Raw genomic sequence first — 115343 nt, forward strand, 5'->3', positions numbered from 1 at the left:
AGCAGCGCATGCAGTCCGTCTTTGCCATTGAGGCATCTGATGCCCTCAATTTCGTGCGGGCTACGGCTCCAGCCGGAAAGGGGAAAGCCGAAAGGCTTCAGCCGCTCCAGGACGGCGGTGGCGAGCATGCCGAGGCCAAGCACGCCGACGCGGCGTTGGGCCGCCTGGATCTGTGTGATGGCCTGCCACGATTGCCGCCGCTGCTGGTCGAGATAGGCGGGTAGATTGCGGTGCAGCGCGAGCACGGCAAGTGTCACATATTCCTGCATCATCCGGACGATGCCGTCCTCGACCATGCGCACGACCTTCACATGGGGCGGCACGGCCTCGATGCGGAACTGGTCGACGCCGGCGCCGATCGAGAAGAGGATTTCGAGATTGCGATAGCGCGAGAGATTTTCGGGAACCGTCCAGGTGATCAGGTAGCGCACCGCATCCGGATCGGCCGCCGACGCATCGGTGGCGAAAGGAACGTCCGGAAGCTCACGCGAAAAAGCTTCGGCGAAAATCGCACCGCGTTTTGCGTCGGAATTGAAGAGGAAGGTCATCGCGCGTCTCCTTCTTGTCTCAGGCGCGGCAACATTCGCCGAGCCGCTCGATCATCGCCTGGCAGGCCAGGAGCTCATCAACGAGGATGAATTCGTCGGGCTTGTGGGCGCGGCTGATCTCGCCGGGGCCGCAGATGATCGCGTCGATGCCAGCCCGTTGGAAAAGTCCCGCCTCGGTGCCGTAGCTGACCGCCGCGAGAGACTCGAGACCGGTCAATTCTTCCAGCAGCCGCGCAAGCGGCGCATCAGGGCCGAGCGAAAGTGCCGGATAGGAGCTCAGTTCCTGCCATTCCACTTCGAAGCCGCGTTCCGACAGCGCCTCGGCGGCCTCTCGCATCGGCGCGAGCAGTTCCGCCGGATCGACGCCGGAAATCGCCCGTGCCTCGAACTCGGCCTCGCAGGTGTCCGGGATGATGTTGACCGCCTGGCCGCCCTTCACCGTGCCGATCTGCAGAGAGGAGTAGGGCGGCTCGAAAACATGCTCGAAAGGACCACGGGCCAGTCGGTCGGCTTCGTCGATCGCCCGTGCGAAGACGCTTGCAATGGCATGGATGGCATTCAGTCCCATCTCGGGCCTCGACGAATGGCCGGAACGACCCTTGACCGTAAGTCTGGCGGCGGCCTTGCCCTTGTGGGCGCGGATCGCATGCAAGCTGCTCGGCTCGCCGATGATCGCGCCGAGCGGCGTTGCGCAGAGTTCCGGCAGGCGCGCGATCATATGTGGCACACCGCGGCAGCCCGCCTCCTCGTCATAGGAGAAGGCGAGGTGCAGCGGTCGGCGCAGGTGCATGTCGGCGAGCTTTGGCGCGACGGCGAGGGCAGCGGCCAAGAAACCCTTCATGTCGGTGGCGCCCCGCCCATAGAGTCGGCCCGCCTCTTGACGCAGACGGAAGGGATCGCCCGTCCAGCCGCTTTCGGCCGCCGGAACGACGTCCATGTGACCCGAAAGAATATAACCCGGCACCTCTTTCGGACCGATCGTGGCGAACAGGTTAGACCGATCGCCCTCCGGCCCCGGAAGCAGGGTGACGGCGATGCCGTGGTTTTGCAGATAGCTGCGGGTCCAGGCAACGATGTCCGTATTGGGGGTGCTGACGACGGAGGGGAAGCCGACGAGCTTTTCGAGGATTTCCACTGCCTGCATTCTTGTCCTCATCCCGTTTCGCTGGGGTCGGCGCCGTCGATCATGCCCAGTACTTTAGAAGCCTATCCAGGCTTTACATGCCGAAAGCGCGTCGGATTTGGATGATTGTTGTGCGTCAGGCGGCCTCTCAAGTGAATTGTATCGAGTGCACCGTCCTAGTCTAAGGGATACAATTTTCGCCGCGGCCCGGTTGGAAATCGGGACGAGAGCAAGACGACGGCAGGGGCGGGAGGCAAGAAGTGGACGCATCGACATCCGAATCCAAAGTCATCGACAGTTACGAAATGCGCATAGCCGGGATCGAGAGCGCCGATCTCGAGCAACTGCACGCCCTGTCGGTTTCCGTCGGATGGCCGCTTCGCGCCGAGGACCTGCAGCTCCTGCGCGAGGTCGGCCGCGGCTATGTGGCGCTTGATGAAATCGGCAGGCTGACAGGTTCGGCCATGTGGTTCCCGCAAGGTGACGACTTCGCGACCATCGGCATGGTGATCACGTCCCCGCGGCTGCAGACAAACGGCACCGCACGGTGGCTCATGGAGCACGTGCTTTCGGATTGCCGGGGACGCAATCTCAGGCTCAATGCGACGAGGGCTGCCCACCGTCTTTATCATTCGCTCGGTTTCCAGCCCGTGCTGACGATATACCAATGCCAGGGCATTGTCCGCGGCCCGACCGACTCGACTACGCAAACGGAGCAACCTGAGGTCCGGCGACTGGAGGGGGAGAACCTTGCCGCTGTCGTCGAGCTGGATGCAGGGGCATTCGGTGTTTCGAGGGCGGCGCTGATCGGCAAGCTCTTTGCACAATCCATAGGCTACGGCTTGGTTCGCGACGGTCGGCTGTGCGCTTTCGCGCTTTGCCGTCCGTTTGGCAGGGGGCATGTCATTGGCCCGGTCGTGGCAGAAACTGATGCGGACGCCATCGCAGTTGTCCGGCCGCATGTCGCGGCCCACGAAAACCAGTTTCTGCGCCTCGATACACCAGTCGAGTCCGGCACTTTCGCCACATTCCTCTCGCAATCCGGTCTGACCGTCTTCGACACAGTGCTCGCAATGTCCCGGCGGGGCAAAGGCGACGCGGCCGTAGTACCAGGACCGAACCTGTACGGGCTGGCGAGCCACGCGCTTGGCTGAGCCTTTACGGCTTCTGCAATGGCAAGATCACACGCGTTCAAGCCTCTCCAGACGGCGCGGAAGCAGGCTGCCTCTGATTGAAGATAACGGGGCGGTACGAACCGTAATATTCACGCGCAGGCGCGCGAAGGTCCACTTTTGTGGCCCAGTACCGGGCATCCCAGACGCTTTCGGTGATTGGCGGCTTAGGGGCCGATGGACGACCGTCCGCTGCCAGGTCACCTAATACGAAAAGCGGACATATGAGCTCTTGCACCGAGGTCTGGGATCGGCCCTTTTCCGGACATACACTCACGCATTCTTCGGGAACAAAATTGACCCTGGCCTGTCGTGTCGTCCCCCATGGGCGGAACCGCTTTCATAGTTGGGCGTTTTTGTCAGTTAGATCGGATATCGCTGGCATTCCGCCGGCACTGCCGAATGGGAGAAAAATCATGAGAACGATATTGATCGCGATAGGTGCGTTAACTGCTTTAACCGGGTCTGCTTTTGCGGCCGAGCCGGCCAAGATGGTCGAGACGAAAATGGGCAAGGTCCTGGCCACTGAAAAAGGCATGGTGCTTTACACCTTCGACAAAGATACCAAAGGCAAATCCAACTGCGATAGCGATTGCCTGAAGAAGTGGCCGGCGTTCCACGCTGGAGCCAAGGCCAAGGCGGAAGGCGAATGGTCTCTAGTCAAGGCTGCGGATGGCAAAGAGATGTGGGCCTATGAGGGTAAGCCGCTTTACACCTATGTCGAGGATAAGAAAGCCGGTGAAGCCAACGGCGATGGCGTTGGAGGCGTGTGGCACGTGGCCAAATAGGTCACCGGCGACGGTTCGAATGGGCGGTCGTCGGATCGCCCTGAACCCCAAGACCAACTTCTGGAACGACCTATCTCTCTCTGTGGCTTCGCCGACAAACCCACCTGTCCGATGACCGCTGGCAATCATTGTGATCGACTGAATTGTGCAACAGCAACGATTGGAAGCGTCTCATTGAAATCCGCTGGCGATTGGTGGCTGACTGCGCGATCCGTGTTTCAATGACCGCAATGTGCCGAAAGCGATCATTGGTGCCATCGAAAGTGATATCTTAAATCCCCGTGCTGCCGAGGTCCCTACCTCCGCGAGGTGCCTCCGAAATCTCCGACAAAGATTGAAACTCCGCCTCCACGAAAGGGGCAATGACCAACTGGGCAATGCGGTCACCGGAACGGACGCTGAAGGGCGCGTTGGAAGTGTTGAATAGGATCACCTTGAGCTCGCCCCGGTAGTCGCTGTCGATCGTGCCGGGTGAGTTCAGGACTATGATTCCATGTTCCGCCGCCAGCCCCGAGCGAGATCGGATCTGAGCTTCCATGCCCAAAGGCAACTCGAGCGCGATCGCGGTTGTGATGACCTCGCGGGTTCCTGGCGCCGCTCGATGGCCGGGCCATCGAAGGCAGCGAAGACGTCCGCGCCGGCTGCCCCAGAGGTCTGATACTCTAGAAGTCTGGCTCGATCGGTCAACAGCAGAACCTTGACACGGGACCTATCGGTCATGGTGTGCTCTTCTCCGGTCGGAAGTCACCGCACATCAATGGGCTTCGACAGTTATGCCACGATAGGCACCGACAGGAAAAACTCGCTATTATGTAGGACCAACCTCCGCAATTATGTAGGACCGCCCACCAGACTCTGATTTCGTGACCAGATAATCTGAAAGCGTAGCTTTTAGAGAGTGTTACGGATGCGGTCTCTCGCTGACGACTGCTTTCGGGCCCGTTGCTGACATCGTTGAATAATCGCGGGTTCCCGTTGACGCCGAGGATGCAAAACCGAGGCACGGCTATCCGATGGACGAGCATCGAGAGGGTGGTTCTCATTTTCACCGAGTACCGGCGAGGGCTCGCGGCGGGTAAATTCCGCTCATTCAGCTGTGGGCTCTCTTGGTTGCCAACCGACGATGTCGGGGGTCAAAGCGATCAAGGAGCGGCGTCAGCGATGCACTTCAAAAGGGTGACCACTGTGGACAGGCTTTTCTATGTTGGTGTGTTGGCCGCTCTCTTTGCGGCTTTTGCCTTTTCGCTTAACTTCGTTGTGCCCTTCATAATCGGTGACTATTCCACCTTCGATTTTGCCCTCATCCGTCATGTTGTCTCAGCTTTCGTAGGACTTTGCGTCCTGTCATTGGAGAAGCGCGTGGTGCGACATCTCACGCTCCGGAACTGTCTGTCGGCTATCTGGCTCGCCTTCATCGGATATGTCGGCTACTTCCTGACCGTGACGGGAGCGGCCATCTATGCCGGTCCGGTAATCGCTCCAGCCTTTCTCGGCCTAGTACCAATCGTACTGATGGTCGTTGGTAATCAACGTCAGGGATCGCTGCCGTGGCGAACCCTTATGATGCCTCTCGCGCTGGTGCTGGTCGGCCTGGTTCTCGTCAATGGTACGGCATTCACGGCCGAAGGATTGAACTCGGTCCGATCATTGTGGGTTGGCGTGCCGCTAGCGCTTGCTGCCGTCGGACTTTGGGTCTGGTTCGCCCTTGCCAATCAGGCTGCACTCGCCGCTCGACCAAAAATGCCTTCCGGTGTTTGGTCGGCGTTGATACTGGTGGGGGGCGGCGTCCTGATGCTGGCGTTCTATCCTGTCGGGGCTGCAATGGGCCTCTTCCGTCTTCCAACGATAGGCTTCGGCTGGAGCACTGCGGGCAACCTATATGTTTGGGGTACAACTTTCGCGCTGTTGGCAACTGTGTGCGGCGTTTGGGCTTGGAACATTGCGTCACGAAGCCTGCCGGTTGCATTAGCCGCGCAATTGATCGTCTCGGAAACAGCCTTTGGGGTAATCGGAGGGCTTATCGTGCATGCGCGTTGGCCAACTCCGATTGAAGGCACTGGCGTCGTAGTTCTGATCGCCGGCGTTGTTCTGTCAGTGCGCATTTTCTATGATTCCCAGGTCACATCGGGAAAGGCATTGCTTGCGCACGAGTGATACAGTGGATGCAGGAACGAATAACAGGCGCTAGTGTCGAGTTTCAACCAAGTTCAGCGCAATGACCGCAGTTGGCGCTTTGCGGAAGCAGACCCGCCTTCTCCAACGACAGGCCGACGGCAATGGTCATTCCCCGTGACCATCGCGATCATCTGAGCGATCTCCGTAACGTGGTCGAACTTGACAACCTTGCAGGCAGCGTCGAACTGCCAGAGGTGACCATAATGGGGAACGAATAGTTCTTGCCCCGCGCTGTCGCCTCAAAATCGATGAGCACGAAGAGACCTTGTCACCGCCGTGGAACAACGGATGCGGTTGTTCGACGCGATTGGCGCGTCCCCGTTAGTCGGAGTGGCCCTGTCCGGGCTGTGGTGGTAGGCTAGAGTGTGGGAGGCGCGCCCATGAGCGAGGCCCGAAAGATCGCAGCGATCCTAGTGTCGGATGTGGTCGGTTACAGCCGGCTCGCCGGCGCGGACGAGGATCGTATCCTGGCGCGGCTGCGGGCTTTGCGCAGCGATCTCATCGACCCTACGATCGCCGTGTATCACGGCCGCGTGGTCAAGCGCACCGGCGACGGCAGTCTTGTAGAATTCCGCAGCGTTGTCGATGCCGTGCGTTGCGCCATCGAGGTGCAGAACAGCATGATCGAGCGGAATGCCGGCCTACCGGCTGAGCGGCGGATTGAGTTCCGCGTCGGCATCCATCTGGGCGATGTCGTCGAAGAAAGCGACGGCGATCTTATGGGTGATGGCGTCAATATCGCTGCCCGCCTGCAAGGAATTTGCGATCCCGGCGGCATCTGCCTCTCCGAACAGGCGTACTGGCAGGTCAAGGCAAGGCTTGATCTCGCAATCAACGATCGCGGCGACGTGCAGCTCAAGAACATCAACGAGCCGGTCCACGTCTATTCGCTGCTGGTCGGTATCCCCACCCAGGCGAAGCCTGCAACGCCAGCGGACAGCGCAGGACCGGAAAAGTCTTCGACGCGGCTCGCGCTGCCCGACAAACCCTCGATCGCGGTCCTGCCGTTCCAGAACATGAGCGGTGACCCCGAGCAGGAGTATTTTGCCGACGGCATGGTGGAAGACATCATCACTGGGCTGTCGCGGATCAAATGGCTGTTCGTGATCGCGCGGAACTCGAGCTTTGTCTATAAGGGAAAGGCCGTGGATGTCCGGCAGGTTGGGCGCGAGCTTGGCGTGCGCTATGTGTTGGAGGGCGGTGTGCGCAACGCGGGCAACCGATTGCGCATCACTGCCCAGCTTGTCGAAGCTGAGACCGGAGCGCATCTGTGGGCCGATAGATACGACGGCGCGCGGGAGGACGTCTTCGACCTACAGGACCAGATCACTGAAAAGGTGGTGGGTATCGTCGAGCCGAGCCTGCAGCGATCGGAGATCGAGCGTGCTCGGCAAAAGCGCCCTGAAAACCTTGACGCCTATGACCTCTATCTGCGCGCCGTCCCCCACATGGCAACGGTGATGCCCGCCGACGCCAAGGTCGCAGCCGGGCTTCTGGAGGATGCGTTAGGCCTGGACCCGAACTACGCCGCCGCCCATGCGCGCCTTGCCTGGTGCCACGAGATCTTCTTCACGCGGGGCGGCTTCGACGAGGCCGACAAGGTCGCCGGGATCGGGCACGCACGTTCCGTGATTGCGAGCGGCACCGACGACGCGGCGGCATTGGCCATCGCCGCCTTTGCGATCTTTATGCTGGGCAAGGATCAGGAAGCGGCGTTGAACGCAGCCGAGCGCGCCCTGTCTTTGAATTCCTCCTGCGCTACCGCGCTCTATTTCGGCTCCGTCCTCTACGCCTTTGCCGGTCTACCCGCCAAGGCGACCTTCAATGCCGAACGCGCGCTAAGGCTCAGCCCGTTCGATCCGATGGCCTATGCGGCGCATTTGGCGCTCGGAACAGCGGCTATCCAGCAGGAGCGATACGACGAGGCGGTAGCGCATTGCGCGAGGGCCGCTCAGGCAAATCCCCGGTTCAGTACGCTTTATTTCTTTCAGGCTGCTGCGTTGGCGCTCGCTGGCCGCCAGGAGGAAGCACGGCCGGCCGTGCAGCGATTGCTCGAACTGGAGCCAGGGTTTCGGCTCCGCGTGTTCTTCGAACTGGGGATGGTGCGGGCAATCGCCGACAGGTTTGCGGACGGGGCGCGCATGCTGGGCTTGCCGGAGTAGCCGGCTTCAGCGGAAAGTTCACCGGAAGGGCAAGTCGCTCCGAGATGGCGTCAATCCTCACCATTAGCCGTCAAAGTCATTCCTGCCCGATGACGTGATACACGCCTGACAAACGTTAGAAGCTACGCCTTCAGTGTCGGAGGCTACCGGCAGCGGCGAGCATCTCCGCCGCGTTTGGAAAGATGCAGAGGCTGTTCGGCCCGTCGCGCGCTTCAATTTGCACCCAGCGAACGATGCCGTCGGCGTCGATGAGGAAGTGCCCGACAAGCTGTGTGGGGTGGCTTGCGAAGATGGCATGATCAACTTCATTAAGCTCGAAGCCGTCCTTGGCGTTGAGCAAGGCATTGGCCGTCATCGGATGTAGCGCTTCCGGCAATTCGCCCGTCGGGTTAATGCGAGCGGCCTCGAATTGCTCCATGCTTGCCCGATAGGGCCATACAGGCTGTTCGTGGCTGCCTTCGGGCAGGAAGTTGCCGCGCGGCACGCCGAAGGCCCGGTGCGTGGAGCAATCCTGGTCACATAGGAGCACGGCCGGCGTCGGCCGGTGCCCGAAATATATGCGGGCGCGCTCCACCGGCGTGTTGATCACGGCAACAGTTTCCACCCCCGCGGCGCGCAGGGCAGGCTGTAGGCCACCGAGCTGTCCCACCTGGCGCCGGCAGAACGGGCAGTGCAACCCGCGGAAGAAGGCAATCAGAAACGGGTGACCGTGGAGGCTGGCGAGCGAAACCGTTCCTTTTTGATTTGCCGACGGAAGTGAGAAGGCGGGCGCGTATTCCCCTGGTTGCAGCGGGCGTATCGGGTCTCCCATGGCATCTGTCCTTTGCTAGGCGTTCAGGTGAATGCTGGGCTTGATCTAAGTCCGACACCTATCACGCCACGGCACCACTCGCTATGTTCACGGTGCAAATCAGCGGCCGGTGGGAACCTTCAGAAGTCTTGCGACGGCGGCATGCCCACCGCCCAAACCGGCCACCGACCAACAAAGAACTGCGTAAAAATCACATGAGTTTTTTTAACGCGCTATAATTTTCTGTCGATTACTCTTTGCCGGGAGTTGTGTTCTAGGTGGCGATTGTGATGAGGACGGCCTTCCAAATAAAGTTGCAAGCACGGCCGTTGGGATGAACGCAAGTTGGCGACTGATCTCATTGCACATCCTGCTATGGACGGCGCTCGCTTTAGCTGCTTACAACACCGCAGGAGCCTATAAGTTCGCGAGTTGCTGGCACATCCTCCTTATTTATATTCCGCCTCTCAATATCCTGTTCCTGCTGTTTGCCATCTATAGCTTAGCGGTTCTGTTATCGTCCGTTTCTCGTCCGTCGATGCGTGCACAGCCACGTTTTTTAGGAGCGTGTCACGGGACGATACTCATAGTGGGAATGGTAGGATGTAACTTAGCCGCTGTGTCGGCAGCCGGTCAGGTAAACTGCCTTTAGGACCGATGACTGCAATTGGCGCGAAGCTGCCCCTAGAAAATCGCGCCTCCGTGTCGGCTTTGGGGCCGTTAGCCGGCGGACTGCTTTCGAAGAGCAGGCGTTGAAAGCTGACATTCGTTCATTAGCGGCTCGAAGGTCCGCTTTTGGCCCCGCAGCAGACGATTTTTTGCTGCCGCCGCCGCGGTGCATGACCTCGGATGACCGGTCTACGGCATGGAAGCTTGCGCTTCCTGCGCGAGCAGGTTATACACTGAACTAGATGGTTCAGTATTTAAGTCCTCCCCTCGATCTCTCGTTTGCGGCGCTGTCCGATGCGACGCGCCGCGGGATCATCGATCAGCTTGGGCGAGGGGACGCGTCGATCACCAGTCTCGCGGATAAGTTCCAGATGACACTGACCGGCATGAAGAAGCACGTCCAGGTTCTCGAGCGGGCGGGGCTCGTCGTCACGCAGAAGGTCGGACGGGTGAGAACCTGCAAGCTTGGGAAACACGGCCTCAAGGCGGAGGCCGAGTGGATCGAGGCGCATCGCAAGCTCTTCGAGGCCCGCTTCGAAGCATTGGACGAAATCATCAGCGAGATGAAACAGGAGGGAAGCGATGACACAGCAAGTTAACAGTGCAGGTGGTGCAAAGAACCGCACGTCCGTCGAGCGCAGAGGGGATCGCGAACTCGTCGTAACGCGGACATTCAATGCGCCGCCGAGCACGGTCTACAGGGCGTGGAGCCAGCCCGAGCTGTTCCAGCGCTGGTGGGTGCCAAAATCGGTGTCCGGCGTTTCGCTCGTATCGTGCGATATGGACGTCCGTACCGGCGGCAAATATCGGCTGGAATTCGGCGCCGGCGGTCCGGACACCATGGCCTTCTATGGCAAATATCTCGAGGTGGTGCCGAACGAGCGCATCGTCTGGACCAACGACGAGGGCGAAGAGGGCGCGATCACGACCGTGACCTTCGAGGACCAAGGCGGGAGGACACTAGTGAATTTCCACGAAGTCTATCCGTCCAAGGAGGCGCTTGAGGAAGCACTACAGGGCTCGGCGGCCGCATTGCCGGAGCAGTTGGAGCAGCTCGACGAATTGCTTTCCAGCATAGGCGAGTAGCGCGGGTCGGGAAACTTGCCTCGAGGGAACGTCTGCTCTTGGGAAGTGACCCACCGGCCGTTCTGGCCGGAGCGGGCGCGCGTATCCGTCAGACATTCGCCGCTAATTCGAAAAGTACCGAAAGCTACCTTGATCAGGTCAGTTCGTTGGCGGAGCGTTCCCAGGTAGAGTGTCTTCTCACCAGATTGACGGCCATGATAAACGGTGCCTATGGGAATCAAGAACTATCTGATCGAAGGCGGTTCCGGCACTGGAAAAACGTCTGTCGCCACCGAACTGGAGCGGCGGGGCTACCATGTCGTCCATGGTGACCGGGTCTTGGCCTATGTCGGCGACCCCGAGACAGGCCAGGCACTCGCAGGACCGCCCAAGGGCGCAGACCGCATCGTTTGGCGATACGCGCACTGGATCTGGCCGGTCGACAAGGTCCGGGCTATTGCTGCCGACACCACCCATCCTGCCACCTTCCTCTGTGGCGGCTCGCGCAATTTCCACAAATTCCTGGACCTATTCGACAAGGTTTTCGTGCTCGACATCGACGTTGAGACGTTGAACAGACGATTAGATGGGCGGCCGAATGAGCCGGGCTTCGAGCCGGCCGAGCGGGCGCTGGTACTCCGCTACCATCATACCCGGGAATATCTTCCCGTCGGCATCAATATCGACACGGCGGGTACCGTTCCAAGTGTCGTCGACGATATCCTCGCTCAACTCCCCTGAAGCCCTGAAAGTATTGTGAATGGGATGGGAAGCGCTCGATTATTGCGGGAAAGACGCTGGCCGCCTGAACGGCTCACTTGCGGCATTGTCGTTTTCGTAGCCGACCGGCAGCTTTCAGAACGACAAACCGGGCGTCTTAACGACCGTCCTTAGGGCGTATAGCGGCTCGGTCGCAATCTTTGGAATTGAGAAAGTGCGGGGCCGCACGCGCTCAGATCTCACTGTGCTCAGCTAGTTTCAGTGCATCCTCAATGTCCACGCCGAGGTACTTGACCGTATTTTCGATCTTGGTGTGCCCCAACAGGATTTGGATCGCGCGAAGATTGCCTGTCGCCTTGTCGATCATTGCGGCCTTCGTGCGCCGAAGCGAGTGCGTGCCGTCGTCTTCGCGTCGTAGGCCAATTGCGGTCACCCATTCATCGACCAATCGGGCATACTGGCAAGTACTCAGATGATCAGTGTGGTCGACTCGACTGGGAAAGGCGTAATCGTCAACTGTTTCACCTCGCCGTTTAAGCCATGTAAGCAAACTTGCCCTCACCTCCGCCGTGATTTCGAACTGAACCGGACGGCCGGTCTTTTGCTGGACGACCATGGCTCGAGTTCGAATTTCCGTTCCTGTCACGAGACTCCCGATTTTCATTTTCACGAGATCGCAACCACGCAGCTTACTGTCGATTGCGAGATCAAACAGCGCACCGATCTCTCAGGCGCCCCTCCCTATCAAGGAAGAAGCGGATCGCCCAAATCTGGCGCTGTTTCAGCGGCTTCTTGACATCGACCTTTCGGCCGGCGTTCCACGCCGGAGGGCCCAGGGCGGTAGGATCGTATTGTGCAATACCCATTTCAGTTCTCCTTCGGCCAACATTGGCCGTTAGGAGAACGCATGGGCGCAAGGATCGAGGGGCCGAAAGCGGACCGGCAACTTCGGGCTGCGGATCTTCAAAGAGCGGATATTTCGGGTGGGCGCGGACATCGTCGTGACCTGATCCTGAGTGGGCTTTCGGAACGACCGCGTCGAACGGCCGGGAGCCTGACAGAGCAGTCGTTGCGTGGGCTACACCTCGGCTGCGTCCACATGAGCCACGGCCGACTCGATCTCAACTAAGATCGCTCTGAGCAGCGGCTCAAAGTTCTTTCTTGCCTTCTTTCTCCCTGCTATCGTGGAAGTGAGGAGACGGCGCCATGAGCGAGACCCGAAAGCTGGCTGCAATCCTGGCCGCGGACGTGGTTGGGTACAGCCGGCTTGCCGGCGCCGACGAGGACCGCATCCTGGCAAGGTTGCGGGCACTGCGCAGCGACCTCATCGATCCGACGATCGCCGTGCACCATGGCCGGGTGGTGAAGCGAACCGGCGATGGTGCCTTGGTCGAGTTCCGCAGCGTGGTGGACGCCGTGCGCTGCGCCATTGAGGTGCAGAACGGTATGGTGGAGCGTAATGACGGCGTGCCGCAGGACCGTCGCATCGAATTCCGGATCGGTATCCATTTGGGCGACGTGGTCGAGGAAAGCGACGGCGATCTGATGGGCGATGGCGTCAACATCGCCTCGCGATTAGAGGGCGTCGCCGCGGCGGGCGCGATCTGCCTGTCCGAGGATGCCTATCGCCAAGTCAAGGCGAGGCTCGACCTCTCGGTCAGCGATCTCGGCAACACGCAACTCAAGAACATCGCCGAGCCGATCCGCGTCTATTCACTGCAAGTCGGCAGCGCCGGGACCAAGGCAGCCGCGAGCTCGGAAACGCCGACGAGCCAACCGGCGACGGCAGTGTCACCGAAGCTGTCGATCGCCGTCCTACCCTTCGCCAACATGAGCGGTGACGCTGAACAGGACTACTTCGCCGACGGCATCTCGGAAGACATCATTACGGCGCTATCGAAGCTGTCGCAGCTCTTCGTCATCGCCCGCAATTCGTCGTTCACCTTCAAGGGCAAGAACGTCCATGTGCAGGAGGTGGGCACGAAGCTCGGCGTGCGGCATGTACTTGAGGGCAGCGTACGCAAATCGGGGAACAGGGTACGCATCACCGCGCAGCTCATCGACGCGACCACCGGCGGGCATCTATGGGCGGAGAGGTTCGATCGCGAGCTCACCGACATATTCGCGGTTCAGGACGATGTCACGCAGCAGATCGTCGACGCGCTGGCGGTCAACCTGACAGAGGGCGATCGGAAAAGACTGGTGCCGGGGCAGACCCGGCACCCTGAGGCGTATGACTGCTTCTTGCGCGGCCGGGAGCTGTGGCACCGGCTGACGAAGCAAACGAACAGCGACGCCCGCGACCTTTTGCAACGTGCCGTTGAACTGGACCCGAGGTTCGCCTCGGCGCACGCCTTCCTCGCCCTTACCCACGGGCTCGACTACCTCAACCGGTGGAGCGCGTCGCCGCAGCGCTCTATCGAGCAAGCCGAAGAGGCTGCGACGCTCGCGGTAGCGCGGGACGATAGCGATCCTGTGGCGCACTGGGCACTGAGTGTGGTCAAGCTTTACTCGCGACAGCACGATAGAGCCATCAGCGAGGCCGAACGCGCGATAGTCCTCAATCCGAACTTCGCCGAAGGGCAGGTTAGTCTCGGCGAGGTACTAATCTATTCAGGCAGATCCGAGGAGGCACTCGCCTATTTCGATCGGGCGAGGGTCCTGAACCCGTACTTTCCGGATGTCGTTCTCCACTTTCAGGCCTTGGCCTTGTTTCAACTGCGAAGATACGAAGAGGCCGTCGAACTGTTGCTGCAGCGCGTGAGCCGCAACCCCGTCACCGATGTCTCGCGCGCGCTTCTGGCCGCTTGTTACGGGCACCTCGGCCGTTTCGAAGAGGCTCGCGCGAGGTGGCAAGAGGTGCTGCGCGTCAACCCCGACTACTCATTGGAATACCGTCGCAAAGTCTTGCCCTTCAAGAACCCCGCCGATTTCGAGCTTGTCTTGGAGGGGCTACGCAATGCCGGGGTCGTACAATGACGGGTGAATATGTCCGATCTCGATCCTGTTGCGCGTGGGAGTGAGGGAACCGCTTTTCGCTGGTTTAAGGGGCTGCCTGTGACTCCTCCGCTGATCAACCGTGTTGGCGATCAGATCGGTATCCATGGCGGCAATCACAGGTACCACCTCGCGCACTACTATAGGACCGACAGGATGCCCTTCTTGGTGCTGAACGAAGATCTGGCTGCTTTGCTTGACCTTCTGCCGACCGCCGTCGTTAGGATTGAACCAGCCGCCTGACTGCCGCCAGCTTCGTGCGACATTCCTCACCGACCGCCGCAAGCCTGACCAGGTACTGAGCGACATCAAGGTGGATGATGAAATGGTAAGTGAGCAAAAATTATGTATTCGCGGGTACCAGTAGTCGAGTAGAACGAATCCTATCGACTGCCACGAGAGAGTGCCTTGCCTGTCACCTTGAACCTCTACCTCGACAGTTCCGGAACTAGACATTCCACCCCACAAGGTCGGGAAGAAAGCGGCGCACGGGTACGACTGGTTCGCACTCGGTGGAATCCTGGTTCGAAGTGACGAAGAGGACCACGCCCGAGACCTTCACGCAAAGTTCTGTGAGAAATGGGAAATCATGGCGCCCTTGCACTCGTCGGAAATCAGATCGCAGAACGAGAACTTCGATTTCCTGCGAGGCTGGGAGAAGGACAAGCTGGAGCATTCTACGAGGAACTTTACATTCTGATGCGAGAGGCGCCCGTGGTCGGTATCGCGTGCACTGTCGACCGTCCCGGATACTGTGGACGATACCTCGAGCAGTACAAGCAGAATCCTTGGATGCTCTGCAAAACCGCATTCACTGTCGTCGTCGAACGCGCCGCGAAATACGCTATCGCCCAAGGCATGAAGCTGCGCGTGCATCCTGAGCGCTGCAACAAGGCTGAAGATGCGAACCTGGAGGGCTACTACAAGGCTCTAAAGGCGGAGGGAATGCCGTTCGCTAAGGACAATTCCGATAAGTACGGCCCCTTGACCCCCGAGCAGTTGACCCAGACGCTCTACGAGTTCAAGACCAAGCAGAAGACTTCGCCGATGGCGCAACTGGCGGATCTGTATCTATGGCCGATCTGCATGGGCGGCATCACGCCAGTAATCGTCCTTACCAGCGCCTGACCGACGACGGAAAGCTGATTGACTGCCATATCAAGGAAGACGAGCGGCCGATGCTCGGATCCAAATATAGCTGCTTTGAGAATGTCGAACGGAAGGCCTAAAAACTCAAAAAGCCTCCGACGTTTCCATCGAGGCTTTTGGGCGACCGCAAAGGCGATCTCGTGGGCCAGGCCCGACCGAATAACTATCGTACCCCATGATTTGTTGCAAGGAACTTTTCGTTAAATCGAATTAACCTGACGGCGGTCCGAACGCAACATTCGTCGAAATCATGTACGAACTGGCATCGCTCTTTCCCTCGTAACCTATCACCAAGCCGCCGTTGTTGTCGACATCCCACCGCGCGATGAAGTCCACGGTCACCGTCCGCGTGACTGCCGCTTCGTCGATGAGAAGCTCGATTAAAATGAGAGGAATTCCTGTCGCAAAACCCGTGTGTAAGCGACCGAGTTTTGCAATCGTCTGATGTCTGCATCGGGCCGCGAAGTAGACGTCGGACACCACTTTGTGAATGGCCGCATTCGTTTTTCACGCGCAAACGGCCCCAAGTTGGAAATAATTTCCGCTTTGCGCCCGCATAATGGGTCATCGAGCCACCCGTCGCTGTTGCTGCAAAGCGGACATGACGCAGTGACAATGCGGGTCGCAGTTGCGCCAAAAGCCGTCATTCCGCCCATGCGGGTGATTAGATCACGAATTCCTCCTCGTACGTCTGTGGCTCGGGAACGACCGTAACCTCCACCGGAACGATCCAATTGGCCACGTAGCTCTCGCAGTCGGAACGCTGGAAGTCGGGCTGCACGCACCCCGCCCCATCGATCGCGCGACATCGCAGTATATATCGCCCCACTTCTTCAGGGGTCCACATGTACTCCCACAAGCGCCATGCAAAGGGACGTTCTGTTTCGAGGAGCCTTCCCTCGCGCCAGCCCCTGCCATCCCCGGTGCAGACCTGCACCTGCCGGATAACAGCCTCTCCGCTCCAGGCGGCTCCGAAAATCCGGTACGGTTGGCCGGCGATGAGATGCGCCCCCTGTACGGGACGCGCGATCTGCGCTTTGACCTCCATCTCCGCAAGGGGGACCAGCCTGGGTTCCCCGAGGCTGCGCTCCCAACGGAAATAGTCGCGCGCCTGCCAGTAGCCAAGGAACGGTTGCTCCACAACCGTGATATGCGTGATCCACTTGACCCAAGCCATGCCGAACCAGCCACCCACGACCGCGCGTAGCGGGTAGCCGTGATCGCGCGTCAACGGCTCCTCGTTCATCGAATAGGCAAGGATCGTGCCGTGAGAGATGGCCTTCTCAAGCGGTAAACTGCGCGCAAAAGCGATGGGGCCGGGAGAAGCCGTTTTCTTGTTCGTGTCGACGGCGCCGCTGTCGGCGCCCGCGAGCAGAACCTCACATGCGGTTCGCTTAACGCCCGCCATTTCCAAAATCTCGCGCAGAAGAACACCTGTCCACACGGCATTGCCGACGGCTCCGTTCTGCCACTGCAACCCCTCCTTCGGCGGCACATAGTAGACGCGTCCGTTCCCTGCGCACTCGACGACGGCGGTGAAAGTCGTGCTCCGCATCGCCTTGATGCTGTCGAGGTCAAGTTCGATCGGCCGCTCCACCGCCCCGCCAACGCGCAATCTCCAGTCTCGCGCATCGACGTCCGGCGACGGGAAATGGTTTCGCACGAAGAACAGCTCGGTTGGGATCAGCCAATCGGAGAGCGACGCAAACGGAAACTCGATGTTCTGTGGGGATTTCTGTCGAACTATTAGACTGGGTTGCTGTGGTGTCGGCATCGTCCTCGTCTCCCCTGCACAACAGCGGCTCTCGGTGGTGCGGATTCCGGTTCGATCACACCGCCCCTCGCAGTGCGTCTGTCGCATTCCGCCTTCGGGCCGCATTCTAGCACATACCGCACGTTCCTCGGATCGACCTCGAACGGCAGCAAGGGGGCGACGACGATCTTGACCGCTTTGCGCCCTCATTTCGGACTTACACGGTCTTGGATGCACGCCTGAAAGCGGACGCTATGGTTTTAGATTTCCACGGTCAGCAAGGCGGACTTCAAGACGTTCGGATTCGTGGCTGGTAGGGACGAGTTCGACCCAACGCGGCCAATCCTGCACGCGATGCGGAAAGGCTGCAATGCGTTGTGAAAAGCGGTCACGTGCGCCTATCGTTTCTGGCGCCGTTCCCTGCAAGCGCCGTCTAGCCTCTGAACTTATCCTCGATGGCGAAGCCTACGCGCTGACGCCCGAGCTCGGACAGACGCCTGCCGCAACTCTCTGCCAAAGCCCCTATGCGATTCAAAACAATCTGCTTCAGGTCGCGGAGAATGCGGCCACTAGTCTCCCCGCTCTGCCACTATGGTGTTTGCGGTACAGTCGTGCTTTGCCGATGCATCCCATGAATTCAAAGACAGAGGTCATGCATGAAAACGCTGCTCCTTAAGAAGGATGAAGTAAGACGGCTAATCGGCATGACGGAAGTCATCGGCGCGGTGGAAGAGGCTTACAGGGCCTTCAGCAGCGATCAGGTGGAACAACCTGATTATATAGGTCTACATCTCCCATCGCCTCGTGGGGAAATCGACTTCAAGCTTGGTTACTACAAGATCAATGAAGTGATCTCCATGAAAGCATCTTCTGGAGGGTTCATTAATAACCCGACAGCACACGGCGTGCCGAGTGGCATGGGCACCATTCTTCTGTTTGATGCCAGGAGCTGTGCCTTGATTTGCATCATGGATGGAAGCTTGATCACTGGCCTCAGAACGGGGGCGGCTGGAGCCGTCTCCGTCAAAGCCCTGGCGAGGAAGAACGCCAGGACGGTCGCATCGATCGGCACAGGAAATCAGGCAAGAATGCAAATCCGGGCAATCAACGAGATCATGAAGATCGAAGAGATCCACGCATGGGACAGGAACCCGGATACGCTTTCCAAATACAAGACCGATATCGAAAGCGAATTTGGCATTGCCGTCATCGTCGCAAGCTCCAAAAAAGAAGCCGTTGAGCAGGCCGATATCTTGATTACGACGACCCGCGGGAAAGGGTCGCTTGTGGAAGCGGATTGGGTAAGGCCCGGTACACACATCGTTGCCATCGGCACAGATCAACGCGGCAAACAGGAACTGGATCCGGAGCTCTTCAGGAACGCGAAAATCATCGTCGACTCGATCTCGCAATGCACAGAAAAGGGCGAGACCTGGCACCCGCTGAATAGAAGCATCATCGCCAAAGACGACATCCATGGCGAAATCGGCGAGGTATTGTTGGGTAGGAAGCCGGGACGAGAAAGTGATGACGAAATCACGATTTTCGATGCCACGGGGATGGCCATACAAGACAATACGACCGCCAGCAAAATCTATCAGAACGCAATAGCCAACAACGTCGGCACTTTCTTTCAGTTTTTTGAGGAATGACCATGCGCAACTACCCCACCATTCAGGACATCCGTGGAGCTCAGGAACGGCTGAAACCGCACATCAGACATACGCCGTTATTGCGTGCAGAAAAAATAGAGAAAGCCGCTGGTTGTCAGCTATATCTCAAACCGGAAACCCTGCAGATCACTGGCGCATTCAAAATTCGCGGCGCCCTGAACAAGGCTCTCTCGCTCTCGAGAGAAGAGATCGCAAACGGCATTATTGCGACGTCGTCAGGCAATCATGCCCAAGGACTTGCTTATGCCGCCAGGATGCTGGGCGTAAAAGCGATATTGGTCCTTCCGGTCACCACGCCCAAAATCAAGATCGAAAACACAAAAGCCCTCGGGGCAGAAGTTATTCTTTTCGATGGCGACACCGCCGCCAGATGGAAACGAGTGTATGAAATCGCTGAAGAAAACAAATACGCGGCTGTTCACGCTTTTGAGGACCCGATCGTGATGGCCGGTCAGGGAACGATCGGGTGTGAAATACTGGAGGACCTGGACGATGTAGATGCGGTCATCGTTCCCGTAGGCGGCGGAGGCCTAATCTCGGGAATCGCTACCGCCATCAAAGAAACGAAACCATCGGTGCGCGTTATCGGGGCAGAGCCTGCCTTGACACCGAAGTATTTTCACAGCCGGATCAACAAGGAGCGCACATCGCTTCCCTTGAAGAACACCATTGCGGATGGCTTGAGGATAAGCGTTCCGGGTCAAAACCCGTATCCGATTATCGAAAAATATGTGGACGAGATCGTTCTTGTTGAAGAAGAGCACATCATCGCGGGAATGCGTGCTCTTGCCAAGGATGCGAAATTGATCGCTGAACCAGCCGCTTCGATTGGCGTCGGAGCACTGTTGGCGGGCATCATAGACGTCAAGCCCGATGAAAAAGTCTGTGCGGTGTTGTCCGGCGGGAACTGGGATCTACGCGACCTTGCCGAGATATACAATGTAGCGGGATAATCAGTTCCAGCTTCGGTCAGTTCACCACCCCGATCGCAGTTGAATGTCTGCGATCCTCATCGCCAAGCAAGCATCTGCCGGTCCCGAATGCGGCCCGAACGCGTCATTCGCCAATCAAGCTAGGCGACGACCGCTCTCCACCCACCGGAGACGGAACCGGAAAGATCGACCCGCTGCGTATACAAAGCAGCTTGAGCGACAGGTTAGAAATGCAATCCTCCTCCATACCGAAAATCCCGCCTCCGCCCTGGACATGCTTGTATCCTCCCAGTGCGATGCGGCTGCGGGCTTGACCGAGTCCCTTTCACGTTTCTGCGAAGAGAATCCAGGTTTCCGCGTTGTTGAGGGGACATTCTCGAAAGTGCCTCAGGCGATCGCTGTGCATCGGAGGTGCGTTCACGCTTCAACCTTCCTGCCGGACTTCATCCAGCAGTACTGCAGTGCCGGTAAGCCGAGCAATGAAGCAGTTGGCGGGACATGCGAGGGAGCCAGGTCGAGGGGACGCGACACGTTAACCCCCGAATATCAATTGGAATCCTCTTCCCTCTCAAGCGTTCCGACTCGGAAGCTCATGTTCGTTGAACTTTTGGGTACGATGTCGAGCAACTCTTATTCCTAAGGGTTGGCGGTGGCCGTGCCCCGGATCATGGGCGTGTGCTTCGTGGTGCTGGCGCAGCAAGTCCTTGCCGTAGTCGTTGCCATTCGGCGTCCTGACGACCGCGCGGATGTGCCCGCGCGTCGGCCACGCCCCGCCGCCACCGCGAGCTAGTACGGGCCGGCACGAATGGCCGAAAGGTCCCGCTTAGCGGCCGATTCGCTCATTCGCTCGAACTTCCGCAATCCACCCAAAGCAGTCAACGTGGAAGCACGATGCCACCCATCGCCATCGAGAGCACAACAATCCACGGCGGAGCCTTCCAGACAGCCAACACGATGAACCCTGTCAACGCGAGCGCAAAATCGTCTGAATTGAGCACCGCGACGCTGGTCCACACGGGGCTATAAAGAGCCGCGCCGAGAATGCCGACTACGGCAGCGTTCGCGCCACGCATGGCGGCTTGAGCCATCGGGCGCTTCCGTAGGCTGTCCCAGAACGGCAACGCGCCCAAGAGCAGCAAGAATCCAGGCAGAAAGATCGCGACTAAGCAGATCACTGCGCCAAGCAGGTCATCGGGGGCAGGTCCCCATGACAGCGCCAAGATAGGCGGCGACCAATCTAGCGCTCTGCGGTCCGACGCTCGTCTAACGCCAAGTTTTTTGAGATAGTGAGTATTCGGCAGATCACCCGATCTGCCCAATTATCGAGGGAGGATGTCCTATGCCACTTTTCGTAACCACAGGGTGCTATACAGCCACGTCAGCGAAGGGAATGATTGACAATCCATCGAACCGAGAAAAGGCGGCCCGTGGCATCATGGAAGCAGCGGGCGGGAAACTGCATTCTTTCTACGTCACGACCGGCGAAACCGACTGGATGGCGATCACGGAATTCGACGATGGTGCTGACCTGATCCCCGCACTTCTCGTCGTCAGCGCATCGGGAGGCGTATCGAATGTCAAAACCGTGCGAGCCTACACGGGCGCGGAATTCAAGGCTGCGCAAGAGAAGGCGGGCACAATCGCATCTTCCTACAAGCCCCCGGTAAAATAAGCAGACCACTGGTTGAAACATCTCTGGCAGCGGATCGAACCTCCGCTGCCAGAAACGATGTGTTGGCGCGCAATGAGGCCGCGTTCGAGCGCGGTCACTTCGATCGCGGCATGCCTCGCGAGCTGCTCGATTCGCTGGAGACCTCTCAACCTCCTCGCGATCGCGAGGAGGTAGCGGTAAAGGCGCGCGCGAGAACGGCGATCCGGTTCGCGTAAGAGAGTCCGTCACGCACAGGAGATCTCAGTCAGGTCTCAAGTTGGCGCATTTCAGCCTTGGGCCATCGTCTACGGTCGACCCAAAGCCGTCATCTGCGGTAACCCGATAGACGTCTTGATTGAGCCCGAAGCGGTCATCGAGCTTTCGCAAACTCCATCGCAAGAGCCCTCTTCTGGAGAGCGCTCGTGCGACAGAACATGGCGATTTTCTCACTGGGGGCGTGGCGATGTCACGTACTCGCCGGAATACGGGCGATGACCTTTATCTCAAAGTCGAAGCCGGCGAGCCAGTTTACGCCGACCGCAGTCCAATTCGGGTAGGGTGGCTTGCTGAAAATCTGTTGCTTGACAGCCATGATCGTTCCGAACTGGTTTTCAGGGTCAGTGTGGAAGGTGGTTACGTCCACGATATCATCCATTGTGCAGCCCGCTGCGCTCAGCGTGGCCTTGAGGTTTTCAAAGGCCAGCCGCACTTGCCGTTCGAAATCTGGTTCGGGTGTTCCATCGGAACGGCTGCCGACCTGACCGGACACAAACAGAAGATCACCGGATCGGATAGCGGCGGAATAGCCGTGTTCCTCGTAAAGGGTGTGCCTGTTGGCAGGAAAGATTGCTTCGCGTTGGGTCATTCTGATCTCTCTTTATTGTTGACAGCAGCTGATGGGCGCGGAGCAACGCTTCACAAGTCGCGCCATATTTCATATACGGTAGGTATGTGGAATATTCTGTATACGTGCCGTATGTCAAGTTTAATATACGGCTCGTACGTGAAATTGAGGATGGAATGGGGAAAAGACGCAGCGAAACGATGCAGGAAAACCGCGTCAAGTTGATAGCGGCTGCGCGGAAGGCTTTTGCGGAAAAGGGGTACTCCGCAGCATCAATGGACGAGCTGACGGCTGACGTCGGTCTGACACGGGGTGCGCTTTACCACAACTTCGGAGACAAGCGCGGGCTCCTGGCGGCGGTCGTCGATCAGATTGACATGGAAATGGCGGCGCGCGCTAAGGAGATCGGGGCTCGGGCGGGTAATGATTGGCAGGGTCTGCTCGCCGAGGGTGCGGCCTATATCGAGATGGCGCTTAATCCAGAAGTCCAACGCATCGTTCTGCTCGACGGACCTGCGGTGTTAGGCGATCCCTCGCAGTGGCCCAGCCAGAACAGTTGTCTACAGGTGACCAAGAGCACTGTGGAGCGCCTTATCGCACAAGGCGTCCTCAAGCCGCTTGACGCAGAGGCGGCGGCCCGGTTGCTGAGCGGCGCGGCTCTCAATGCTGCTCTCTGGATCGCCGCGAGCGAAAACCCGCAGAGTGTGCTGCCGAAGGCGGTCGAGGCTTTTCGTTTCATGGCGGCAGGTCTGCTTTTGGAGCCTTTGTGATCTACTAAAGGCCATAGTCGAGCGTTCAGACCAGACTTTGGCTTCGCCGAATGCTCAAGTGAAGCTGCAGCCTTCAAGACCGCGGGGGGCTCGCCAGTGTCTCGGAGACCGGGTGGCTGGCCCTATATCCAGTACCGTGGTGGCCCCGCGGGCTTTCTCACCACCGTCGATGCATCGACGCTGGCGTTCGCGGATTTTCGCGGTAACCGGCAATACATCACTACGGGTAATGTGCGGGCGAATGACCGCGTCTCGTTGTTCCTGATGGACTATACGCACCGGCAGCGTCTGAAGATCTTTGGTCACATGCGCATCATCGATGCCGCAGACGATCCGGTGTTGGCGAAGAAGCTGACCGTTCCCGACTACCCCGCTCGCGTGGAACGCCTCGTCCTCATCGCGGTGGAGGCGTTCGACTGGAACTGCCCGCAGCACATCACGCCGCGCTTCACATAGGCTGAGCTAGAGCGTTGGCGATTGGGATAACCAGATGCTGTTCTTCCTCGGTATAGGCTTCGAGTTCATTGCCCACGACCGGAAGGGTCGTGGCCGCTCAAGTAGGAGACACATGCCGAAATGGCGGCTTTAAAGCGTCGCGGCACGAAAGCCGCTGGTCCGCTTGCGGCCCCTAAGCGGACTAAATGGGCGGCGCTTCTCTAATCGGCGGGCGCTTACGGTCCGCTGGTTTCGTTATTTCTTCTTCTCTTGATCGTGATGCCACTTGATGGCGAAGAACATGCCCGTGCCTAACACGAGAAGCTTGAGCGGAAAGAAGACTATAGGGAACCAATCCCACATTTCGGATATTTCCAGGCTATTACTTGACACTCTATCGTGAGGGAGCACTACCTCAAAACTGCTGCATACAACATCAGCCATGTTGACGCAGATGAGATCATAACATTCCCATCACACGTCATGAGTGGGCTTGCCCCATGTTTCCCGACAGGTTGTTTAACCTAACAAGCTGGTGACCGCTTCTGGCGCGAAGTCGCCACCTTCTCATGACCGCGTCTGGTCCGATGCCTTCATCAGTTGTAGTCGGGGAAGGTCACTCGCTTATCGTCTGGCGCGTCCGCCCACGCGCGATAGGCCTCGTAGGTCACCGCACCGGACGCGATCCCCTTGATCATGCGACGGCACACCTCGGTCGTGGCCTTCTCTGCCGACATTCCGCTATCGCGCTCCAGTTCTGCCCTTGCTTGCTCGGTCATTGCCGCCAGTCCACGCTCGGAACACCCTTGAATAATTCGGGAGTGCGCTTCCGGCCGCTTACGAATTAGTGAAGCGTTGTGTTCGAAGGTTTCTCTGTTCCACGGACCGCCATCGGCCCTAACTGGAGACGAAATTGTAAGTGCAATAATGAAAGCCGTGACCAACTGAATTCGATACTGCATTCCGGCACCCTGTCTTAGGTTGTGCCGCCGAAGCAAAGCAGTTTTTACGTGTTAATGCAACTCGTTTGCGTGAACTCAGATGGCCGCTTCTGGCGGCGCAGAGCGGTCAATTGCGAATGACCGCAATCGGCCGATTGTGTTGAAAAACTCCGGTGTTGCCTACATCGCAAATAGCTGGTTCACTTCGAATATCTGAAGTGGAGCGAAGCAGATGCTGAGACCGAGGCAAGTCGATCAGGCGGCGTTATTTTATGAGTTTACACTCGAAAGTCATATCCCCGCAGATCATATGCTTCGTTCGATCGACCGCTTCATTGATCTGTCGTCAGTTCGGGGAGAGCTGGCGGGTTTTTACAGTCACACGGGTCGGCCATCGGTCGATCCGGAGCTGATGATCCGCATGCTGTTCGTCGGCTATTGCTTTGGCATCCGTTCGGAACGTCGGTTATGCGAGGAGGTCCATTTGAACTTGGCCTACCGCTGGTTCTGTCGTCTCGGTCTTGATGGCCGGGTACCGGATCATTCGACCTTTTCGAAGAATCGTCACGGGCGCTTCAGGGAGAGCGATCTCTTTCGACGCGTGTTCGAGATGGTTGTGTCTCGCTGCATGGAAGAAGGGTTCGTTGGCGGTGAAGGCTTTGCCGTGGATGGCAGTCTCATCAAGGCAGATGCCAATCGCCAGAGCGGCATTGAAGGAGCCACCTGGACAGTACCGGAAAAGGCCAATCGTGCGGTCAAAGAATACGTCGCAGCCTTGGATGACGCAGCGTTCGGCTCCGCGACTGCAGTTACACCGAAGTTCATCTCGCCTGTCGACCCCGCAGCGCGTTGGACCGCCGCCAACGGTGGCGCAGCCTTCTTTGCCTATACTGCCAACTACATGATCGATCTCGACCACGCGATCATCGTCGATGTCGAGGCTTCAACCGCCGTTCGTCAGGCAGAGGTGACTGCCGCCAAGTGTATGATTGAGCGCACAAAGGAGGCGTTCGACCTTTATCCGGCCAGGCTCGCCGCCGACACTGGATATGGCTCGGCAGAGATGCTCGGTTGGCTGGTGCACGAGCAGGCATCGAGCCACATATTCCGGTCTTCGACAAGTCGGGCAGAACAGATGGCACATTCTCTCGCAAGGACTTCGCCTGGGATCGGCAGCACGACGTTTACCGCTGCCCTGCAGACAAGGTGTTGACCACCAGCGGCACAGTCGTCAACGACAACCAGCTCCTGTATCGCGCCAGCAAATACGACTGCCAGGTCTGCGAACTCAAAGCGGGATGCTGCCCAAAGGAACCGGCACGCAAGGTTCCGCGATCGATTCACGAGGGTGCGCGAGATATGGCTCGCGATATCGCCAAGACCGAAGCCTATGCGATGTCGCGGCGACAGAGGAAGAAGATCGAGATGTTGTTTGCCCATCTCAAGCGTATTCTCAAGCTGGATCGATTGCGATTAAGAGGGCCGAATGGCGCAAGGGATGAATTCCATCTCGCAGCCACAGCCCAAAACCTCAGAAAGCTCGCCAAACTGATCCCGATGCCGGAACCCAGACCGGCATAACGGCGACGAACCCTCTCAAAACCGGCCTGCTCATCTATCGCCTCAAGGTATCGGCCGAGAACGCGCCGACTTTTTCAACGAAATCGGCCCAAAGCGGTCGCTATGACGCTCGAAAGATATCACCAAACTCAGGAGGGACAGCTCGCCCAACGGGTCATATAGCTGTCAATCCGCCTTCGCCTCTCCGGGAAGCCATCCGTAAGCACTCAGAATGGCCATGGCGAGACCTGGAAAGCGTTCATCCAATTCCGAGCAGCGCGAATGGTTATGCATTTCCACGCCCTGACGCTCGCAGCGGATAAGGCCGGCCTCGCGCAGCACTTTGATGTGGTTTGATAGCGATGACTTGGGGATTACGCGCTCGCGCATGTTGGCAAGCGCAGCGCACGTCCCGCCGGAGCCGCCGCCCGCAATTTGCGCAAATATCGCCGCACGTTCCGGATCGGAGAGGGCATGCAGGATCGCTTCAGGCCGTACGTCCTCGATTGCTGGATGAAAGAGCGGTCTCATGATTTTTTGTATATGGGGACTTGAAACCAAGATCAACACTTCCGAACTTCCGAACTATGGAACAATGCCGCCAATTCCGACGGCACTCCGAGTTGAAAGGAATTCGCCATGGGTAAGCTCGCTGGAAAAGTTGCCGTCGTGACGGGGGGCTCCAAAGGGATCGGTGCCGCGATTGCCAAGGCACTCGCATCGGAAGGTGCACAGGTGGTGGTGAACTACGCTTCGAGTAAGGCGGGGGCGGACGCGGTGGTCCAGACGATCACTGAGGCCGGTGGCAAAGCCATCGCGGTCCAGGGCGACGTTTCGAAGGCCGAACAGGCGCAGGGACTGGTGGACGCTGCGGTCAAGGAATTCGGCCAGCTCGACGTGCTGGTCAACAACTCCGGGGTCTACGAATTCGCGCCGATCGAGCAGGTGACCGAGGAACAGTATCGTCGCATGTTCGACGTGAACGTTCTGGGCGTTCTGCTGAGCACCCAAGCCGCGCTCAAGCATCTCGGTGAGGGCGGCAGCGTCATCAACATCTCGTCGGCGGCGACCAGTCTGGCTCCGCCAGCCTCCAGCGTCTACACCGGGACCAAGGGCGCATTGGACAGCATCACCAGCGTGCTTGCCAATGAGCTGGGCCCGCGCAAAATCCGGGTCAACGCGATCCTTCCGGGCATCGTCGAGACCGAGGGTACCCACACCGCGGGGTTCATCGGCTCGGATTTCGAGCGCAGCGCAGTGACCCAGACTCCGCTCGGCCGCATCGGCCAGCCGGACGACATTGCTGGGGTCGCTGTCTTCCTCGCTTCCGACGATGCCCGCTGGCTGACCGGCGAGCGATTGGTCGCCAGCGGCGGTTTTCGCTAATGATCCGTCGTTGTGGTGCGTGCTCCTTAACGGGCGCACGCACAACGCCTCGCCGGATCTCGTCATCTCGCCTACCAAGATGGTTTACGTGACGATCCTGCGTTCGCGCATATTCTCGCGAAATCCAGATAATGCGGTGGCTGGAGACAGCGCTCGGGATTGCCACGAAGCGATGCTCGGAATGCCCGGGCGCAGCCAATTCGTTTGGCGCTACCTACTCTGCAGCTTCGATGAAACGGTGGCGTTCGTAGAGGAACTTCAGCACGGCTTCGCGGCATTTGAGGTATGTCCGGTCGGAGGCGAGTTCGATGCGATTGCGGGGACGGAATATGGTCACATCGAGCACTTCGCCGATGCGGGCCGCCGGGCCATTGGTCATCATCACGATGCGATCGGATAGGAGCACTGCTTCATCGACATCATGGGTAATCATCACCATCGTGTTGCCAAGCCGGGCGTGGATTTCCATCACCGCGTCCTGAAGATGCGCGCGGGTTAGCGCATCGAGCGCGCCGAAGGGCTCGTCGAGCAGCAGGATCTTCGGCTCCATTGAAAGCGCGCGGGCAATCCCGACGCGCTGTTTCATACCCCCGGAAATTTCTGAAGGCCGCTTGTCCTTGGCATGCGCCATCTGCACAAGGTCAAGGTTGGCCATGACCCAATCATGCCGCTCGGCCTTGCTCTTTGTTCTGTTGAAGAGTTTGGAGACGGCGAGGTTCACGTTCTCGTAGACCGTCAGCCACGGCAGAAGTGAGTGGTTCTGGAAGACGACGGCGCGTTCCGGGCCAGGTTCGTTGACCTCGCGGTTTTCAAGAAGCACGGCGCCCGCTGAAACCGGGGTCAGGCCGGCAATGAGGTTGAGCAGAGTGGACTTGCCGCAGCCCGAATGGCCGATGATCGAGACGAATTCGCCCTCGGAAATCGTCAGGTTGATGTCCTTCAGGACCTCGGCGCGCACGCCGCCCCGATCGAAATGTTTGTCGATATGGTCGAGCTTCAGATATGCGTTCATCAGTGCGTTCCTCAGTTGGCCATGGCGCCGCGGGTGATAAGTTTGCCGAGCGCGGCCACCAGCTTGTCGAGGGCGAAGCCGACGACGCCGATATAGGCGAGCGCGACGATGATGTCTGGAAGGCGCGACGAGTTCCACGCGTCCCAGATGAAGAAGCCGATACCGACGCCGCCAGTCAGCATTTCGGCCGCGACGATGGCGAGCCAGGAGAGACCGACGCCGATCCTGAGGCCGGTGAAGATGTAGGGGGCTGCCGAAGGCAGCATGATCTTGAAGAAAAATTCGAATTGGTTGAGGCGCAGCACCTCGGCGACGTTGCGGTAGTCCTGCGGGATGTTGCGTACGCCGACGGCGGTATTGATAATCACCGGCCAGATCGAGGTGATGAAGATAACGAAGATTGCCGAAGGGTTGGAATCCTGGAAGGCTGCGAGCGACAGCGGCAGCCAGGCAAGCGGCGGAACCGTACGCAGCACCTGGAAGATCGGATCGAGGCCACGCATCGCCCAGATCGACTGGCCGATGATCGCACCGATGATGACGCCGGCGACCGCCGCAAGCCCAAAGCCATAAACCACGCGTTGCAGCGAAACGAGCACGCGCCAGCCGAGCCCGATATCCTGGGAGCCGTAGTTGAAGAACGGATAGGCGATAAGGTCATAGCTATCCTGCCAGACCTGATGCGGCGAGGGCAAAGACGCATCCGTCGATGAACAGAGCACCTGCCAGACGAGAAGAATGAGTGTCAGCACGACGGCTGGCGGAACGACATTGCGAAGTGCGGCCAATCCCGCACGACGAACGTCGATCCGCGATCCATGCTTGCCGGAAAATGGCAGAACCGTTGCCGCCGGCTTGGCAGAGGCGGCCATTGAGGGGTTTTCTTTATTTGCCAGGGCGGACATCAACGCGCTCCTCACGTGAATGAAAGGCCGGCGCGCCCGTTGCGCGCCGGAGGTGGGTGTCAGGAGGCAGCCTTGATCGAAAGGCTGTCGAGATAGGCAAAGGGATTTTCAGGGTCGAAGACCTTGCCGTCGAAAAAGGTCTCCTTGCCGCGGGATGACGATGCGGGAATGTCGGCTGCAGCGACGCCGAGATCCTTGGCGGCCTCGCGCCAGATGTCTTCGCGGTTCACCTGGTTGACCAGCGCCTTGATGTCGGTATTCGCAGGCAGATTTCCCCAGCGGATGTTTTCGGTCATGAACCAGGTATCGTGGCTCTTGAAGGGGTAGGAGGCGCCGTCTTTCCAGAACTTCATATAAAGGTCAGTGGCCTTGACCTCACGGCTGTTGCCATAATTGATGTCGCCCTTGAGGCGGCCGAGCACATCCTTCGTCGGGACGTTGAACCACTGGCGCTTGCCGAGGATATCTGCCATCTCCGCCTTGTTGTCCATGCTCTCGCACCACTGCTGAGCCTCCATGACAGCCATCAGCAGGGCCTTGGCAGCGTTGGGATTCTTTTCAATCCAGTCGGCACGGAGCCCGAGCGCCTTTTCGGGATGACCCTTCCAGAGTTCGCCGGTGGTGGCTGCGGTGAAGCCGATGCCCTGGTTGACGAGCTGCTCATTCCACGGTTCGCCTACACAGAAGACGTCCATGTTGCCGACCTTCATGTTGGCAACCATCTGCGGCGGCGGCACGACGATGGTCGAAACGTCCTTGTTCGGATCGATGCCACCGGCGGCGAGCCAGTAACGGATCCAAAGGTCGTGGGTGCCGCCCGGGAACGTCATGGCGGCTTTGACTTCCTTGCCTTCCGCCTTCTTTCTCTCGAAGGCGGCCTTCAGTTTGGAGGCATCGAGCTGAACGCCGGTTTCGGCATATTCCTTGGAGACGGAAATGCCCTGGCTGTCGAGATTGAGCCGGGCCAGAATCGCCATCGGTACCGGCTTATTGTTCTGCGTCACCTTGCCGGTATGCATGAGATATGGGAGCGGCGAAAGGATGTGAGCGCCATCGATGCCGTTTGCGGCACCGCCCAGCACCAGATTGTCGCGCGTCGCACCCCAGGATGCTTGTTTTGCGACATCCGTTTCCGGAAGGCCATGCTTGTCGAAGAAGCCCTTTTCCTTGGCGATGATCAGCGGAGCGGAATCCGTAAGAGCGATAAAGCCCAGCTTGACACCTTTCACTTCAGGGCCTGCCCCGGCTGCGAAGGCGCCGGACGGGAAGGCAGTCTTGACGGCGCCGATGAGGGCAGCCGTTGCAGTCATCTTGAGCATGCTGCGGCGGGTCATGCCGGTTGTCGAAATCCCAGTCGTCGAAATCTTTGTCATGCGCAGGTTCCCTCTGCTGGCTGAATTTGGACACAAAAAAACGCCGCCGGAAATTGCGTTCGCGGGATCGGATGATCCCGGACCTCAAAAACCTTGCGACGTCGGTGTCGTTTGCAGGCGCTTATGCCGCGCCTGTCTGCGCCGGTCGCCGTTGACCGGGGCGTCTTGAGACGTGCAATCAGCGTGCCAGTTCTAAGACTAACGGGTAACAGCATGAAACAAGAGGAGAAATCGGATAATTCCGCTGATGTGCATTTTTTATGCATATTTAAATTATGCGGACATTTTGTGCAATTGCCTGCTGCGACCGCTGTCGTAAGAGCGCTTATTGTGCAGTGCACACGAAGCGATTTTTAGCGCTGCTTCAGGGCGACAGGGGTGCTCTTTTGTGCCTCAAGCAGTGAGGCGGCGGCCGTATATCCACCGCCCATTCCGTCCAGAAAGTGCAAATGGGACCCTCGCGCGTCGAGGGGGACGAGGCAGGTCATGATTGCGTGAGATTGGCGATGTAGGCCGAAGTAGACTTCGCCTCGTTCTTTTGCCGAACTCAGGAGCGCTACGACCTTCTTCGTTTGCTCCAGCGTACAGTCCACGGTCAAGCGAAGGACGTCGTCGTATCTGCGGTAGTCCGAATTCAAAACGACATCTGCCCATCCCTTGCCGCCGAGATAATCAGCAACATCGTCGGTGATCACGACGTCATCGGGAACAGGGCGTGATGAGCCGTCCGCTACGCCGAGCACAGTTAGCAACTGTCTTGCCAGTATGGTGAAGGAGTCTGGCGTCGCGTGATCCTGTGGCTCCACAAGAAGCGAGAGGATATCACCACGTTGGCTTGGGATTGGTGCCCACTCGCAGGTCAACCCTTTCAGATCAGGCGCTGTGTATTCCTCACAAGGAGAAAGCGCATAATTTCCTGCCTTGATCTCCCGGTCAGCCCAGTCAAGGCCCCCACCGGCGAACATGGCATAGGTGGCTGTTTCCGACGCGGCGAAATGCGCGACTTTCACGTCCCATCCGGCAGCGCGTAAATCACCCACGGCCACAAGACCGATCCTGAGGTTGAGTTGCAGTTGATCTCGAGCGTAGCCCGCGACACGCCGAAGGACGCCGACCGCGGTTCTCTTTGCACCGGGATCGAAGGCAAATGCTGCGCCGTCGCCACGAAACACGAATGGAAAGTCGAAGTTGCCAAAGGCATTGCCAATCGCCGCTATGGCCGAAGCGCCCGCGTAGTTGACATCCTTGTGTTGGCCCCGGGCGATAGCCGAGGTTGAATCGACGACGTCGGTAATCCCAACCATCCAGTCGTCCGGTAGCGGTATGTAGAGAGTCGTGTCCAGCAATTCGGCAAAATCGCCGCTGGCTTTGAGCTGTCGGAATGCCTTGTCCATTGAAGCCTCCCACCTTTAAAGGTTACCCGGCTGGCCAGCCATCTTAGCAAGCCAGCCGGGCTTCGGTTCACATAAGGGTCGTCACGACATCTACCTTGCCGTGCGTTGCCTTCGAGTACGGGCAGATGTTGTGGGCGTCATCCAGCAGCGCCGTTGCGACCGCAGGGTCGACACCAGGGACGCTTACGTTGAGGCGAGCACTGAGGAAGTACGCGCCATCCTCGAGATTCAAGTCGATCTCGGCGTCGACCGCGACTCCTTCCGGAAGCTTGATGTGTTTCTGCGACGCGGCATACTCGATAGCGCCCATGTAGCAGGCGGACCAGGCGGCACCGAACAGGTTTTCTGCTGCCGGATGTGGCTGCTTCATCTTGATGTCCAGATGGCCATCGCTGCTGCGTGCGCCGCCGTCGCGGCCGTTTGTGTTGTGGGTCTTACCGGTGAAAAGAACCTTGTGTGTCATGGCGAAACTCCTCTGTGTTGGTTGAGTGTCTGCACCGTTGTGCTGCCAACAGAGGTACTGCCGCACGACCGAAATCGCACGTTAGGCGTTGTTAGACGTTGATTGACGCGGCCCTCCAACAAACAAGGACTAACAACGCCTAACGTGAGCGTCGGACCTCCTCGGCGTAGCTTTTGGGGCAGCACAACGGTGCAGACTCTCAATCGCCATTTCTCGAGGAGAGAGACCATGATCACCACCAGAACCGAAGTTATCGACGTGAATCGACGCCGGCTTTTGGGTGCCGCCGCAACCGGCGTCGCCGCACTCGGCATCGCAAACCTGTTCGCCGGCCGCTCTATTGCAGCGAGCGATCCCGAAGCGATCCGCCCGTACCGGGTCAACCTTCCAGAAGCTGATCTTGACGACCTACGTTATCGGCTGGCCCATACCCGCTTGCCGGAGAAAGAAACGGTGAGCGACTTCTCGCAAGGGGTGCCGCTGAAGACCATCAAGCAGGTCTTGCGCCACTGGCAGAATGAGTATGATTGGCGCAAGGTCGAAGCCCGGATCAATGCCGTACCGAACTTCATCACGGAGATCGACGGCCTGGATATCCACTTCATCCACGTTCGTTCGAAGCACGAGAACGCTTTGCCGCTGATCGTGACGCATGGTTGGCCAGGCTCCATCATCGAGCAATTGAAGATTATCGGCCCCCTAACCGACCCGACTGCATATGGCGGTGAAGCTTCCGATGCCTTCCATGTGGTCATCCCGTCCATGCCCGGATACGGCTTCTCGGGCAAGCCCGACGCCACAGGCTGGGGGCCGGAACGGATTGCAAGGGCATGGGTCACCCTGATGCGGCGGCTTGGATACAAGAACTTCGTCGCCCAGGGCGGTGACTGGGGTGCGGTCGTCACCGACATGATCGGCGTTCAGGCCCCGCCAGAGCTGCTGGGCATTCATACGAACATGCCGGGGGCCATTCCGGAGGAGATCAATAACGCCTCCTTTGCCGGCGCTCCTGTTCCGGATGGCTTGTCAGACGAGGAGCGTAGTTCCTACGACCAGCTCGTCTTCTTCTACAAGCACGTCTATTACGCCTTCCTGATGGGAACGCGGCCGCAGACGCTAACCGGATTGGCCGATTCACCGATCGCGCTTGCGACCTACATGCTCGACCACGACGCCCGTAGCCTCGAACTCATCGCGCGTTCCTTTGATGGCCAGAAGGAAGGCCTCAGTCCCGACGACGTGCTCGACAACGTCACGCTGTTCTGGCTGACCAATACGGGCGTATCAGCCGCTCGTCTCTATTGGGAAAACAAGCTTGCCTTCTTCGCGCCCAAGGGCGTCAAAGTACCCGTCGCAGTGAGTGTGTTCCCGGACGAGCTGTACCAGACACCGCGCAAGTGGGCTGAAGCCGCCTATCCCAACCTCATCCACTACAACAAAGTGGAAAAGGGCGGCCATTTCGCAGCCTGGGAGCAGCCCAAGCTGTTTGTCGATGAAGTGCGGGCCGGGTTCCGCAGTCTGCGTAAATCTGGCTGACCTTTGTCGGGCGCGCGCACCTGCGCGCGCCCGCTCCTTCAACAGGGTACGACCATGCAACATGTGCACACTGCCAGGACAGAGACAATTGGCAGCCGAGAGAATGGGTTCGCGCGCAGCTCGGACGGCGCTCTCGACATTAGACTATCAAATCCCGCTGGTGATCGGCTGGGCACGAACCCGGAGCAACTTGTCGCGATCGCCTGGTCCGCGAGTTTCGCAAGTTCGATGAAACATGTCGCCAACCTCCGGCAAATCAAGCTCCATTCGGACGTCAGGATATACGCCAACGTAGATTTATCGTCAGACGATAAGGGATATGTCGTCGGTATCCGCTTGGATATCTACCTCCCAGGAGTGGATCGCGAAATTGCATCGCTCTTAATCGAAGCGGCTCGACTTGAGTGCCCATATTGTCGAGCGACCCGGGGTAACATCCATGCCTATTACAATCTCGTTTGATTGCCCGTGTGGGTAAACCGGATGTTGAGCCACAATGGCGTCGAAGAAGACGTTGGAGTATAACGAGCGCGGTGGAGGTGATCAGGGGGAAATGCCATGCTGCGGGCTGATGGGGATACAGCAGGTGACCTGTCCTTCGGCCCCTTCTGTTTGAATGTGGGCCGGCGGCTTCTCGCTAAGGAAGGGGTTCCAGTCGAGCTTGGCGCGCGGGCTTTGGACCTCTTGATCGCGCTTGTATCCACTCCCAACACCCTCTTGAGCAAAACCGATCTGATGTCCCGGATTTGGCCGGATGTTGTCGTTGAAGAGGGCAATCTGCGCTTCCACATGACCGGGTTGCGCAAAGCCCTCGGCGACGGGCAGGATGGAGCGCGTTACATCACCACGATCCCCGGCCGTGGCTACTGCTTCGTTGCCCCGATCTCGGGCTCGTACCCTGCGCTGGGCCCCGGTGGTGACGCAGTGAAATTCAGGCATGCTAATCTTCCCAACCGCTTGGAACGCATGGTGGGACGTGAGAGCGATATACTTGACCTCTCCGAGAGGGTGTCGAGATTTCCTGTCGTTTCCATCGTGGGAGGTGGAGGCGTCGGGAAGACTACCGTGGCAATAGCATTGGCCAATCAACTGTCGGGAGCGTTCGATGGTGCCGCGGTGCTTGCTGATTTCGGAACGCTAAGCGATCCATCGCTCGTTTCGCCCGCCCTCGCGTCCATGCTCGGAATACCTGTCGGCTCCGATGACGTGCGACCCAGTTTGCTCGCCTACCTCAGAGATAAGCGTATCCTTCTTGTGTTCGATACCTGCGAGCACGTGGTGGATACCGTGGCAGACCTTGCAGCGAGCATAATCGACGCCGCGCCGCAGGTCCGCATTTTGGTCACGAGCCGCGAAGCCCTCAGGATCGAGGGTGAAAGCATCTACAAGCTGGACACGCTGGCCTGCGCTCCGATCGATCCGGAAATGACTGCCGAAAAAATTCTTTCCTATCCGGCTTCCCAGATGTTCGCCGAGCGCATCGCCGCGAGCGGAGTGCCGTTGTCCCTCACGGACGACGATGCTCGCATCATTGCGGCGATTTGCAGAAAACTCGATGGCATGGCGCTTGCGCTGGAGCTGGCTGCGAGACGGGTCGAGGCCTATGGCCTCTCCCAGACGGCTGCCCTACTCGACCAGCATCTTGCCCTGGCGTGGGTTGGATCGCGCAACGCGCCGCAACGTCAGAAGACCCTGCAGGCGACCCTTGACTGGAGTTTCGGGCTGCTGTCCGACCTGGATCGAACCGTTCTTCGGAGACTGGCTATCTTTGTTGGCGATTTCACCCTTGATGCCGCCTGGGAGGTGATCGCAACACCGTCCCTTGACCGACCGGCACTCTTTGGTGCTATCGACAGTCTTGTTGCGAAGTCTCTGCTGAGCGCGAATTCGTTCGGCGCGATGATGCGCTATCGATTGCTGGATACCACGCGCGCCTACGCATTGAAGAGCCATACCGAAGATGATCGTGCCGACCTGGCTGCGAGCCACGCCTCGTACTACCGACGTTGGTTGGAGCAGTTTGGTCCGGATTGGCCAACGCTCTCAAGCGGCCCCGAGCGGCTGCCCTATTTCCTTGGCATCAACAACGTCCGGGCCGCCTTAGAATGGTCCTTCGGCGACAACGGCAACACCGAAGTCGGCATCGGTCTGGCCGCAGCCGCGGTTCCAGTATTTCAGGCAATGTCGCTCTTTCCGGAATGCGAGCGCTGGTCCGAGCGCGCGCTTTCTGCAATGGGCGACCATTCTCGGGAAACCCGTGAGGAGATGCATCTACAGGCTGGCCTCGGAATCTCGCGCATGTATCTCCACGGCGGTCGTGACACGCTCCCTGCGCTCATCAGGGGTCTGGAGATTGCCGAAGGTCGAGGAGATGCGGTCGATCAGCTAAAGGTCCTCGGCCCATTGAACATGTTTCATCTACGAACGGGAGACTTCAAATCGGCGCTCCAGTGTGCCTATCGCTGTTCTTCCGTCGCTGAGGCGACCGAAGAGCCGTCCGCGATTTCGCTTGGGCACTTCTTTCTGGGCAATTCATTGCACTTCAGCGGCGAACTCAGCCGCGCCAGGCTCGAACTGGAGGCTGCGTTAGCAAGCGATCCGCTTTCCAGCCGCGCGCCAGGAAGTTATGTCGGTTTCCGAGGACACGGGCTCGCAGGCGGAATACTTGCCAGGAATCTGTGGCTTCAAGGCTTCCCTGACCAAGCCGCCGTCCGGGCACGGCAAGCGATCAAGGAAGCGGCTGAGGCAGATCATTCGTTGACACTTTGCATCGCGCTGCTCGGTGGCATCGCCGTTTTCCTCTGGCGCGGCGACCTAGAGAGTGCGCAAGAGCACATTGATTGGCTGAATTCGCGTGCCGGGCTGCACTCCCTGTCGCCATACGTGTCAGTAGCGAGAGGCTTTGAGGCGGAAATAACTATCCGCCGGGGAGACCCCAGCGCAGGCGTCGACAGCCTCCGTCGATGCATTGAACGGCTGCATGCCTCCACCTATGAGGTCTTCACCACCATGCTTGAAATCTCGCTGATAAACGGATTAGCGGCGCTCGGCAAAGTCGATGAAGGGTTGGAGCGGGTCGAGGCAGCTATCCAATCGGTCGAAACCAAAGGGGATTTCTGTTACGGGCCGGAACTTCTGCGAATAAAGGGGAGCCTTTTGGGATCGGTTTCCCCTTCTGACGAGGCACGCCGTTGCATTGAAGGTGCCATTGCCGCCAGTCGAAAAATGTGCGCACGCAGTTGGGAACTGCGCGCCTCGCGCGATCTCGTTTCATTTGAAGCGGACTTGGGTAAGAAAAAGGAAGCCGCAAAGGCTCTTCGGCTAGTACTTGATGAGTTCGCCGAGGGCCACGACACTGACGATCTGCGGGCAGCCAAAGACATAACGATGCACAACGGTGATGTGTCGATCGTTATCGAGGCATCATGAGGTGACGGAACTCGGGGTGTTCTATAGAGGAAACGATGTCGGTCTGAAATCTTCGTGCAACTCTGGGATATCGACGAGGATGGTCGATCCCAATGTCAGCCAAAGAGTTCGCCGCGATCATCCGCAAGGTATCCGAACGCGTCGGCCTCGACGGGTCGGCGAAGCTGACGTTCGAAGTCAGCAACGGCGTCGCGCCGATGCAGCTCTTCAGCGCGACTGCGCCGATCGAAGCCAACGGTGCGCTCCGGGTTGGTCTGATGCCGCGCGCGGCAGATTGCAAACCGCGGGATCGTTGCTGGCGCAATAGGCACATTTGTCCCCGCGCTCTACGGCAGACGCCGACTTCAGCCAGGTTTTCGAGGCTGCCGCGCTCCAAGGGAAAACGCTGAGCAAGAGTTCGGTGGAAGCCATCATCGCCGATAAACTGATTCCCGACGACGAACCGCTCTTGATCGCCGACCTCGTCACGCCCGGTGACCTGCCGGTAGGGCTATTGGGCGTGGGCCGACGCTGCGCTCCGCCCGAGTGCCAGTAAGGTCGCCGCGTTGCTGTTCATTGATGCCGTCTCCATTGAACCAGGGCGTGTCTCACGCAGGCGTCCACCTAGACGTGAAACGCGACACTGATGATCGCACCCTGCTCGACGGCGTCGAAGAGGAAACCGTCGTTGTTGTCGTTCACGCCCACCGCCCGGTAGCCGCTGAAGACGCGACACCAAAACCCGCGCACACGATGGCGGCCCGTAAGACCAAAACCCGCGTGTATTCCCGCTATTCCTGAGACGGAATCGCCGTCTCGCTGTCCCGATCGAACAATGCCAGCAAAAGCTGGTCCTGCCCATGTCTGTTGCAGTAGCTTCTGTCCGCAAAATCAACGTTTGCAGCTCGGCGTCGGTCTGGTCTGATCGCAGTTGGTCGTGGCCGGCTGTGCGCTGCTCGAGCCTGCCAGGGTTCCGACATGGGTGGCATAGTTGTCGCGAGTGTCCTGGTCGACCACAGCAACCGGCGCGGCGAGAACCAGGCCGGCAACGTTCCCAGCGGCCGTCGCAGCCCCGCTGGTCGCCACTAAAATCTGGTCGCCAAGTCCGACGTGACTGTCAGTCAACGTCTGCCCGTCGGAGATACGCTGGCCAATGAGCTGCACGATCTCAGGCGACTCCGCGAATTTGCCGTGGTTCATGCTGTCGCCGGATTTGATCTTGGTGAGGTCGATCACCATGATCTTGTTGTCCTCGAGCTCCTTCTTATACGGGGCCTGCTCCGGATCGATGGCACCAAGCCGGGAGACGTCGCCCCAGACCCGGCGCGAGAAAGCCAGTGCCTTGTCATCACGTGAGACAAACAGCGTGAACTGCGGGTGCTGCTTGCCCATATCCGCGATCTGCTGGCGGAAGACATCGACGTCAACGTCAGGGGCCGCGAGCATGACGTTCTTGAACTTCTCCGGTAGGCGGCCGTTGCGAATGGCCATCTGGCGCAAGGATTCCAGCGCCAGCCAGTTGCCCATCGAATGCGCGAGGATCGAGACCTCCTTCACCTCGGGGTCTTTCGCAAGATACTGGAAGAGTGTCTCCAATGCGTTGCGGGTGTAGTTGGTGCTTTCGCGGTCATAGCCGTAGGCAAGCAGACTGCCGCGCGAGGGCCATGTCACCAGGACGGGGGCGCTATGGACGCCGGAGTCATGGACGATCTGCGCGAAGCGGTAGACGGCATCCTCGAACCTGTTGTTGAAGCCGTGGATGAAGACAAGGACGCTGCCGTCGGGCGCCTTTTTGACGCTCGTGCTCAGCCATTTCTTGGCTTCGTCGATGTTGAGATCGTTGGCCTTCACGGTCGCGAAATCCGTCGCCGGATTGGACGGCAATCTCTTCGGCCAGGCGACCTGCCCTTTCTTGCGAAGTTTGTTGGGCGGAATGGAGATCGTCATGTCGGCGAAGGCCGGGGCCAGCGCACGTTCTCCGTTGAACATCTCACCTGGAACGGTCGACCGGGTGCGGGTCGTCGCGATCAGCATGTCGACCTTCGGCGATTGCGGAGACGTGTCGGCCACGGGTGTCAGCACATCTTTGGGATGTCCTCCGCATCCGGGTAGTGCCACGATCATTGAACATACAAGAAACCAACGAAGCCAACTCTTGTGAGCCGATGCCGACGCTACGCTACTTTGACTGCCCACAGATCGCCCTCATCAAAAAAATGCTGACCGACAGACCCTCGATCGCCTCGTCCTAGCAGTAGTAGACGCCCACCGCGCAGCGCCTGACCGTGCGCCGTGCCACTCCGGCGACGCTGACCGGCGTCAGCGGCCGGCCGATCCGGGCTTCGGCCGGTGTTACGATGCCGTCTGGCACAGGAATTGAAAACTTCTCGGCGACCTCAAGCCCGGAAATTCCAACGGCCGCGGCAATCAGGAGAACTCTCACGCGTCTGAACAGGGTCATTGCTTGGCTCCTTTTGCGAGGTGGTCGGGAAGCTCGTCGGTGTCCTTGAGCTTCGACAGATCGACCTTCTTGGCGTCCGTGGTGTTTTTGAACGTGTAGTCTGCCGCCACGATGTCGGTGTCCGTCTTCCAGTCGCTGATCTGGATGCTGTATTGCGGCCCCTGATCGACCTGCGTCGCGGTGATCACATACCTGCAGGGGTAGGGATGTTCGCCCTGAGCGATCCAAATCTGCCAGTCGACCTCCTTGGCGCGGAAGGCGAGGTGGTCGCACTCGGTGCCGCCGATGACGCCGCTGCCGAGATCCTTCACGTCCGTCACGCCGTCCATCAACGTGCCGTAGACGTCGGGCAACAGGAGGTCGGCACCGGGAACAGGCCGATGCAGCTTGTCTCGCATCTCGTCGACCAGGTGAGCAATGGTTCCGGGCACCTCGGCCTGCGCATAGAGATTGGCGTCCTTGCCGAAAACGGTCGCCGTCTTGCCGTCGAAGACCATCTCGACGTTGGCGAAACCGCCGTGCCGGGTGATGCGGAGCTTGTCCGGTCGGCCGATTTCCACCTTGCCGGAACTTGCCAGCAGGATCTTTTGATGCTCGGGGGTGACGACTTCCAAGTTGGTGTCGTAGGCGAAGGAGATGGCCTTCTGGGAGGCGAGATAGTCGGACATCGCCTTCACCAACTTCTTGGCGTCGGCTTCGTCGGCACGGGTTGCCGACAAGGATCCCGAAACGATCATGGCGAGCGCCCCGGCCGCGAGTGCGATCGCCAACCGATGCTGAGATCTTCCTGATGGTCTGGTCATCGACGCATGCCCTCCCGAGTTGATCCTTGCAATCCGGCGAACTCTACAGTCGGACGACGGAAAACGCCCGTAACATCTGGTAGCATCTGTGCCGTTGCCCCAGACACTGGCCGCGCGCCAGTCAACGTGGCACAAGCACGGACGAACTGTGAACCGGCAGCAGCATCGATTCCCGTACTTCGTCCGATGCCGGCAGGCCCGCCTTCCTTAGATCGGCAATCAGTCTCGCGCGGTCGCCTGGCTGGAAGTTTCTGGCCTTCAGTTCGGCCACGACATTGGGTACGAAATCCGGTCTCATCTCGTTGAAGCGTGTAGCCTCGCGGCGCGCTTCGTCCATCATCCCGGCATTGACATAGATCACCGCGGCGACCGCATGGAAGAAAGGAAACTTCTGGAGATCCGCCTGCTTGATTTCGATGACCGAGGTCTTGTCGTCGTTCAGCATGTAGGCGGCGAGCGCGCGCGTGCCGTGGTAGTAGCCGCCGCCGCCGGGGTTAAGGGCAAGTGCGCGGTCGAGCAGCGCCGCGCCACGCTCCCATTCGCCACTCATCGCGACGCGGGTGCCAAATTCTCCGAGCAGTTCCGTGTCGTTCGGGTTGGTCGCCAACGCCTGTTCGCCCACATGCAGTGCTTCGGCAACCTCCTGCTTGAAGAACAACGCGGTCATCAACGCCTGATGGGCACGGGTATTGCCCGCATCCAGTTGTACGGCACGACGGGCGGCCTGCAAGCTACGATCGATCGCCGGCGTCGCGTTGGTACTCGGATTGAACTGGAACCGGTCCTCGTCAAGATAGATGATGGAGAGCATCGCCCATGCGGTGGCAAAGGTCGGGTACCGGGCGACGGCGCTCTCAAGGCAGTCCCGCACTCGACGATGCCGGACGGCGCTCAATTCCGCACGGTATCCATAGAAGCTTAGCGTGCAGCCATAGACACCGAGATCCTCAGGGGGCGGATTGGTTGCGTCCGACTGAGCCATGATGCCGTAGGGCTGGGCCACTGCTGTCGCCACCTTGTTGGCTACGTCCGACTGGATACTGAACAGATCGCCACTCTTGATGTCGTCGTCGTAAGTCTGCGACCAGAGGATTTCGCTCGTCGCGGTGTCAAGCAGGCGCGCGGTCACACGAACGCGGTCGTCCGAAACGCGAACGCCGCCCACAAGAAGGAAGCGGGCACCGAGCTCGTCCCGGACTTGGGACGCCTCGACTTCCGATGGCAGGGAGGTGGACGTTTCGCGGCCAAAGACCCTGATTTCCTTGAAGCGAGGAAGCGCTGTCAGAAGCTCCTCCGTCAAGCCGGAGGTGTAGAGCGCCGCCTTCGGGCCATCCCCGAGGTTGGCGAACGGCGCGACGACGAGCGTCGGACCTTCCGACTGGGCCTTTAGAGACTTCGGCAAACCTGGCAGCAGATAAGCAGACAGCACGAGCGCGGTCACCACGACGCAGAGCATCAGCGCGGCTCCCACGCCTATCGGCATCAGCTTGCGCCATTGCGCGCGCGGTCGGGACAAGCCTGGATCGTCGGGGTTCGGTGAAGCATCGTTCCACACGAAGGACGGAACGTATCCGCCCTTGGGCATGTCTATTCGAATCGGATCATTCTGTCCGGCCACCAGGTAGTAACGCTCCAGCGCCCGCCGCAGGCGTCCAGCCTCGATGCGAACGACGGGATCGTCCTGCTTGAAGCCTTCCGAGCGCTTGAACACTTCCACGGCGATCGAATAGCCCTTGATCCGATCTCCACGCCCGGAAAGCACCTCGTCCGTCACATAGGTAAGGAATGCGGCGCTGCGGCCAACACCGGGGAATTCCGGACTGTTGACGACGCGCGCTAGCTGGTCGCGAATATCGTCCAGGGTGGGAGGAGGGCGCGGCGATGATGGCGCAGCGACGCGCCCATCTGGCAATTCATTCTGCACGACTTTCTCCTCACCCGCTCTTGAGGGACGCCTGTACCAGAAATTATATGAAGCATTTCGAATGCAACCTACTGCAGAAATCGATCGTCGTCCACGCACATACTGCACACGACGCAAGCTATTGTTGCACCGTGGGTTAATATCGTGAGTCCCAAAGAAGACGTCGACAAGATCATGCAGTAAGCGCGGAGCCACCCCAAGACTACCCCGTATGTTACTGTTACATACTTGCGCTTTTACGATGCCCGGTCAGGATCCCGAGTTGAGAATTGCTCGGTGTCCCATGCCCTCAGGGCAGAGCTCCGCTGAATGATAGGTCTACCGATCGAGGGAACATCATGACGGCGCAAAAAAGAACGGTCTCGCTACTAGCAGTTGCCTTGGCCATGTCGGCTTTGGGCACCTTGGCATTCGCCCAGAACGCGTTCGAAGTCCCGAAAGCGATAACGACCCCCGACAAGGTCGAGACGCGGATCGGCACGCTAGACTTCAAGGACGGCGCTCCTACTGCGGAGACCGCCCAGAAGATCTATGACACGCTCGACTTCACGCGCGGCCTCGACGCCTTCCTCAATAGCTATGGCGGCGCATCCGCGATCGCGCTCGAACGCGGGTTCCAAAGCATCGGCGCGAAGGACAACGACGTCGTCATCTTTCCCGAACTGATGGATTCCAAGTCGCTGTTCCTCACGGCCAATGCGGACACGGTCTACTACCTCGCCGTCATCGATCTTTCCAAGGGGCCGGTTGTCATCGAACAGCCGCCGAAGGGGCTCGGCACCATCAACGACATGTGGTTCCAGTGGATCATCGATATCGGCTTTCCCGGCCCGGATCGCGGCGAAGGCGGAAGATATCTGCTGATCCCGCCGGGCTACGATGGTCCGCTTCCGGACAGCGGTTTCCATGTGGCGCACTCCAGGACATTGCGTGCGCTGTACGCTGCCCGCGCCTTCTTGACGGAAAATGATCCGAAGCCGACCGTCGACCTGATCAAGAAGACCTTGAAGATCTACCCCTATACGCCCGGCGGCTTCGGAACGAGCATAGCGACGGCCCTCGAAGGCAAGGTCAGGCTCGAAGCCAATCCACCGGTTCCCGAAACAAATTTCATCGATGCCAGCGGCAAGGCCTTCAATACGATCCCGCCAAACGACGTCTCGTTTTTCGAGATGATCAATGACAACATCCAGGCGGAGCCAGCCGACTCCTACAATCCCGAGCTGGCCGGACAACTGGCGGCGATCGGGATCGCCAAGGGCAAGGAGTTCAAGCCGAACGAGCGGATGAAGAAGATCCTCGTGGACGCTGCGGCGGTCGGAAACGCCTCCGGGCGCGTGCTCAACTGGCGGCCGAAGGATTCCCTCGGATGGACCTACTATGAGGACTCGTCCTGGGCCAACATGCTGTGGGAGGGTGGGGCGAACTTCGAGACGCCGCCGCCGATGCTCACCAAGGACGGTTTGTTCGATCCGCTTCCGCCGACTGGCGCGCGCACGCTCGACTCCAAGACGGCCTTCTACTACGGCTACACCCTGGACTCCCCCGGTATGATCATGCGACTGCCGCGCGTCGGTTCGCAGTACCTCATGGGCTTCCTGGACGGTGAGAAGAAGGCCCTCGACGGCGGCAAGACCTACAAGGTAACGCTGCCCAAGGGCATACCGGCGGCGGCCTTCTGGTCGTTCACGGTCTACGACAACCAGACCCGCTCCATGCTCGACACGCCCCAACGATATCCCCGTGCGGGCAGCCAGACCTATCCGTCTCCCGCGGCGCAAGCAGCCGCGGATGGCTCCACGACGATCTATTTCGGCCCCGATCAGCCGAAGGACGTCAAACGTGGCAACTGGATACAGACGGTTCCTGGCAAGGGATGGTTCACGCTCTTGCGGCTCTACAGCCCGCTCGAACCTTTCTTCACGAAGGAATGGCGTCCAACCGAAATCGAACAAGTCCGCTGAGATCTACGTGACCCCGCGAGGGTCACCCCGTCTCGTTTGATAAAGGATTGCTAATGATGCGCAGATCGAACCAAGTTATTCTGTTGCTCTCGTCAACGATCCTGACGCTCTCCGTCACTGCGGTGTGCGCACAGGAAAGGCAGGCCTATTTCGGCGAAACCCACGTCCACACCGGATGGTCGTTCGACGCCTACATTTTCGGCAACACCAAGAGCACGCCAGCCGATGCGTACAGGTATGCCAAGGGCGAGACCATCAAGCATCCGCTCGGATACGACATCAAGATCGAGACGCCACTCGACTGGATGGGCGTCACGGATCACTCCGAATATGTAGGGACCGTCGCGCTTGCCAACTCGCCCGGTTCCGCGATCAGCAAGCTTCCGATCGCGCAAAAACTAATCGTGAAGGACCCGGCCGATATCACGCGCATCTACCTCTGGCTCGGAGGTACGATTGTCGACAAGAAGCCGATCGAGGAACTCATTTCGCCTGAAGTGGCTGGTTCCATCTGGAAGCAGAACATCGACATGGCCGATCAGGCAAACGAGCCAGGCAAGTTCACGGCCTTCTGCTCCTATGAGTGGACTTCGACGCCGAACAACCGGAATATGCATCGCAATGTGTTCTTCCGGGATTGTGCCAAGGTTCCGCACGCACCTTACAGCTCGATTGATTCAAGCGATCCGTCGGATCTTTGGAATTGGATGGACGACCAGCGAAAAGCGGGCAACGATCTTCTGGCGATCTCGCATAACGCAAATCTCTCCGACGGCCACATGTTTCCGACCGACGTCGATGAGAAGGGCCGTCCCATCGATGCCGCCTGGGCGACGTCGCGTGATCGCAACGAGCGTCTGAGCGAAATCAAGCAGATCAAGGGCGCGTCGGAGACCCATCCGGTTCTTTCGCCCAATGACGAGTTTGCCAATTTCGAAATCCTGACCTACCTGCTCGGCGATCCCGCCGGCCGCTTCCCGACCGCTTCCGGCAGCTATATCAGGCAGGCCCTCAAGGACGGCCTGTCCATGATGGAGGCGCGCGGCTTCAACCCCTACAAGACCGGCTTCGTCGGCGGATCGGATTCCCACAATACGGGCGTGCCCTATCGCCAGGACAATTTCTACGGCGGCCATGCACGCAATGACGGCGATATCAAGCAGCGCATGTCCGGCTACGTCTTCGCCGGTATGGACGTCAGACTTGAAAACCCTGCTGGCCTGACCGGAGTCTGGGCCGAGGAAAACACCCGCGCCTCGCTGTTTGATGCCATGCAGCGCAAGGAAACATTCGCCACGAGCGGTCCGCACATCAAGGTACGGTTCTTCGGTGGGGCCAACACGCCTGATGTCGCCAAGCCGGACTGGGTGAAGAGCGCCTATGCAGGCGGGGTGCCGATGGGCGGCGATCTGCCTCCGCTCGGTGAAGCCAAAGCGCCGTCCTTTGCCGTCTGGGCCGTGAAGGACCCGACCTCGGGCAATCTCGACCGCATCCAGATCGTCAAGGGCTGGTCGAAGCATGGCCAGAGTTTCGAGAAGGTTTACGATGTCGCCTGGGCTGGCAATCGGGCACCGGATGAATTCACCGGCATCGTTCCGCCGATCGGCAGCACCGTGAACATCTCAGACGCCAGCTATACCAACACCATCGGTTCGGTGGAACTGAAGGGATCCTGGACGGATCCGGAATTCGACCCGAGCCTTGACGCATTTTATTATCTCCGCACCCTGGAGATACCGACGCCACGCTGGACCACGATCCAGGCGAAGGAACTTGGAGTCGCGCCTCCGGAGAATGTCGCGGCGACGATCCAGGAGCGGGCATGGAGTTCGCCGATCTGGTATACGCCGACCCAAGAGCTGCGGGCGGCCGCCGAAAAGGGTACCACCGTTGCCGACCTGAAGCAGCAGGGCGCTACGGCGCTTGATACCGCAGCACTCACCGACCTCATCGTCGGCAAGTCGAGCTGGGTTCGCAACAATGTCACCGGCGAGGTCTTCAGCATCACATGGACCACCTCGGGCCAGCGCCTCGTCGGCAACATCAACGGCTCGATCCCCAAGCCCAGCGAAATCGGCGACGTATTGCATGGAGGCCTGACCGGGTCGGGCACCGCCTACGCCATCAAGGATGGGGCCATCGTCACCACCCTCAACAACGCCCCATACGAAGCGACCGTCTACAAGCTCGGCGACAAATATTACGCTGCCCGCAGCAACGAGTTCGGCTACGCGAACTACGAAGTCGTCCCGACACCGCAGACGCTGGATCCCTTGACCCAGCAGAAAGCGCCTTTCTGAGCCACGAGCATCATGAACCGCGCGCCGACCGAAGTCGGCCACGGTTCGGTGGTCGGACCCATGTAATGGAGACTGCCCAATGGCAACGACGTTACTATCCAGACATGCGTCCGTCCGGCTGCTTCTGGCCATCGGCATGCTGATCTTGACATTCGCCGGGAACGCCCACGCCTGTGCCATTTGCTTCTCGGGGCTGGTCGTCACACCGGGACAGAAGCTCGACGCCGCAGATGAGGCCGTGCTCGCCGTTCCATTGGATGGCCAAGGACAGTTTCGCATCGTCGACGTCGTAAAGGGAGATGGAACGGTCGGCGACGTCGTTGTGCAGCCCGGACTGTCGACCCCGATCGCAGACGCGGTTATGTCGGTCGACGGTCTGACTGTCGGCGACGGGGAGGCGACGAAGCCCGACGAGAAGCCCTTGCTGCTCCTCCACGACAAGGTTTCCGAGAAGTGGACCAGCCTTGGCGCAATGCCTGTCCAATATGCCGGATGGCTGCGGCAGCTCGCGCAGACTAAACACAGCGCAGAGACGCCGAAGCGGATTTGGCCACAACTGACGCTCACTTCGTCATATCTGACCGACGCCGAATGGCACGAGCGCATTGACGTCGTCGCGCCGCAACTCGAAAGCGGCGAACCACTCGTCGCGGAAATTGCCTTTGGCGAACTGTCGCGGGCGCCGTACGGCGTCACACGGCTCCTCAAGCCTCAGCTTGACGCTGCCAAGCTCGCAACCTGGACCAATGATCCGAAACTCGCGTCACGACGTGCCGCATACACCGTGCTGCTGGGCATTGCGGGCGGCCCCGATACCGCCACCGCGCTCGAACAGGACGTAGCTACGGCCCTGAAGACACGGGACGCGACCAACCTTTCTGCCATGCTCGCTGCCGATCTGGAATTGCGCGGGACGAGCCGTGTCGACTGGCTGGAGACGACGTTCTTCGCCGATCGCCGGCGGACACTCCAGGAAATCCAGGCGGCCCTGCTTGCCCTCAGTGTCCACGGCGGAGCGGACGGGGCCGTTCCGCGCCAGCGGGTGATCGAGGCCTATCGCTACTTCATCAAGGCGCGCAGTCCGATGGCCGGCTTCGTCGCCATGGAACTGGCCGATTGGGAGGCGTGGGATGCGACAGCGGACTACGTCGCCATCATCAGGTCGAAGGCTGTCAAGGATCCGGCCGAGCAGTTCGCAATCCTCAGCTATCTCCAGCGCAGTCCGCTGACCACCGCCCAGGCGGCCTTGCGTGCATTTGCCGATTAACAGGAACAGGTCTCATGAAACTGATGCCGATAGCGCCAGAAGCCTCTGCGGTTTTCGATGTCCCGAAAAACAAGGGGTACCGCTTCCTCAGCGAACCGCTCCTGCACTTCGTCGTCGTTGGCGTGGTTCTGTTCGGTGCCTACCGCCTGCTCGCGCCCGCGCCGGAGGAGGTCGTCGACCAGCAGACAATCAATCTGACCAAGGACGACGTCCGTCAACTGGCGGTGACATGGCTGGCCCAGGGGCGGCCGACACCGACGCCGGACGAGATGCGCAGTCTCATGGATCAGAAGGTCACCGAAGAGATCCTGTTTCGCGAAGCGGTCTCCCTCGGGCTCGACCGCGACGACGAGATCATCAAGCGAAGGCTGGCGCAGAAAATGGACTTCCTGGCCGCCGACCTGGCGACGCTGGACGAACCAGACAACGCTCAACTCAAGGAATGGTATTCAAAGCACTCGGACCGCTTCGCGCTCTCGCCGCACCTGAGCTTCCGTCATCTGTACTTCTCGTCCGACAAGCATAGCCAAGCCGCCCGCGAGGCTGCCGCAGCCGCTATCCCGGCCGTCTCGGGCAAACCTGCCAACTCGCCGGAAGTCGCGTCGGTCGCGGATCCGTTCATGTTCCGGAACTACTATGGGGACGCCACGCCCGAGCAGATGGCCAGGGAGTTCGGACCGGGCTTTGCCAAAGCCCTCTTCACACTGACGCCGGGTTCGTGGCAAGGGCCAGTGCAATCCGGCTATGGCTGGCATCTCATCTGGGTCGATTCCATCGAGCCGGGCCGCGTTCCCGCCTTCGAGGAAGTTGCACCTGCTGTCAAATCGGCATGGCTCGACGAACGCTACGAAGAGGTGAAGAACAACGCCCTGAAGGAGATGCGCTCGCGCTATTTCGTGAACCTGCCGACCGTTACCGCCGAGGACCTGCAGGGCTTGGAAGTTCCAGCCGGAGCCAGCGCCCAGATCGAGTTGTCCGCACAATGAGCGCCCGGATGAAGTTACTGACCTCCCCCTGCCGCCTGCTCTTTGGTGTCGTCGTTGCCCTGTTGGTGCTCGTCTCGAACGCGCTCGCCCACGAGATCCGGCCCGCATACCTACAGATCGATGAGATGGGCGCAAACCGTTACAAGGTCGTCTGGCGGACGCCCATGCTGTCAGGCATGCGCCTCCCAGTCGCCCTGCGGTTCCCGGACAGCGTTCGCGACGCGACGGCGCCCGCGCAGCGTGATCTTCCAGATTCTCTTGTCGAGACGCGCGTGATCGAGACGGATGCCGGCGGTCTTGCGGGCAAGCGTGTGGAATTCGTCGGTCTGCAGGCAACGATCACAGATGTGCTCGTACGGGTCCACATGCTGGATGGAGCGGTTACGACAACGATGATCCATCCTTCGCAGCCGTGGGTCGACGTCGCCTCGCGACCTGGACGCCTCGACGTGGCGAAGACATTCGTCACGCATGGCATCGAACACATACTCTTCGGTTACGACCACTTGCTCTTTGTCCTTGCGCTGATGTTCATCGCGCGAAGCTGGCGGGCGCTGCTGTTGACGGTGACGGCGTTCACCGCGGCGCATTCCATCACGCTGACGCTTGCAACCCTCGGGTTCGTTCACGTGCCCGGACCGCCCGTCGAAGCGGCGATCGCCTTCAGCATCCTGCTGCTCGCCTGCGAGATCATTCGTATCCAGAAGGGCCAGACAAGCCTGACGGCGCAACGACCCTGGATGGTGGCCTTCGCCTTTGGATTACTGCATGGGCTGGGCTTTGCAGGAGCGCTGTCCGAGTTGGCCCTTCCGGCCGGAGACATTCCGTTCGCGCTGCTGTTTTTCAATGTGGGCGTCGAGATTGGGCAGTTGATGTTCATCGCCGCGGTGATCGGACTGATCGCGCTGGCAAGGCTGGCGAGATATCCGGCGTGGCTTGGCCGCCATGCCTTTGCCACGGCGACCTACGCGATCGGAGCAATGTCGGCATTCTGGTTCGTCGAGCGCGTGGCTGCGTTTTGAGTCCACTCCAAGCACTGTGCGAGCGTTTATTACCTTCAGTGACCGCCCAATAGGAGAGATTTGCATCAGCATGAGATCGCCTGTTGTGAGGCGACATACGCGAACGGACAAACCGGATGGGGAACGGTGTTGAATTCGTGAAGAGCTCATTCAAGGAGCACGCCAAAGTTATCGAGGAACTCGCCGCCCGCGACGAAGGGTTTTGCGACATGTGCGATGACTTTCTGACTGCGCATGACGAGAAACTGCAGTGGGAGCGATCGTCCGCTCCGGAGCGTGACGAGCGCATCGGCGAGTACGAGGAGCTCATCGAGGGCCTCCGGATCGAGATCGAACAGGCCGTCAATCAAGCCGCCGTCTCCCCGCTCAAACGGCCACGGCGATAAAGCCGACCCCGCATACGACGGAAATGACCACTTCAGATCAATCGCTCCAGGATAGGAACAATGATGAGAGACAGAGTTGGTATCTTCGCAGGGGTGGCGCTCGCTGCCTTCCTCTCCATGACGGCCGTGAGCAAGGCAGATACGATCAGCTACGCCGATGCGGTGACGACGCTCGCCAAGGCGTGCGGCGCCGACATCAAGAAGTTCTGCAATGGCGAGAACCTCGGCAACGGCCGCATCCAGGCCTGTCTCGAGAAGAACGCATCCAAGGTTTCCCCAACGTGTACCTCGACGCTCGCGAGCGTCATGTCGTCGATCGCCCAGCGCCAGGAGGCGCAGGCGTCGGTGTTCAAGGTCTGCCAGCATGACATCTCCCAGTACTGCAACGGCGTGAAGGGCGACGGAAACATTCTGTCCTGCCTCGTCGAGACGAAGCGCGTCGACAACAGGGAATGCAACCAAGCAATTACCGACGCCGGATGGCGGTGAACCATGACCGGAAAGAGGGAAAACAACATGATCGCTCACGGCCTTCGCATTTCAATGGCACTCGGCCTGCTTCTGGCTCCGAGCATTGCTTCGGCCCAGCAGCTCGACAACAGTCAGATCATGAGCACGCTTGGACAGGTGAAGTCTGCAGCACCTGCCGTCGATGTTGCTCTGCTGGTGGAAGAAGCAAACGCCAACGTCGGCAAAGGCGTTGCAGCGCTGCCCAACTGGAACAAGCTGTCGGAGCTCTCGCAGTTGATCGTCGAGATCGATTTTGAAAACAACTCGACGGCAATCGAGCCGAAATCCTACCGCACCGTCGGGCTGATCGCGGATGCCCTGCATCATCCGGATCTGTTCCGCTACAAGTTCCTCATTGTCGGGCATTCCAGTGCGACAGGAAGTGCCAAGCACAATCTCGAACTCAGCCAGAAGCGCGCCGACGCAATCAACGAAGCGCTGTCGACCACCTTCGCAGTTTCGCCAGATCGCTTGTTCTCGGTCGGTGCCGGCGAGGAATGGCCGATCGATCCGGGCCACCCGGAGGCGGCAGACAACCGACGTGTTCAACTGATCAATCTGGGACTGTTGAAATAACGCCACTCAGTGGAAAAACGGGAGGAAGCAGATGCTCAAAATCTCCGATATGTTCATGATCGCAATCGCAGCAGGCCTTCTATCGTCGACGCCGGTTCTCGCGCAGGACGCCATCTCGGCACCTGCGCAGAAGGCCATCGGCGCGACCAAGTCAAAAATGGTGCCGTCGCTGGCCGTCCTCAATTCCGCAGGCGCAAAGCTTGAGAACGGCAAGCTGACGATGAGCGGCATCTCGGCGGTGTCTATCGTGTTTGCCGACCGCCCGGTACGCTCTGCAGGTCATGTCTTAACTTCCGAGTTCATCAAGCAATGGGATGAAGGCCCGGACAGTTTCGCCAAGGATCCGCCCAATGCGACGATTTCGGTCCTGAGCGGCAAGGGCGATACCGTCGCCGATGCCGTCGTCGTCCTGAAGACGCCGAAGCTCGAAGGCGGAAACCTGACCTTTGAGGTCGCCGTCCTAGAAGGCGATCTCGCCCGTGCCGACGGTCCTGCATCGCTGTTCATCGACTGGTTTGCGGCCCGCGGTCCTTACGGGGGCGTTGCCGTCGGAGGCGCTGGTTTCCGTGCTCCGATCTGGCGTGGCGGTTGGTACGCACATCCTGGCGCATATTACGGAGCCGGCGTTGTCGCAGGAGCGGCAATCGGTGCCGCGGTCGCTGAGGATCGTCGCTACTACCCGCCTCCGGCATGCGGATATTACCCCTATCCTCCCTGCTACTAGCGCCAGGGTGCAGCAACATGCCCGTGCTGGTGTCGGCCCCGTGGGAGGCTCTCAAAACGCCTCCCACCGCAGGTGACAAGACTGAGGACCTCGCGATTGGACCATCTAACGAACCCGAACCCCGTTCTGGAAATCCTCGTCGGCACCGTGTTTCTGATCGTGGTCATCTTCGTGCATGGCGTGGGTATCCGAAGCATCGGCCTTCAGTTCAGCAAGTCTTGGGCACACGTCACCAGCGCCACGCCGCATTGGCGGCTGAACGTGATGCTGGCAGTGACGATCGCTGCGCTGGCGATCTTGCATTTCGCAGAAACACTGATCTGGGCGGTACCACTCTATGTCAGGGAGATCATCCCCTCGATGCGCGACAGCTACTACTACGTGTTGGAGAGCTACACGACGCTCGGAGAGGGCAACGTCAGCCTGCCGGATCGATGGCGGCTCCTAGGGCCGATCATCGGCATGTCGGGGCTGTTCACTTTCGGCTGGACCGGAAGTGTTCTGGTCAGCATCATGACCGACTTCGGAAAGTTCGACCGACTGCAGGCGAGACGAGAACGCGTGGAAGAGGACAAGGGGGAGCCAGACGGCCGACCTCCGCGTTAATGCTGCTACTCGAAAATGCGGAACTATGCAGATCCTATGAGGAGCGTGGATAGCGATCAGCGCTGTGGCAAAGTGAGGTCGCTTAACCACAAACACCCTACCTTGGAGGAAGCATGCCCGTTGCAGCTCACCGATCCGAAGCACCCGATGGCGAAGCGCTGGTGCGGGCGCTGCTCGCCCATCAGCGGGGCGAGTAGCGGGTATGTGCGATGGTCCGGGTGCCGGCGCCCGAGGAAGAGGACCGCCGCCGCTTCTCGCGTGAGCGCAATGACAATTTGGGGGCCAAGGAGACGCGGCCTGGGCCCGAAGCTGCCCAGGGACCGACGATCGGCAAGGACCGCAATGGATTGGGAAACGATTACGAGGCCGCCTGGGTCGCGAAACACGTTTATTCGACTAAGTTTTGGTCCCGCAAACAGCCGTTCGAAATCGAGGATGGACGAAAACGGCCAAGAGGTGGTCGCGTCCCTGACGCGATGCTATCGCGTTTGCTCGCTGATTACTTAACGGCTTCGACCTCGCTCGGCCGCCAGGTCTTGGCAAAAAACGGTTCAAGCGGGCTGTAGAGCCGCAGGCACGGGATAAACCCCTTTCCGGGTATCGTTTGAATCCAATTGCCTCGTTTGACATTCGCTGGCTGCGTCGGGCCGAAGAAGATTGTCGTCGTGCCGTCGGTGTCCGCTTCTGCGGCGGGCGACGGAAAGCTTTGGCTGCCCGCGCGTGGGTAGCGCTGCGGCGTGTCGAGCATCGAGCGCGTCATGTTGTCATAGAGCGTGAACGACCAGAAGTTCGCCTGGGGGATGTCCTTCGGCAAGGTAACCTTGTAAGTCTTGCCGCCGTCGAAGGGCTCCTTATCTGCGTCGACCATCGTCCACAGGTACGTCGAACCAATGCCGGGTAGACGCATGGCCATTGCGGGCGTGATCCCGGTGACGCCATAGAAGAAGTCCGTTCGCGCATCGAGCGTGCGATAACCGGTCGGCGGGTAAGGCTTTACGCCTTCGGTTGTAATCAGCGGAACCGGCGTCTCGAACTCGTAACCGACCTCGAACAGCATGTTCTGCCAACCCGAGCCGGGGTAGTAGTACAAAGTTGAATCGCGAGGAGCCATAAACAGGGTGCGCGAAGTGGCATTGGCGAGCGCCAGCGCTTCGGTGAGAATCTTCTTCATCCGCGCATCCGGCGTGAAGGGTTTGCCCTTGATGATGCCGATGGCGGCGATCGGTCCCATCAACTCGGGATCGAGCGACCCTGCAGGCTGCTGCTGCACGACCTCGTTGAGCATCTCGTAATAGCTGAAGTCATTCGGCGGGACGGTGTTCATCACCTTGCCGGTACCTTCGTGGAACACGGTCGGCGGCGGCGGCGTGACTTTTCCAAGCTCAGCCTTGCCGCTCAAAAAGTCGGCAATGGGGGTGCCGACGCCGCCGGCCTCGTATGGATAGACCTTGGTGAATTTTCTGACCGTTTCGGCCACGGGCTTGGGATCGTTGTTCTCCAGGAACGAGCGAGCGAACCATATGACGAGGCTGGTCCGGGCGCGGGCGATAGTGAACCCATCGGGCAGGGGACCATCGTAGCCGGGCGGCAGAATGAGGTATTTCCCGCCCTCGCCGCGATCAGCCCCAGGCAGCCCGATGTCGATGACCCAACGGAACCAGTAGTCATCGATGGCACCAAGCGCCTTGGGTGGCACTTCGAGGACCATGGGACCCTTGGTCAGGTCGAGCATGCCCATGTAATAGACGGTGTCGGCATTGGCCGTCAGGAAGAGCGACTTGGCGTCCATCAGCTCGGAAAAGACAAGGACTTCGTTATCCTTGACACCGGCGCTCAGAAAGCCCTTGTGGAGTGCGTGTATGCTGACCCCTTGCAAGGTGTTTACAAACGCCTCGAAAGCGTGCGTGAAGTCCAGATTGTCATAGACCTTGGCGATGGTCTCCTTGCTCGGCATGCCATCCTTGAAGTCGAGCGTGCCAATGCGCGTCTCGACTTTGTCCGGCGTGGTGATCGCCGGGGGAACTTCAGCAGCAGTCCGGGCGGAGGCTATGCTTGCGCCATTGAGACCAGTTGTCACGAGGAGAAGAGCCAGAAAGGAAAGCCTGCTTGCTGTCGATGCCATTTCATCCCTCCACAATAATTTTTCTACTTGGAACGGACTGCGCATGCGCGTTTCACGCCACAACAACACGGGCGCAAACCTATACCTTTCGCACAGTATTGCCGGCCGAAGCTAACACTCAGCTTGCCCGCAGAACGTGCAGCGCGATCTTCCCACGGCATCGAGAAATGGCAAGTACGTTACAGTAACATACGGCTGCCACCGAACTTCGCTTGCCTCCTGCGCACGGCCCTAGGGTCGTTAGTGAGAGTTTGCGGGGATCAGCGGAACTTCTGCTTTGGGTCGAGACGCGATCTTCGCGGGTACACGGGCAAAGAACCGGAAGTGACGAAAAAGGTGCCGCGTGAATTATCAAGATCCGCTCGGTGGCATTTGCTCGATAATCTCTCGAAAATGTTGGAAATGACGGCACTTAACCTCGTGGGATGCCTACGGTTCAAACGGAAAGGAACGACTTGATAGCTGGCATGCGCCGCGTTTCTCATTCCATTTTCCGTGAGGGCGGCACGGAAGTGTCGCCTTAACCTGGACAAGGCTGCGGAAAGGTCCCGGGAGAACCTGCTTATGCCGCGATAGACAAGCCTATTTCGCGCCAGTTTGCCGTGGCGGCGTTACGACGTTGGCACTATTGGAAGCGGTCATGTGGCCGCGTGGAGATAAGACAGTTTGGCGATCGGTCCATGGCTTGAAACGAAACGCATGCTGCCGCAGGCAGCCTCGAGCTCAAGCCACTGCCGCGCGAACATCCATCCTCGCAGCTTGATCTCTCTATGGTCTCAAAAGCCAGGCACGTTCATCGCTTTCTGGTCGTGACACCTGGAAGGTGGAACTGATGGGCGGTCTGAGATTGCACGGAGGCGCTTGGCTGTGCCGATACCTAGCAGCCCCAGCGCAACGCAGCGGTTGCAAGGGGCGAATCCCATAGAGAAAACTCCTCGTCCGTAAGGAAAGCAAGCGTGATGGAAAGGCCCTGCATGTCGAGCGAGGTGGCATAGGTGCCAACCAGCGAGCGCTCGATCCGCACGCCGTGCTCCTCCATGATGCGCAGCGCGGAGTTGTAGGCAAGGTAGAGTTCGGCGGGTGGCGTGCCGCCAAGCCCGTTGACGAGGAGCAATGCCTTGTCCGTGCTTCGGCTGATGTCGTAAAAGATCGCCTCGCTCAGATGGCCGATGATGGTGTCGGCGTCAGAGAAGTGCTCTCTTGAATGGCCAGGCTCCCCGTGAATGCCGACGCCCATTTCTATCTCGTTCGGCCCAAGCGTGAACGTCGTGCGCTGCGTGTGCGGCACTGCGACACCGGTCAGTGCGACGCCCATCGACCGGATGCGTGAGGAGAGGCTGTCGCCAATGACCTTCAGTTCGGCGAGGGACTGGCCCTGCTCGGCCGCGCCTCCCAGAAGCCTTTCCATGATAAGCGTGCCGGCAACGCCGCGTCGACCGCGACCGTCGCCGGCCCTCGTCGTTTCGATGTCGTCGCTGGCAAGTACCATTTCAATTTTATGCCGGCCCGCCGCCATCTCCGCCGCCATTTCGAAGTTCATGACGTCGCCATCATAGTTCTTGACGAGCAGCAGGCATCCGGCGCCAGTGTCTGCTTCCTCTATCGCGCTGACGATCTGGTCCGGCGTCGGAGATGTGAAGATATGCCCGACGCAAGCGGCATCAAGCATGCCGCGACCGACGAAGCCGATATGCATCGGCTCATGACCGGCGCCGCCGCCGGAGATGATCGCGACCTTGCCGGGAACCAGGTGGCGGCGGCGTATGCATTTGCGGTCGGCGCCGAACACAACGAACTCCTCATGGGCGCGCACAAAGCCTTCGACGCTTTCGGCGACCATGGTCTCGGCTGTGTTCATGAACTTCTTCATCAAGCCCCTCCCAAGGCGATGATCGTGTCAGACTTGTCGTATGTGCCACAAGGGTTTGCTCAATCCGGCGGCCCGGAAATTGCGGCAATCTTCTGCACCAGATCGGCGATTGCTTCCTCCAGCAGCCGGTTGCGCCGCTCGTCGCCGAAATCAGGCACCATCAGTGAAAGGTGCCTCAGTTTTTCTAAGGCGCCAAGCTCCGGCAGTTTGCCCGGATGTGCGGCCTGGTAGGCGTCCAGAAAGCGCTCCTGTTCGGCGGCGCTGAAATGGCACACCCGGAAGATCGTCGCGAGATGCCGGGCAGGAAGAGGCGTCGCATAGGTCGGGCTTGTTATCTGCGTGACAAAGCTGCGATGCTTGCCGAGTTCCGTGGCCAGTCGCTGACGTGTTCCCGAAGGTCGGTTGTCGATGATCTGCGCCAGAATGGACTTATAGGCGATAATGGCGTCTTCGGTGTCTTCGCGCGCCATCTTATTCTCCGGCTGCCTTTGTCCCATCGGCGTTCAGACCGACGATTGCCGATCTTATCGCGGGAAGTCGAGCTGGCGCCACGGAAAAATGCCTGATGCCCGCGGCAAGCAGATCCGCGGTCCGGGAGGGGTCTGCGGCCATATCGCCGCAGATGCTAAGTGGCTTGCCGCCGGCAAGCTTGACAGCCTGGGTCAGCAGGCGCAGCAAGGCCGGCACTGCCTGGGCTTGGTACAGGGCGAAGTCGGCGTCCTCGCGTGGCGAAGCAACGAGGTATTGCGCGAGGTCGTTCGTACCGAACGAGAAGAAGTCCGCGCTTTCGAACGCATCCAGCATGAGCGCTGCGGCCGGGACCTCGACCATCATTCCGATCGGGGGAATGCGATTGAGCACGCCGCGGCGGGCAAGTTCGCTGGATTCTTCGCGATAGATCTGCCTGATGTCTTCGACTTCGGATGGGACCGTCACCATCGGCAGCATGATGCGAAGATTGCCGAAGACGGCTGCGCGCAAGAGTGCACGGGCTTGAACACGCGCAATCTCCGGCCGGGCAAGGAGAAGGCGGATGCCGCGCAGTGAGGACATCTCGGTGAGGCCGGAGAGCGGCTTGTCGCCGCCTATATCCAGCATGCGAATGGTTACCGACCGGCCGTCGGCCCAATCCAGGAGGCGACGGTAGATCGCGAATTGCTTTTCTTCGTTTGCAGCATCGCCGAGCGACATCACCGCGAATTCCGAGCGCATCAACCCGATGCCGGCGGTTGTCGCAGCCGGGATCGCATCGACGTCATCGGGCGCGTTGACGTTGATGGACAACAGTACCTGCAAACCGTCGGCCGTGCGCAGATTTCCGTTGTCGACTGTCGACACGGTGCTTGTCACGGGATGGTCGAATTGGGCCGGCGTTACCATCTCCTTGGCTGTCTGAAGGATGACGAGGCCTGAATCGCCATCAACCCCTATGTGTTGTCCTCCCTCTGTCGCGAAACGGCCGGCGCCAATAACCATCGGGACAGACCGGGATCTGGCAAGCAGGGCGACATGGCCGACCGCGCTGCCGGCATAAAGAGCGATACCGCCACCTGCCGACCAGTCATGTGCGAGGAAGCGACTGGGCTCCATGTCTTTTCCGACATAGATGGATCCGGCCGGAAAGTCGTCGACCGGCGTTCCAGTGAGGACCGACAGGACGCGATTCTTGATGTCGAGAATGTCGACGGCACGCGCCCGCAATTGGTCTTCGGCTGAGCACTCCAGTTCGCGGATGTATCCGTCGAGTGTCCCGACCCAGGCGAACGCCACGTTTTCGCCCTGATCGATGCGCGCGTCGGCCATCTCCGCTAACGTCGGATCTTGCAGCACTTCGATCTGAAACTCGATGATATCGCGGCTCTCGGGGTCTGTCCCGGTCGCAAGGTCCTGTAGTTCGCGGATGGCTGTGTTGATCGCGTCGGCGAGCTCGGCATGGTCAGAAACGCTTGATGGCAGTGACGCGGCAGCGGCGAGCGGCTCCGCGATATAGGCCGGCCCGGATGCGACGCCCGGAGACGCGCCTGTTGCTTTCAACCTAAGCGGTGCGGCCATGCTTCTTTTCCTCATCGAAGTTGCGCTCGATGAGGTCCTTCAATGCCTGGATTGCCTCTTCTGCGAGGATTCCGTCGGCGCGGATTTTCAGTATCGATCCCTTGCGGATCCTGGCGCCCATGATCTTGATGATGCTCTTGCCATTCAGCCAGACGTCGCTGCCATTGACCGCAACTTCGATCGAGCAGGGGAACGACTTTGCCAGTCGCGTGAATGTCACGGAAGGCCGGGCGTGTAATCCCACGCCGTGCTTCACTTCGACCTCCGTCTGGCAACTGGCGTGCACCTGTTCGGCCTCCCGGTTTCCTATGCGCAATCCGCCGCTCATCAGGGGGACAGCTCCTCTGCCGTCGCTACGACCTTGGCCAGCGATGCTCCGCCGGAGGCCTCCGCAGCGGCGATGACGGCGCCTTCCACCACTGGCGCATTGCAAATCAAGACGAGCTTGGCGCGCGGCAACCCCAGCATTTCGATGGCCATCTCGCTGTTGGTTTCGGCTCCGCCAAGATCGACGAAGACCGCGACACCTGCCTCTGACCAGGCCTCCTCGATGGCCTTCAGGATACCGCGGGCATCCGTGCCGAGTTCGCCTTGACTGTTGCCGCCCGACCAGGCGAGCGGCACGCTGTCGCCGACCATCTGCCGGACCATGTCGGCCGTGCCCCGCGCGACCAGCGCAGAGTGGGAGACGATCACGATCCCGACGTTTGGGGTCTTCACACTCATGCCGGGCGGTACTCCTCAAGGTAGCGGCAAATAGCGGTTGTCAGCAGAGCGCAGCTCGAGGCGCCCGGATCGACGTGGCCAATCGAACGCTCTCCGAGGTAGGATGCGCGGCCACGCATGGCCTTCATGGCGGCGGTAAGTGCGGCGGAAAGTTCTGCCTGCCGGACGATATCCGTCAATGGCGAACGGTGCGCAAGTGCATCCTGGACCGGATACAGCACGTCGAGGAGGGTCTTGTCTCCTGCGTGCGAACGGCCGCGGCGGGCAACGGCATCGATGGCCTGCTTCAACGCAGCGGAAAAATCCTGCTCCTGATCCGATTTGCGTAGCTCGCGCCCCATCTCCATCAGCAACGTTCCGTAGAGTGGACCGGCAGCGCCCCCTATGTTCATCACCAGTGTCAGACCGATTTTCTCCAGCGCGTCGGGCAAGGGGAGGCACGCGACCGTGGCCTCTTCGGCGCTAACTGCTTCACAGCCGCGCCGCATGTTGGTTCCGTGATCGCCGTCACCGATTGCGCGATCCAGGGCGCACAGATGATCGCTGTTTGCCGCAATCGTCGCACGGCAAGCTTCAATCAATCCCGCAAGGAGAACTGGTTCTGCCTGCATCTGTTGCCTCCCAGCACCGCGCCAGCTCATGCCAGCGCTGCGACCACTTCGAATACGTTTGCCACAGCGACAGCTCCCGGATCCGGCACGCCCTCCAGATCCCTCTCGCCGACGTAAGAGGCGCGGCCCGCCTTTGCCTTTCGCATTGCCTTTGTCGACTCGGCACCGGCTGCCGCAACCTTTGCTGCTCCGGCGACATTACCTGATGTTAAAACAGCAAGCGCCGGAGCCAGTGCGTCGACCATTGTACGGTCGCCGACACTGGCTCCGCCATAGAACGTCATCCGATCGAGCCCGGCAAGCAGGGCAGCAGCGATATCAGCCTTTTCCGCCATGGCCTTGGATGCGGCCGTGAAGAAGATCGAGAGCAGCACGCCGCTGGAGCCGCCCATGCTGGTGCTCAAGATCTCACCGACGGAGGCCATCAAGGCGGCGGGATCCTTCAGCGGCAGCGTGTCGATGCGCGAAAGAATACTGCGCGCGCCGGTCGCCACGGTGGAGCCCGTATCGCCATCGCCAACGCGGCTATCCAGGCGGTTCAGCTCGCTCTCGAGCGAAATCAGGTGCTCGCACACCGTCGTCAGAAAACGGCGATTGTGCTTGTCGTCACTGGCCGATGTCGCTCCGTTCCGCATGGACGGTCTTTGCGGCGCCGTAACGATGGCAATTTCGTGCCGTTCGGTGGCGGGCGGCCAGGCATGCGGCGCGACGGCGGCCTTCAGCGCAGCGTCGCGGTCAGCGTCCAGCCGGATCAGTGACAGGGAAAAGCCGTTCATGTTGAGTGCGGTCATCATAGGGGCCGGCCCAATGATCAGCCGAACGCGGCCGGCGATCGGTGACGATAGCACCGCATTGGCGATGACGCCCATTTCAAGCGGCGGCACAGCGCCGAGGTTGTTGATCAACAGCGCATGATCTCCTGTGTCACCGACCTTGCCGGCCAGCCGTTCGGTCATCGTCAAAACGAGGTCGGCAACAGGTTGCAGGGAAATGCGCTCGACACCGGGTTCGCCGTGGATGCCAAGTCCGAGCTCCCCTTCGTCGGCGCCAAGCCGATCTTCATGTGCCTGACCGGGCACGCTGCAGGTCGAAAGCGACATGCCGAGGGAAACGATGTCGCGCGCCGCTGCCGCCGCCTGTGCGGTGACCGTCTTCAGGTCGGCTCCGGCTTCGGCGTGATAACCGGCGATCTTGTGCACAAACAGGGTTCCGGCAACGCCGCGAGGCTGGTTGATGCCGGGGATCGCGATATCGTCGGCAACGATCACCATCTCGACAGCGAAGCCTTCGGCACGCGCCTTTTCGGCGGCGAGGCCAAAGTTCAGCCGGTCGCCCGTATAGTTCTTGACGATGAGCAGTGCACCCTTGGGCCCGGCCACGGCGCGGATTGCTGTCAGCACGGCATCGACACTGGGCGAGGCAAAGATCTCGCCGGATACGGCCGCGGTGAGCATGCCTTTGCCGACGAAGCCGGCATGCGAGGGCTCGTGTCCGGCTCCGCCGCCGGAGATGATTGCGACCTTCGATTTATCCCAGTCCGCGCGCAGGATCACCTTGATATCGGGGAAGGTATCCAGACGGGCAAGACGGCCCGCACTGCTTGTCAGGAGCAGGCCATCGAGGGCTTCGGTGACAATTGTTTCCCGGCGATTGAAGAAATGTTTCATGGAGAAAGACCCGTCTTTTATGCCAGTGCGGTTGTTTCGTTCGGTTGCTTATCCAAGGCGCTGGCCGCTGGCGTCGAAATAGAGCGGATCGCGTAGCGTCAGGCTCACCCGATCCCCCGGCCGGATCGCGAGATATGGATCGGCAAGTGTGACGAGCTTGTGGTCGCGGACCTTAATGTGAAGATGGTTCTGGTCGCCCAGGTGTTCGATCCAGTCGATCTTCGCATTGGCGTTCTGATCGATGATGATATCGAGATGCTCGGTTCGCGCGCCGATCGTCTTCGTTCCCGGTGGCGGATTGGCGCCAGGAAGAAGATCAGTTGGCAAGAGGTTGATGTGCGGCTGGCCAAGCCGCGCAGCGACATGAAGACTGGCGGGATTGCCGTAGATTTCGCGGGGCGTTCCGACCTGCAAGAGCCTTCCTTCCGCAACGATGCCGATCCGATCCGCCATGGTCATGGCTTCGACCTGGTCGTGGGTTACATAGAGCAGGGTCGAACCGAGCTCCTTCTGGATGCGCTTCAGTTCCAGGCGAAGTTCCGCGCGCAGTTTCGCATCGAGTGATGAGAGCGGTTCGTCCATCAGATAGATGGCGGGTTGGCGCACGAGCGCCCGGCCGATCGCAACGCGCTGCATTTCGCCGCCCGACAGACGCGTCGAACGGTTCTCCAGCTTGTGGTCGATCCTGACCATGCGGGCAATTTCCCGCACGCGGCGGTCGATCTCTTCGCTTGCGAGCTTGCGCACCGGCGCGCGCAGCGGAAAGGCAAGGTTGTCGTAAACCGTCATATGCGGATAGAGCGAATATTGCTGGAAGACGAATGCGACGTCCCTGTCGGCCGGAGCTTCGCCTGCGACGTTGCGGCCGCCGATCTCGATGCGGCCGCTGTCGGGGCGCTCCAGGCCGGCAATGAGGCGCAGCGTCGTCGTCTTGCCAGCACCGGTCGGCCCAAGCAGGACGACGAACTCGCCGTCGCGGATGGAGAGGTTGAGATCAGCGAGGGCCGGTGTCTCACCGAAGCGCTTGTTGAGGCCTTTGAGAACGACGTCAGCCATGCCGTGCCTCCGAGTAGAGTGCCGAAGCGATGGCGCGGCCTGACGTGCAGTCGAACAGTGCGAGCTTGGCCGGGTTGAACTCAAGACCAACCGTCTCGCCGATGCGGAAATTGCGGTTTGCCGGAACGCGGGCCTTGATGACGCCGCTCGACGTCTCGATTGCCACAACCTGATTGGTCCCGAGATATTCGCTGCCGTAGACTGCGCCGCGCAAAGGAGAGGTATCGCTGAAGCGAATATGTTCGGGCCTGACGCCGAGCGCCAATTCGGCTTCGGCCAGGTCCTGGTGCACTTCAGGAACGGTGACGTCGACGCCGTGAAGTGAGACCGATTGCGCGCCGGTCTGAAGGCCGGAGGTGAAGCGCATGAAATTCATCGGCGGCGAGCCTATGAAATCCGCGACATACATGGTGGCTGGCTTGCTGTAGATTTCCTGTGGCGTGCCGAATTGCTCGATGACACCATGGTTCATGACTGCGATCTTGTCGGCCATTGCCATCGCCTCGTGCTGATCATGCGTCACGTAAACCGTCGTCGCATGGATGCGGTTATGCAGTTCGCGCAGTTCGTGAACCATGACTTCGCGGAATTCCGCGTCGAGCGTGCCAAGCGGCTCGTCCATCAGGAAGCATTTCGGGCGGCGCACGATCGCGCGCCCGAGAGCCACGCGCTGGCGGTCACCGCCGGCAAGTCCGGAGACGGATCGCTCAAGGATATGATCGATCTGCAGCAACCGCGCGGTTTCCTCGACACGCTTGCGGATCTCAGCCTTCCGCATGCCTTGCGAGAGCAGGGGAAAGCCGATGTTCTTGCGCACGTTCATATGCGGATAGAGCGCAAAAAGCTGGAACACGAAGGCTATGTCGCGGGCACTGGCGCGATTGAAGGTGACGTCTTCGCCGTCAAGATAAATCTTGCCGCTGGTCGGCAGTTCAAGTCCGGCAATCATGCGAAGTGTCGTCGTCTTGCCGCAGCCGGACGGTCCGAGCAGCGCCAGGAACTCGCCGTCATGAATGATGAAGCTTGAATCCTCGACGGCGACGAAGCTGCCGAACTGCTTGCGGAGGTTTTCGATCCTGATGTCTGCCATGGCTCACTCCGGAAACTTCGAGACGATGATGAACATGGCCGTGCCCGCGAGCAACGTCACCAGCGAGTAGGTGTAAAGCACCAGCAGGAATGGCTGGAAGAGCATCAGGAAGCCGATGGCGATCAACGCGGTCGCAATGTTCTCCATCGGCCCGCGGCGCAGGAAGAAGGGGCGCTTCGGGCGCAATGGGCGCGGGGTGTCGGTAAGATGGGTCATTTGCGGACCGCTCCGAAGGTGATGCCACGCAAGAGCTGCTTGCGCAGGAGAATGGTAAAGACGAGGATCGGGATCAGGAAGATCGTTGTTCCCGCAGCGACAGCGGGCCAATCCTGACCGCCTTCGCCGATGATGGTCGGGATAAACGGCGGCGCCGTCTGGGCTTCGCCCGAGGTCAGCAGTGCTGCGAAGGCATACTCGTTCCAGGCAAAGATGAGGCAGAAAATCGCGGTGGCGGCGATGCCGGTGGTTGCCTGCGGCAGGACAACTTTCCAGAAGGCCTGCAGCCGGGTGTAGCCGTCGATCATTGCGGCTTCCTCGTATTCGCGCGGGATCTCGTCGATGAAGCCTTTGAGCAACCAGACGGCGAGCGAAACGTTGACCGCCGTGTAAAGCAGGATCATGCCAAGCGCTGTGTCGGAAAGGCCAAGCTCGCGGTACATGAGATAGATCGGGATTGCGACGGCAATGGGCGGCATCATGCGCGTCGACAGGATGAAGAACAGAAGGTCGTCGGCAAGCGGCACCCTGAAACGGGAGAAACCGTAGGCGGCCAGCGTCCCCAACGATACGGCCAGAAACGTCGAGCCGAAGGCAATCACCAGAGAATTGGCAAAACGCGGCAGGAAATTCGAGGAGCCGGCGATCACCATATTTCGCTTACGGGTCACCTCATCGCAGGTACCGGTCGGTGCGGGCAGGGAGGCGATGTATTCCGGCGTCTGGCGTGTTCTCGTCGTCAGAAGGTTGCAATAGCCTTCCAGCGTCGGCGTGAAGACGATCTTCGGAGGATAGCTGATGGAGTCCGGCGGAGATTTGATGCTGGTCAGGAAAATCCAGACGAGCGGGATCATCGTGATCAGGGCGTAGAGGATCACGATGGCGCCGGCGATGCGCTTGCTGGCCAGGCTCGGTTCAACGACCGAATGGGCTGAGGTAACCGAGCTCATCTTTGCTTCACCTTGTTGAGCGCTTTGACGTAAATATTCGCAAGACCGAACACGGCCACGAAGAGGATGATGGCGAAGGCCGACGCACGGCCCGTTGCCCAGCTCTCAAAGGCGGCCCGCTTCAAGGTGATGGAGGCGACCTCAGTGGTCGAGCCTGGGCCGCCACCCGTCAATAGTGTGACCATGTCGAACATCTTGAAATTCTCGATGCCGCGAAACAGCACGGCGAGCATGATGAAGGGCAGGGCCATCGGCACGGTGATCGACCAGAATTGCCGCCATGCGGAGGCGCGGTCGACCTCTGCCGCCTCATAGATATAGTCAGGGATCGAGCGCAAACCTGCCAGGCAGATCAGCATGACATACGGCGTCCACATCCAGGTATCGACGATGATGATCGCCCAGGGCGCCAGTGAGACGCTGCCGAGCATCTGGATGTCGGCCGTCGGGATGCCGGTGACGAGGGAAACGGCGTAGGCGAAAAGACCGATCTGCGGCTCATAGAGAAAGCGCCAGAAGTTGCCGACGACGGCCGGAGACAGCATCATCGGGATCAGGATCAGCGTCGTCCAGAACGCGTGGCCGCGAAACTTGCGGTCGATAAGATAAGCGAGCGTAAAGCCGATCACCGTTTGAAGCAGAATTGTCCAGAACACGAAGTGTGCCGTCGTCTGCATGGCCTGCCAGATATCGGGGTCGGTGAGGACGCGCTCGTAATTGCTCAGTCCGACGTTCTGGACCGGCGCATTTGGACGGTTGGCCCGGTAGTTCGTGAACGAGAGATAAATCGCCCAGATGAGCGGGAAGATGTTGATGGCGAGAAGCAGGACGATGGTGGGGGCGATAAACACCCAGGCGATGGCTCGATCGGATAGTCCGCGGACACGGTGAACGACCGATGTTGGCGTCGCCCTTGCAGTCGCGTCTGCTGCCTTCTCGACGATGGAGGAAGAGGAAATGTTCAACATGTCACCTGGTCTTTTCGTATGTGAGACAGGTGGCGGCCCGGCAGTCTTGGCGATCCGGGCCGCCATTCTGGCAAGAATGTTGTACGTCCAGCCGGACACTAGATCTTGCCGTCGTCCTTGAAGACCTCGGTCCAATCCTTCACCAGGCCATCAAGCGCGTCTTGAGCCGTGCCGTTGCCGGCCACCACATAGTTATGAACGCGCTTCTGCATGTCCTGGAGGAGGGTTGCGTAGCTCGGCTCTGCCCAGAAATCCTTGACGATTGCCATGGAGTCCAAGAACGCCTGAGCATAGGGCTGGCTGGACGCGAAGTCCGGGGCGTTCACGACCGATTTCAGGCAGGAGTAGCCGCCAAGTTGCCACCATTTGGCCTGGACTTCAGGCTGGGCGAACCACTTGATGTACTGAAGGGCGGCGTCCTTCTTGTCGGAGTAGGAGACGACCGAGATGCCCTGTCCGCCGAGCTGAGCGAAGTGTTTCTTTTCAGCGGGGTTTGGGAAGAAGCCGATCTTGTCGCCGCCGACCTTCTCGTCCTTGTAGAGGCCCGGCCAAGTGAAGGCGAAGTTCATCTGCATGGCGACCTGGCCGGATTTGAAGGCGTCGGCTGACTCAACCATGTAGACGTTGGAGCTGCCAGGCGGCGTGCAGCAATCATAAAGCGCCTTGTAGAATTCCAGACCTTTCACCGCATCGGGCGAATTGACGAAGCCTTCCATTTCATAGGGTTTGTCCGGGTTGTCGTACAGAAAACCCCAGTCGTAGAGCACGTTCGTCACGCCCATCGTGATGCCTTCGGAGCCGCGCTCGGTGTAGATCGAAGCGCCGTAGACGGTCTTGCCATCGATTTCCCGCTTCTGGAAGAACTCGGCGATCTGCTTCAGTTCGTCGTAGGTCTTCGGCGCGGCGAGATCCCGGCCATATTTTTCCTTGAATTCCTTTTGCAACTCCGGCCGCTCGAACCAGTCCTTGCGGTAGGTCCAGCCGACGACGTCGCCCATCGCAGGCAGCGCCCAGTAGTTCGGCGTATTCTTCGGCCATTCGGAATAGCCCACGACCGTCGCTGGCACGAAGTCATCCATCTTGATGCCTTCCTTGTCGAAGAAGTCGTTGAGCTTGACGTAGTGGCCGTTCTCAGCCGAGCCGCCGATCCACTGGCTGTCGCCGATGATGAGGTCGCAGAGTTTTCCGTGGGAGTTCAGTTCGTTGAGGAAGCGATCCGCGTAGCTCGTCCAGGGCACGAACTCGAACTTCATGTCCGTACCGGTCTTGGCGGTGAAATCTTTCGAGAGCTCGACAAGTGCGTTCGCCGGGTCCCAAGCCGCCCAGCAGAGTGTCAGTTGGTCGGCTTTTGCGAGATTGGGCAGCGCTGACGACATGATGAATGCCGAGGCCAGCCCGAGAAGGGCTTTCGATTTCGTTTGCATACGTTCCTCCCAGAACCAAGGCCGGCTCCCCGCCGGCCGCGCAAGTCCACCCATTTCAGAGAATGCCTACATGAACTCCTCAACTCTCATGTTTAGCAATATGTTTAGTAATAGCTATTTTTATAAACATTGCAAGTGACAATCGTTGCTGCGCTGCACATCAGTACAGGACAGACTTCGAAGTCTCCTGGACACCGATCCGGGAAGCGCTGCGCGAAGTCGGCGCCATGGCGCGGTTGACCGTGAGCCGACGCAGACCCTGCACGATTGGTGCCGTTGCGTTGCGCGCAATTCAGCTTGCCGGGCGCCTTGCCCGATCCTATGATGAACACAACGACTGACGAGCACAACGACATCGTAATGGCGATCATGCGGGGGGATGGTGCGGCAGCTAGCCAGGCCGCGTATTCCCACGTTGCGATCGTTAGCGATGCCGGTATCGTTTTTGCATCAACCAAAAACGTCGTGGCGAGAAACTCCACCCCAGCCCCTTGTCCAGCTCAACGAATGTGCTATTTATGTAGCACAAACGAGAGGTGCCTAGATGACCAACACAGCAAAGATTCGCCGCCAGGGCGGCGCGACTGTATTTAGCATTCCTCCCGCGCTATTGAAAATGCTCGGAGTTGAAGTTGGCGCGGAGTTGACCTTGGTCGTTAATAATGGGGCTCTTGTTGCAACGCCGACTAAGACGAAGAAGAGATATACGTTGGCCGAGCTGCTTGAAGGGGCAGACGAAATGGCTGCGCTGAACAAGAAGGCTGCCTCCTGGAATGCTAGCTCGCCTGTCGGTAACGAAGTGTTCTGATGGTTCGTAGCAACGTTCCGAAGCGTGGTGACGTCTTTCTCGTCGATCTAAATCCAGTCGTAGGGAACGAAATGAAGGATGATCATCGATGCGTCGTCGTGATCAGCCCTCGTGAAATTAACGTCGTTGGAATGTGCCTCACCGTCCCTATTACCACGGGAGGTGCGTTCACTCGCAAAGCTGGGCTGGCTGTCAATATCTCAGGTCACAAGACGACCGGGGTCGCTCTTTGCAATCAAGTGAGAGCACTCGACATCATGGAGCGTGTGAGACTTAAAACCGCTCGGCTTGTTGACACGCTGGACGCGCCCACGACCGACGAGATCGTTGCCAGAGTGGTCAGCATAATTGATCCCGCTTAACCGTGTCATCGACGGTTCGAAGGACGCGCTGTGATCCGGTGGCATTTGGTACATTCTGCAACAAGGATTGATTCCTATCCGTTCCGGGATTGCAACATTTTGTTTCGCATGGATTTTTTATGAAAAACGCATTCAATCCGCCATCGGTCCGCAAGCCCTTCGGGAACTATAATCATGGCCTGCTCGTGCCCCCAGGCGCGTCGCTTCTCGTCACCTCAGGTCAACTCGGGATCGGCGTTGATGATACGATCCCCGATGATGCGACCGCTCAGGCCGAGCTTTGTTTCGAGGCGATCGATGCGATCCTGAAAGAGGCGGGCATGACCTTCGCGGACGTCATACGCATCTCTGGCTTCGTCACAAGGAGGGAAGACTTCCCGGCCTATATGGCGGTGCGCGATCGCTATACGCTTGACCCCAAACCGGTTTCGACGCTCATCATCGTCGGCGGGTTTACGCGGCCGGAGTTTCTGGTCGAAGTCGAGGTAACGGCAGCCAAGGTCGTTTGATCGGAGTGGGTTGTCGTATCAGAACCGCTCCATCGCGGTCTTCACTTTGCTGAGAAAAGCCGCCCGCGTCTGATCGGTGCAGTTGTTCATGTCGTAATGCGCCAGAAAGGTCACCGGTCTCATTGGATTGATCTGCGCACGCAGCACGCGCTTGACGATCTTCTTTGGGGGATCGCCGGCAACAAAAGCCCGGAAAGGCGTTGCGCCATAGGTCAGCACTGCACCGAGCTTGCGGATATGGCGCAGTCGCGATTCCACCTTGCCGTTGACGAGTTCGAAGGAAACGCCAGGTAGCCAGACGCGATCGAAATAGCCCTTCAGGATTGCGGGGAAGCCGAAGTTCCAGACCGGTGTGACGATCACCAGCCCCTGCGCTAGCTTCAGCCGATCGACATGATCCTTCACCAGCTCCGTATTCTGGGGGTAGTCGTGGTAAACCATTCTGTCACGGCGGGAGAGCACGGGGTCGAAGTTCTCCGCGTAGAGATTGCAGTCATCGACCTCGTGTCCTGCCGTCTTCAAGCTTTCCAACGTTTGCTGGTAGAGCGCGTTGCCATAGCTTGACTCCACCGGATGCGAATGAAGGATGAGAACTCTCATGTGGCCTCCATCACGGCGGCAAGTCCAGGGAACAGGTAGTTCTCGCCCGATGAGAAGTCGAAGTTCGGATTCTCCCAGGCGATCATCTTGCCGGGATTGAGCAGCCCCTGCGGATCCGTCTCATGCTTGAAGGCAAGCTGAACCTTGTCCGTCTGCTTCATGCCGCCTTCCTCCAGCGTGTAGCGATGCGGGTTGAAGATCGGGCAACCATGGTCCTGATGGATCTTGATGATCTCCTCCAGCCGCTCCTCGGTCGTGTAGCGCACCAAGGGGAGACCGGAGCACTGGATCTGACCGTCGAACTTGATGAATTCGAGATGGCCGGGCACCTCGTCGCCGAAGATTTCGACCATCTTGGCAACCTTCGCCACATGGTCCGGCCCGGGGTATTGGACCTGCAAGTAGGTAAAGGCCGGATCGACCTTCAGCGCTCGCAGCGTCGTATGGTTCCACGCGAGTTCATAGGCATGTGGAATGCCCTTCATGCTCTCGACCTTGTCGGAACGGAAAATGATCTCGCCCTTCTGGGCCGCGGTAAAGGCGTTAAACGCATCCATCGAGTGCGGGGCGACCATCAGCACCACAACCGACTGGCCCTGGCGAATGTAGGATTTATGACGGGCAAAGTAATCGTGTGGAATCGGTGCCGCGATCGGTGCGATTTCCTTGACGAGAATGCCGTTGCATTTTGCAAGAGCATCCGAGTAGCGCACTGCCGCCATGAAGTCGTCGTAGCCGACCAGCACGTCGACCCAATCGTATGCTGGTGCAAGCGGCATCTCGATTTCCGTGATGATGCCGTTGGTGCCGTAGGCGTGGCTGACCTTCTGCAGATCCCAACCGGTGAGATCGAGCACCCGCGGCTCTTTCTCCATGGTGACGACGCGCAGCCGGATGATGTTGCCGATATCGCGAAGTCCACCCCAGGTGATCGACCCGACGCCGCCCGAACCGCCGGCAATGAAACCGCCGATCGTTGCCGTCTGCGCTGTCGAGGGATGAAAGCGAAGTTCCTGGCCTGAATGGGCCTTGGTCTGCTTGTCGAGTTGGGCAATTACAATGCCGGGCTCGCAGATCACCCGGCCAGGATGGATCTCCTTGATCTTGTCCATGGCGGCAAGGTTGAGCACGATCCCACCGGAGAGCGGCATGGCCTGACCGTAATTGCCGGTGCCGGCGCCCCGTGGCGTTACCGGAACACCATGCGCGAAGGCGACTTTGAGGGTCTGGATCACCTCGGCTTCGTTCTTGGGTGTCACGACAAGATCGGCGGTAACGCCATCGAGCTGCGCCTTCAGGATCGGCGAGTACCAGTAGAAATCGCGGCTCTTCTGGCGCACCAGCGCCGGATTGTCCTCGACGGCGATGCCTTCGAGTTCCTTTTTGATCCTTTGATAATCCGGCATGTCAGGCTCCAACGACGCTATCGAGTTCACGGTAATCCGGCAGGCTGCGGTCGATGACCTTGCCGCGGCGAAGCACAACGCGGTCAGACTGCGGACGGGAAAGAAATTCGCTCCAGCGACGGGCACTGAAGAGGACGAGATCGGCAGGCCTGCCGGCACCGATGCGGCCCATATCAGAGTGTCCGACAATGTCGGCGGGCGAGGTGGTTACGACGCGTGCGGCCGTATCGAGCGGATGGTCGAGGTGAAGAATGCGCACGGCTTCGCGGAACACCTCGACCGCATCGAGGTCGCCATAGGCGTAGAACGGATCACGCGTATTGTCGGATGCGACTGCCGTGGCGACACCGGCAGCTGCCAGCTCCTTGAACAGCGTCACGCCCCGCCAGCGGGGCGTGCGGTTGGGATAGCGATCCTGCAGGTAGGCATTGCACATCGGCAGCGAGATGATCGAGATGCCGGCTTTGGCGACCAGCTCTACGGTGCGCTTAGCGATCCCATCGTCTTGTCTTGCAAGCGAGCAGCAGTGGCCGGCCGTCACCTTGCCGGCGAACCGGTTCCGCAAAACGGCCTCGGCGATCGCCTTCAAGGTCTCCGCACCGGGGTCATCCGTCTCGTCGACATGAAGATCGACGTCGAGGCCGTTCTGCGCGGCCGCATGAAGGAGCGTATCAAGCTGCCACGCGAGGTTCGGCCCCATCTTGGTGACGCCGCCGATCAGGCTGCCGGAATTGCGCACGACCGCGACGAGATCGGCGAAGTAGGCCTCGTCCAGCATATCGTCCATCGCAAAGAGGGCGACAGCCTGCAGTGTGATCTTGTCCTTCCAGGATTCCCGCATCTCGGAAAAGACGTCGAAGGACACGCGATGCTGAGGGGAGGCCGAATCCAGGTGCGTGCGGATCAGGCTCGTGCCGTGCGCGTAGGCAGACCGAAGTGAGAATTCCATTCGTTTGCGCACATCATCAGCCGACCAATGCGCCTCGCGATCGGCACCGACCGCCTGCAGCGCACCCATGAATGTTCCATCCGGATTGCTGCTGCGTCCCCAGATATGCCCCTTGTCGAGGTGCGTGTGGACATCGGCAAAGCATGGCCAGACCATCCCCTCACGCAAGTCGGATTTTGCGAATTCCGGTGGCGCACTGCCGGCCGGCAGGATCATCGAAACAAGACCGTTTTCGATGACGATATCGGCTCGCACAAGGCCTTCATTGGCTGGCGCATCAAAGCCTTCGACGGCAACGGCGGGCAGCGTCGCATTGCTCAGCACGAAGCGACCGGCGTTCGGAGGCGACATGAAGGAGTATGTCATCAGTTTTCCCGCTTGAGGCTGCTCTCATGCCAGCGATGCAGGCTGAGCCAGGAGATGAAGGAGGTGACCGCGAAGATCGCCACTCCAAGCAGCGAGAGCATCAGCAGGGCGGCGAAGAGACGGGGGATGTTCATGCGGTACTGTGCTTCCAGAAGGCGGAAGGCAAGGCCGGAGCCGGCACCGGCCGAACCCGCAGCAAACTCGGCAACGACGGCGGCAATCAGCGCCAGACCTCCACCGATGCGCAGACCCGTCATGAAATAGGGCTGTGCCGCCGGCAGCTTGAGGTAGAGCAGCGTCTGCCAGCGGGAGGCACCATAGAGCTCGAACAGGTTGATCAGATTATGATCCACGCTCTTCAGGCCCTGCACCATGTTGGAAAGGATCGGGAAGAAGGCGACGAGAAAGGCGCAGATGAGCAGCGCCACCTGTGTCGACGGTGCATAGATCAGGATCAGCGGCGAGATCGCGACAATGGGCGTGACCTGCAGGATGACGGCCAGCGGGTAAAAGGCGATCTCGATCCACCGTGACTGCACGAGGAAGATGGCAAAGCCGACCCCGCCGACGAGCGCCAGCATCAGTGACATGAAGGTGATTTTCGTTGTTACCCAGAGCGCGGGCGCAAGCGTTGCCCAGTCGCTGACGAAGGCGGAGGCCACCGCGCCTGGGCCAGGAAGAATGTAAGGTGCCACGCCGGAAAGCTTGACGTACAGCCCCCAGACGAGGACGAGGACTGCGACGGTTACGAACGGCACCACAATCCGCAGCGCAAGTTCGCGCCGCTTTGCCGTCATCGGAGTTGACAATGATGGCGCCGGCTGATCGGCAATATCCGTGCTCATCCATTCTCCTTTGCGGCATTGATGGCCCCGATCAGCGAGCGCGACACGGTCTCGCAAGCCTGGCGATACTCCTCGGACGTCCGGTAATAGGCGTCCCGCTTAAGGCTGGTGACAAGCGGCAGATCGGCATGGACCCGTCCCGGCCGCGCCTTCATGACAACGATGCGGTTCGAGAGATAGGCGGACTCGAACACCGAGTGGGTGACGAAAATCACCGTGATGCCCGTCTCCTTCCACAGGCGCAGCACGTCGTCGTTCAGTTTCTGGCGCGTGATCTCGTCGAGGGCCGCAAACGGCTCGTCCATCAGCAACAGCTTCGGCTTGGTGACCAATGCACGCGCGATGGATACGCGCATCTTCATGCCGCCGGAGAGCTCGCGCGGATAGGCTTCGGCAAAGTCCTGCAGACCGACCGTCGTCAGGGCCTTCATGATCTCTTCGCGCGCTGCAGCCTTCGAGATACCGCGAAGTTTCAGCGGAAGATGGACATTGCCGAACACATTCTTCCACGGCATCAGCGTCGGTTCTTGAAAGACGAAGCTGATATCGCCTTCCGGCAGACCTTTTGCGTTGATGCGGGAACTTGGCCAGTCGATGGTCCCGGAAGAGATGTCGCCAAGGCCTGCGATAATGCGCAGTGCCGTCGATTTGCCGCACCCGGAAGGTCCGAGCAGGCTGATGAATTCGCCGCCTTCGACCGTCAATGACATGCCCGACAAGGCAACCGTGCCGCTGGAGAAGACCTTTGAGACCGATTGCATCGAGACAAGCGGTCTCCTGCGCGCGTCCTTGTTCACCGGGATCTTTGCTGAGGCTTCTAGAGGCATCGCCTGTCTCTTTTCATGAGGGGTCCGGCTTTGCCGCCGGGAGCGGCAAACCAATGCGGCGTCCCTTACTTCTTCAGAGCCATGCCGACACCCTTGCAGACGTATTTCGTGGTGTATGCCTTGGTGTAGTCCGTCTCGGCCTTGAGAACCTTGATGCCGACCATCTCGGCGAAGAACTTCTTGTAGTGCGCATCGGTGATGCAGCCGATCCCCTTGTCGAGGGCTTCACCGGATTCGACGATGCCGTACTCCTTCATCTTGGCGATCGAATAGGCGATCTGGCCATCCGTCATTTCCGGATTGTCCTTCTTGATCAGCGCGTTTGCCTTGGTGTTGTCGCCGTAGAGGTAGTTGTACCAGCCCTCGATCGAAGCATCGACAAAGCGCTGCACGACATCCGATTTGCTGTCGACCATCGACTGCGTCGTGGTGATCATCGTCGAGTAGGGGGAATAGCCGCTGTCGGCGAGCAAGAATACTTTCGGCTCCCAGCCGGTCTGCTTCTGAATTTCATAAGGTTCGGAGGTGAGGTAACCCTGCTGGCCGGATTCCTTGTCGGCGAGGAATGGGCCGGGGTTGAAATTGTATGGCTTGTATTGCTCGTCCTTGAAGCCCTTGTAGTTCGCCTTCATCCACTCGAAGTAGGTCAGATAGCCGTCCTTGCCGAGAAACAGCGTCTTCAGCTTGGCAAGGTCTTCGAATTTCTCGATGCCGGCGTCCGGATGAGCGATCAAAACCTGCGGATCCTTCTGGAAGATCGCTGCGACGTCGACGAGCGGAATGCCCTGTTCGACGGCCGAGAGTTCGCCCTGCGGGCCGCCCATGTAAAAGTCGATCTTGCCGGAGATCAGCAATGCGCTGTTTGCCGCGTTCGGGCCACCCTGTACGATGGTGACATCCAGCCCGTGCTTGGCATAAGTGCCATCGGCCACTGCCTGATAAAAGCCGCCATGCTCGGCCTGCGCAAGCCAATTGGTGCCGTAGCTGACCTTGTCGAGCGCCAAACTTGGAGCTGCGAGCATGCATCCAAGTCCAAATGCTGCGGTAAATGCGATGTTATTCAAAGTCTTGGACATGATCGGCGTTCCCCTTCGTGAGCCGTTCGGACGGCTCTTCGGCGTCCGATTTTCTTCATTTGAGCGATTGCTTTGCTGTTTGAAAAGCATCAAAATTCGTGCGCAACGATGCCTTTTTGGCATCTCATCGCGGGCCTGTGCCTAATTTGTGCGTGGCGCTTAAAATTGATGCAACGAGGGGTCGGATGCTGCATTCCAGGAAGCTGCTCTACATCAACGAGATCGCCCGCACGGGCTCGATCCGCAAGGCCGCGGCGCGCTTGAACGTCGCGTCATCTGCAATCAATAGGCAGATTCTGGCTCTCGAGGCGGAAATCGGCGCACCACTGTTTGAACGATTGCCGCGGGGACTGCGACTGACGGCGGCAGGCGAACTATGCATCGAACATATTCGAGAGGTTCTGAAAAACTACGACCGGCTGGAGGGGCGGATCAAAAGCCTGAAGATGCAGCAGGCCGGCAAGGTCCGATTGGTGACGACCGTCGGTCTTGCGTCAGGGCCGCTTGCGGAGATCATCGCACGGTTTCAATTGGAGCATCCGCGCGTCTATTTTCAGATCAGGAACGATGCAGGCACGACGACGGTCAATCCGGTGCTCTCAGGTGATGTCGATATCGGCCTCGGCTTCAATATTGCGCCAACACCGGGGATCCGGACGCTCGGCAACTTCGACATCCCGATCGGTGTCGTGCTGCCGCCCGGACATCGCCTCATCGGTCAGGGGCCGATCAGCCTGGGCGACATCGTCCAGGAACGACTGGTTCTCGCGCAGCCGGGCACCAGTCTTCGGGATGTCATCAACCTTGCGCTTGCGCGGCTTGATGTCTCCGTCGAGCCGGTACTGGAGAGCAATGCGTCGGAGATGCTGAAGAAGCTCGTCAAATGCGGCGCGGGGCTGACCCTGCTCAATCCGCTCGACGTCATCACCGAATGCCGCGCCGGCGAACTTGTATTCCGGCCGATTGCCGAGCCTCATGGTCGACATCAGCCGATGAAACTCTTTGCCCGCGCTCGCGCGCCGCTCGATGCGGCGACCAGCCTGTTTGTCGAATATCTGTTGGCCGAGCTTGCCGGCCTTGTTCAGGAGTTGCAGTCCAAGGGACATATTTCTCCAGACAGGTCGTCGGCCGCCTGAGATCTAGCGTGAGAAGAGATTTGTGAGCGGATAGCGCTTCAGATCATTTAGGAGTTCGATGAAGCCCAGCACCTGATGGCGGCAGATCGCCGCCCCTTTCTCGGCCGTGCCGCGCGACGCGTCGCCCACGACGCCGGCGGGATTGAGGTCATGTGCGATCCAGGCCAGCGAGTGCGGCGGAAGCGGCTGGATGAACTTCGACTGCTCGCGCATCCATTCGGCCTTGGACACGAAGTTCTCTGCCTTGTCCATGCGGACGAGATCCGGCCTGAAATGCAGCATCAAGGATGTTTCGACCTCTCCGCCGTGGATGCCATATCGGGATTCGTGATCGCTGATCATGCCGTGCGGATGTCCGAAACGGCCCCATTGGGTCGACACGACGGCCATCTGGTGGCGCACGCGCAACTCGCGTGCAACAATGCTCATGATGTCAACATTGCCGCCGTGCGAATTGACGATCACCATCTTGCGGATCCCGGCTTCGGCAACCTTGGCGCCTATTGCCGTCCAAACCGGGATCAGCAGTTCGGCAGGCAACGAAAGCGTGCCCGGTCCATAAATATGCTCGTTTGCCTTACCGACTTCCTGTGTCGGCAGCACCAGGATATCGAGGTCATCGGGCCGTTGACGGCGAAGCTCGCCCAGCATGCCGTTGGCGATCGAAACGTCGGTCGCGATCGGTAGGTGAGGCCCGTGCTGTTCGGTCGAGGCGATCGGCAAAATGGCGATGGTCGTGTCGGCCGAGAGCCCGGCAAAGTCATGGGTGTTGAGCTCGTTCCAATAGAATGGCGTCGCCATTGCCGTGCGTTCCCTTCGTTGAGGTTTCCTCAGGGACTAGGGAATTATGCGACATGCGAAAAGCATCAATTTGCGTGCGCGCCGCTGCCTTTTTGCGATATAGCAGAAGTCCAGGAGCTCAGGGCGGATCAACAGATTTTAGGGTCTTCGCCAACGTGTGTGGTGATCGAGGATATGGACCGGCAACGATGATGGTCCCGTAGCGCCGGGAACGGCGCGTGGCGGCAGGTTGGACCAACCGATTTACCGTTCATACCGTGTCTTCCTGATGCTTCTGAAATGAGGGTGGCATTGACCACCTTATTTTTGTTTATATGTATGCGCTCATGTAATTCAATCGGGCGCTAGATGACCTCTGCGAAAGGGGAACTGGTGCAGGTGGCAGCAGTCTTCGAAGAGCCCCAGGGAGTGGTGATTAGCCGCATCTTGTCGAAACTCGCCGGAACGGTGTTGGGCACATCTTGAACCGCAGACCGATGCAGTCGGTCCGGCAAACCTTCGTACATCCATTGCACCCAATGCCCGACGCAGGCGATCCGCTCCGGTCGCAGTCAATGACGTCACAGAAGGAGGAATGCCATGGGAAGGCTCGCAAGTGGCTTACTTTGTGCAGCGCTGATGGCTGTGCCTGCCGCAGCTGCGGATAAACCCCACAATGCCAAGGTTTCTGTCGTGTTCGACCATGCGCTTCCGAACGTGCCGGGAAAAAGCATGCGCGTTGTGCTGGTCGAATATGGTCCGGGAGGCTCCAATCCGTCCCACACGCACGCCAAAAGTGCCTTTATCTACGCGACCGTGATCGAAGGCATGATCAAGAGCCAGATCAACGATGGCGAGGTCAAGGTCTACAACACTGGCGAAAACTGGATCGAAGTACCCGGTGATCACCATCGCGTCAGCGCGAATGCCAGCGAAGCTAAACCTGCAAAGATCCTTGCCGTCTTCGTCGTCGATACGGACGAGACGAAGCTGACGATTCCAGACAAGTAAGCAGTTGCCGTGGGGTGGCAGAGGCGAAGGCAGGTGCCTTTTGCCACTGCCTCAACCGCAAAACCTGAGATGTCCTAGGTGGATATCCAATCTCAAGGGGTAGAATCATGAGAATCGTGATCATCGGAGGCACGGGCCTCATTGGAACGAAAGTTGCGGAGCGTCTGCGCAAGCAGGGGCACGATGTAGCGCAGTCATCCCCTTCAACCGGGGTCAACACGCTCACGGGCGAAGGACTCGAGGGCGTACTTGGTGGTGCAAGCGTCGTACTCGACGTCACAAACTCGCCGTCATTTGAGCCGAGCGCCGTTCTTTCGTTCTTCCAAACGTCGACCACGAACCTGCTCAAGGCGGAACGCGCGGCCCAAGTTCGCCACCATGTTGCGCTTTCTATCGTTGGCATCGAGAGATCACCTGAGAACGGTTACTTCCGGGCCAAGGTCGCTCAGGAAGACCTCATCAAGAAGGGCGGCATCCCTTACACGATCGTCCGGTCCGCCCAGTTCCTGGAGTTCTTGGGGGGCATCGCCGATAGCGCGACTGTCGATGGGACGGTCCACGTATCGCATGGCGCGTTCCAGCCAATCGCTGCGGACGATGTTGCAGACTTTGTCGCTGAGGCGGCAGCCGGTACGCCCGAGAACCGAACCATCGAAATCGCAGGGCCCGAGAAGAAGCCGATGAGCGATTTCGTCAAGGGCTACCTCGCCGCTGTCGGTGATGAGCGAACGGTCGTGGTCGACCCACAGGCCAGGTACTTCGGCGCGCTTGTCGATGACCAGTCCTTGGTTCCTCTCGGATCCGCCAAGCTTGGCAAGCTGGACTTCAAGACCTGGTTTGCACAGCGCCCACAGGCCGCTGCCTGATCTGACTCGGCTTGGCGGCATCCGGCCGCCAAGCCAGCTTTTTGAAAGCGGGGGATTGCGGCAACGCGCCGTAGCGCGGGGTCATCGCGGGCGCTTCGTGAATCCGGACGTCTGGATCATGAGCTTGACGATATTGTCCCTGCAGGCCTGTCGACTTCGGCTTCATTGAGCCACTACAGCTTGTAGCCGATCTGACGCAGCAGCTCTTTCCGCCACGCAATATCGGCGTCGGTTTCGACACCCAGCGGTGAGGCGCCGTCCACCACACCGAGCACGCCGCGGCCAAGCTCCGTTTGTGCGACGATCACCTGGGTCGGGTTGGCCGTCGCGCAGAAAATGCGGCAGACCTCTGGCACCGCACGTACCGCAGCCAGCACGTTGACGGGAAAGAATCCGTCCCCCAGGAAGATCAGGAAAGTGTGGCCAGCGCCAATCGCCAATGCGTTGTCGCGTGCAAGTGCGATCACTGCTTCGTCATTACCCGACCAACGCACCAGCCGCTTACCAGAGGCCTCGCAGAAGGCCAGCCCGAAGCGAATGCCAGGAACCGCGCCCACCAGCGCCTCGTGGAGATCTTCCACAGTCTTGATGAAATGCGACTGGCCAAAAATGAAGTTGGAGGCGTCCGGCTTGACGATGGGCACCACGGCAAGTTCCATGGCTGCGCTCCTTCAAGGTAGGTAACGCAGTGGTAGGTAGGCGGACGAACCGCGATTTCAAGCGGCCTGCTAACGCATGTCGCTGAGGTTACCAAGTGCAGGGCCCAGCCGGACTTGCGCATCGTGCTGCCTGGCAGCAATTGGAGCGACACCAAAAAGATGCTCTCGTCGAAAAAACCAGCACTGGAGCAACATACTGGAAGCCGCTCCCGCAATGGTGATCTGAGTTGCTGAGAACGCCTGACAGTTGGCGCGCCGCCTGGCGGTAGCGGTACCTGCTACCGCCCCCAAACCACCGCTTCCTCGTGCCTCTTGATCAGGTGCCTCAGGCTTTCGAAACCGGAGCGGATATGCTGCGCGAACTGATCGACTGCCGGAGATCGGGCGGAATCGGCGCGCGTGAGTATTGCCAGAGCCCGTTCCGGATGCGGGATGGTCAGCGGCAATGCGGTGATCGATTTCTCCTTCCGCAAGGCGAAAACCACGCTATGGGGTATCACCGTGAGAGCATCCGCCGCCTTGAGATAGTTGATGACACTCATCAGCGAGCCGCCGGAATAACGGATCTTGATTTCCGTTGCGCCGAAGGAGAGCAACAGGGCGCGAAGATCGGCGAGCAGCGGGCTGCCCGGCGGAGGTGCTACCCAGGGATAGTCGAGAAGCTGGCTTGGTTGCGGCCGACGCTTGAGCAGCAGTGGATGCGTGACCCTGCAGGCAATCACGTTGCGTCCCGGAAGGATCTGTTGGAATTCCAAGCCGGAACCCTCATCCAGAATGTCGATCGGGCAGATCGCAAGGTCGATCTGGTCGGCCTTCAAGGCGGCGCGAAGATCCGGGAAGTAGCCGTAGCTTTGATCGATCCGAACATCAGGATGTGTACTCTGAAACTCGGCGCACAACCCTGCGATCAGTGCATCCATGAAGAAGGGCGTGCCTCCGACGCGCACGACGCCGCTCTTGCCGACGCGGAAGCTTTCCACGAGGTCCGACGCCTTGCGGGATGCTGCCAGCATGACCAGCCCTTGCTCAGCCAATGACAGGCCAAGCGACGTGGGTTGAAGCGGTCTGCGTCCTTTGATGAACAATGGCTCGCCGAGACGCATTTCAAGCATCGACAGGGTGCGCGAGACAGCGGGCTGTGCGAGACCAAGGAGGGCCGCTCCCTCGGTCACTCCGCCGGTCTTGACCACAGCGGCGAGCTGGATCAGGTGTCGTTCATCTATCTTCATAACGATCTGTTATATTAAAGCTGAATCAAATCATCAATCGAATGCGACAGGCCTGCTAGCTTGCCATTACCAACGATGCGGTTTTGGGAGAGACGCATGCCGCCGGCAGCCGATGCGCTTATTTTCAGTGAGGCCACTTCCTCGGACGTGTTTGCTGAGCGTATGCCCTCTGGCAAGGGCGGCCAGTTGCCCCGCCTGATGGCGGCGGTCGCCAAGCACGCGCATGAGCTGATCAAGGAATTCCGGCCCACCCAGGATGATTGGCGCAGGGTGATCGCGTTTTTGACGGAAGTCGGCCATGCCTCCGATGAACGCCGTCAGGAGTGGGTGTTGCTCTCCGACCTGATTGGCGCGTCGGCCCTCGTGGAAGAGATCAATTCGCGGCGCCCGAAAGGCGCAACGCCGAACACCATTCGCGGGCCATTCTTTCGCAGCGATGTGCCGGAGCGCGCGCAGGGCGGTTCGATTTCGCTTGATGGAGTGGGAGAGCCGCTTTGCGTCTCGGCCCGGATCGTCGACCTGGACGGACGCCCGATCCCGTCGGCCGAGCTCATCACCTGGCAGGCCAATGCTCAGGGCTTTTATGAGAACCAGCAGCCGGACCTGCAGCCCGAGCACAACCTGCGTGGTCTTTTTCGCGCCGACGCCGACGGAAGCGTTGACTACCGCACGGTCATGCCGAAGGGATACAGCGTGCCCGACGATGGCCCTGTCGGGCATTTGCTGGCAGCGGCGGGCTATCCTTTGCATCGGCCGGCGCATCTGCATTTTGTGGTCCGCGCGGTCGGTTTCGAGACGATCACCACGCATGTCTATGATCGAAACGATCCGCATCTCCACGAGGACGCGCTGTTTGGCGTCAAACCCGAATTGGTCCGCGACTTTCGCCCCGTGAGCGGAGATGTCTCGCAAATGCGGCAGGTGGATTTCACGTTCGTGATGGTGCGGGCAAGACCGGAGAAAGCACGATGAGCCTGTCGTTCCACTATGCCGGCAGCCCGGCCCATATCGTCTTCGGCGAAGGGGCTAGCCAAGAGGCGGCAAACTGGATCGCGAAGATCGGTTGCCGGAGAGCCTTGGTTCTTTCCACGCCACACCAGAAGAGTGACGCCGAGGCACTGGCTGCGAAGATCGGGCCGCTGGCTGTCGGCGTATTCAGCGGCGCCGTCATGCACACGCCTGTCGACGTCACCGAGACGGCAATGAAGGTGGTTGGGGAAAGCCGAGCCGATTGCGTCGTGTCGCTCGGCGGCGGCTCGACGACGGGTCTTGGCAAGGCCATCGCTTATCGCACGGACCTGCCGCAGATCGTCATTCCGACGACCTATGCAGGCTCGGAGGTCACGCCGATCCTTGGTCAGACCGAGGGCGGTCGCAAGACGACAGTGAAGGGTGCGAAAATCCTTCCCGAGGTGGTGATCTACGATGCGACGCTGACAACGGGCCTTCCGGTTGGCTTGTCTGTGACCTCGGGGCTGAACGCCATGGCCCATGCCGTCGAAGCGCTTTACGCTGAGGACCGCAATCCGATCTCGACCCTCATGGCCGTCGAAGGCTTGCGTGCCTTCCGGTCGGCACTTCCGCAAATCCTGGCGACGCCTGGCGACCTAAATGCGCGGGCAGGCGGTCTTTATGGTGCCTGGCTCTGCGGCACAGTCCTGGGCACGGTCGGCATGGCGTTGCACCACAAGATTTGCCACACGCTCGGCGGCACCTTCGACACGCCGCATGCCGAAACGCATGCGATCATGCTGGCGCACACGGCCGCCTTCAATGGGGTGGCGGTGCCCGAGCTTCTTCAGCCTGTGGCAGAGATTTTCAAAGGTTCGATCGGCGGGGGGCTTTGGGACTTCGCGAAGTCGATCGGTGCGCCACTTTCGCTGCGTGATCTAGGCCTCACGGAAGCCGACCTCGACAAGGCAAGCCGGATCGCGGTCGAGAACCCCTATTGGAACCCGCGATCGATCGATCGGCAATCGATCCGCGCATTGCTGCAACAGGCCTGGGAGGGCCGCCGGCCGGAGAATTAGTCGTCACACAAGGGGAATGGGAGGAAAATGAGATGACAACCAGACGCGAATTCCTGAAACAGACGGCAGCCACCGGCGTGCTTGCTGCCGCATCCGGGCTGGCTTTGCCGGCGCTGGCACAGAAAAGCTCGATCAAGCTCGGCTATGTCAGTCCGCAAACCGGACCGCTTGCTGCCTTCGGCGAGGCCGACAAGTTCGTCATCGAGAACTTTCTTGCGACGACCAGGAAGATGGGCCTCGACTATGAGGTTGTCGTCAAGGACAGCCAGTCCAATCCCAATCGTGCCGCAGAGGTCACCAAGGAACTGATCGTGACCGATGAGGTAAACCTGGTCCTCGTTTCCTCGACACCGGAAACCACCAACCCGGTGTCGACGACCTGCGAAGCCGAAGAAATGCCCTGCATTTCGACGGTTGCGCCGTGGCAGCCATGGTTCATCGGCCAACAGGCAAATCCCGGCGACCCGAACTCCTGGAAACCATTCAATTTCGCCTATCATTTCTTTTGGGGGCTCGAGGACATCATTGCCGTCTTTACCGGCATGTGGGGCCAGGTCGAGACCAACAAGAAGGTCGGCGGGCTGTTCCCCAACGACGGGGATGGCAATGCTTGGGGAGACAAGGTTGTCGGTTTCCCGCCTGCACTCGAGAAGCTCGGCTATACGCTGACCGATCCTGGCCGCTTCCAGAACCTTTCGGATGACTTCTCCGCGCAGATCAACGCCTTCAAGCAGGTGAACGCCGAAATCGTCACCGGTGTCGTTATCCCACCGGATCTTACGACCTTCTGGAACCAGGCAAAGCAGCAAGGCTTCAAACCAAAGGTTGCCTCGGTCGGCAAGGCGCTGCTGTTCCCGCAAACGGTGGAATCGCTCGGCGATGCCGGCCACAATCTTTCAACCGAAGTCTGGTGGACGCCAAGCCACCCCTTCAAATCGTCGCTGACGGGTGAGACTGCCGCGCAGGTTGCTGAGGCCTTCACCAAGGCAACGGACCGGCCCTGGACACAGCCGATCGGGTTCGCGCATGCGCTGTTCGAGCTGGCCGTGGATGTCATGAAACGTGCTGACGATCCAAGTGACGGCGAGGCTGTTGCCAAGGTCATCGGCGAAACAAGGCTCGACACGCTCGTTGGCCCGATCGCCTGGGGCAACGAGAAACTGCCGCCCTTTGCGCAGAAGAACGTTGCCAAGACGCCGCTTGTCGGCGGCCAATGGCGGCTGAAACAGGGCGGCAAGGGGTATGATCTCGTTATCGTCGAGAATGCCACGGCACCCAACATACCGACCGGCGGGAAAATGGAGCCGATCGCCTGAGCGCGTCAGCTCTTGTCGGAAGAGCAGGGAGCCGTGGAGGCGGCTCCCTAAGTGGGAGAGGATTTATGCCAATATTGGAACTGGAAGGTGTCTCGAAGAAGTTCGGCGCGTTGACCGTCGCCCAACAGATTTCCTTTGCCGTGGACGACGGCGAGGCGCTCGGCATCATCGGCCCCAACGGCGCCGGCAAGTCGACCCTGTTCAATCTGATCACTGGCAACATCTCGCCAGAGAGCGGCGCGATCCATTTCATAGGCTCCGACGTCACCAATACCCCGCCGATGGCGCGGTGCTTGGCCGGAATGGGCCGCACATTCCAGATTCCGCAGCCCTTTGATCAACTCACCGTGTTTGAGAACCTGCTTGTGGCCGGATCGTTTGGCGCGCGGAAGCGGGAAGGGGAGGTCGCCGATCGCTGTGCAGAAATCCTGATCGATACAGGACTGATTGACAAAGCCAATGCAATGGCCGGCAGCCTCACGCTGCTGCAGCGCAAGCGGTTGGAACTGGCGCGTGCGATGGCAACCGATCCGAAGCTCCTGCTGCTCGACGAGATTGCCGGTGGGCTGACGGAAGGCGAATGCCGGGCGCTGGTAGCGACTATCCGCGGCCTCCACGGCAAGGGCATTACGGTGATCTGGATCGAGCATGTCCTGCATGCGTTAAACGCCGTGGTCGGACGTCTGCTCGTCCTGCACTTCGGTCGCGTGATCGGCATCGGTAAGCCCGACGAGATCATGAACTCGAAGCAGGTCCGCGAAATCTACCTGGGGATCGATGTGTGATGCCGCTTCTCGAAACCCATGCACTGACGGCTTCCTACGGTGACTTCCAGGCGCTGTTTGGCATCGATATCAGGCTCGAAGAGGGCGAGACGCTGGCGATCATCGGCGCGAATGGAGCCGGCAAGACGACGCTGATGCGGTCGCTGTCGGGTGTCCTCAAAAACGAGCCCGGTTCCATCAGCTATCGGGGAGAGGCGATCGGCGCGCTGGACGCCCCCGATGTGATGTCGCGCGGAATTGCCATGGTGCCGGAGGGCCGGCGGTTGTTTCCATCGTTGAGCGTCGAGGAGAACCTGCTGATCGGTTCCTACGGTCGCAAGGCCACGGGTAGCTGGACGCTCGAGAGCATCTATGCGCTGTTTCCCGTCCTTAAGGAGCGTCGGCGAAACTCTGCCACGGCACTTTCGGGCGGGCAGCAGCAGATGGTGGCGATCGGCCGGGCGTTGATGTCGAACCCGGACGTGCTGCTTTGCGATGAGATCAGCCTCGGACTGGCGCCGGTCGTGGTGCGCGATATCTACGCCGCTTTCCCGCGCATCCGCGAAACCGGCGCGGCGATCATCATCGTTGAGCAGGACATCGCTCAGGCACTCAAGGTCTCCAATCGGATCTATTGCATGATGGAGGGCCGCATCACGCTTGCCGGAAAGCCATGCGATCTCGACCGCGATGCCATTCACAAGGCCTATTTCGGAGCAGATGGTCATGAACTGGCTTGATACGATAACGCAGGGCATCCTGCTTGGCGGGCTCTATGCGCTTTTTGCCGCGGGGCTGAGCCTGGTCTTCGGCATCATGCGGCTGGTCAACCTTGCGCATGGCGACCTGATCGTCTTCGCCGCCTTTGTGATCCTGTTGCTTGTTTCATGGCTGGGGCTCCATCCTTTCGTTGCGGCGTTCATCGCGGCGCCTCTCATGTTCGCAGCCGGTTGGGTCCTTCAATACCACCTGCTCAACCGCACGCTCGGAAAGGATATCCTGCCGCCACTGCTCGTCACGTTCGGTCTTTCGATCGTCATCCAGAACGGTTTGCTGGAAGGCTTTACGGCCGACAGCCGTCGGATATCGGCAGGTGCGCTCGAGACCGCCTCCGTTTCGCTCGGACCGATCAATGTCGGTGTCATGCCGATGCTGACCTTTGGCTCAGCGATCCTCGCCATCGTTACGCTGAACCAGTTGATCTATCGCACCTCGATCGGCCGCGCGTTTCGTGCCACATCCGACGATGTCACCACGGCGGGCCTGATGGGCATCCGGCCGCAACGCATTTTCGCTATGGCAACAGGCCTTGCCATGGTGGTCGTGACGATCGCGGCGCTCTTCCTCGGAACACGTGCCAATTTTGATCCCACGTCGGGCCCGGCCCGGCTGATCTACGCCTTCGAAGCCGTCATCATTGGCGGGCTGGGCTCGCTTTGGGGAACGCTGGCCGGCGGAATCATACTTGGTGTCGCGCAGACGATCGGGGCGGCCATCAATCCGGAATGGCAGATTCTAGCCGGGCATCTCGCGTTCCTTCTCGTCCTCCTGTTCAAGCCGCGCGGCCTCTTCCCGCGCGCAGTGGATTGAAACGTCATGGAACAGTTGCTCTCACCAACCTTCAAAGTCGAGACCCGTACAGGCGCATCCGCGGCATTCGCCCTCATGGCTGCGATCGTCGTGATCCTCGCATTCCTGGCGCCGCTTCTGGTGTCGCGCGGCGCAGTCCAGGACCTGTTCTTCATCCTCACCATGCTGGTGTTGGCACAATGCTGGAATCTGCTTGCCGGATATGCTGGCCTGATTTCGGTCGGCCAGCAGCTTTTCGTCGGTTGCGGGGCTTATGCCATGTTTGCTCTCGTCAGCCTGTTGGGGCTCGATCCTGTCGCGGCCGTTCTGGTCGCCGGCGTCTTTGCGGCGATCGTCGCCGTGCCGACGGCGTTCTTCACTTTTCGCCTCTACGGTCCTTATTTCGCCATTGGCACATGGGTGATCGCCGAGGTCGGCCGCTTGCTCTTTGCCCAGTGGAAAGCACTCGGCGGCGGTACCGGCACATCATTGCCGCGTGACGCGACCCGCGACATGATCGGCATCGACCTGTTGAAATCCTTGTTTCGGATGAAATCGGCGGAGGCGGGTGACGCGCTGACCTATTGGCTCGCTCTGGTACTCGCTCTGGTCACGATCGGGGCCATCTACTGGTTGCTGCGATCGCGCAACGGGCTGGGTCTTGCCGCGGTCCGTGACAACGAGCAGGCAGCACGCGCCGTCGGCGTTGATGCCCGGCGCATGAAGACCATGGTCTACCTGACCGCGGCATTTCTGACAGGCTGCTGTGGCGCGCTGATCTACGTCCAGAAGCAACGTATCTCGCCGGATGCTGCCTTCTCGGTGATCGACTGGACGGCCTACGTGATCTTCATCGTCGTCATCGGCGGCATCGGCACGGTCGAAGGGCCGATCATCGGCGTCATCGTCTTCTTTGTGCTGCAGAACCTGCTTGCCGGCTATGGCTCCTGGTATCTTTTGATACTCGGCCTGGTCGCCATCGTCACGATGCTGTTTGCGCCGCGCGGGCTTTGGGGCCTGTTTTCCGACCGCACCGGCATCCAGCTTTTTCCGGTTCGCCGAATTCTCAAAGGTGGACCCCTTGAACACAAGCAAATGGGAGGGCCAAATGGCTGATATCACAACGGATGTACTCATCATCGGAACCGGCCCCGCGGGTTCTGCGACTGCGGCACTGCTGTCGACCTACGGCGTCGAGAACATGGTGATTAATCGCTACCGGTGGCTTGCCAACACGCCGCGAGCCCATATCACCAACCAGCGCACGATGGAGGTGTTGCGCGATCTCGGCCGCGATGTCGAGGACGAAGCCTACATGTTTGCCGCCGAGCAGGACCTGATGGGTGAGAATGTGTTCTGCACCTCTTTGACGGGCGAAGAAATCGGCCGAATGAAAAGTTGGGGCAAGCATCCGCTGTCTCGCGCCGAGCATCAACTCTCCTCGCCGAGCCTGATGAACGACCTGCCGCAGACCTTCATGGAGCCGCTGCTTTTCAAGACGGCCTGTTCGCGCGGCACACAGGCGCGGATGTCATGCGCGTATATCAGCCACGAGCAGGATGCCGATGGCGTCACGACCATCTGCCTCGATCGATTGACAGACAAGGAATTTACCGTCCGCTCCAAGTTCCTGATTGGCGCCGATGGTGGCAATTCGCGGGTAGCCGAACAGGAACAACTGCCATTCGAGGGCAGGATGGGTGTCGGCGGCTCGATGAACATCCTGTTCGAGGCCGATCTGTCGCGGCATGTCGCCCACCGTCCCTCGGTGCTCTATTGGGTGTTGCAGCCCGGTGCCGATGTCGGCGGCATCGGCATGGGGCTGGTGCGCATGGTCCGGCCCTGGCACGAATGGCTGATCGTCTGGGGCTACGACATCAACCAGCCAGCACCCGACGTGACCGAGGACTTCGCCATCAAGGTGGTGCGGGACCTCGTCGGCGACCAGGAACTCCAGCCAAAGATCAAATCGGTATCGACCTGGACCGTGAACAACATGTATGCGACACAGATGTCCAACGGCCGTGTCTTCTGTATGGGCGATGCAACGCATCGTCATCCGCCGTCGAACGGACTGGGTTCAAACACCTCGATCCAGGATGCCTTCAACCTCGCCTGGAAGCTGTCCATGGTGCTGAAAGGTCAGGCCGGACAAGGCCTGCTCGACAGCTACAATGCGGAGCGCGCGCCAATTGCGAAGCAGATCGTTACACGCGCGAACAAGTCGATCGAAGAGTTCGGTCCGATCTTCAAGGCGCTAGGCCTTCTGGATTCTGTTGATCCGGTCAAGATGCAGGAAAACATGGACGCCCGCTGCAACGATACGCCGGAGGCCGAAAGGCAGCGCAGAGCGATCCGGGATGCGATCGCCTACAAGGTCTATGAGTTCGATGCCCATGGCGTCGAAATGAACCAGCGCTACAAATCGGATGCGATCATCAACGGCGCTCAGCCGGAGCCCGCCTTCGCAAAGGATCCGGAACTTCACTACCACGCGACAACGTGGCCCGGCGCGCGCCTGCCGCACGCTTGGCTCTTCAATCACAGCGGCGACAAGGTCTCGACCCTCGATCTCACCGGCCACGGCGTCTTCACTGTTTTGACCGGCATCGGCGGCGCCGGTTGGGTGGCGGCGGCCAAGACGCTAGCAAAGGAGTTCAACATCCGGATCACCTCGCACACGATCGGACCGCGCCAGGAATGGCAGGATCTGGTTGGCGACTGGGCCAACGCGCGCGAGGTTCGGGATTCCGGAGCTGTTCTTGTACGGCCGGACCATCACGTTGCCTGGCGCGCAGATTCAATGGTCTCCAATCCGGAAGCCGAACTGCGCCGGGTCCTGACATCCATTCTTGATAAGTGAGAGCATCATGCAAGCACATGAAAGGGGCTTCTTCACGGAAGAAGATTCGGTCGCGGTGGTGACTGGCCGCAACAGGAACGCCAAGGACGAACGCCTGAAGCAGGTGATGGAAGTCATCACCCGAAAGCTCCACGAAGCGGTAAAGGAGATCGAGCCCACACAGGATGAGTGGATGCAGGCTATCTTCTTCCTTACGCACACGGGCCAAATCTGCAATGAGTGGCGGCAGGAGTTCATTCTCCTTTCCGATGTCCTTGGCGTGTCGATGCTGGTCGATGCGATCAACAACCGCAAACCCTCGGGGGCCTCGGAAAGCACCGTGCTTGGGCCGTTTCATGTTGCCGACGCGCCGGAGCTGCCAATGGGTGCAAACATCTGCCTGGATCAGAAGGGCGAGGATATGTTCATCGAAGGACGGATCCTCGACACCGATGGCGAGCCTATTGCCGATGCACTGATCGATATCTGGCAGGCGAATGATGAGGGTTTCTACGACGTCCAGCAGAAGGGCATTCAACCGGATTTCAATTTGCGGGGCGTGTTTCGGACTGGTCCTGATGGGCGCTATTGGTTCCGGGCCGTGAAGCCGAAATATTATCCGATCCCGGATGACGGTCCGGTTGGACAATTGCTGAAGGCCCTTGGCCGCCATCCCTACCGGCCGGCCCATCTCCACTACATCATCAAGGCCGACGGTTTCGAAACTCTGACAACCCACATCTTCGATCCCGATGATCCCTATATCGATTCCGATGCGGTTTTCGGGGTAAAGGAGAGCCTGCTTGCGGAATTCCGCCGTACGAGCGATCCCGGACGGTCGCGACAATATCAGTTTGCGGGCGATTTCTGGGATGTAAGGCACGACTTCGTCCTTGCCCGCAGGAAGCGCTGAGGCTTCAGACGACAATCCCTGCACGGCCGCGGCAGTGTTGATACGCGCCCTGCAACGATCAATTTCCGCGCCAGGCCAGCGCTGCCGCAAATGAGCGTTGGGAACGCGAGCGCCGATGGAACGCCTCCATCGTGTTTCTAGACGACTGGCCAATGATTTCCGTCCTCAACCTGCGTCCGTTGATGCTGGAGATGGTCCTGGCGACGCCCCTTTACGTTCTCGTAGCAATTCTTCGCGCATAGTGGGGCAAGTAAAAACGATCACGGGACGGTTTCCGCTCTGTCATCGGAGACCGATTCGCACCGAGGCTCCTGGTTGAGTTCGCGTCGTCGACGAACAGTCTCGATAGATCAGCACGCATACAAGTTACTGATAATACAAGATATTGTCTGCTTGGAGAACGAGTTTATGGCGACGAATTCCGATAATTTCGATTTAATGAGCTGGAAACTCTGTCTGCCGATCGACGAGGATGGCGGCACCAGTGGCACGGCTTTGGAGATCCTGGATCTCACTGGCTTCGAACATTCGTCCTATTTTTATACAGCCGAAGATGGGGCGATGGTGTTTCGTGCGATCGCTGACGGAGCATTGACCAAGGGCACGACCTGCGCGAGGTCGGAGCTACGCGAGATGGACGGCCACTCGTTAGCCGCTTGGAGCTTGGGTGAAGGAGGCACGATGACCGCGACCTTGAAGGTCGACGAGGCACCGCAAACGACGGATGGCATGGATGGGCGTATCGTCGTCGGCCAGGTTCATGGTTCGGAAGACGAACTGGTCAGGCTCTATTGGGAGAATGGTGAAGTCTACTTCAAGAGCGACAAGAGTGGGGACGGCAACGATTCTTTGAAATTCGAACTCACCAATGCGGGCGGCGACACCCCACAGATTTCTCTGGGAGAGCAGTTTTCCTACAAGATTGATGTTCACGGAGATACACTGACGGTCATCGTCTACGCTGACGGGGACATTTACACGTCGGTCACAACGGTAAGTTCTGCCTGGGACGGCGAAGAGTTCTATTTCAAGGCGGGCGCCTATCTCGGAAACAATGAGACGAACAGTACCGGTGCCGGCCAGGTGTCATTTTATGGGTTTGATTTTTCGCATGAAACAGGCGACGGACTGGGCGGCCTGGTGAGCACGGTGACAGCCGATGACGGCGCGAATGCCTATTCGGCAGATTCAACCGGCACGGTCGGCAATGATGTCCTGACGGGTGGTGAGCTCGCTGACGTTATCTACAGCTATGGTGGCGACGACGTCGTGCGCGCCGGGGCCGGCGACGACACGGTAGTGGGCGGCTCTGGTGCGGATAAATTGCTGGGTCAGGACGGCGCCGACACGATTTTCGCAGGGGCGGGCGATGATGTCGTCTATGGCGGGGACGGTAACGATACAATCTATGGCGGTGCCGGTAACGACACCCTCAAGGGCGAAGCCGGCGCGAATATAATCACCGGCGGCGATGGAGACGATATCGTCTATGGCGGGGCAGGTGCCGACGATCTGAGCGGTGACGCCGGTGCCGACAAAATCGTCGCAGGTGCTGGCGATGATCTCCTCAGCGGTGGCGTGGGTAACGATCGGCTCTATGGCGGCGACGGCGCTGACCGGCTTTACGGCCAGGATGGCGACGACATGCTCGTCGGTGAGGGTGGCGCTGACAGGCTGGTCGGGGCAGATGGCAACGATGTGCTCTACGGCTATAGCGACAATGACAGGCTTTATGGTGACGCCGGATCAGACAAGCTGGTGGGCGGCGACGGCGACGACACACTCTACGGAGGGGCCGGCGACGACCAACTCTATGCGGACGAAGGCGCTGACAATCTCTATGGCGGCACCGGCGCCGACACCTTCGTCTTCACGTGGCTCGATGCGTCGACGTTAACTTCCAGCGGCCGCGATGACATCTACCAGTTTTCTAGCACTGAAGGCGATATTCTCAATCTTAGCTCGATCGACGCCAACGCTACCGTCAGCGGCGGTCAAGCCTTCGATTTCATCGGGACTGCCGTGTTTTCAGAAAAAGCCGGCGAATTGCGCTATGTCAACGCCGGATTGGAGACCTATGTCTATGGGGACCTCAACGGCGACGGAGCTGCGGACTTCTCGATCCACGTCGATGGCGTCGTCCAGCTTCACAGCAGTGATTTTGTCCTCTGATAGACAACAGACTGGTTGCATGTTTTGCTTCCGGCGAATTCGCCATGGTGTGGACCCTATCTGGGGTTTAAGTCAAACAGGAGGCCAGTCCGTTCTTGGTCGGCGGGCGATATTTACCGTCATGGATGCGCCGTCCAGGTTTGGTGCAAGCCAGGAATTTCGGGTGAAGTCATGGCCCTAATATCGCACTCGTAAATTTATATTTAGTAGTAACTAATGTGCGTAGTTGTAGGATGTTCCCGTTCGTGTCATGATTGAAGAAATAAGTATCCACACTTCTCTTGAACGTGGTTTGGGGAAGTCAGCTAGCAACAGGGGTGGAGGAGCCTGTGGACTTTCAGCAAAGAGCAATTTTGAAGGCGGCGCTTGCCGATATTGAGAATCTAGCAGCGCCCAGGCATATTGACCAGGTGAGTGCGGCAGTTGGAATGGATGTCGTTCAGTTTGCCAAGCTCGGCGCCGATGGTATGAAACAGGCGATTTACAGCCGGCTAGGGTTGGATAGCTCCGCTACAGCAAGCGGTTCCACATTAGATCACAAAGGACGGAGCGACGTGGCACAGATCAAGCGGCGATCCGCTTCTCCAACGCGCAACTGATGTCTGCTTCTTGACCGTCCGGGGGCAATTTGACATCCGATCTCACAGCAGTGGAAGCGCGCCGAGCTTCAACGCGGCAGAGTAGCTGGCTTCCGAGGAGATTGTCGACTGGCGCTGGCCAGCGACACGCTCGAATTGCGTGGGATCCTGCAGGGCCGCGCGTGTCATCGCCGTGAGACGTTTAAACCTATCGAGGCACTTCGAGTGAAGAGGTTCGCCGCTATCCGAGGCGAGCTTGATGATGGCCGCGAGGGGGCGCAATGCATAGACATGATAGTCTAGGGCTTTCTCTCCGCGCGCCAGTTCTGCAGGCAGAAAGCCTCGGTCGTCCACCTGGCAAGCGCCGATCTCGAAACTCGTCTTACCCCATGTCTTGAAATCGGAATTATCGACAAGAAACCCGACGGCAGCGACCGATAGGCCTGCCCAATAACGATGGTTATTCGTCTTCGACTTTGGGCCGAGACGTAACGAATATGCGTCGATGGTGTCGCGCGCAAGTGTGCTGAACCATGTCGAGTAAAGCGCCTTGCGTTCGCTGGAGAGCTCAACATGTTTGCTGGCGGAGCGAACCGCAAGTGCGATTTCGGCCACCCAACGGTCGCGGCTAAGATAGGCATCGACAGTGCGCATGTCGGTTAGCGCCTTCGCAGATGCCCAGCGATCGATATTATGCAGTACGCATTCTGCCCGCGCCTGGGTGACCAGCGAACTATTCGAACCGGCGTAGGCGATGTTGGTCAGTAGGCGAATGGAGTTTCGAATTGGCTGGACGGTTTTATCACGGGCTGCCAGGGCGTCGTCGTCGATCGAGGATTTTGAGCTGTCATCGGCCTTATACTTCGATTGCGTCTCAAGCGTCGCGGGCGGCGCAGGGATGCTGATACAAAGAGGAACTTGCTCGGGGTCCGCGCCCGGTGTTGCACTGCCGAAGCTGGTGCTGGTGGAAAGGGCCGAAATACTACCTGTTTTCGTGTAGTCCTTTTCGGCGGTGGCAGCAGCGGCCGTATCTGCGCTGTCAACTGAGGCGACGGCATCGTGCCGGCCAGACGTGCCGAAAATGCGGCCAGGCAGATCCATGAATAGTGCCGTTAGCCCCTCTCGAGCGGCTGGCGCCTGGATCGGGAACGTCTCGGGAGCGGTCGGCGCTTCCTGGGCACCGCAGATATTTGGAGAGAATATGTTGATTGCGACAATAGTCCATGCCTGGAGCGCTTTTATTCTCATGTTTATCTCCCGTGTTTAGGGGGATAATAGGATGCGCAAAGCAATATTCCGTTCGGATAATGTATAAAACTTTATGAGTTTTCATTTTTACTTAGTGTTTAAAATGTTTATTCCGAAAAGCGCTATTTATTGATTCGATTAAGCGTAAAGTAACTATGGTGGCCCGTACTGGAGCCGTGTCTGTTCATCCATTCTTTTGAGAGAAAGCCCCTCATTCCGAGGGTGAATCAACTATGCCGCTGTGTATGCATTTGGCGAGCTAGGTAAGTGGTTCCTAACGGATGGGGCTTGCAATCTTCGCGAGAAGCAGGTCGCGGATAGACACTTTGCGTCGCTGCGAAATTCAACCATATGTTGCCGACGGTCCATGCCTATGGCCGCCCGCGCGCCCTGCATATTTGGTCCTCTTGCAATCGTGCAGCCGCCAGAAGCGTTGCACGATTGCCTCAGTTGTGGAGAACTCATGGAAAGTTGAATTTTAGCAAATGCTGCGATGCACAAAAACCAGGCGTACCGTGCATGCATTTTGATCTCCCAATAACATATTGATATTGCTAATAAATTTCTTAGAGGCATTTTGCCCGCAAGTATAGTGGTCCTTGATGCTGGCGTGAGACGAGTCTGCATAGGTTTTGTGCAAATGTATCCTGCAGCCTACGTGGATAACGGAGTTTCGTTACGTTGACGTCATAATAAAATGCTGTATTGCAAAACCAGAAGGGGCGTTCTTTGCACATGCAACATATAGATTTGTTTCAATCTATTGGGGCATCCAGGAAGGCGGCATATCTACTCTTTATTGATTGATAATTGTGAGAAAGGTGCAGTCGTGAGCAAGAAAAATTGGCGCGTAAGTATTTTTGGGGCAGGCTATGTTGGAGCTGTATCGGCAGGTTGTCTTGCAAATGATGGCTTCAAAGTAGTTGCGGTCGATCCGGACCAGTACAAGGTCAAGTGCATCTCCGAAGGTCGGTCTCCAATCTACGAGCCGGGTCTGCCTGACCTGATCGAGACGGGCGTCGAGAACGGCCTTTTGACTGCAACCAGTGACTATATCGCTGCGATTAACGAGACTGATATCTCGTTCTGCTGCCCGGGTACGCCGAGCCGGGAAGACGGGTCGCTGGACACGAGCTATGTCAAGCTGGTCTCCGAGCAAATTGGTGTTGCATTGCGTGACAAGAGTGATTTCCACATGGTCGTCATGCGTTCGACGATCCTTCCAGGCACGGTAGAGGCTGTGGTCATCCCGGCCCTTGAAAAGGCCTCCGGCAAGAAGGTCGGAGTCGACTTCGGCCTGGCTTACTACCCGGAATTCCTGCGCGAAGGTACGGCGATCGCCGACTACTACAGCCCAGGTGCGATCGTCTTTGGCCAGTACGAAGGTGATGAGAAAACGGTTCAGGCCCTGCACGACCTTTGCGCCTCGGTCGAGGTAAAGCCGCACGTCATCCCGATCCGCAGCGCCGAAATAGTCAAGTACACCAACAATTGCTGGCATGCGGTAAAGATTTCTTTCGCCAACGAAATTGGCAATCTCTGCAAGTCCGTCGGCATAGACAGTCATGTTGTGATGGATGTCGTCTGCGCCGATACGCGACTTAACATTTCCCGCGCCTACATGAAGCCCGGCTTCGCCTATGGCGGCTCCTGCCTGCCGAAGGACCTGCGTGCGCTGCGCCATCTTGGCAAGATGCAAAACGTGTCGACGCCGGTTCTCGACGCTACTGTGGAGGCAAACCAGTACCAGCTCGAGCGCGCCTTCCGCCTTGTCAATCGCTCGGGGGCCAAGAAAATCGGCCTTCTCGGTCTGACCTTCAAGTCGGACACGGACGACCTGCGTGAGAGCCCACTGGTGCTTCTCGCCGAACGCTTGATGGGCAAGGGCTACGAGCTGTCGATCTATGACTCCAACGTCTCGGCCAACGATCACGGCGGACGGAACTACATCTCGCACCTGGCCGGCTTCATGCGTTCCTCGCCAGAGGAAGTCGTGTCGGAGAGCGAGGCCATCGTGGTCGGCATCAACGGCCAGGGCACCAAGGATGCTCTGAAGAGTGCGCGGCATGGTGTCAAGGTCATCGACCTCGTTCGTATCCCCGTCGAGATGCCGTCAGGCGTGCACTACGAAGGTCTCGTCTGGTAAGCGCTGATGTCGGGTATCCTCAAGCATATCGTTTTCGTCCTACTGCTGGCTGTGTGTGCAGCGCTGCTGCCACAGCAGGCGTTCGACGAGAAAGCACGCGATGCTGCGTTGGTGGTCGGCGTCATCGGACTGTGGCGATGGTCTTGGGGACTGCTTCATCTGCTGCGTAGTATCTGGTTCCGATTGGTCCGGTTCCCGGCAATGCGCCGGGTGGCCGAAGCGGCGGCGCAGTCCCAGGGGTTGGGGCATGCCTACTTTCTGATCACGAGCTTCAGGATCGATGCACCGACCACGACCAAGGTTTATCGCGGCGCTTTCGTCGCGGCAGCCAATGCGCCAGCCGGCGCAACGGTCGTCTGCTCGATCGTCGAAATCGGCGATGAGCGCCTCATTCGTCGCCTTGCCGAAGTGATGTATGGCGACAGCCTGCCGTTCCGACTGGAGATCGTGCGCATTGCCGGGACGGGCAAGCGCGATGCCCTGGCTGCCGGCTTCCGTGCCATCGCGGCGCTCAATCCGGCTGGCGACGACACCGTCTCAGTGATCGATGGCGACAGCATTGTGCCGCCCGATCTCGTAGAGCGCTGTGCCTGCATGTTCCTGATCAATCGCAATCTGGGCGCGCTTACCACGGATGAGGTGTGCACCGTCGAGGGTGCGGAGATCTTCAAGCAATGGTATTCGATGCGCTTTGCGCAGCGTCAGATTCTGATGTCGTCGCATGGTCTTGCAGAGCGTGTGCTGACGCTGACTGGGCGAATGTCAATGTTCCGCGCACGGCTCGCCTGCGATCCGGATTTCATCGATCATGTGCAGAACGACTATATCGACCATTGGCGTCTGGGCCGGATCCGCATGCTCACCGGTGACGACAAGTCGAGCTGGTTTTGGCTGCTGAAGAACGGCTACAACATGTACTACGTGCCGGACGTTCAGGTGGAGACCATCGAGCAGCCTCCGAGCGCCAGCTTCATCGGTTCGGCCTATGTGTTGATGACCCGCTGGTTCGGCAACATGCTGCGTACAAATGCTCGTGCCCTGCATCTTGGACCGATCAGGATTGGCGCGTTTACTTGGTGGTCGATTCTCGATCAGCGCATGTCGATGTGGACCAGTCTGTCGGGCATCACACTTGCCATTCTTGGCACTGCGATGATCACACCCTGGACTGCCGCCTTCTATGTGCTCTGGGTCATCGTATCGCGATACATCCTTGCGCTGACCTTCCTGACAGTTCGTCCGTCGATCAATCTGCTCTATATTCCGCTGCTCTACTTCAATCAGATCTTCGGCTCGGCAGTGAAGGTGATAATTTTCTTCCGGCTCGACCGGCAGAAGTGGACGCGTCAGAAGACTGCATTCAAGCGGACCGATTCCCGGATAGACGCGGCCTTCAAATTATGGTCGTCGCGGCTGGTCAATACCGTTGCAGTGCTGGTCTTCGTCTCGGTTCTCGTCTTCCTCGCAAATCTCGGTAGCTATTTCACGGACGACGCGCCGGAACGCTTGCCGAAAATCACCGACAGGGTGTTTTGATGACTGCGGTTGCCGTGTCCAAGCGTCGTGAACGGGAGTTCCCCCGCTTCAAATTGCCACTTACAGCGCTGATCGACGGAATGCGCGTTGAGGTATGCGACTGGTCAGTGACTGGCTTCGGGCTCGCTGAGGTTGCGCTCATGCGGGCTCCGGGCGATCACGTCGCGGTGATCCTGCTCATAGAAACCGAGGGCTCTTGCTTCGAGCTGGCTCTCAATACGCGCGTCGTCTGGGTGAATCCGGATGAACGGCGCGCTGGCCTCCAAATTCTCGATCCTGCGGAAAAGACGGCGCCCTTGGCCCATTTCGCTGACCTCTATCTCGCCGGGCGGGTCGTTCATAGCGGTTCAAAAATTTACGTATTGGGAAATCAGATGGCACAAGTGGAAAATGCTAAGGCTGCGGTGGTCGGTGCGACGTCGTTGGCTGGGAATGGTCTTGCAGGCCGCATATTCGGGCTTTTGATATTCGTTGTCATTGGCTTGGCCGCTTTCTTCTTCTTGTTCAATATCGTCTACAAGAGGCTGTTTACCTTCGAGGCTGTTTCAGCGAGCATTGCCGCGGAGACGGTCACCGTCTACCAGCCACGCGATGGCGTGGTCGAATTTGTCGATCTGCCGCAGAAGGTGAAGCGGGGAGACCGTCTGGCGACGATCGTCCTTGATGCTCCGGCCGCCGACGGCAAGTCGACCGTGGAGGTTCTGTCCGCCTGCGACTGCTATGTCTTGTCAGTCGATCATCCTGGCTCAACCTACGGTCGCGCCGGCGGTCGGATGCTCTCGCTGGTGCGCCAGGATGCAACCCTCTACGTGTCAGTTCGCCTGCCATTCCGCCGCCTTGCCAACATTTCCGAGAAGCCGCAGATCTCGCTCAGCTACCTCGACGGCGTCGAGACGAAGAATGCCGACATCGTCTCCATTCCCAAGGTGACCGAATACACCGCCACACAGCTTGAAATTCAGGTGCAGCCGGGTCGCAGTCTCGACCCGTCGATGGTCGGACAGCCGGTGTTGGCGACCTTTGACACGGCGCCGTGGCACTGAACTGCAAGATCGAGATCCATTGCGCTGACAATGCCGGAGGCATGACAATGAGCATACCGACGAAGCCTGTAAAAATAACGCCGGCCATCATGATCGGCGGCAGCGGCACGCGCCTTTGGCCGTTGTCGCGCGCCAATATGCCCAAGCAGTTCCTGCAACTCGTCGACGACCGTAGCCTGTTCCAGAATACACTGGCGCGCGTCAACGATCCGATGTTCTCGGCGCCCTGGCTGCTGACCAGCCGTGCCTTCATCGACATGGTCAATGCCCAGGCGCGGCAGATGGAGCAGGAGTTCGCCGGCATCGTTCTGGAGCCGTTTCAGCGCGGTACGGCCGCAGCGCTTGCGGCCGTTGCGGTTGCTGCGAGTCAGGGCGACGCGGATGCGCTCGTGCTGGCCATGCCGGCAGATCACGTCATCGACAATCCGGCCCTCTTCCTGGAGGCCGTCAAGAAGGCGATACCGCTGGCCGAGAACTCGAAGATCGTCACCTTCGGCATCGTGCCGACAGAGCCGGAAACCGGTTTCGGCTATATCCGTCCCGGTGAGCCCCATGTTGTGAACGGCCAGGAGGTTGGCGCACTGGTCGATCAGCCCGGGGGTTTCCTCGAGAAGCCTGACTTGGAGCGAGCCAAGCAGTTCGTCGAGATGGGATATCTCTGGAACGCGGGCATCTTCCTCTTCCGCGCATCGGCGCTGGTCGAGGAACTCAAGCGGCACGCTCCGGCCGTTTATGAAGCCGTTGCGGCCTCAATCGCCGGCGGCACGACCCGTAACCTCGGCAGTCATACGCTGTTGATGCCGGCGGACGAGGATTTCGCCCGCTGCCCGCACGACGTTCCGATCGACACGGCCGTGCTGGAAAAGAGCGCCAATGTCGCAGTCGTACCGTGCGACGACATCGGCTGGGCCGACATCGGCTCGCTGTCGGCCCTCTGGGATATCAGCGACAAGGATGAGAACGGCAATGTACTGCGCGGCGACGGTTTCGTCTCGCAGTCGCGCAATTGCCTCGTGCACGCGCAATCCGGGCGTCGCGTCGTCCTAAGCCATATCGAGGACATCATGGTCATCGATAGCGAGGATGCCATAGTTGTACTGCCCAAGGCCCAGGCTCAGCGGGTGAAGGACATCGTCGCCTCGCTGAAGAAGATAGATGCCCCGGAGGTCAGCTTCACCCGCAGCGCACTGAAGAGCTGGGGAGCGGTCAAGATCGACCGCACCTACGACGACAGCCAAGTCTGCGCCGTGACCTTCCATGGCAAGAACTCGGTCACCTACCGCGTTTCCGGCGCCGAGCGCGAGACCTGGTTCCTGCATGGTGATCGGCGTGCGGAGTACGGCGTGGATGGGGATTTCACACCCTTCGTGTCGGGCAATCCGGTTTCCTTCAGCAGGGGGCAGGTGGTGACGATCCGCAACGCTTCCGGACTGTCCGAATTTACGTATGTCCGCAAGGACCCTGATCTCAACTGGAAGATCGACGACTGGTTCCCCCAGGTGGTCGAGGTCGAAGCACCGAAAGTCCGTCTGGGTTGAACACGAGGGATATGAACGAGATGAACGCGTCCGCGGATATAACGGTGGAAATTTCTGGCCGCACGTTTCTCGTGCTAGGCCCGAGTTCCAGTGGTCTGATCGTGCCGTTGGCGCAGGAACTCCTAGGTTACAGCGGCATTGCGCGCGTCGCCATGGTCAAGGGCGAGATGGCCTGGAAGGGAGATGTCCTCGTTCGCGCAGAGCAGTCCGGCGACGAGACTAACCTCGTTGTGACCGGCGGGCGCGAGCAATACAGTAGGCTGGTCAACGTGCTCGGATGGTACAAGGGGCGCAACCCGTCCTTTGCTGATCAGTTCGCCGACCGGGTGCCGCCGGAGGTTCGCCCTGCTTCGAGAGGCTTTAGTGGGTTCGCCGAGCTGGCTGGCCTTGGCGTGGTCGCTCTCGTACTGATCGGACTCATCTTCCAGCTGATGTCGCAACGCAGCATGAGCGCTGTCTCGCAGGTGGCCTATGTCGCCGTACCGGGTACAGAACTTGATTCCCATACCGCTGGCCAGGTCGTTTATGTGAAGGATGCCGGCCAAGTGGCGAAGGGGGAATTCTTCGCCGCACTGAAGACGTCGCGGGACTACACAAAGTTTCTCGAGGCCAGCAATGGCGGCGAAATCAGTGCCCAGGCTGCTGCGCCACAGGACTATGTGCGCAAGGGCACGCCGGTCGTGCGTCTCTCGGACAGGGGCGCAAGGCCCTATGTTGCGGCCTATGTCAAGCTGACCGATGCAGTCACTGCCCTAAACGCAGCAGAGGCCCGGATCGAGTTTCCCAAATCCGGGCGGATCGTTTCGGTTCCGATCGATGCGCGAAATTATGTCAACAGCACCAAGGTCTTCACTGACGAGGACGGCAAGGCCCTCGCGGAAATCAACCTTGGGATCCCGGACGGCTTCGACGTTCCTGTCGACGAACCGGTGATCGTCAAGTTCCAACGGCCGGTATGGAGGCCCCCGGTGATATCGCTGCGGTGGCTGACGACCGTCTCCTCGCTGTTGTCGTAGGGATCGAATGGCATGCGCACATCTTTGACACTGATTGCAACTCCTGTGGTCAAGGGCCTTGTCGGCCTGACCGCCCTGGCAACGCTCCTATCGGTTGTACCAACGGGCATGAGCCTGCGTGCCGTCCATGCGCAGGAATTGACGGTCGGCGAGCAGAGCCCGCAGTTGGACCAGCTCGCACCGGCCGAGCGCGAAATCACCGAGGACAGCCTGAAATATGGGGCGCAGCTCGCGCTGATGCGCTGGCAGACCCTGCGCGACGACGAGAAGTCACGCAGTTTCGACGCTTACTTCGAGATATTCAGGGAAGTGGCACGCATCGAGAGCCTCGACCATGCGACCCAGATCGCCGGCGTTGACGTGCGCAGCCGGCTGGCCGTTGTGGCCGGCGAGCTGCACAAGCAGATGAGCGCGCAAGGACTATCGGCACGCGATGCCGGCATCAGCGCACTGAAGAGCCTCATTGCCAGCTCCGACCAGTCGTTGTCGACGACGGATCCGGATTCGTTCAAGGTGCGCTATACGCTCATTCTCGACTACGTGTCCGGGATCGAGGCAGCCAAGCTCAGCCTCGATCTTGCCAAGCGGCTGGCTCAGTCGAAGCTGAATGAACTTGCCCTGGATATTTACGTCGATTTCCTGCCGCTCTATTTCGACGGTCTGACCTCCGCAGCTGATCGGCAGGAGCTCATGAAGCTTGCGGGCGCGAATGCGGGCGCGGTCGCCGACCCGGCTGTCTTCCGGGTGCTAACCGATCTGCTGCGCATGTCACCGCGCGCCGAAAAGTTCGAACTCGCCCAGCTTGTATTTGGCGAGATCGAAGTCGACGTCATCCGGCATGCCGGTGCCAGCGCCGCCGGTTCTGGCAACCTCATCCTGTCGGCATGGGTCGATGCCGTGGAAGTTGCGCATGGCGTCAAGGGTGGAGCTGATATCGCAGCGCTTCGCGAACAGGCGCGGCTCAGCCTCGATACACGTGCCTTCGAGCTTCTGACTTTGGCAGAAAAGAACGAGGCGGCGCGCAACCGGCTGGTTTCGGATGCGGTCATGGCCGACATCCGGGACGAGCGACCGCTGGTAGGCTACGACAGGGCGGTCAATCTGGCGTTGCCGCCGGCCTCCGCTGTCGATAGCTATCTCGCGCTCATTCACAGCTTCTCCGTCGCCGGTTACGACAACTACGTGAAAGCCCTGGTGGAGCTCGTTGCCGGTGCCGCCAAGTCGAAACAGCTGCAGCTGAGCGATGCGCAGGCCGTTACGCTGTTCCGCGACATTGAAATCGTTCGTGACCCCGCTTTCATCCTGGCGCAAGGACCGAACATAACGCGTGCTGCGAAGATTGCGCAGATCACGGCACTGCGAGCCGGCATCCGGACGGTCTTTTCCCTTCCCGTCGACCAGCCGGTTGGGGCAAAGGCGATTGCAACCGGTCTGGCGGCGACGAAGGCGTTGCAGGTGGCTGCGAGTTTGATCAATGGAGAGCTCCCGGATACGGCGGAGCTCGCCGGGCTTGAGTCATCTAGCGCCGATGACATTGCCTTGCTGTCACAAGTGGCGGCGCGGCTCTGGCAATATGCCGGCCGTCGGGGACTGCTTACCGAATTCGTCCGCGGCGGAGCCGATGCCGATCTCAGGCAGGCGGTTGCGCTCGGCGTAGCTGGCTTTGCCGGCTTCCGTGGCACTGAGGACAGCGGTGCCGATTTCGCCGCCGCTATCGGCAACCTATTGCCGTCGACTTCGGGCGAGGGGCACACGCTCCTTGCTGCGTCCATAGGCCAGGTGGCAGAACCCACCAAGCTACGGGGCGAGGCGCTGGCGCGCTATGCGCGTTATCTGGCCGCGAGCGGCCAGTCCGTGGCTTCGCTTGCGGCTGCCGACGACGCCGACAAGGTCGCAGTCACCGAGGCGGACGCCATTTTCGGAAATGTCGACGTGGCGACCACGCGCGTGAAGGCGGTTTCCGATTACAGGGCACGCGTCGGCGAGTTCCGCCGCTTGGCTGAGGCCCGCGCCAGCGTGCTGGACGACAAGGGCTGGCTGAATAGTGCCACCGCTCCGGCAAAATCAGCGCCCGACGCGCTCCACTTCGGGGGAGCGTCAACCGTCAGCGATGGGCGCATTGCCCTGTCCTCGCCTAAGGAAAACAGCCTGCCGATGGCCGGCCGGCCCTTCATGCCCAACCTGCTGCTTGGGCGTGAGTCGATCACCTCGAGGATTCCTGTGCCGCCGCTGCGGGAGGCGAACGAGGCACTTGCCGACATATCCAAGCGCGGCGAGACGCGCGCCACCCGCCTGATCCGATTCTCGTCCGAGCATTTCGACGAGATCATCAACCTCGGTGTGCGCGAATATCTCTACCTCAATTCTGAATCGACCGTTCCTCGCATCATCTTCGTCACACGCGGTGTCCTGACCATGAGCGAGCTCATCGCCCAGGTGCGGGCGACCGATCCGGAGGCCATCTCCTTGGACGGCAACGAAGTGACCCTGAACGTGCCGCTCGCCGTCAACGACGGTGCCTCGCTCATCGTCAGCGGCCAGGAGATCAAGTCGCTGAAGCTTAATACCAAGGCCGGCGCCTTCATCGTCAACAGCGGCAATATCTATTTCGATGGTGTAACCGTCTCGTCGGTCGATGTGACGACCGGTCAACCGAGCTATGTCTACGACCACGAGAAGGGCATCTTTTTCCGTCCCTTCATCCTCAGCTGGAGCGGCAGCGAGACCCTTGCCGCGGCCTCCCGCTTCGTCGCGCTGGGCTATGCCGGCGGCCGCACCTACGGCATGTCCCTGTCCTCCGGCTCGACCGACACTGTGGCCCGCAAGGTCCAGGCGGCGGCGCCAACCGGCTATTTCATCAACAACTCATTCGAGAACCTCTATTACGGCTTCTACGCGTTCGAGGCGAAGGACATCGTCTTCGTCGGCAACGAACTGGTCAACGGCGTGATCTATGGCCTCGACCCGCACGACCGGTCGAGAAACCTGATGATGGCCTACAACACGGCCTACGGGACGCAGAAGAAGCACGGCATCATCATCTCGCGCGAGGTCGACGACAGTTTCATCCTCGGCAACCTCTCGTTCGAGAACCACGGGTCCGGCATCATGCTCGACCGCCAGAGCTACGGCACAATCGTCTATGCCAACGATGCGAGCCGCAACGAAGGTGATGGGTTCTCCGCGATGGAAAGCCCCTGCGCTCTCATCGACAGCAACATGTTCTACGGCAATGGCCGATCTGGCGTGAAGGTACGCAATTCCTGGGATGTCCATGTGGAGGGCAACCAGATCCGTCAGAACAAGGCGGCCGGCATTGAAGCCTATATCGACAACCTCAAGGTCGCAGAGCAAAGCGAGTTCCGCGACTTCGCCGAGGATCCTTACTATCCGGTCGCAACGGTGGCTGCCCGTGATAACCTCCTTGAGAACAACCGCGTCGGCCTGATGACCCGCGGTGCATCCGAGGCGATATTTTTCGGCAACAGGTTCGTCGACCAGCTGCCTCGCTACGTTTCGGGTGATCTCAAGCCGCTCGGGCTCGACGTCGTCACGCGCAATATGAAGACGGGTGTGCTGGTGCGCTCGGTCTGCGTGCCACGCATTCCGGTGAGGAAGCAGTGCGCGCTGGCGAAGAACGGCGTCATCATTCCGCAATCGCTGCAGCCGGAGTTCGGGGCCGACGATGCCTCGACCAATTATTGTATCGACGCCACGGGCTCGCCGCAGTCGGCTGCGTTCAACGCGCAACAAGGGGAGTGAAAGGATGAATCTCGCAACGAGAAAATCACGCCTCCTGCTCGCCGCATTGGCGTCTTCGGTGGTGATCCTTGCCATGGCGCCGGCTACGACGGCGTCTGAAATGCCGCGACAGCTGGCGGCCGAGGCGAAGAAGGCCTATCAGGCCGAGCAGAAGACACTTGCCGACTATAAGGCGTCGAAGGAGGCGAGCGCGCTCCTGGACTATGCACGACTGCTGGCGCGCGGCACGATCGCCAGCGATCACAACCCCCTGAGGGTTGCCGACATCGACGCAGCGATCGCCGTCTATCGCAGCCTGCTGGCGGCCGGCGATGCTAAGATCAATGCCAAGGTGACGGCGGGGCTCGCCGAACTGCTGCTGCGCAAGGGCGGTGCGGCAAACGAAGGCGAAGCGGAAGCTCTGCGCGCCGCGTTGCAACCTGCCGAACCCGCTATCCAGGCTCCGGCCAGCGTCGATGCACAGGCAGATGATATCGCCACCGACACCGAAGTTGCCCTGCGCGATAAGATGTCAAAGGGCTCGCTCGATGCGGCTTTCGAGCTGCTTATGTTGCTCAATCGCCAGACCTCCCCCGAAGCCGATACACTCCGCAGCCAGATGTTGCTGATGGCCAACCTGTCGGCACTCGACAACGATAGCGCGGTTATCCGCCTCGCGGGACGCTATGCAACCTCCTTCGATGCGCAACAGCACCCCGATGTGCTCAAGTCGTTGCTGGAGCTGGCCGCCGGTGGCGGCAGCGACAGCGCCGTCGGGATCATCGAAAAGAACCGCAATGTGCTATTTTCCATCCTCGGCAAGGACGGACCGCGTCATCTGATCTGGAGGCTCGTCGACGGCGGCTCGAGCCGCGCGGCCGAGCTTATCGCGCTCGACTTAGTTGACGAGAACGTCTACGGCTTCGATGAGGCGGACTCCAAGTGGGCCGTGTCGATGCTCGACGAGGCGAGAAGCTACCGAGCCAATTACCTGATCGCCAAGCTCTATTACCAGGGCATCTATGTCGAGAAGGATCTGGCCCGCGCCACTGTTGCCATGGATCGCATGCTGGACGGTGCTGCCGAGGCGGGACAGGAGCGGCTCGTCGTCGCCGACCGCTTCGCCCGCATCAACCTATCGGACAGCCTGATCGCAAAATACGCCCTGCCGATCTACCTGGACATCTGGAAGGGCGGAAAATCGTCGGTCATCGGTCGTCTGGCTCGCATAATCGTCAGCGCCGAAAAGGCCGGCTACTATGCGACACCGGCGGACATGCCCATTCCGCCGGAGCAGCTCGTCGCCGAGCTGTCGAGCGCCTATGACGCGGGTGACCTTTCGGTGGGCCCCATCCTCGGTGATATCTTTCGCGAGGGGCGCCTGGTCAAGGAAGAGCCGGCTCGGGCCCGGTCGATCTACGAGGGATTGAAGCAGCAGCATGCGGATGCGCCCGAGATGCAGCTCAAGCTGCGCGAGGCACTTGCCAAGCTTACCCGGCAAGATCTCGAAGTTACGCTGAACTATTCGCCGTATTATGCCGAGGTCCGCGAGCTGGCGGACCAGCATAATCTGTGGGCGATGAAGGAATATGGCGTGCTGCTGGCCAAGGGGGCGCCGCAGTTCGAAGCCGATCCGGAAGCCGGATTCACTCTGCTTCTGAATGCGTTGTCGCAAGGTTATTTTACCGCCGGTCCGGATGCCGCCGAACTCGCGCTTTCGACCGGCAGTGCCGACAAGCTCAAGCGTCTTGCCGATGTCTACGCAAGTTTTGATCCGCGCATCCTGACGCCGGAAAGCAATGTGCAGCTCGCTAAGATCGATTTTGCGCTCAAGCAGTTCGACAAGGCCGAGGTCCTGCTGAACACACCGGAAATGCTGGAACTGCCGACTGGCCGCTTTCTCTTGGTCCAAGTCAGACGGGCGGCCGGAAAACTTGATGCGGCAGAAGCGCATCGACAAATGAAAGATGTCGTCGTGTCCTTCAAGGGCGACGATGCCACTCTACTCGGCTTCGTTCAGCAACTAACGCAGGAGGATGGCCTCAGCGAGGATTTTGCCGAACCGGTCCTGGTGCGGCTGGCACAACTCGCTGACCGGCGTGACGTCAATGCGATCATCACCGCGTTCAAGCTCCGCCAGAAATGGCCGTCGAGCCAAGCGTTAAACTTCCGCAGGGTGGTCGGCTGGTGCAACATCCTTGCCGAACGTGGACAAGGCGGGCCGCTCACGCGCGTCGCCGTCAACGTCAATCCAAAGGCCGTCGGCGAGGAGAGCTTCCGCTATCTGATCGACGCGGTCGAAGGCGCACTGCCGCATCTGCCGACTAACGGCAATCTGCGTATGTTCCTTGCCCGGCAGTACCTGAAGGGCCAATACAGGTCCAAGGACTTCGCCAAGGCCGACCAACTGACGAAGCAGGCGGCTGAACTCGGCAATGAGGAAGCCTTAAACAGCATCGCGACAAATTACTATTTCGGCCAGGATGTCGAGATGGATCGCGATCGGGCCGAAGCGCTCTATCGGGATCTGGCCTTCATGGGATCTAACCGTAGCGCGCTGGCGCTGGCGCGCAACTATTCCAAGGGACCGAGCTCGCGCGTCTATGAATCGCGTGCTTTCGCCTACTACATCAAGGCCGCGCTCAACGGGTCCGTCACCGCAATGACCGAGATGGGCCGGAGTTATCTTGCCGGTGCGGGTGCCGTGCAGAACGAGCAAAAGGGCGTCGCCTGGCTGGAGAAGGCTGCCGCGCTCGGTAACACCGACGCGATGATTCAGCTCTACTACTACTATTTCATCAAGAACCCGACCAACCAGAACCCCGAGGCCGAACATTGGCTCAACGCGCTCGTTGCGGCCGAAGTTCCGGACATGATCCTGCGCAAAGCCGTTCTGCTCTACGGCCGCGACAAGGACGCCAACAAGGATGAAATCTTTGCCTTGCTCGACCACGCCGAGGAATTGGGAAGCCAGTTCGCCCGGCGCCTGAAAAACTCCTACGTCAAGGAAGCCCGTGCAGGAGTTTCGAAATGATGCATGCCAACTTCTTCAGCACGGCGCGTTTATCGAGCGTTCTATCCGTAGTCGGGATGGCAGCTCTTACCTGTGCTCTTTCGGTGGCTTCGGCGTCGGCCGGTGAAATACTCTACAAGTGCGAGGGGCTCGTGGAAAAGTCTCCTCAGACCTCGATAGCCGTAAAGATGTATCAAGGTTATGGCGGCTGGTTCTTCCGCGAAGGCGACATGGAGAACATGTATGAGCTGTCTGCGGAAACGCTGGATGCCTTCAAGGACGTGAACGACGCCCTGCGCTATCGAGGCATTCACCTCATTTTGGTGCCGATGCTGCCCCGCGGCATTGCCGGCGCGCAGTCTATTCCCAATGGCGGCATCTTTTCTGACATGTTCTACGATCCGGCGTTCTCCGCCGAGCAGTTCCGAGCGATGGTTCAGTCTTTGCGCGACGTCGGGATTGATGCCGTCGACATTACTAAAATCAAAGACGCCACACCGGAATTCGACTGGAGTGCCTATTATTTAAAGCGAGATATTCACTGGACCCCGGAAGGCGCTCAAGTGGTCGCCAAGGCTCTGGCCGAGAAGATCCGTGGCCTAGCAGGCAACATTATTGACACCGCCGAGTTTAAGACTGAACTGACTGGCAAAGCCGCTCCGATACGCTTCAATATGGGCAAAGCGCTCAACGAGATTTGCCAAGAGAAGATCCCTACTGAAAGCGTCACCGGCTATTCGACCAAGCGCAACGTCGACAACTTGGACGCCCTGCTGACCGACGATGACACGCCGGGCCGGGAACTCGTCCATGTCGTCGGAACGTCCTTTACGGATGAGCGGATGGATTTCAACTTCAACGGCTTCCTTCGGGAGGCCCTGAAGCACGATGTATCTGGCTTCTCGATTGCTGGCGGTGGTTTGACGCAGTCGATTTACGGCTGGGCGCAGAACGCCAATGGGTTGGCCAAGAAGCCTGAAATACTGGTGTGGGAATACTCGGATCTCCAGTCCGTGCTGCGAAGTGTTGACTACGTCGACGAGACGATCGTTCCCGCAATTGTCGGTGATTGCGGCGGCAAGTTTAAGCTTGCTGAGAAGACATTTGATGAGACCGATACGGTTGATCTTGATCTGCCTGCGTTGGTTGGCAAGGCATCCGATCATTACCTCGTTTACGAGTTTACCAACAAAGCGCTGACCGGGTTCCAGTCGAACTACAGCTACGCCAATGGTCCCGCCAAGAACGTTTCCTTCGAAAGCCCGTCGCGCGTGAGCGGACTTGCCAAGCTTTATCAGGCGCTCCCCGGGGGGACGCGGAATGCACCTGTCCATGTCAGCCTCAAGATGGGTGGCGGGGCAAAATCGGCGGGCTCGGTAAAGCTGTGCCGGTACCCAGAAGGCATTTTCCACAATGCCGCAACGTCAAATTGAAGAGTGGGATGAGATCATGAAACGCAAAATCCAAGCAATCCGTGTTGCACTCGTCTTGGGAGCCTCCCTAGGTACCTTCCCGACGCACCTGCTGGCGAACGACGCCGGCCTCTACGATGCGCCGATCCCGGCCGACAAAAGCCTCGTTCGCTTCCTCAATGTGAAGCTGAAGGATGGAGTGAGCCTCGACTTCTCGGGACAGAAGTTCGACGTCGATCCCGTCGCATTGTCGAACTACCGGCTGATCGGCAACGGCTCCTATAAGATTTCCGACGATTCGACCTCGACCGAAGCCAAGCTCGAACCCGGCAAATTCTACACCGTGGCGGTCGGCGCGGACGGGGACGGGCAAAATGGCATTGTGGTTATTCCCGACAAGGAGGTTGAAAATCCCTCCAAGTCGGCTTTGACCTTCTACAATTTCTCGACAAAGCCGGCCAACCTGTCGCTGCGTCTCAACGGCGACAGCAAGGTGCTGTTCAAGGATCTTGCGCCAGCCGCCATGGCATCCAAGGAACTGCCGGTCGTCGACATCGGCCTGGAAGTCTCCGAGGGCGACCAGAAAGTCACCGAGCTAGAGAAGGTTTCTCTGACTGCCAAGGATCGACAGAACGTCGTCGTCGTCGAGACGCCGAACGGACCGGCCGGTTTCCTGGCAGCGACGGGCATCGACCGATAATTTCGCGAAGAATGGGGCAAAAGCGTGGGGACGAGTAGAGTGCGCAAATTTCATTTTTATCAGTCTTTAGTCGCCGTTGCGGTCGTCGCCGCTTCGGCCGGGTTTGCGACGGCAGTCCGGGCCGACAACCCGGCGATCCCGCTCGACCCTCCGAATCTCGATTACAAGGCTGTGTGCAAGCCTGTAACCGATCAGGCCACGCGCGTGAAGCTCGATCGGGACTGGACGAAGGGCCCAATCGGCGAAATCAAGCTGCCAGCTCAGGATATTGTCACTCTCGCCCTCGAATACAGCCGGGGCAGCGAGCGGGTGCAGAAGTCGCCTGCCTTAGCCGAAGAACTCTTGCGCGCCGGCCTGAAGAAATATCCGCCCCGGCGTGACATTTTCCTCATTCCGCTTGCACGCGTGCTGATGGAGAACGGCTCGACGGTCGACGAACTTCGGGAGGCGGAGTCGTATCTGCTTGACGCCTATGGTTCGGGCAGCACCCGCGCGGCATTCGTGCTCGGCCAGTTCTATGGCGACGATGGCCCGAGCGAGATGCGGGATCTGACCAAGTCGCGCTTCTACCTGGAAAAGTCGGCCCTGGCATCCGACCCGCAGGGGATGATCGAATATGCCCGCATCATCACCCTCGACCCGCAGGCTTCGGAGGATCAGAAGAAGAGTGCGGTGACGAACGCGCTGCTGGGGCTGATCGGGCAGATCAAGCAGGGCGATTGCTCGGCCCTGAACCAGATCGGCTTTCTCTATCTGCGCGGCAACCTCGTTAGCAAGGAGGTCGAAACCGCGCTCAGGTGGCTGGAAGCCTTCGCCAAAACCGGCGATCCGAAAACGGCGCAGAACCTGGCCGAACTCTACCGCTCGAACCAGATCGACCAGATCGACATCCAGAAGTCGATGACATACCTGAAGCAGGCCGCCGACGGGGGGATGTCGTCGGCCCAGTTCAGCCTTGGCAAGGCTTATGCGACGGGCATCTCGGTGCCCCAGGACCTCACGCTCGCCGTGAAGTATCTAGCCGCCGCCGGCGAGGCTGGGCTGCGCCCGGCAGACGAGTGGTTGGCCCGAATCTATGCGGGTGAATTCGGCGGTAACCGCGACGACGCGAAGGCGAAAACCTATTTCGAGCGCGCCATGCAGGCCCCGGACCGTTCGGAAGATGTGCCTGTGCAATATGGCGAATTTCTTGCCAGCAGCGGTGCCTCAAAGGACGATATCGAGAAGGCGCTGAAAATCCTACAGGCCGCCGCCTCGGCCGGCTCCTCCGATGCCAGTGACGAGATCGGCAAGATCTATCTGGAGATGGGCAGGAAGGATCCCACCTACCTGAACAAAGCCATGCAGTTCTTCAGCGAAGCTGCCGTGGCCGGGAATTCTGATGGTGCGGCGAAACTCGCCGGCATGTTCGCCTGCGGCCAGGGGGCTCCGATCTCGGTGGCGCTGTCGAACGACTGGCGCCACAAGGCGGCGATCTTCGGATCGGTCTATTCGATCTATGTGACCGGCCTTAACATGCTGAGCAAGCCGGACCAGGCCGACCGCGCCAAGGGGCGCGTCTACCTGCAACAGGCCGCCTTCAAGGGCAGCCCAGATGCAATCGGCTATGTCGTCGCCCGCTGGGAGACCGGTGCCAACAGCTTCGAGCAGAACCCGGAAGCTGCGCAGCGCCTGCTCCTTTTCGTCTCGTCGCTGCAGGACAAGGAGCAGCAGCGCTTGGCGCAGTTGTCGATCATCAGCAACCGCTTCGACGTTGCGATCAAGCTCAGCGACAAGCTCGTCCAGATCGCCGCCCTCGGTCCGCTGATCGAGACAGGTGACCCCGATGCGCTGATGCTGAAAGCCCAGCTCTTGCAGCGAGCCGGGCAGGCGACGCCGGCGGCGCTCAACGAGATCTACAAGAAACTTGCCGAAATGGGCGATCCGCGAGGCATGCGGGAATATGGCAAGGTCCTTCTGGCGGACTTGTCGCAGGACTCCGCAGCCGGGCGTACGTGGCTGCAGAAGGCGGCCGATGCCGGTGACTTCAAGGCGAAGATCTCGCTCGTCGATCCCGGCGACCCGAACGCGCTGCAGGATCTGGCAAAAATGACCGCCGCGGGCGAGGCCTGCTCGGTCGATGCCATCGTCAACTTGGCTCGTGTCTATTCGACGCTGCCGGATCCCCAGGCCAAGACCTTGGCACGCTACTGGCTGTCGTTGGCCGAGAGCATGTCCGATCAGGATGCCGACGATTTGTACGCGGTCGGCGCAGCATTCCGCGACGGCGTGGACGGCGTGGACAACCGTGCCAAGGCAGAAGGCTTCTTCCTGCGTTCCTATGCGCTTGGACGCATCTCCGTCCTGCGCGACTTGGCCGAAGGCCATCTGCAGGGCATGTGGACGGCTTCCTCCACCGAAAAGGCGAAGGAAGAGCTGCTTAAGCTCTATGCCTCCGGCGACAAGGATGCGGCCAACAAGCTGATCAGCGAGATTGCCGACGAACGCATCGCGTCGACCCCGACCGAAGTGAACGAGCTTCTGATTTTCCTCGGGCCGGACGTCAGTGCGCCGGGCAAGTATCTGCTGAAAATCGCGCGCCTCAATATCGACGGCAAGCTGGGGAGCCGGGATGATGCCGTGGCTATTCATTGGCTGACAGTTTCGGCTGATGCCGGAGAGCCCTATGCCATGTATCGCCTTTACCAGGCCTATTTCTTCGGCAACGGCGCGGCAAAAGATACCACCAAGGCCTTCGACTGGCTGACCAAGTCCGGGGAAGCCGGCAACTCCAAGGCTGCCCGCGAGTTGGCCGTCGCTTACAAGGTCGGCGTTGTCGGACTGGATCCCGATGCCGGCAAGGCTGCCTATTGGGACAGCAAATACAAGGCTTTGTCCGTAGGGCAATGAAGAGCGCTCCAGCCCCGGTCATGAAGATCGGGGCTGGAAGCCAGCGATTAAACGAAATGAACCGAGTGAATGGCAATGGTCGAGCTTTCGAGATTTAGCCTCCTGGCAAGCGCCCTTATCCTGGTAGGTGCGGCACAGGCCGTTCAGGCCGCCACATTGACGGTGCCCTTCGAGCTTGCAAGGCATATCGCGAAGAACAATGGCAAGAAGACTTGCACGCTCAGCCCACCGGCGCCGGTGATCTCGCTCAATCTTACCAGCATTTACGAGGATGAGGACGACAGTCACTCGACGATCGATCCGCAACACAAGGAACGCTACGACAAGGCGATTGCCCAGACACGTGAGTTCGCCGCCTTCGTTACGAAGTATGCAAGCAACTATACCGAGACCGATGGTAACCGGCTGGATGCGGCAAGCTGTGCCCTGAACGCGTTGGACAGTTGGGCCAGGGCCGATGCGCTTTCGGATTTGAAGACGCGTCAGAGCTATCTGAGCACAACGCGAATTCTGGCCGGCGCCGCCCTGGCTTATGTTCAGGTCCGCCCTGCTGCGGCGCTGCTCAAGTTCGACACCAGTGCCATCGAGACGTGGCTGGGCGATCTCGCCGACCGGACGATCCCCGTCTATACGGAATCGGGCGACCGCAACTCTAACAAGCAGAACCATCGCTATTGGGGCGGGTTTGCCGTGACCGCGGTCGGAGTTGCGATCGGGCGCAAGGACTTCCTGGATTTCGGCTTCGAGAGCTACAAGCTGGGCGTTTGTCAGGTGACGGCCGACGGCGCGCTGCCTCTCGAACTCATGCGCAAGAAGAAGGCGCGCGACTACCACCTCCATGCCGCCGGGCCTCTGGTGATGATGGCATCGCTGTTGCAGGCCAACGGATACGATGCGCTGTCGCAATGCGACAACGGCCTGGAGAGGCTGGCGCACTTCGCCTTGGGTTCAATCAATGACCCGTCGAAGATGGAGATGCTGGCGGGAGAACCGCAGGTCAAACTGCCGCGCGACAAGAACGGCCTGATCCGTCCTGATCGCATCGCCTGGCTGGATGCCTACCTGCATTATTATCCAGAGGACAGAAAGGTTTACGGGAAGCTGTTCGAAGGAGCGTTGTTCTCCTCGAATCTCGGGGGACGCGTCAGCGTTCTCTACAACGTATCGGAACGAGACTGACATTTAATTGCGTTTTGCTTCAAGGAGGCTGGTTTGAGCCTGAAATTTGGTACGAGTGGATTGCGCGGTCTGTCGGTGGATCTGAAGGGGAAGCCCTCCTTCGTCTATTCGGCAGCGTTTGCAACCTTTCTGCTGCGAAACCGGATCGCAAAGCCAGGCGATCGCGTTCTGGTCGGCTATGATTTCCGCGACTCCAGTCCGACGATCGCCGCCAACGTCAAATCGGCGCTTGGTGCGCTCGGCCTGCAGCCGGTGGATTGCGGCCATTTGCCCACCCCTGCGCTTGCCTTTTACGGGATCCGCACGGGCGCTGCCTCGATGATGATCACCGGCTCGCACATTCCGGCCGATCGCAATGGCATCAAATTCTACCTCCCGGATGGAGAAATCGACAAAACTCACGAGCAGGGGATTTCCGCGATCGCCCAGGAACTGGCCGATTTGGAAACGCCTGTCGCGACGGATCCGGCAAACGAAACTGACGGGGCGGCGGATGCCGTGTCGCTGTTCATGGACCGCAACAAGACCTTGCTACCGCAAAGTGCCCTTTCCGGCATGCGCGTCGGTGTCTACCAGCATTCGACGGTTGCGCGC

99 protein-coding genes and 9 pseudogenes (2 of these 108 only partly in view) are annotated in these 115343 nt (G+C 59.5%); 65 read left to right on the forward strand and 43 right to left on the reverse strand.

All coding sequences use genetic code 11. The features are described from left to right. Together FHT71_RS07455 and argE are read right to left on the reverse strand one after the other, a co-directional pair. Positions 1 to 548, reverse strand: partial view of a glyoxylate/hydroxypyruvate reductase A gene (locus FHT71_RS07455; protein ID WP_132588968.1) — the 5' portion only. 376 nt of this gene lie to the left of the window's left edge; 548 of the gene's 924 nt are visible here — the first part of the coding sequence; its start codon is at positions 546 to 548; its stop codon lies beyond the left edge, outside the window. A gap of 19 nt (positions 549 to 567) precedes the next feature. Beyond that, positions 568 to 1692 (reverse strand): acetylornithine deacetylase, encoded by a 1125-nt coding sequence (argE, locus tag FHT71_RS07460; protein WP_132588969.1) that lies wholly within the window; start codon positions 1690 to 1692, stop codon positions 568 to 570. A 239-nt stretch (positions 1693 to 1931) separates the two neighbouring features. Here argE and FHT71_RS07465 point away from each other — a divergent pair, with 239 nt between their 5' ends. After that, positions 1932 to 2825 (forward strand): GNAT family N-acetyltransferase, encoded by an 894-nt coding sequence (locus FHT71_RS07465; protein ID WP_132588970.1) that lies wholly within the window; start codon positions 1932 to 1934, stop codon positions 2823 to 2825. Positions 2826 to 3259: 434 nt separating this feature from the next. Then, the gene (locus tag FHT71_RS07470; protein ID WP_007797316.1) at positions 3260 to 3631 is read left to right on the forward strand and encodes a hypothetical protein; all 372 of its coding nucleotides are present in this window, start codon (positions 3260 to 3262) and stop codon (positions 3629 to 3631) included. 271 nt (positions 3632 to 3902) lie between these two features. Here the strand turns inward: FHT71_RS07470 and dut are convergent, their stop codons facing one another. Beyond that, positions 3903 to 4169, reverse strand: a complete 267-nt coding sequence (dut, locus tag FHT71_RS31460; RefSeq protein ID WP_245505421.1) for a dUTP diphosphatase — start codon at positions 4167 to 4169, stop codon at positions 3903 to 3905. Between the two features lie 647 nt (positions 4170 to 4816). Between dut and FHT71_RS07480 the strand changes: the two genes are divergently transcribed. Then, the gene (locus tag FHT71_RS07480; protein WP_132589072.1) at positions 4817 to 5785 is read left to right on the forward strand and encodes a DMT family transporter; all 969 of its coding nucleotides are present in this window, start codon (positions 4817 to 4819) and stop codon (positions 5783 to 5785) included. Between the two features lie 401 nt (positions 5786 to 6186). Next, on the forward strand, positions 6187 to 7968 hold the full coding sequence (locus FHT71_RS07485) for an adenylate/guanylate cyclase domain-containing protein (RefSeq protein WP_132588971.1): 1782 nt from the start codon (positions 6187 to 6189) through the stop codon (positions 7966 to 7968). A gap of 130 nt (positions 7969 to 8098) precedes the next feature. Here FHT71_RS07485 and FHT71_RS07490 read toward each other — a convergent pair whose 3' ends face one another. Then, positions 8099 to 8779, reverse strand: a complete 681-nt coding sequence (locus tag FHT71_RS07490) for a peroxiredoxin-like family protein (protein ID WP_132588972.1) — start codon at positions 8777 to 8779, stop codon at positions 8099 to 8101. 890 nt (positions 8780 to 9669) lie between these two features. Between FHT71_RS07490 and FHT71_RS07495 the strand changes: the two genes are divergently transcribed. The 3 genes from FHT71_RS07495 to FHT71_RS07505 all read left to right on the forward strand — a co-directional run bounded on the left by FHT71_RS07495 (position 9670) and on the right by FHT71_RS07505 (position 11233). Further along, positions 9670 to 10026, forward strand: a complete 357-nt coding sequence (locus tag FHT71_RS07495; RefSeq protein ID WP_007797290.1) for a metalloregulator ArsR/SmtB family transcription factor — start codon at positions 9670 to 9672, stop codon at positions 10024 to 10026. Then, positions 10010 to 10513, forward strand: coding sequence for an SRPBCC family protein (locus FHT71_RS07500; RefSeq protein WP_132588973.1), 504 nt, complete (start codon positions 10010 to 10012; stop codon positions 10511 to 10513). Before FHT71_RS07495 ends, FHT71_RS07500 begins: the two co-directional genes overlap by 17 nt. A gap of 210 nt (positions 10514 to 10723) precedes the next feature. Continuing rightward, the gene (locus tag FHT71_RS07505; protein WP_132589073.1) at positions 10724 to 11233 is read left to right on the forward strand and encodes a nucleoside kinase; all 510 of its coding nucleotides are present in this window, start codon (positions 10724 to 10726) and stop codon (positions 11231 to 11233) included. 211 nt (positions 11234 to 11444) lie between these two features. Here FHT71_RS07505 and FHT71_RS07510 read toward each other — a convergent pair. Further along, positions 11445 to 12078: pseudogene (locus FHT71_RS07510) on the reverse strand (tyrosine-type recombinase/integrase). 340 nt (positions 12079 to 12418) lie between these two features. Between FHT71_RS07510 and FHT71_RS07515 the strand changes: the two are divergent. Together FHT71_RS07515 and FHT71_RS07520 are read left to right on the forward strand one after the other, a co-directional pair. After that, a complete protein-coding gene (locus tag FHT71_RS07515; RefSeq protein ID WP_132588974.1) occupies positions 12419 to 14191 on the forward strand; it encodes an adenylate/guanylate cyclase domain-containing protein in 1773 nt (590 codons plus the stop codon). Between the two features lie 717 nt (positions 14192 to 14908). Next, a complete protein-coding gene (locus FHT71_RS07520) occupies positions 14909 to 15337 on the forward strand; it encodes a DUF3800 domain-containing protein (RefSeq protein ID WP_165933054.1) in 429 nt (142 codons plus the stop codon). A gap of 685 nt (positions 15338 to 16022) precedes the next feature. Here the strand turns inward: FHT71_RS07520 and FHT71_RS07525 are convergent. After that, positions 16023 to 17132 (reverse strand): sulfite oxidase, encoded by a 1110-nt coding sequence (locus FHT71_RS07525; RefSeq protein WP_132588977.1) that lies wholly within the window; start codon positions 17130 to 17132, stop codon positions 16023 to 16025. 635 nt (positions 17133 to 17767) lie between these two features. Between FHT71_RS07525 and FHT71_RS07530 the strand changes: the two genes are divergently transcribed. Further along, the gene (locus tag FHT71_RS07530; protein WP_132588978.1) at positions 17768 to 18763 is read left to right on the forward strand and encodes an ornithine cyclodeaminase family protein; all 996 of its coding nucleotides are present in this window, start codon (positions 17768 to 17770) and stop codon (positions 18761 to 18763) included. Beyond that, complete coding sequence (locus tag FHT71_RS07535; protein WP_183719365.1) at positions 18760 to 19737, forward strand: threonine/serine dehydratase; 978 nt, start codon at positions 18760 to 18762, stop codon at positions 19735 to 19737. The genes FHT71_RS07530 and FHT71_RS07535 overlap by 4 nt, the downstream gene beginning before the upstream one ends. 854 nt (positions 19738 to 20591) lie before the next feature. Here FHT71_RS07535 and FHT71_RS07540 read toward each other — a convergent pair. After that, positions 20592 to 20946, reverse strand: a pseudogene (locus FHT71_RS07540) (chromate transporter); the annotation flags it as partial. A 160-nt stretch (positions 20947 to 21106) separates the two neighbouring features. Between FHT71_RS07540 and FHT71_RS07545 the strand changes: the two are divergent. Both FHT71_RS07545 and FHT71_RS07550 read left to right on the forward strand, forming a co-directional pair. Continuing rightward, entirely contained in the window at positions 21107 to 21388 is a 282-nt protein-coding gene (locus FHT71_RS07545) for a GYD domain-containing protein (protein ID WP_245505422.1), read from the forward strand. Between the two features lie 116 nt (positions 21389 to 21504). Then, positions 21505 to 21603, forward strand: a pseudogene (locus FHT71_RS07550) (DUF2277 domain-containing protein); the annotation flags it as partial. 230 nt (positions 21604 to 21833) lie between these two features. On the opposite strand, the gene FHT71_RS07555 reads toward FHT71_RS07550, so the two are convergent. Next, positions 21834 to 22232: a RidA family protein gene (locus FHT71_RS07555; RefSeq protein ID WP_132588981.1), complete on the reverse strand. Its 399-nt coding sequence runs from the start codon at positions 22230 to 22232 to the stop codon at positions 21834 to 21836. Between the two features lie 155 nt (positions 22233 to 22387). Between FHT71_RS07555 and FHT71_RS07560 the strand changes: the two genes are divergently transcribed. The 3 genes and pseudogenes from FHT71_RS07560 to FHT71_RS31465 all read left to right on the forward strand — a co-directional run. Then, positions 22388 to 22981 carry a TetR/AcrR family transcriptional regulator gene (locus FHT71_RS07560; RefSeq protein WP_132588982.1) on the forward strand — a complete coding sequence of 198 codons (594 nt, stop codon included), beginning with the start codon at positions 22388 to 22390 and terminating at the stop codon, positions 22979 to 22981. Between the two features lie 114 nt (positions 22982 to 23095). After that, a pseudogene (locus FHT71_RS07565) lies at positions 23096 to 23437 on the forward strand (pyridoxamine 5'-phosphate oxidase family protein); the annotation flags it as partial. A 19-nt stretch (positions 23438 to 23456) separates the two neighbouring features. After that, positions 23457 to 23543 (forward strand): annotated as a pseudogene (locus FHT71_RS31465) (alpha/beta hydrolase); the annotation flags it as partial. Positions 23544 to 24012: 469 nt separating this feature from the next. On the opposite strand, the gene FHT71_RS07570 reads toward FHT71_RS31465, so the two are convergent. After that, positions 24013 to 24378 (reverse strand): hypothetical protein, encoded by a 366-nt coding sequence (locus tag FHT71_RS07570; protein WP_132588983.1) that lies wholly within the window; start codon positions 24376 to 24378, stop codon positions 24013 to 24015. Between the two features lie 211 nt (positions 24379 to 24589). Between FHT71_RS07570 and FHT71_RS07575 the strand changes: the two are divergent. Continuing rightward, positions 24590 to 25938: pseudogene (locus tag FHT71_RS07575) on the forward strand (IS1182 family transposase). Positions 25939 to 26103: 165 nt separating this feature from the next. On the opposite strand, the gene FHT71_RS07580 reads toward FHT71_RS07575, so the two are convergent. Then, positions 26104 to 26448, reverse strand: a complete 345-nt coding sequence (locus FHT71_RS07580) for a helix-turn-helix domain-containing protein (protein WP_132588984.1) — start codon at positions 26446 to 26448, stop codon at positions 26104 to 26106. Positions 26449 to 26556: 108 nt separating this feature from the next. On the opposite strand from FHT71_RS07580, the gene FHT71_RS07585 reads away from it, so the two are divergent. Beyond that, on the forward strand, positions 26557 to 27303 hold the full coding sequence (locus FHT71_RS07585) for a glucose 1-dehydrogenase (RefSeq protein WP_007797323.1): 747 nt from the start codon (positions 26557 to 26559) through the stop codon (positions 27301 to 27303). 214 nt (positions 27304 to 27517) lie between these two features. Here FHT71_RS07585 and FHT71_RS07590 read toward each other — a convergent pair whose 3' ends face one another. From FHT71_RS07590 to FHT71_RS07610, 5 genes are all read right to left on the reverse strand, one after another. Then, positions 27518 to 28315: an ABC transporter ATP-binding protein gene (locus tag FHT71_RS07590; RefSeq protein ID WP_132588985.1), complete on the reverse strand. Its 798-nt coding sequence runs from the start codon at positions 28313 to 28315 to the stop codon at positions 27518 to 27520. 11 nt (positions 28316 to 28326) lie between these two features. After that, a complete protein-coding gene (ntrB, locus tag FHT71_RS07595) occupies positions 28327 to 29220 on the reverse strand; it encodes a nitrate ABC transporter permease (RefSeq protein WP_132588986.1) in 894 nt (297 codons plus the stop codon). Positions 29221 to 29279: 59 nt separating this feature from the next. Then, positions 29280 to 30593: a CmpA/NrtA family ABC transporter substrate-binding protein gene (locus FHT71_RS07600; protein ID WP_132588987.1), complete on the reverse strand. Its 1314-nt coding sequence runs from the start codon at positions 30591 to 30593 to the stop codon at positions 29280 to 29282. A 353-nt stretch (positions 30594 to 30946) separates the two neighbouring features. Then, a complete protein-coding gene (locus FHT71_RS07605) occupies positions 30947 to 31987 on the reverse strand; it encodes a DUF3095 family protein (RefSeq protein ID WP_132588988.1) in 1041 nt (346 codons plus the stop codon). A gap of 67 nt (positions 31988 to 32054) precedes the next feature. Next, positions 32055 to 32450: an Ohr family peroxiredoxin gene (locus tag FHT71_RS07610; RefSeq protein ID WP_132588989.1), complete on the reverse strand. Its 396-nt coding sequence runs from the start codon at positions 32448 to 32450 to the stop codon at positions 32055 to 32057. A 228-nt stretch (positions 32451 to 32678) separates the two neighbouring features. Between FHT71_RS07610 and FHT71_RS07615 the strand changes: the two genes are divergently transcribed. The 6 genes and pseudogenes from FHT71_RS07615 to FHT71_RS07640 all read left to right on the forward strand — a co-directional run bounded on the left by FHT71_RS07615 (position 32679) and on the right by FHT71_RS07640 (position 38195). Next, positions 32679 to 33986 carry an epoxide hydrolase family protein gene (locus tag FHT71_RS07615; protein WP_132588990.1) on the forward strand — a complete coding sequence of 436 codons (1308 nt, stop codon included), beginning with the start codon at positions 32679 to 32681 and terminating at the stop codon, positions 33984 to 33986. Between the two features lie 54 nt (positions 33987 to 34040). After that, a complete protein-coding gene (locus tag FHT71_RS07620; protein ID WP_132588991.1) occupies positions 34041 to 34448 on the forward strand; it encodes an Ohr family peroxiredoxin in 408 nt (135 codons plus the stop codon). Between the two features lie 96 nt (positions 34449 to 34544). Further along, the gene (locus tag FHT71_RS07625; RefSeq protein ID WP_132588992.1) at positions 34545 to 37415 is read left to right on the forward strand and encodes a winged helix-turn-helix domain-containing protein; all 2871 of its coding nucleotides are present in this window, start codon (positions 34545 to 34547) and stop codon (positions 37413 to 37415) included. A 42-nt stretch (positions 37416 to 37457) separates the two neighbouring features. Continuing rightward, a pseudogene (locus tag FHT71_RS31470) lies at positions 37458 to 37804 on the forward strand (DUF6428 family protein); the annotation flags it as partial. After that, the gene (locus FHT71_RS07635; protein WP_132588994.1) at positions 37729 to 37950 is read left to right on the forward strand and encodes a hypothetical protein; all 222 of its coding nucleotides are present in this window, start codon (positions 37729 to 37731) and stop codon (positions 37948 to 37950) included. The pseudogene FHT71_RS31470 and the gene FHT71_RS07635, both read left to right, overlap by 76 nt. Before the next feature lie 74 nt (positions 37951 to 38024). Beyond that, positions 38025 to 38195, forward strand: coding sequence for a hypothetical protein (locus FHT71_RS07640; protein WP_165933055.1), 171 nt, complete (start codon positions 38025 to 38027; stop codon positions 38193 to 38195). 90 nt (positions 38196 to 38285) lie between these two features. On the opposite strand, the gene FHT71_RS07645 is transcribed toward FHT71_RS07640, so the two are convergent. From FHT71_RS07645 to FHT71_RS07660, 4 genes are all read right to left on the reverse strand, one after another. Continuing rightward, entirely contained in the window at positions 38286 to 39518 is a 1233-nt protein-coding gene (locus tag FHT71_RS07645; RefSeq protein WP_183719367.1) for an alpha/beta hydrolase, read from the reverse strand. A 124-nt stretch (positions 39519 to 39642) separates the two neighbouring features. Further along, positions 39643 to 39855, reverse strand: a complete 213-nt coding sequence (locus FHT71_RS07650) for a hypothetical protein (protein ID WP_007797336.1) — start codon at positions 39853 to 39855, stop codon at positions 39643 to 39645. Further along, a complete protein-coding gene (locus FHT71_RS07655) occupies positions 39852 to 40658 on the reverse strand; it encodes a DUF2092 domain-containing protein (protein ID WP_132588996.1) in 807 nt (268 codons plus the stop codon). The genes FHT71_RS07650 and FHT71_RS07655 overlap by 4 nt, the downstream gene beginning before the upstream one ends. 121 nt (positions 40659 to 40779) lie before the next feature. Next, positions 40780 to 42582, reverse strand: coding sequence for an adenylate cyclase (locus FHT71_RS07660; protein ID WP_183719368.1), 1803 nt, complete (start codon positions 42580 to 42582; stop codon positions 40780 to 40782). Positions 42583 to 42920: 338 nt separating this feature from the next. Between FHT71_RS07660 and FHT71_RS07665 the strand changes: the two genes are divergently transcribed. From FHT71_RS07665 to FHT71_RS07715, 11 genes and pseudogenes are all read left to right on the forward strand, one after another. Beyond that, positions 42921 to 44546 carry a DUF1254 domain-containing protein gene (locus FHT71_RS07665; protein WP_165933056.1) on the forward strand — a complete coding sequence of 542 codons (1626 nt, stop codon included), beginning with the start codon at positions 42921 to 42923 and terminating at the stop codon, positions 44544 to 44546. A 56-nt stretch (positions 44547 to 44602) separates the two neighbouring features. Further along, a complete protein-coding gene (locus tag FHT71_RS07670) occupies positions 44603 to 46846 on the forward strand; it encodes a DUF3604 domain-containing protein (protein ID WP_245505426.1) in 2244 nt (747 codons plus the stop codon). 79 nt (positions 46847 to 46925) lie between these two features. After that, positions 46926 to 48113, forward strand: a complete 1188-nt coding sequence (locus FHT71_RS07675; RefSeq protein ID WP_132588998.1) for a hypothetical protein — start codon at positions 46926 to 46928, stop codon at positions 48111 to 48113. A gap of 14 nt (positions 48114 to 48127) precedes the next feature. After that, positions 48128 to 49099, forward strand: coding sequence for a peptidylprolyl isomerase (locus FHT71_RS07680; RefSeq protein WP_132588999.1), 972 nt, complete (start codon positions 48128 to 48130; stop codon positions 49097 to 49099). After that, positions 49096 to 50121 (forward strand): HupE/UreJ family protein, encoded by a 1026-nt coding sequence (locus FHT71_RS07685; protein ID WP_132589000.1) that lies wholly within the window; start codon positions 49096 to 49098, stop codon positions 50119 to 50121. The genes FHT71_RS07680 and FHT71_RS07685 overlap by 4 nt, the downstream gene beginning before the upstream one ends. A 116-nt stretch (positions 50122 to 50237) precedes the next feature. Further along, positions 50238 to 50507, forward strand: coding sequence for a hypothetical protein (locus FHT71_RS07690; RefSeq protein WP_132589001.1), 270 nt, complete (start codon positions 50238 to 50240; stop codon positions 50505 to 50507). A gap of 60 nt (positions 50508 to 50567) precedes the next feature. Then, positions 50568 to 50996, forward strand: coding sequence for a cysteine rich repeat-containing protein (locus FHT71_RS07695; protein ID WP_132589002.1), 429 nt, complete (start codon positions 50568 to 50570; stop codon positions 50994 to 50996). A 27-nt stretch (positions 50997 to 51023) separates the two neighbouring features. Then, positions 51024 to 51593 carry an OmpA family protein gene (locus tag FHT71_RS07700; protein ID WP_132589077.1) on the forward strand — a complete coding sequence of 190 codons (570 nt, stop codon included), beginning with the start codon at positions 51024 to 51026 and terminating at the stop codon, positions 51591 to 51593. Between the two features lie 31 nt (positions 51594 to 51624). Continuing rightward, a complete protein-coding gene (locus FHT71_RS07705) occupies positions 51625 to 52317 on the forward strand; it encodes a hypothetical protein (protein WP_132589003.1) in 693 nt (230 codons plus the stop codon). Between the two features lie 96 nt (positions 52318 to 52413). After that, a complete protein-coding gene (locus FHT71_RS07710) occupies positions 52414 to 52923 on the forward strand; it encodes an ion channel (protein WP_132589004.1) in 510 nt (169 codons plus the stop codon). A gap of 134 nt (positions 52924 to 53057) precedes the next feature. Continuing rightward, positions 53058 to 53189, forward strand: a pseudogene (locus FHT71_RS07715) (IS110 family transposase); the annotation flags it as partial. Between the two features lie 233 nt (positions 53190 to 53422). On the opposite strand, the gene FHT71_RS07720 reads toward FHT71_RS07715, so the two are convergent. From FHT71_RS07720 to FHT71_RS07785, 14 genes are all read right to left on the reverse strand, one after another. Continuing rightward, positions 53423 to 55045, reverse strand: coding sequence for a DUF1254 domain-containing protein (locus tag FHT71_RS07720; protein ID WP_132589005.1), 1623 nt, complete (start codon positions 55043 to 55045; stop codon positions 53423 to 53425). An 877-nt stretch (positions 55046 to 55922) separates the two neighbouring features. After that, a complete protein-coding gene (locus tag FHT71_RS07725) occupies positions 55923 to 56915 on the reverse strand; it encodes a dihydroxyacetone kinase subunit DhaK (RefSeq protein WP_132589006.1) in 993 nt (330 codons plus the stop codon). 59 nt (positions 56916 to 56974) lie between these two features. Beyond that, complete coding sequence (locus FHT71_RS07730; protein ID WP_007797384.1) at positions 56975 to 57385, reverse strand: hypothetical protein; 411 nt, start codon at positions 57383 to 57385, stop codon at positions 56975 to 56977. A 1-nt stretch (position 57386) separates the two neighbouring features. Beyond that, a complete protein-coding gene (locus tag FHT71_RS07735; protein WP_132589007.1) occupies positions 57387 to 58967 on the reverse strand; it encodes a putative PEP-binding protein in 1581 nt (526 codons plus the stop codon). Beyond that, positions 58951 to 59295, reverse strand: coding sequence for an HPr family phosphocarrier protein (locus tag FHT71_RS07740; protein WP_132589008.1), 345 nt, complete (start codon positions 59293 to 59295; stop codon positions 58951 to 58953). The genes FHT71_RS07735 and FHT71_RS07740 overlap by 17 nt, the downstream gene beginning before the upstream one ends. Beyond that, on the reverse strand, positions 59295 to 59693 hold the full coding sequence (dhaM, locus tag FHT71_RS07745; protein WP_132589009.1) for a dihydroxyacetone kinase phosphoryl donor subunit DhaM: 399 nt from the start codon (positions 59691 to 59693) through the stop codon (positions 59295 to 59297). The genes FHT71_RS07740 and dhaM overlap by 1 nt, the downstream gene beginning before the upstream one ends. Continuing rightward, on the reverse strand, positions 59690 to 60304 hold the full coding sequence (dhaL, locus tag FHT71_RS07750; RefSeq protein WP_132589010.1) for a dihydroxyacetone kinase subunit DhaL: 615 nt from the start codon (positions 60302 to 60304) through the stop codon (positions 59690 to 59692). The genes dhaM and dhaL overlap by 4 nt, the downstream gene beginning before the upstream one ends. A 26-nt stretch (positions 60305 to 60330) precedes the next feature. After that, positions 60331 to 61971: a dihydroxyacetone kinase subunit DhaK gene (locus FHT71_RS07755; RefSeq protein WP_132589011.1), complete on the reverse strand. Its 1641-nt coding sequence runs from the start codon at positions 61969 to 61971 to the stop codon at positions 60331 to 60333. A gap of 48 nt (positions 61972 to 62019) precedes the next feature. Then, positions 62020 to 63027 (reverse strand): ABC transporter ATP-binding protein, encoded by a 1008-nt coding sequence (locus FHT71_RS07760; RefSeq protein WP_132589012.1) that lies wholly within the window; start codon positions 63025 to 63027, stop codon positions 62020 to 62022. Continuing rightward, positions 63020 to 64117 carry an ABC transporter ATP-binding protein gene (locus FHT71_RS07765; RefSeq protein ID WP_132589013.1) on the reverse strand — a complete coding sequence of 366 codons (1098 nt, stop codon included), beginning with the start codon at positions 64115 to 64117 and terminating at the stop codon, positions 63020 to 63022. Before FHT71_RS07765 ends, FHT71_RS07760 begins: the two co-directional genes overlap by 8 nt. A gap of 3 nt (positions 64118 to 64120) precedes the next feature. Further along, positions 64121 to 64333, reverse strand: a complete 213-nt coding sequence (locus FHT71_RS07770) for a hypothetical protein (protein ID WP_132589014.1) — start codon at positions 64331 to 64333, stop codon at positions 64121 to 64123. After that, positions 64330 to 65283, reverse strand: a complete 954-nt coding sequence (locus FHT71_RS07775) for a carbohydrate ABC transporter permease (RefSeq protein ID WP_132589015.1) — start codon at positions 65281 to 65283, stop codon at positions 64330 to 64332. Before FHT71_RS07775 ends, FHT71_RS07770 begins: the two co-directional genes overlap by 4 nt. Beyond that, complete coding sequence (locus FHT71_RS07780) at positions 65280 to 66248, reverse strand: sugar ABC transporter permease (protein WP_183719422.1); 969 nt, start codon at positions 66246 to 66248, stop codon at positions 65280 to 65282. The genes FHT71_RS07775 and FHT71_RS07780 overlap by 4 nt, the downstream gene beginning before the upstream one ends. A 101-nt stretch (positions 66249 to 66349) precedes the next feature. Next, positions 66350 to 67675: an ABC transporter substrate-binding protein gene (locus tag FHT71_RS07785; protein WP_132589017.1), complete on the reverse strand. Its 1326-nt coding sequence runs from the start codon at positions 67673 to 67675 to the stop codon at positions 66350 to 66352. A 261-nt stretch (positions 67676 to 67936) separates the two neighbouring features. On the opposite strand from FHT71_RS07785, the pseudogene FHT71_RS31475 reads away from it, so the two are divergent. The 4 genes and pseudogenes from FHT71_RS31475 to FHT71_RS07805 all read left to right on the forward strand — a co-directional run. Then, positions 67937 to 68128 (forward strand): annotated as a pseudogene (locus tag FHT71_RS31475) (GntR family transcriptional regulator); the annotation flags it as partial. A gap of 91 nt (positions 68129 to 68219) precedes the next feature. Next, a complete protein-coding gene (locus FHT71_RS07795; RefSeq protein ID WP_132589018.1) occupies positions 68220 to 68483 on the forward strand; it encodes a PbsX family transcriptional regulator in 264 nt (87 codons plus the stop codon). After that, entirely contained in the window at positions 68483 to 68845 is a 363-nt protein-coding gene (locus FHT71_RS07800; protein ID WP_132589019.1) for a type II toxin-antitoxin system PemK/MazF family toxin, read from the forward strand. Before FHT71_RS07795 ends, FHT71_RS07800 begins: the two co-directional genes overlap by 1 nt. A 119-nt stretch (positions 68846 to 68964) precedes the next feature. Beyond that, the gene (locus FHT71_RS07805; RefSeq protein ID WP_132589020.1) at positions 68965 to 69354 is read left to right on the forward strand and encodes a RidA family protein; all 390 of its coding nucleotides are present in this window, start codon (positions 68965 to 68967) and stop codon (positions 69352 to 69354) included. A gap of 18 nt (positions 69355 to 69372) precedes the next feature. On the opposite strand, the gene FHT71_RS07810 is transcribed toward FHT71_RS07805, so the two are convergent. The 6 genes from FHT71_RS07810 to FHT71_RS07835 form a co-directional block, all read right to left on the reverse strand. Next, positions 69373 to 69954: an NAD(P)H-dependent oxidoreductase gene (locus FHT71_RS07810; protein WP_007788723.1), complete on the reverse strand. Its 582-nt coding sequence runs from the start codon at positions 69952 to 69954 to the stop codon at positions 69373 to 69375. Beyond that, the gene (locus FHT71_RS07815; protein WP_132589021.1) at positions 69951 to 71360 is read right to left on the reverse strand and encodes an FAD-binding oxidoreductase; all 1410 of its coding nucleotides are present in this window, start codon (positions 71358 to 71360) and stop codon (positions 69951 to 69953) included. The genes FHT71_RS07810 and FHT71_RS07815 overlap by 4 nt, the downstream gene beginning before the upstream one ends. 1 nt (position 71361) lies before the next feature. Beyond that, positions 71362 to 72675 (reverse strand): cytosine deaminase, encoded by a 1314-nt coding sequence (locus FHT71_RS07820; protein ID WP_132589022.1) that lies wholly within the window; start codon positions 72673 to 72675, stop codon positions 71362 to 71364. Next, positions 72675 to 73520 carry an ABC transporter permease gene (locus FHT71_RS07825; RefSeq protein ID WP_132589023.1) on the reverse strand — a complete coding sequence of 282 codons (846 nt, stop codon included), beginning with the start codon at positions 73518 to 73520 and terminating at the stop codon, positions 72675 to 72677. Before FHT71_RS07825 ends, FHT71_RS07820 begins: the two co-directional genes overlap by 1 nt. Further along, complete coding sequence (locus tag FHT71_RS07830; RefSeq protein WP_132589024.1) at positions 73517 to 74347, reverse strand: ABC transporter ATP-binding protein; 831 nt, start codon at positions 74345 to 74347, stop codon at positions 73517 to 73519. The genes FHT71_RS07825 and FHT71_RS07830 overlap by 4 nt, the downstream gene beginning before the upstream one ends. A 65-nt stretch (positions 74348 to 74412) precedes the next feature. Then, positions 74413 to 75423, reverse strand: a complete 1011-nt coding sequence (locus FHT71_RS07835; protein ID WP_132589025.1) for an ABC transporter substrate-binding protein — start codon at positions 75421 to 75423, stop codon at positions 74413 to 74415. Between the two features lie 185 nt (positions 75424 to 75608). Here FHT71_RS07835 and FHT71_RS07840 point away from each other — a divergent pair, with 185 nt between their 5' ends. Continuing rightward, complete coding sequence (locus FHT71_RS07840; RefSeq protein WP_132589026.1) at positions 75609 to 76559, forward strand: LysR family transcriptional regulator; 951 nt, start codon at positions 75609 to 75611, stop codon at positions 76557 to 76559. 3 nt (positions 76560 to 76562) lie between these two features. On the opposite strand, the gene FHT71_RS07845 is transcribed toward FHT71_RS07840, so the two are convergent. Next, a complete protein-coding gene (locus FHT71_RS07845; protein WP_132589027.1) occupies positions 76563 to 77360 on the reverse strand; it encodes a creatininase family protein in 798 nt (265 codons plus the stop codon). 579 nt (positions 77361 to 77939) lie between these two features. Between FHT71_RS07845 and FHT71_RS07850 the strand changes: the two genes are divergently transcribed. Both FHT71_RS07850 and FHT71_RS07855 read left to right on the forward strand, forming a co-directional pair. Continuing rightward, positions 77940 to 78350, forward strand: a complete 411-nt coding sequence (locus tag FHT71_RS07850) for a cupin domain-containing protein (protein ID WP_132589028.1) — start codon at positions 77940 to 77942, stop codon at positions 78348 to 78350. A gap of 107 nt (positions 78351 to 78457) precedes the next feature. Then, positions 78458 to 79216, forward strand: a complete 759-nt coding sequence (locus FHT71_RS07855; protein WP_132589029.1) for an SDR family oxidoreductase — start codon at positions 78458 to 78460, stop codon at positions 79214 to 79216. Between the two features lie 173 nt (positions 79217 to 79389). Here FHT71_RS07855 and FHT71_RS07860 read toward each other — a convergent pair whose 3' ends face one another. After that, positions 79390 to 79875: an adenosine-specific kinase gene (locus FHT71_RS07860; RefSeq protein ID WP_132589030.1), complete on the reverse strand. Its 486-nt coding sequence runs from the start codon at positions 79873 to 79875 to the stop codon at positions 79390 to 79392. A gap of 278 nt (positions 79876 to 80153) precedes the next feature. Further along, positions 80154 to 81104 carry a LysR family transcriptional regulator gene (locus FHT71_RS07865; RefSeq protein WP_132589031.1) on the reverse strand — a complete coding sequence of 317 codons (951 nt, stop codon included), beginning with the start codon at positions 81102 to 81104 and terminating at the stop codon, positions 80154 to 80156. Positions 81105 to 81200: 96 nt separating this feature from the next. Between FHT71_RS07865 and FHT71_RS07870 the strand changes: the two genes are divergently transcribed. From FHT71_RS07870 to FHT71_RS07920, 11 genes are all read left to right on the forward strand, one after another. Continuing rightward, positions 81201 to 82076 (forward strand): dioxygenase, encoded by an 876-nt coding sequence (locus FHT71_RS07870; protein WP_132589032.1) that lies wholly within the window; start codon positions 81201 to 81203, stop codon positions 82074 to 82076. Then, positions 82073 to 83134: a maleylacetate reductase gene (locus FHT71_RS07875; RefSeq protein ID WP_132589033.1), complete on the forward strand. Its 1062-nt coding sequence runs from the start codon at positions 82073 to 82075 to the stop codon at positions 83132 to 83134. Before FHT71_RS07870 ends, FHT71_RS07875 begins: the two co-directional genes overlap by 4 nt. Positions 83135 to 83166: 32 nt before the next feature. Then, positions 83167 to 84450: an ABC transporter substrate-binding protein gene (locus tag FHT71_RS07880; RefSeq protein ID WP_132589034.1), complete on the forward strand. Its 1284-nt coding sequence runs from the start codon at positions 83167 to 83169 to the stop codon at positions 84448 to 84450. 65 nt (positions 84451 to 84515) lie between these two features. Then, the gene (locus FHT71_RS07885) at positions 84516 to 85235 is read left to right on the forward strand and encodes an ABC transporter ATP-binding protein (RefSeq protein ID WP_132589035.1); all 720 of its coding nucleotides are present in this window, start codon (positions 84516 to 84518) and stop codon (positions 85233 to 85235) included. Then, positions 85235 to 85954, forward strand: coding sequence for an ABC transporter ATP-binding protein (locus FHT71_RS07890; protein WP_132589036.1), 720 nt, complete (start codon positions 85235 to 85237; stop codon positions 85952 to 85954). Before FHT71_RS07885 ends, FHT71_RS07890 begins: the two co-directional genes overlap by 1 nt. Next, complete coding sequence (locus tag FHT71_RS07895; RefSeq protein WP_132589037.1) at positions 85941 to 86804, forward strand: branched-chain amino acid ABC transporter permease; 864 nt, start codon at positions 85941 to 85943, stop codon at positions 86802 to 86804. The genes FHT71_RS07890 and FHT71_RS07895 overlap by 14 nt, the downstream gene beginning before the upstream one ends. 6 nt (positions 86805 to 86810) lie before the next feature. Beyond that, a complete protein-coding gene (locus FHT71_RS07900) occupies positions 86811 to 87899 on the forward strand; it encodes a branched-chain amino acid ABC transporter permease (RefSeq protein WP_132589038.1) in 1089 nt (362 codons plus the stop codon). Further along, complete coding sequence (locus FHT71_RS07905; RefSeq protein WP_132589039.1) at positions 87892 to 89646, forward strand: FAD-dependent monooxygenase; 1755 nt, start codon at positions 87892 to 87894, stop codon at positions 89644 to 89646. The genes FHT71_RS07900 and FHT71_RS07905 overlap by 8 nt, the downstream gene beginning before the upstream one ends. Positions 89647 to 89653: 7 nt before the next feature. Further along, positions 89654 to 90538 (forward strand): intradiol ring-cleavage dioxygenase, encoded by an 885-nt coding sequence (locus FHT71_RS07910; RefSeq protein WP_132589040.1) that lies wholly within the window; start codon positions 89654 to 89656, stop codon positions 90536 to 90538. 408 nt (positions 90539 to 90946) lie between these two features. Continuing rightward, entirely contained in the window at positions 90947 to 92710 is a 1764-nt protein-coding gene (locus FHT71_RS07915; protein WP_132589041.1) for a polysaccharide lyase family 7 protein, read from the forward strand. 329 nt (positions 92711 to 93039) lie between these two features. After that, a complete protein-coding gene (locus FHT71_RS07920) occupies positions 93040 to 93309 on the forward strand; it encodes a hypothetical protein (RefSeq protein WP_132589042.1) in 270 nt (89 codons plus the stop codon). Positions 93310 to 93351: 42 nt separating this feature from the next. Here FHT71_RS07920 and FHT71_RS07925 read toward each other — a convergent pair whose 3' ends face one another. Beyond that, positions 93352 to 94536 (reverse strand): alginate lyase family protein, encoded by a 1185-nt coding sequence (locus tag FHT71_RS07925; RefSeq protein WP_132589043.1) that lies wholly within the window; start codon positions 94534 to 94536, stop codon positions 93352 to 93354. An 829-nt stretch (positions 94537 to 95365) separates the two neighbouring features. Between FHT71_RS07925 and FHT71_RS07930 the strand changes: the two genes are divergently transcribed. The 12 genes from FHT71_RS07930 to FHT71_RS07985 form a co-directional block, all read left to right on the forward strand. Beyond that, positions 95366 to 96682, forward strand: a complete 1317-nt coding sequence (locus FHT71_RS07930; RefSeq protein ID WP_165933058.1) for a nucleotide sugar dehydrogenase — start codon at positions 95366 to 95368, stop codon at positions 96680 to 96682. 6 nt (positions 96683 to 96688) lie between these two features. Then, complete coding sequence (locus FHT71_RS07935) at positions 96689 to 98218, forward strand: glycosyltransferase (protein WP_132589044.1); 1530 nt, start codon at positions 96689 to 96691, stop codon at positions 98216 to 98218. Then, a complete protein-coding gene (locus FHT71_RS07940; protein ID WP_132589045.1) occupies positions 98218 to 99261 on the forward strand; it encodes a PilZ domain-containing protein in 1044 nt (347 codons plus the stop codon). Before FHT71_RS07935 ends, FHT71_RS07940 begins: the two co-directional genes overlap by 1 nt. A 47-nt stretch (positions 99262 to 99308) precedes the next feature. Then, positions 99309 to 100799, forward strand: coding sequence for a mannose-1-phosphate guanylyltransferase/mannose-6-phosphate isomerase (locus tag FHT71_RS07945; protein WP_165933059.1), 1491 nt, complete (start codon positions 99309 to 99311; stop codon positions 100797 to 100799). Positions 100800 to 100819: 20 nt separating this feature from the next. After that, positions 100820 to 101815, forward strand: a complete 996-nt coding sequence (locus tag FHT71_RS07950; RefSeq protein ID WP_132589047.1) for a hypothetical protein — start codon at positions 100820 to 100822, stop codon at positions 101813 to 101815. Positions 101816 to 101827: 12 nt separating this feature from the next. After that, the gene (locus FHT71_RS07955) at positions 101828 to 105577 is read left to right on the forward strand and encodes a right-handed parallel beta-helix repeat-containing protein (RefSeq protein WP_183719370.1); all 3750 of its coding nucleotides are present in this window, start codon (positions 101828 to 101830) and stop codon (positions 105575 to 105577) included. Positions 105578 to 105581: 4 nt separating this feature from the next. Continuing rightward, positions 105582 to 108590: a tetratricopeptide repeat protein gene (locus FHT71_RS07960; protein WP_165933060.1), complete on the forward strand. Its 3009-nt coding sequence runs from the start codon at positions 105582 to 105584 to the stop codon at positions 108588 to 108590. Continuing rightward, positions 108587 to 110002, forward strand: a complete 1416-nt coding sequence (locus FHT71_RS07965) for a hypothetical protein (protein WP_132589050.1) — start codon at positions 108587 to 108589, stop codon at positions 110000 to 110002. Before FHT71_RS07960 ends, FHT71_RS07965 begins: the two co-directional genes overlap by 4 nt. Positions 110003 to 110018: 16 nt before the next feature. Next, complete coding sequence (locus FHT71_RS07970; RefSeq protein ID WP_165933061.1) at positions 110019 to 110681, forward strand: alginate O-acetyltransferase AlgF; 663 nt, start codon at positions 110019 to 110021, stop codon at positions 110679 to 110681. Between the two features lie 39 nt (positions 110682 to 110720). Then, positions 110721 to 113570, forward strand: a complete 2850-nt coding sequence (locus tag FHT71_RS07975; protein WP_132589052.1) for a tetratricopeptide repeat protein — start codon at positions 110721 to 110723, stop codon at positions 113568 to 113570. Positions 113571 to 113639: 69 nt separating this feature from the next. Continuing rightward, positions 113640 to 114749 (forward strand): alginate lyase family protein, encoded by a 1110-nt coding sequence (locus FHT71_RS07980; protein ID WP_132589053.1) that lies wholly within the window; start codon positions 113640 to 113642, stop codon positions 114747 to 114749. Between the two features lie 39 nt (positions 114750 to 114788). After that, a protein-coding gene (locus FHT71_RS07985) for a phosphomannomutase (protein WP_183719424.1) crosses the window boundary here: on the forward strand, positions 114789 to 115343 show its beginning. The gene runs 894 nt beyond the window's last position; the window shows 555 of its 1449 coding nt (coding positions 1–555); it begins with the start codon at positions 114789 to 114791; its stop codon lies beyond the right edge, outside the window.

This window comes from Rhizobium sp. BK060, assembly GCF_014193145.1.
Lineage (GTDB): Bacteria > Pseudomonadota > Alphaproteobacteria > Rhizobiales > Rhizobiaceae > Rhizobium.

What these genes read in the sequence shown, in the direction of transcription:
- FHT71_RS07825 (WP_132589023.1), bottom strand. Translation starts at nt 73,520, where the DNA reads ATGAGCACGGATATTGCCGATCAGCCGGCGCCATCATTGTCAACTCCG.
- FHT71_RS07880 (WP_132589034.1), top strand. Translation starts at nt 83,167, where the DNA reads ATGACAACCAGACGCGAATTCCTGAAACAGACGGCAGCCACCGGCGTG.
- FHT71_RS07950 (WP_132589047.1), top strand. Translation starts at nt 100,820, where the DNA reads ATGAACGCGTCCGCGGATATAACGGTGGAAATTTCTGGCCGCACGTTT.
- FHT71_RS07545 (WP_245505422.1), top strand. Translation starts at nt 21,107, where the DNA reads ATGATTGACAATCCATCGAACCGAGAAAAGGCGGCCCGTGGCATCATG.
- FHT71_RS07955 (WP_183719370.1), top strand. Translation starts at nt 101,828, where the DNA reads ATGCGCACATCTTTGACACTGATTGCAACTCCTGTGGTCAAGGGCCTT.
- FHT71_RS07875 (WP_132589033.1), top strand. Translation starts at nt 82,073, where the DNA reads ATGAGCCTGTCGTTCCACTATGCCGGCAGCCCGGCCCATATCGTCTTC.
- ntrB (WP_132588986.1), bottom strand. Translation starts at nt 29,220, where the DNA reads ATGTCCGCCCTGGCAAATAAAGAAAACCCCTCAATGGCCGCCTCTGCC.
- FHT71_RS07840 (WP_132589026.1), top strand. Translation starts at nt 75,609, where the DNA reads ATGCTGCATTCCAGGAAGCTGCTCTACATCAACGAGATCGCCCGCACG.
- dhaL (WP_132589010.1), bottom strand. Translation starts at nt 60,304, where the DNA reads ATGCAGGCAGAACCAGTTCTCCTTGCGGGATTGATTGAAGCTTGCCGT.
- FHT71_RS07570 (WP_132588983.1), bottom strand. Translation starts at nt 24,378, where the DNA reads ATGCAGTATCGAATTCAGTTGGTCACGGCTTTCATTATTGCACTTACA.
- FHT71_RS07590 (WP_132588985.1), bottom strand. Translation starts at nt 28,315, where the DNA reads ATGAACGCATATCTGAAGCTCGACCATATCGACAAACATTTCGATCGG.
- FHT71_RS07900 (WP_132589038.1), top strand. Translation starts at nt 86,811, where the DNA reads ATGGAACAGTTGCTCTCACCAACCTTCAAAGTCGAGACCCGTACAGGC.
- FHT71_RS07935 (WP_132589044.1), top strand. Translation starts at nt 96,689, where the DNA reads ATGTCGGGTATCCTCAAGCATATCGTTTTCGTCCTACTGCTGGCTGTG.
- FHT71_RS07740 (WP_132589008.1), bottom strand. Translation starts at nt 59,295, where the DNA reads ATGAGCGGCGGATTGCGCATAGGAAACCGGGAGGCCGAACAGGTGCAC.
- FHT71_RS07665 (WP_165933056.1), top strand. Translation starts at nt 42,921, where the DNA reads ATGACGGCGCAAAAAAGAACGGTCTCGCTACTAGCAGTTGCCTTGGCC.
- FHT71_RS07605 (WP_132588988.1), bottom strand. Translation starts at nt 31,987, where the DNA reads ATGGACAAGGCATTCCGACAGCTCAAAGCCAGCGGCGATTTTGCCGAA.
- FHT71_RS07620 (WP_132588991.1), top strand. Translation starts at nt 34,041, where the DNA reads ATGCAACATGTGCACACTGCCAGGACAGAGACAATTGGCAGCCGAGAG.
- FHT71_RS07770 (WP_132589014.1), bottom strand. Translation starts at nt 64,333, where the DNA reads ATGACCCATCTTACCGACACCCCGCGCCCATTGCGCCCGAAGCGCCCC.
- FHT71_RS07945 (WP_165933059.1), top strand. Translation starts at nt 99,309, where the DNA reads ATGAGCATACCGACGAAGCCTGTAAAAATAACGCCGGCCATCATGATC.
- FHT71_RS07925 (WP_132589043.1), bottom strand. Translation starts at nt 94,536, where the DNA reads ATGAGAATAAAAGCGCTCCAGGCATGGACTATTGTCGCAATCAACATA.
- FHT71_RS07860 (WP_132589030.1), bottom strand. Translation starts at nt 79,875, where the DNA reads ATGGAACTTGCCGTGGTGCCCATCGTCAAGCCGGACGCCTCCAACTTC.
- FHT71_RS07800 (WP_132589019.1), top strand. Translation starts at nt 68,483, where the DNA reads ATGGTTCGTAGCAACGTTCCGAAGCGTGGTGACGTCTTTCTCGTCGAT.
- argE (WP_132588969.1), bottom strand. Translation starts at nt 1,692, where the DNA reads ATGCAGGCAGTGGAAATCCTCGAAAAGCTCGTCGGCTTCCCCTCCGTC.
- FHT71_RS07670 (WP_245505426.1), top strand. Translation starts at nt 44,603, where the DNA reads ATGCGCAGATCGAACCAAGTTATTCTGTTGCTCTCGTCAACGATCCTG.
- FHT71_RS07625 (WP_132588992.1), top strand. Translation starts at nt 34,545, where the DNA reads ATGCTGCGGGCTGATGGGGATACAGCAGGTGACCTGTCCTTCGGCCCC.
- FHT71_RS07695 (WP_132589002.1), top strand. Translation starts at nt 50,568, where the DNA reads ATGATGAGAGACAGAGTTGGTATCTTCGCAGGGGTGGCGCTCGCTGCC.
- FHT71_RS07580 (WP_132588984.1), bottom strand. Translation starts at nt 26,448, where the DNA reads ATGAGACCGCTCTTTCATCCAGCAATCGAGGACGTACGGCCTGAAGCG.
- FHT71_RS07870 (WP_132589032.1), top strand. Translation starts at nt 81,201, where the DNA reads ATGCCGCCGGCAGCCGATGCGCTTATTTTCAGTGAGGCCACTTCCTCG.
- FHT71_RS07820 (WP_132589022.1), bottom strand. Translation starts at nt 72,675, where the DNA reads ATGACATACTCCTTCATGTCGCCTCCGAACGCCGGTCGCTTCGTGCTG.
- dut (WP_245505421.1), bottom strand. Translation starts at nt 4,169, where the DNA reads ATGGAAGCTCAGATCCGATCTCGCTCGGGGCTGGCGGCGGAACATGGA.
- FHT71_RS07965 (WP_132589050.1), top strand. Translation starts at nt 108,587, where the DNA reads ATGATGCATGCCAACTTCTTCAGCACGGCGCGTTTATCGAGCGTTCTA.
- FHT71_RS07810 (WP_007788723.1), bottom strand. Translation starts at nt 69,954, where the DNA reads ATGAGAGTTCTCATCCTTCATTCGCATCCGGTGGAGTCAAGCTATGGC.
- FHT71_RS07675 (WP_132588998.1), top strand. Translation starts at nt 46,926, where the DNA reads ATGGCAACGACGTTACTATCCAGACATGCGTCCGTCCGGCTGCTTCTG.
- FHT71_RS07520 (WP_165933054.1), top strand. Translation starts at nt 14,909, where the DNA reads ATGCGAGAGGCGCCCGTGGTCGGTATCGCGTGCACTGTCGACCGTCCC.
- FHT71_RS07680 (WP_132588999.1), top strand. Translation starts at nt 48,128, where the DNA reads ATGAAACTGATGCCGATAGCGCCAGAAGCCTCTGCGGTTTTCGATGTC.
- FHT71_RS07960 (WP_165933060.1), top strand. Translation starts at nt 105,582, where the DNA reads ATGAATCTCGCAACGAGAAAATCACGCCTCCTGCTCGCCGCATTGGCG.
- FHT71_RS07615 (WP_132588990.1), top strand. Translation starts at nt 32,679, where the DNA reads ATGATCACCACCAGAACCGAAGTTATCGACGTGAATCGACGCCGGCTT.
- FHT71_RS07685 (WP_132589000.1), top strand. Translation starts at nt 49,096, where the DNA reads ATGAGCGCCCGGATGAAGTTACTGACCTCCCCCTGCCGCCTGCTCTTT.
- FHT71_RS07530 (WP_132588978.1), top strand. Translation starts at nt 17,768, where the DNA reads ATGAAAACGCTGCTCCTTAAGAAGGATGAAGTAAGACGGCTAATCGGC.
- FHT71_RS07525 (WP_132588977.1), bottom strand. Translation starts at nt 17,132, where the DNA reads ATGCCGACACCACAGCAACCCAGTCTAATAGTTCGACAGAAATCCCCA.
- FHT71_RS07805 (WP_132589020.1), top strand. Translation starts at nt 68,965, where the DNA reads ATGAAAAACGCATTCAATCCGCCATCGGTCCGCAAGCCCTTCGGGAAC.
- FHT71_RS07585 (WP_007797323.1), top strand. Translation starts at nt 26,557, where the DNA reads ATGGGTAAGCTCGCTGGAAAAGTTGCCGTCGTGACGGGGGGCTCCAAA.
- FHT71_RS07490 (WP_132588972.1), bottom strand. Translation starts at nt 8,779, where the DNA reads ATGGGAGACCCGATACGCCCGCTGCAACCAGGGGAATACGCGCCCGCC.
- FHT71_RS07495 (WP_007797290.1), top strand. Translation starts at nt 9,670, where the DNA reads ATGGTTCAGTATTTAAGTCCTCCCCTCGATCTCTCGTTTGCGGCGCTG.
- FHT71_RS07725 (WP_132589006.1), bottom strand. Translation starts at nt 56,915, where the DNA reads ATGAAGAAGTTCATGAACACAGCCGAGACCATGGTCGCCGAAAGCGTC.
- FHT71_RS07705 (WP_132589003.1), top strand. Translation starts at nt 51,625, where the DNA reads ATGCTCAAAATCTCCGATATGTTCATGATCGCAATCGCAGCAGGCCTT.
- FHT71_RS07535 (WP_183719365.1), top strand. Translation starts at nt 18,760, where the DNA reads ATGACCATGCGCAACTACCCCACCATTCAGGACATCCGTGGAGCTCAG.
- FHT71_RS07645 (WP_183719367.1), bottom strand. Translation starts at nt 39,518, where the DNA reads ATGATCGTGGCACTACCCGGATGCGGAGGACATCCCAAAGATGTGCTG.
- FHT71_RS07560 (WP_132588982.1), top strand. Translation starts at nt 22,388, where the DNA reads ATGGGGAAAAGACGCAGCGAAACGATGCAGGAAAACCGCGTCAAGTTG.
- FHT71_RS07855 (WP_132589029.1), top strand. Translation starts at nt 78,458, where the DNA reads ATGAGAATCGTGATCATCGGAGGCACGGGCCTCATTGGAACGAAAGTT.
- FHT71_RS07940 (WP_132589045.1), top strand. Translation starts at nt 98,218, where the DNA reads ATGACTGCGGTTGCCGTGTCCAAGCGTCGTGAACGGGAGTTCCCCCGC.
- FHT71_RS07650 (WP_007797336.1), bottom strand. Translation starts at nt 39,855, where the DNA reads ATGACCCTGTTCAGACGCGTGAGAGTTCTCCTGATTGCCGCGGCCGTT.
- FHT71_RS07760 (WP_132589012.1), bottom strand. Translation starts at nt 63,027, where the DNA reads ATGGCTGACGTCGTTCTCAAAGGCCTCAACAAGCGCTTCGGTGAGACA.
- FHT71_RS07845 (WP_132589027.1), bottom strand. Translation starts at nt 77,360, where the DNA reads ATGGCGACGCCATTCTATTGGAACGAGCTCAACACCCATGACTTTGCC.
- FHT71_RS07970 (WP_165933061.1), top strand. Translation starts at nt 110,019, where the DNA reads ATGAAACGCAAAATCCAAGCAATCCGTGTTGCACTCGTCTTGGGAGCC.
- FHT71_RS07600 (WP_132588987.1), bottom strand. Translation starts at nt 30,593, where the DNA reads ATGACAAAGATTTCGACGACTGGGATTTCGACAACCGGCATGACCCGC.
- FHT71_RS07610 (WP_132588989.1), bottom strand. Translation starts at nt 32,450, where the DNA reads ATGACACACAAGGTTCTTTTCACCGGTAAGACCCACAACACAAACGGC.
- FHT71_RS07485 (WP_132588971.1), top strand. Translation starts at nt 6,187, where the DNA reads ATGAGCGAGGCCCGAAAGATCGCAGCGATCCTAGTGTCGGATGTGGTC.
- dhaM (WP_132589009.1), bottom strand. Translation starts at nt 59,693, where the DNA reads ATGAGTGTGAAGACCCCAAACGTCGGGATCGTGATCGTCTCCCACTCT.
- FHT71_RS07765 (WP_132589013.1), bottom strand. Translation starts at nt 64,117, where the DNA reads ATGGCAGACATCAGGATCGAAAACCTCCGCAAGCAGTTCGGCAGCTTC.
- FHT71_RS07905 (WP_132589039.1), top strand. Translation starts at nt 87,892, where the DNA reads ATGGCTGATATCACAACGGATGTACTCATCATCGGAACCGGCCCCGCG.
- FHT71_RS07690 (WP_132589001.1), top strand. Translation starts at nt 50,238, where the DNA reads ATGGGGAACGGTGTTGAATTCGTGAAGAGCTCATTCAAGGAGCACGCC.
- FHT71_RS07515 (WP_132588974.1), top strand. Translation starts at nt 12,419, where the DNA reads ATGAGCGAGACCCGAAAGCTGGCTGCAATCCTGGCCGCGGACGTGGTT.
- FHT71_RS07505 (WP_132589073.1), top strand. Translation starts at nt 10,724, where the DNA reads ATGGGAATCAAGAACTATCTGATCGAAGGCGGTTCCGGCACTGGAAAA.
- FHT71_RS07655 (WP_132588996.1), bottom strand. Translation starts at nt 40,658, where the DNA reads ATGACCAGACCATCAGGAAGATCTCAGCATCGGTTGGCGATCGCACTC.
- FHT71_RS07555 (WP_132588981.1), bottom strand. Translation starts at nt 22,232, where the DNA reads ATGACCCAACGCGAAGCAATCTTTCCTGCCAACAGGCACACCCTTTAC.
- FHT71_RS07830 (WP_132589024.1), bottom strand. Translation starts at nt 74,347, where the DNA reads ATGCCTCTAGAAGCCTCAGCAAAGATCCCGGTGAACAAGGACGCGCGC.
- FHT71_RS07755 (WP_132589011.1), bottom strand. Translation starts at nt 61,971, where the DNA reads ATGAAACATTTCTTCAATCGCCGGGAAACAATTGTCACCGAAGCCCTC.
- FHT71_RS07795 (WP_132589018.1), top strand. Translation starts at nt 68,220, where the DNA reads ATGACCAACACAGCAAAGATTCGCCGCCAGGGCGGCGCGACTGTATTT.
- FHT71_RS07735 (WP_132589007.1), bottom strand. Translation starts at nt 58,967, where the DNA reads ATGGCCGCACCGCTTAGGTTGAAAGCAACAGGCGCGTCTCCGGGCGTC.
- FHT71_RS07890 (WP_132589036.1), top strand. Translation starts at nt 85,235, where the DNA reads ATGCCGCTTCTCGAAACCCATGCACTGACGGCTTCCTACGGTGACTTC.
- FHT71_RS07500 (WP_132588973.1), top strand. Translation starts at nt 10,010, where the DNA reads ATGACACAGCAAGTTAACAGTGCAGGTGGTGCAAAGAACCGCACGTCC.
- FHT71_RS07895 (WP_132589037.1), top strand. Translation starts at nt 85,941, where the DNA reads ATGAACTGGCTTGATACGATAACGCAGGGCATCCTGCTTGGCGGGCTC.
- FHT71_RS07815 (WP_132589021.1), bottom strand. Translation starts at nt 71,360, where the DNA reads ATGCCGGATTATCAAAGGATCAAAAAGGAACTCGAAGGCATCGCCGTC.
- FHT71_RS07785 (WP_132589017.1), bottom strand. Translation starts at nt 67,675, where the DNA reads ATGCAAACGAAATCGAAAGCCCTTCTCGGGCTGGCCTCGGCATTCATC.
- FHT71_RS07775 (WP_132589015.1), bottom strand. Translation starts at nt 65,283, where the DNA reads ATGAGCTCGGTTACCTCAGCCCATTCGGTCGTTGAACCGAGCCTGGCC.
- FHT71_RS07910 (WP_132589040.1), top strand. Translation starts at nt 89,654, where the DNA reads ATGCAAGCACATGAAAGGGGCTTCTTCACGGAAGAAGATTCGGTCGCG.
- FHT71_RS07980 (WP_132589053.1), top strand. Translation starts at nt 113,640, where the DNA reads ATGGCAATGGTCGAGCTTTCGAGATTTAGCCTCCTGGCAAGCGCCCTT.
- FHT71_RS07470 (WP_007797316.1), top strand. Translation starts at nt 3,260, where the DNA reads ATGAGAACGATATTGATCGCGATAGGTGCGTTAACTGCTTTAACCGGG.
- FHT71_RS07850 (WP_132589028.1), top strand. Translation starts at nt 77,940, where the DNA reads ATGGGAAGGCTCGCAAGTGGCTTACTTTGTGCAGCGCTGATGGCTGTG.
- FHT71_RS07720 (WP_132589005.1), bottom strand. Translation starts at nt 55,045, where the DNA reads ATGGCATCGACAGCAAGCAGGCTTTCCTTTCTGGCTCTTCTCCTCGTG.
- FHT71_RS07835 (WP_132589025.1), bottom strand. Translation starts at nt 75,423, where the DNA reads ATGTCCAAGACTTTGAATAACATCGCATTTACCGCAGCATTTGGACTT.
- FHT71_RS07700 (WP_132589077.1), top strand. Translation starts at nt 51,024, where the DNA reads ATGATCGCTCACGGCCTTCGCATTTCAATGGCACTCGGCCTGCTTCTG.
- FHT71_RS07865 (WP_132589031.1), bottom strand. Translation starts at nt 81,104, where the DNA reads ATGAAGATAGATGAACGACACCTGATCCAGCTCGCCGCTGTGGTCAAG.
- FHT71_RS07730 (WP_007797384.1), bottom strand. Translation starts at nt 57,385, where the DNA reads ATGGCGCGCGAAGACACCGAAGACGCCATTATCGCCTATAAGTCCATT.
- FHT71_RS07885 (WP_132589035.1), top strand. Translation starts at nt 84,516, where the DNA reads ATGCCAATATTGGAACTGGAAGGTGTCTCGAAGAAGTTCGGCGCGTTG.
- FHT71_RS07915 (WP_132589041.1), top strand. Translation starts at nt 90,947, where the DNA reads ATGGCGACGAATTCCGATAATTTCGATTTAATGAGCTGGAAACTCTGT.